Source organism: Gemmiger qucibialis, from assembly GCF_027689445.1.
Taxonomy (GTDB): Bacteria; Bacillota; Clostridia; order Oscillospirales; family Ruminococcaceae; genus Gemmiger; species Gemmiger qucibialis.
In genome coordinates, this window is the sequence record NZ_JAQFEN010000012.1 from 1 (window position 1) to 83,020 (window position 83,020).

Consider the following 83,020-nt stretch of genomic DNA (forward strand, 5'->3'; position numbering starts at 1 on the left):
AACAATTTTTACTTCAAAATATTGTCTAGCTTTTTGGGGTCACTTCAGAATGAAAATCGTGCCGGGATTTTTGGTTTTATTATGGCAATACCGCATAATTCTAAGTGCCGATACGGCGAGCGAGGCGCGGCAGATGCTAAGCCAAAAGCGCAGATAATACTGGATGCTGCAAAGGTGAGCGCCGCCAGTGGCGGAAACAGCGAACCGAAGCAGGGGCAGCGGTCGCAGAGTGCGAGGGGCTTTTGCCCCCGAAGCACGATGCGGGTACCGCAACCCGACATTATCGAGCATTTTGGCAACGCAGATGCCGTGCCGCAGCCGCCGGAGCGGTGCTTAAGCCGTAAGGCGGGAATTGTGCGGTGTTGCCTTATATTATATTGGGATGTGTATGCCACCCGTAGGGGCGCACAGTGTGCGCCCGCCGCCCAAAATAAGCAACGCATTCTTTCAAATGTTCCTCACCGGACAAACACTCCGGGGCGATGCAAGCATCGTCCCCTGCAAATATTTTTTAGGTGCACAGCAAACCATTTATGATTTTTCGTGGCGAGATAAGGGCATCCCCCCCTGACAGCATTTTATAGGCCGGCAGGGTCTTACAAAACGTGCCGTAATTATACCTTCACCTCGCACCGTTCCGGGATCTGGAAATGTGCAAAATAGGTTTCCTCTTTGGGGATCCATCTGGTTTTGAAGTCTTCCAGCTTTTCCGGGACGCGCGCGGCAAGGCGGCGCAGCTGCTCGGCAGGCTCCACATCCACAAAGGCGTGCAAGGCGCAGTAATTCCACAGGTCCGGGTGGCAGGAATAGGAACCTTCCAACAAAATGATCGGCGTCTGGGGCAGCGGTACAGTGCCGGGGACAAGCGCCATCGTGCGGCAGTCAAACAGGCGGTAGCTCCCCTGCTGCCCGGCGCGCAGGGGTTCCAGCACCTCGGCAATCAAGCGTTCGCGGTCCAGGTTGCCGCCGGGCTCCGCCATGCGCTGGGGGGTGCGCTGGATTGGCTGCAAAAAGAAGTCATCCAAGTGCACCACACCCCAGCCGTATTGCCGGGCCATCTGGGCGGCAATGGTGGTTTTGCCCGCGGCGCAGCGGCCATCCAATGCAACCAGCAGCGGGCCGTCGGCTGGTTTGGGCAGAGCTTTGGCTGCCTGGGCCAGCGCTGCGGCGGCCTGGGCAGCAGTTTGTTGTTTGCCCCCGCGCGGCGGCACAGTGCAATGGTAGGCAATGCGGGAAGTTCCATCCGCCAGTGTAATATTGCCGCAGCGCACAAAGCCATTTTTCTCCAGCAGGTGCTGCATTACTTTGTTGTCCGCGTGGGTATCGGCGCGCAGGGGCAGGCCGCGGGCCGCGCACCAGGCAAAGCAGATTGCCGCCGCCCCATGCACCCGCCCGGCCGATGCCATGCGGTGGATGGTGGCATAGGGAGCATCATCCGGCCAGCCACCATCATAGATTTCGGCATAAGTCGGTTCCGGGCCGGGAATGTAACAGAACGTTGCCTCCAGGCGGGCATTACCCTCCAGAACATAGCAGACGCCGCGGGCGATCTGCTGCTGCATCAGCTCTGCGCCGGGGTAGGTAGCGGGCCACTGGGTGGGGTTGCCGGTCTGTGCCATAAAAGCGCGGGCATGGGCAAATATTTCAAGCAGCGCGGGCAAATCACCCGGCTGCGCGGGACGGATGTTCATGCAAAAATGCTCCTTTTTTTTGGTCCCTTCATTATAGCCTATCCCCCGGTTTGGGGCAAGTGGCAGCGTATTGAACGCACCCCCGCCGCGGAGTTGTGCATCCACGGCGGGGGTGTGAATTCTATGGCAACACCGCACAATTCCCGCCTGACGGCTTAAGCACCGCTCCGGCGGCTGCGGCACGGCATCTGCGTTGCCAAAATGCTCGATAATGTCGGGTTGCGGTAGCCGCATCGTGCTTCGGGGGCAAAAGCCCCTCGCACTCTGCGACCGCTGCCCCTGCTTCGGTTCGCTGTTTCCGCCACTGGCGGCGCTCACCTTTGCAGCATCCAGTATTATCTGCGCTTTTGGCTTGGCATCTGCCGCACCTCGCTCGCCGTATCGGCACTTAGAATTATGCGGTATTGCCCTATATTATTAAAGTTTCTTCAGTTCCTTCTTTTCAAAGAAGGAACACAAAGCCCTCGTAAAATTATTTACCGGAATCGCCGTAGTTTTTCAGCACGCGGGCGCTGGGATCGTTGACGGCGCAGTTGGGCCATGCCTTGTTGGGCATCCAGTAATCCACGATCATCTCTGCCTGGCCGGGGTAATACTTTTCAAAAATTTCACGGTAGAGCAGGCTTTCCTTGGTAAAGGGGCGGCAGTAGGCATACTTGCCGCTCTTTTCGGCAAACTCACGGTCGGTGTAATAGCTCTCGGCATACTCCTTGATGTCATCCACCATGGAATGTCCCACGGCGTCCGAGAATGCTGCCTTTTCACGCCAAAGGATGCTTTCCGGCAGCCAGTCGCCCTCAAAGGCTTTGCGCAGCAGGTACTTGCCCTTGTTGTAAATGTTCATCTTGCGGGCCGGGTCAATGGACATGACATATTTGACAAAATCCAGATCACCGAACGGCACGCGGGCTTCCAGGCTGTTGACGCTGATGGAACGGTCTGCGCGCAGCACATCGTACATGAACAGCTCACGGATGCGCTTCTGGCTTTCTGCCTGGAACTCGTGGGCGGAGGGGGCGAAGTCAGTGTACTTGTAACCGAACAGCTCATCCGAAATTTCGCCGGTCAGCAGCACACGGATATCGGTGTGCTCATGGATGTACTTGCACACCAGATACATGCCAACCGAAGCACGGATGGTGGTGATATCCCAGGTGCCCAGCATGGCGATAACTTCTTCCAGCGCGTTCAGCACAATTTCCTTGTTGATGATGACCTCGGTGTGGTCGGCGTGCAGGTAATCCGCCACCTGCTTGGCGTACTTCAGGTCAATGGCGTCCTCGCTCATGCCAATGGCAAAGGTGCGGATGGGCTTGCCCAGCTTTTTGGCGGCAATGGCACACACCAGGCTGGAATCCAGGCCGCCGGAAAGCAGGAAGCCCACCGGAGTGTCGGCGTCCAACCGCTTATCCACACCGGCCACCAGCTTTTCGCGGATCTTGGTCAGGGTGGTGTCCATATCATCGGTGTTGTAAGTGGGGGTATCGGCAATATCGCAGTAGCGCACAAACTTGCCGTTGCAGTAATAGCTGCCGATGGGGAACGGATAGATCTTTTTGCACAGGCCGATCAGGTTCTTGGCCTCGGAAGCAAAGGCGATGTGGCCGGATTCGCTATAACCATAGAACAGCGGGCGGATACCGATGGGGTCACGCGCAGCGATCAGCCATTTTTTGCGGCTGTCGTACAAAATCATGGCGAACTCGGCATCCAGATGATTGAACATATCCAGGCCGTACTTGTAATACAGCGGCAGGATGATCTCGCAGTCAGAATCCGACTCAAAGGTGTAGCCATCAGCTTCCAGCTCTTTTTTGACCGGGCGGAAGCCATACAGTTCGCCGTTGCAGACAACACAGTCGTTGCCGCGGAAGAAGGGCTGCATGCCTTCCGGGGTCAGACCCATAATAGCCAAACGGCCAAAGCCCAGCAGGCCAAACTCAGTTTCTGCCACACGCTGGTCATCCGGCCCGCGGGAAGCAGTACGCATCAACAATTCGGTAAATTTTTCTTTGGACAGATCATGTCCGGCATACCCTAATACACAGCACATTTGGTAACACTCCTTTTTCCATTTACACCAGTATTTCTTCCCTGCGAAATGGTAACAAAAAAAGACAGCCCACTTCGTCCTTGTATTAGGACGAATCGCTGTCTTGATCCGCGGTGCCACCTAAATTACCGCAGCCCGAATAATGGCATACGGTCACTTTTTCCGTACACGTTCACCTTTGAAACGCTGCCGTTTTAACGCGCGGCGGTGCGGCGCCCTTACTTGCGGGGAATGCCCGCTTTGGGTTTGCAGCTAACGGGTGTTCTTTCGCATCCCTTCCCTGTCCGGGCTTTCAGCTCATGGCCCGGCTCTCTGTGCAGCTATTGGATGGTACTTTTCCCGATCAATGCTTTTAACAGCTAAAGAATAGCACCATCCACAAAGGTTGTCAAGAACTTTTTTTACTGTTTTACTCCCCCGTGCAGCAAAGCAGCAGCCCCGCCGGGGGTGCGTTCCGGCGGGGCTGCTGTTTATTTATGGTTTAATGCTGCACGGCAACGGGCTGATTTTCGGTTTCATTCCGGGGCTGAACTTGGTTTTCATTTAACGGCTGTGCGGGTTCTGCCTGCTTCGCCCGCGGGTTTCCTTCGGCATCAATGCCGCGGCGCTCCAGGCACCAGGCGGTAAACTGGCGCAGCAGGCCATAGAATGTGGCAAAAGTAGGCACGCCGACGACCATGCCCACAACCCCCAGCAAATCGCCGCCGATCACGATGGCCACCAGCACCCACAGGGCCGATACGCCGATGGACTTACCCAAAATTTTGGGGCCGATGATATTGCCGTCCACCTGCTGGATGGCAATAATCAGAATCAGGAACTTGAGAGCATCAAACGGGTTGACGAACACCAGAATCAGCAAACAGGGGATTGCGCCGATGAAGGGGCCAAACACCGGGATGATGTTGGTAATGCCAACCACGACCGCGATCAGCGGGGCAAACTCGATGCCAAAAATGGTGCAGCAGCCAAAAGTCAGCACGCCAATGATGGCAGAATCAATGATCTTGCCGCCAAAAAAGCCTTCAAAATTGTTGTTGGCAAAGCTGCAGGTTTCCAGCACGGTATCTGCAATATACGGCGGGAAAAACGCGTGCACCATGGTGCGCAGCTGGCGCAGCAGCTTGTCTTTTTCGGCCAGCATGTACACGCTGGAAGCCAGTGCAGTAAAAATATCCACCACGTTGGATGCCACACCGGAAACATACGCCATGATCTGCGGTGCCGAGGATTTGAGCACTTCAGTCAGGCTGTTCATCATGCTTTCGTAATTATCCAGCATTTCGGTTGCCCGGCTCAAATCAAGGCCATAACGGTTTTGCAGCATATCCAGCAGGTTCTGCACATTGGATATGTACAGCGGCAGGTTGGTGAACAACATGGTAATGCTGGAAACGACCTGCGGCACCACCATGGAAACCAACAGCGTAATAATCAGCGCCGCAACAATATAGGCAATCAGGATGGAAAGCCAGCGCAGCTTGGAGTTCTCTTTCATCACATACCGCTGCACCGGGCGCACAATACAGTCCAGCACATAGGCAATTACAATGCCGCTGGCAAAGGGGGCCACAACATCCAAGAACTTGGCAATGCCGCCGGCAAACACATTCAGGTGCCCCAGCATCAGGTACAGCGCAATGCTGATGGCAATGATCGCCAGCCAGTCAAAAACCGTTTCCGGTTTTTTGTGCATCCAAATATGGTCGTTCTGCTCATTCATACACATTCTCCTGACATAAGGGGCTCTGCCAGCCTGCAAAAACTGTTCTGCCCCTACTTGACCGCCACCGGCGGCACAAACTCTTACAGTTTAATTGTAACATCTAACGGCGGCTTTTCAAGGGGCAAAATCTTAACATTATGCAAACAGTGTGGTGAAATATGTTGCACTGGTTCCGCGCTATGTTTCCCCGCCCGGTTTTGTTTTTTCCCCATCCGGTTCCCTGGGCAGGGCCGCTTTGGCAAGGTTGGCCGCCACCCCCAGTACCGGCACCCCGATGACCATGCCCGGAATGCCGAACAGTCCGCCGCCCACCACAATAGCCGCCAGCACCCACAGGCCGGAAATGCCCGTGGCGCTGCCCAGAATGCGCGGCGCAATAAAGTTTCCGTCCACCTGCTGCACCACCAGAACAATGACCAAAAATTCCAGCGCATGCACCGGCTGGCCGCTGAACAGCAGCAGCGCTGCCCCCGGTACCGCCCCCAGATAAGGCCCCAGCATGGGCACAATGTTGGTAACAGCCACCACCACGCTGATCAGCGGCGCATACGGGATGCCGAGCAAAAGCATTAACACAAACGTTTCGCCGCCAACCAATACAGCATCCACCAGCTGTCCGCCAATGTAGCCGCTGAACGTTTTGTTGGCCATGGCAAACACGCCCAGCACGTTACCCGCGGTGCGCGGCGGCAGCGCAGTGCGCAGGGCCAGGCGGGCAGTATGCAGCAGTTCCGCCTTGCCGCACAGCAGGTACACCGAGGCCGCCAACGCCAGAAAACCATTCACCACCTGCCCCGCCGCCCCCATGGCCGCCTGGGCCAACTGCGGGGCCAGGCCGGAAAGGAAGCTTTCCACGCTGCTGCCGGAATTCAGCAGCAGTTCACTCAGGCTGGTGGTATCCACCCCATAGTTTGCCTGCACCAGCTCCAGCAACGCCTGCGCGTTTTCCAGGTAGCCGGGCAGAGCCGCGGCAAAGCTGCCCACGCTTTGCACCAGCTGCGGTACAACCAGCCCCACCAGTGCCGCAACTGTGCCAAAAAGTGCCAGATACGCCAGCAGGATACCCGGCCCGCGCCGCCCTCCGAACAGGTGGATGGCAAACCAGCGGGCGGGGATATCCAGCACATAGGCCAGCGCCAAACCGCCCGCAAAGGGCGTTGCCAGCCCCAGCAGCACCCGCAACGCAGCCGCGATGGCGGGCAGATACCACACCGCAGCCAGCAGCGCGGCAGCCACCGCAAACAGCAGCAGCCAATCCTGCATCGTTTCGGGCTTTCGGTTGTACCAGCGCTTCATGGGCTTCTCCTTATTACCGTGTCAGCGGGCCATCCCAGCAGTTGATAGAGCCAAGGTCGTACACCTGCCGCCCCGCCTGGGCCAGCAGCTCCGCCGCTATGGCGCTGCGCTGCCCGCTGCGGCAGCAGACAATGACCGGGTGTCCGTTGGACGACAGGTTCGGCAGCTCCTCTTCCAGCCGGTCCAACGGAACATTGCGCGCACTGGGGATATGCCCCGCGGCATACTCCGCCGGGGTGCGCACATCCCACAAAATGGCCCGCTGCTGCATCAGCTGCCGGGCCTGCGCCGGGGTAATGCGGTTTTGGTTTCTCATACAGTTTGCCCCCTTTGTTCAAATTCAAAGCAAATTGTATGCGCCGGGCAAAAAGTTTATGATATAATAAAAACCTGTTTATGATGTTTATGGCAACACCGCACAATTCCCGCCTAACGGCTTAAGCACCGCTCCGGCGGCTGCGGCACTTAGAATTATGCGGTATTGCCTTATATTCTAAACATCCCGCAATTTTTATCTGAAAGTGGTGTCCGGCATGAAAGTTCTCATCAGCACCTGCCTGCTTGGCGTTGCGTGCAAATATTCCGGCGGCGATAACGCCCGCCCGGCCCTGGTAGCGGCTTTGCAGGCTGCCGGGCATGAGCTGGTGCCCGTCTGCCCCGAAGTGTACGGCGGTTTACCCACACCGCGCACGCCTGCGGAGCGCATCGGTTCCCGCGTGGTGACGGCTGCCGGGGCCGACGTGACCGCCCAGTACCGCAAAGGTGCCGAAATTGCCCTGCAGCTGGCAAGGTTGACGGGCTGCCGGGTAGCCGTGCTGAAAGCCAACAGCCCCAGCTGCGGCCACGGCACGGTTTATGACGGCACTTTCAGCGGCAAAAAAATTCCCGGCAGCGGTGTAGCCGCCGAGCTGCTGGAACAAAACGGAATTGCCGTTTATACGGACGAGGACTGTGCCGCGGCACTGCCCTTCTAACGATCACGAATCACGATGATACGAGGTGAATGAAGATATGGCAACAAATACACCATTCGGCCAGCGCCTTGGCCTTGTGCTGGAAGGCGGTGCCATGCGCGGCATTTACACCGCCGGTGTGCTGGATGTTTTCCTGGAAGCCGGTATCATGCCGGACGTTGTGGTGGGGGTTTCGGCCGGTGCGCTGCACGGGTGCAGCTATGTAGCCGGGCAAAAAGGGCGCAGCATCCGCTATTACCGCAAATACCGCAGTGATAAGCACTTTATGGGCCTGTATTCTCTGCTGACCACCGGCGATGTGGTGGGCACCAAGTTCTGCTATGAGGATATCCCCTTGCGGTTGGATCCCTTTAACGAAGCTGCTTTTGAAAAAGCCCCCGTTGATTTTTATGTCACCGTAACCAATGTGCGCACCGGCAAGCCGGAGTATATCCTGTGCGACGAGCTGAAAGTTGGCAGCAAGATGGATGTGATTCGCGCGGGAGCGTCCATGCCGCTGTGCTCCAAAATGGTGGAGTGGAACGGCAATCTCTATCTGGATGGCGGCGTGAGCGACAGCATCCCCTATGCCAAAATGAAAGATTTCGGCTGCCGCAAAAGCATTGTAGTGCTGACCCAGCCCGCCGGATACCTGAAACAGCCCGCCGCCATGGCCCCGTTTGAAGCTATGTACCGCAAGTATCCCGCCTTTGTGGAGGCCATGCGCAGCCGCGACCAGATGTACAACACCGAAGTGTGCGCTGTAGAACAGGCCGCCAAACAGGGCGATGTTTTTTTGATTCGCCCCAGCAAGTTACTGCATGTTGGCCGTATGGAACACGACATCGAAGTTCTGAATGCACAATATGAGCTCGGCCGCCAGGATGCCCGAAACCAGATGGATGCGATGAGGGAATGGATGGAGAGGTAGGAGTTAGGAGTTTTTTGGGCCGCAGATGCCAAAAAGTTCTGTCTGAATATTAAAACAAAAATGTAGGGAACGGTCTTGACCGTTCCGAAACCCTGAAATTATTACCCATAATGGGATACGATTTCAAGGCAACGGAACGGTCAAAACCGTTCCCTACAATTATTTTATAGGCTTGCGGCGGACATTCAAACCGCCGTTTAACTCCTAAGGCAACACCGCACAATTCCCGCCTTACGGCTTAAGCACCGCTCCGACGGCTGCGGCACGGCATCTGCGTTGCCAAAATGCTCGATAAGACATCCAGTATTATCTGCGCTTTTGGCTTAGCATCTGCCGCACCTCGCTCGCCGTATCGGCACTTAGAATTATGCGGTATTGCCCTAACTCCTAATTGAGCTTAGCTTTCCTTAATCGCTGCCACGGTTGCGGCGAGGTTTTGCATTTCGGAGGGGACGATGATCTTGGTGGCCTGGCCGTCAGCCACTTTTTCCATAGCTTCCATGCTGCGCAGGGCAAGCATGTTCTGGCTGGGGGCGGCTTCGTTGATCAGGCGGATAGAGTCCGCTTTGGCTTTCTGCACCATCAGCAGGGCCTGGGCTTCGCCTTCAGCTTCCCGGATGCGCTGCTGCTTTACGGCTTCGGCGCGCAGGATGGCGCTTTCCTTTTCGCCTTCGGCGCGGGTGATGGCTGCCTGCTTTTCACCTTCCGCCAGCAGGATGGAAGCGCGCTTTTCACGGTCGGCCTTCATCTGCTTTTCCATGGCCTGGCGGATCTCTGCCGGGGGCTCAATATTTTTCAGCTCCACGCGGTTTACCTTAATGCCCCAGCGGTCGGTCGCTTCGTCCAGGCTGGCGGTGATCTTGGTGTTGATCAGATCGCGGCTGGTCAGCGTTTCGTCCAGGGACATAGAACCGATGATATCGCGCAGCGTGGTAGCAGAAAGGTTCTCGATGGCCTGGATGGGGCGGTTGACACCGTAAGCAAACAGCTTGGCATCAAACACCTGGAAGAACACAACGGTATCGATCATCATGGTAACGTTGTCGCGGGTGATAACGGGCTGCGGGGGGAAGTCTGCGGCTTCTTCTTTCAGGCTGACCTTGCGGGACACACGCTCCACAAAGGGAGTGCGCAGGTGCAGGCCGGCACCCCAGGTATCCTTATACACGCCAAGCCACTCGGTAACATAGGCGTTGGACTGGGGCACAATGACAATGCAGCGGGCGATGCCGATCAGCACAAGGACCAGCAGGATAGCAATAACCAGTAACATTAGGGGCCTCCTCAAACAATACGGGGCACTTTGGCAGGCTGCCTTAGTGCAGTTGTTCTGCGGGCTGTGCCGCAGCCGGTACGGGAACAGCGGATACGATCAGTACCGCGCCGTCCACGTTTTTTACTTCGCAGCGTGCATCTTTTGGCAGCGGAGTGCCGTCCACCGTGCGGGCCTGCCAATCCAGCCCATCCACACGCACGCGGCCGATATCCCCCTGCGGGATTTCCCGCAGAACAATGCCGCGGCTGCCGATGGTAAGCGGCGAACCGTTGGTAATGGGCGGCTGGCGCATGGTGCGGCGCTTTGCCAGCAGCGGCAGCATAACGGCCAGCGTTACGGCGGACACCACGGCAAACACGGCGCACTGAGCGCCCAGCGATGCGGTAAAGATACTGGCCACCATGGCCGCCGCTGCACCAACGGCAAACCAGATGGAAACCAGCGCCGTGGTAGCAGCTTCCGCAATGGCAAACACCACAATGGCTGCTGCCCAAAACAGAAATGTCATCTTGACACCTCCTGATTGGTTAGGCAATACCGCATAATTCTAAGTGCCGATACGGCGAGCGAGGTGCGGCAGCTGCTAAGCCAAAAGCGCAGATAATACTGGATGTATTATCGAGCATTTTGGCAACGCAGATGCCGTGCCGCAGCCGCCGGAGCGGTGCTTAAGCCGTCAGGCGGGAATTGTGCGGTGTTGCCTTAATTTTTTTTACTGCGGGATCCCGCACGCCCACAGGTAGTAGCCGCGCAGGTTATCACCAAACTTTTCCCACAGTTCGGGGTGTTCATCCCGGTAAGTATATACGTTAAAGCTGGCGCGGCCCTGGCGGCCCTCCGCCATACCATAGTTCACAAAGTGCTGCAGGTAGGCGTTGGCATCATTGCCAAACGCGGCGCGCAGATCAGCGTTCTGGCTGCGGTAATAGCTGTAGTCGTACACGTTGGAATAATCATGGCCGCCGTACCAGCTGGTACCGGCAGTGCTGCCGGAAGAACTGCCGCCCTTGCCGCCGTTGGCGGTGGGCAGGCCGTTGATCAGGCTGTTGGAAATGTAACCGGTGGTATCACCCCAGGTCACGCAGGACCAGCCGTTGGCATAGCTGTGTACCGTAACGGTAAAGCCCGCGGGAACGGCGGTCAGCACCTCATAGCTGGTGGCGGGGCCGCTGCGCAGGTTGGCGTCGCTGTTCAGGGTGCAGGTCACATCCGCACCCTCGTAGCGGCCGCTGGTGGAGTTGCTGGCCGTGGAGGTACCGCCGTTGGCGGCAGGCAGGCCGTTGAGCAGCTTGGTTGCAATGTAGCCGGAAACATCCCCCCAGGTCACACTGGCCCAGCCATCCTGGTAGCTGTCCACACTGACGGTAAAGCCTGCGGGCACAACGCCCAGCACGCCAAAGTCCGTACCGGGGCCGCGGCGGATGTTCGCATCGCTTTTAACGGTGCAGTTGACGGCGCTGCCGCGCCAGGACGGTGCCTGCGTGGTGGCGGCGCTGCCGCTGAGATACTTGGTTGCCACCCAGCCCGCATTTTTGCCGCTGGTCACATAAGTCCAGCCATTGCCGTCATCGGGGGTAACAACATTCACGGTTGCGCCGTTACTCAATACCGTCACCACATTATAATTGATGCCGGGGCCCTGGCGCATATTCAGGCCGCTTTGGGCGGTTACTTTGGCGCTGCCTTCTGCCATCGCCACGGTTGCACCAAAGCATGCCGCAACCAGCAGAGCTGCCAAAAACGTTACACGCTTTTTCATATCTATATCTCCTTGTTGCAAGGTGATCTGCGGACCAAAAGAGAAGGTACTCTTTTGCAGTTTTATTATACCATATGCCTGCATCAAACACAAGAAACGCTTTATCTTTGTGATTTTTTTGTTAAACATGTAAAAAATCCGGCATCTGCACCCTCTCTGCCCGGTTTTGGAATGGTTACAAAAATTTCCCCCTGCTCCTCCCCCGCACCGCATTGACAAAACCGCCTGCGTGGCGTATTGTAAAAGATAGAATATGCAAATTGTATGCACATTGCCCGGCATTGTGCAACAACGCGGTACGCGTGCCGCCAGCGGCACCGGCCTGACAGGGAGGTTTCTATGAAGATGCGTGTTGGTATTTTGACATCCGGCGGTGACTGCCCCGGCCTGAACGCAACCATCCGCGGCGTGGCCAAAGCGCTGTATCAGCGCATGGGCGACAAGGTGGAAATCATTGGCATTCTGAACGGTTATGACGGCTTGATCAACGGCAACTACCGCGTCATGGCACCGGATGAGTTTTCCGGCATTTTGACGGTAGGCGGCACGATTCTTGGCACCAAGCGCACCCCGTTCAAGATGATGCGCGTTGTGGGCGATGACAAGGTTGACAAGGTTGCCGCTATGAAAAAGACTTACAAGGACGCCAAGCTGGACTGCCTGCTCTGCCTGGGCGGCAACGGCACCCACAAAACGGCAAACCTGCTCAGCCAGGAGGGTCTGAACATCATCGGCCTGCCCAAAACGATCGACAATGATATTTTTGGCACCGATGTTACTTTCGGTTTCCATACCGCTGTGGACATTGCCACTGACGTTATTGACCGCATCCACACCACTGCGGGCAGCCACAGCCGCGTAATGTGCATTGAGGTCATGGGCAACAAGGCCGGCTGGCTGACGCTGTATTCCGGCATTGCAGGCGGTGCGGACATCATCCTGATTCCGGAGCACCCCTATGACATCAAGAAGGTGGCCGAAGCTGTTATGCGCCGCCAGAAGGCCGGCAAGAACTTCTCCATCCTGGCGGTTGCCGAAGGTGCGCTTTCCACCGAGGAATCCAAGATGAAGCGCAAAGAATGGACCGCCAAGCGCGCCGCTGCCGGTTACACCACCGCCACCAACCGCATTGCCAAGCAGGTGGAGGAGCTGACCGGTGCCGAGACCCGCATCTGTGTGCCGGGCCATATGCAGCGCGGCGGCAGCCCCAGCGCCTATGACCGCGTGCTGGCCACCCAGTTTGGCACCTATGCCGCACGCCTGGTGGCGGACGACCATTTTGGCGTGACCGTTGCTATGGTGAACAACCATGTTACCGCCAACCCGCTGGTAGACATCGCCGGCAAGACCCGTGGCGTGCCCGATGACTGCGATATGCTCAACGTTGCCCGCTCCATGGGCATCAGCCTGGGCTGAGTTTTGTTACGGGGGTTGTTGTTTTTTCTTTGAAAAGAAGGAACTTTAAAATAATAAATTACAGATAGAATATAAACAAGGCCCACTGCACGGGATTATGGCGTGCAGTGGGTCTTTTCGTTTTGGATGGCACTCAAAATTGTTTTGTAGGGAACGGTCTTGACCGTTCCCTACAAATTGGGCGGAGTTTTCGCTTTTCACAGAAAGGTCGCCCCTCATCCGCCGGAACTATTTGCTGCATCGGTCTTTTTATATATTTTGCTGTATTCCGTCAAGGGAATATTATTCAGATTTTTTATTGACATACAGCAGGTGGTATGCTAGCATCTATATAGTAACTGTTTCTTTTACTTGTTGTGTCCGTTTCTGTATGTTTTATTTACTGCTTTACATGGGAAAGGTGGTCATTTGCCATGGAAAAATCTCACAAAATTTATAATCTGATCTTTGACTTTCTGCTGGCGGCGGGGGTATGTTTTTACAATGACCTGCGCTTTATGCGGGTCTGGTTCCTTGGCGGGCAGCTGTACCACAGTGTCGGGTTTACGAACTACCGCTTCGGCCTAACGGGCAAGGAGGTCTGCTGGGATTTTTCGCCGCTGAACATTCTGCATTGCCTGCAGGGGTATGACCCGCACGCTTACCTCAAGTTCCTCTGCTTTTTCTGCATCGGTATTTTGATGTTTTTCCGGTTTGTGTTCCGGGCACCAAAGCTTCTTCCGCGGTTGTTTGCGCGGCTGTTCTGTTTCAGCGCCGGGTATATTGCAGTCGTTGAGCTGTACAATCTGCTTTTCACCGCCGCCGGAGCTGTTTTTCTGGATATCAGCAACTGGTTCCTCTACCTCACCGGCGCATGGTCTGCTATTGCCATCCTGACCCTGCTGCTGGTTGCCAGCAAAAAGTTCCGTCCCGCTCCCCTGCCTTCTACTCCATCCCTTTAATCGAATAAAACCAAAAGCCGCGGCCCTGCATCAAACGCAAAGCCGTGGCTTTTTCCTACAATTTCTAATTACTCATTCCTAATTGCTAATTCTGCAATTCCGTTCGCTTTCGCCCAGTAAGCGCCTGCCCATCAAATCAGTAGTACTTAAAATACCCCACATGCTGCGGCTGGTTATCTTCTACCAGGATGGTAAAGCCGCCGGGGTTTACTTCGGTCTGCTTGCCAAAGGCGGTGCGGACAATCAGGTGCGGGCCGTTGTTCAGGATAATCTCCGCGGACTGCTCCTTACCCACGCGGCGGTAGTGCAGCACATCGGCGCTGGCTTCCACCAGCTCCATGCTGCCGCCGTCAAAAGCATCGCAGCTGCGGCGCAGGCGGGCCAGGTTGCTCAGCGGCACGCGCAGGCGGCGCTCGGTGGAATTCCAGTCAAAATACGCGCGGTTGAACGGGTCGCGGTAGCCCTGCATCCCGATCTCATCGCCATAATACACGCAGGGCACGCCGGGCAGGGTGTACAGCATGGCGTAAGCCAGCAGCACGCGGCGCAGGGCATCATCAATGCGGTCGCCGGGGATCATCCGCTTGCTCTGCCAGTAGCGGTCGCGGCCATTGGCGGGTTCGCCTGCAATGGCGGTAATACCGCGCTCGGTATCGTGGGTGGAAAGGAAGTTCATTGCACAGTCCAGCGCCGGTTTGGGATAGTTTTCGCAGATGGACATGATCTGCTCCCCCACCGCGCTGGCATCCTCGCCGCGGGCAAAAGCCACAGCTGCATTGCGGAACGGGTAGTTCATGGTGGCATCCAGCCCATGGCCGCGCAGGTAGGTGCGGCGGTGGTCGAACGCTTCCTTGGTGGTGGCGTCCTCCCACACTTCGCCGATGAGCAGCTTGTCCTCGCCGTGGGCTTTGACGGCGGCACGGATCTTTTCGATAAAATCATCAGGCAGTTCATCCGCCACATCCAGCCGGAAGCCGGAAGCCCCCAGCCCCAGCCATGTATCAATCACGCCACCCTTGCCGCAGACAAAGTTGCCGTAAGAGGGGTCCTCCTCCTCCACTTCGGGCAGGGTCTCAAAGCCCCACCAGCTGCGGTAGCCGCCGACATAACCGGAATCGAAGTCATACCAACTGCGGTAAGGCGAATTGCGGTCACGGTAAGCGCCGCCGGGGCCATAGCGGCCTTCGCGGTTAAAATAGAGCGAATCCGAACCGGTGTGGCTGAACACGCCATCCAGAATAATGCGGATGCCGTGTTTTTTGGCCTCGGCGCACAGGGCGGCAAAATCCTCGTTGGTGCCCAGCAGTGGATCGGCTTTCAGGTAGTTGGCCGTATTGTAGCGGTGGTTGGCGTGAGCCTCAAAAATGGGGTTCAGGTAAATGCAGGTAACGCCCAGCTCTTCCAGGTAAGGCAGCTTTTGCTGGATGCCCGCAAAATCGCCGCCGTAATAGTCCATGTTCAGGTAGCCATCGCTCTGCTCATTGGGCCAAAAATATGGCTCGCCGGTTTTATCCGGACGGTAAATGCGGTCCGCAAAGGGCAGCGGCTTGTTGGGTACGCCCTCATAAAAGCGGTCCGGGAAGATCTGGTACATCGTACCGTCTTTGATCCAGTCCGGGGTCTTGAAGTCCGGCTCGTACACCGTCAGCTGCCAATCCAGGCCATTCACCCAGGTCAGCTCACCTTCCCCGTTGGCGGTGCGATAAATCTTGCGGAAATCCGTGTACAGGTCAAAGTGGTAAAAATACAATCCTGATGTGGTGGGGGCCAGCTGGAACACAAAATGGTTTACGCCGGGGGTCTGGCCGTCAAAATCCATGCGGTAATGCACGGGGTCTTCGCGGTCTTTGGTCAGCACCAGGTGTGGGTCCACATAGCCCAGTCTTTCCGGCACAGTCAACCGCCAGGTCACGGTCTGCCCCGCCGGAACTGCGCCAAACGGTGTTTTATACTCCGCACAGCGGGAGTTAAAAAAAGTATGCGTTGGTTGTTCAGGCAAACAAATCAATCCTTACATTGAACAAGTGTACAAAAACAGCCGTGACCCACTGGCGCCGGCAAATTCAAGTCGGCTGCCGGGATCGCGGCTGTTCGTTTATTTTATTGTACGGGCAGCGCGTGTACGTTCACAGCTGCACACGCGCCCGCACTGCGGTTAAAGCTCTGCTTTGGGCAGATTATTTAACCGGGGTAGCGCCCCAGATATCGCGGGCGTAATCCATGATGGAACGGTCGGCGGAGAAGATGCCGGCGTTGGAGATGTTCATCAGGCTCATACGGTTCCAGGTCTGCTTCTGCTTGTACAGTTCCTGCACGGTGTGCTGGGCACGGCGGTAATCCTTGAAGTCAGCCAGGACCATGTACGGGTCAGAGTTGCGCAGGTTGTTGGTAACCTCGCTGAAGTTCTCGCCGTTCCAGCCCTTTTCCAGCATATCCAGAACTGCCATGGCAACATTATCATCAGAGATGAATGCCTGCGGATGGTAGCCCATGCCTTTCAGTGCGTTGACTTCGGGGGTCAGCATACCAAAGATGATCTCGTTGTCCTTACCGGCGGCATCGGCGATTTCCACGTTCGCGCCGTCCAGGGTGCCCAAGGTGATTGCGCCGTTCAGCATGAACTTCATGTTGCCGGTGCCGGAAGCCTCGGTGCCGGCCAGAGAGATCTGCTCGGACACTTCGGAAGCGGGCATCAGGCGTTCAGACAGGGAGACACAGTAGTCTTCCAGGTAGACAATGCGCAGCTTATCTTTAACAGCGGGATCGTTGTCAATCAGCTTGCCCAGCTTGCAGATCATGCGGATCATCTGCTTGGCCATGTAGTAGCCGGGGGCAGCCTTGGCGCCGAAGATATAGGTCTTGGGCACAAAGTCAGCGTTCGGGTTTGCCTTCAGGTACAGGTACTCAGCGGCAATGTTCATGGCGTTCAGGTGCTGGCGCTTGTACTCGTGCATGCGCTTGACCTGGCAGTCAAAGATAGAATCCGGGTCAATGACCTGGCCGGTGGCCTTTTCCAGATAGTTGGCAAAGTTCACCTTGTTGGCGCGCTTGACGGCGGCCAGCTTATCCAGCATGGCGGAATCGTCAGCAAATTTCTCGAACTTCTTCAGTTCGGAAGCATCCTGCTTGAAGCCGGGGCCGATGGAATCTTCCAGCAGCTTGGTCAGGCCGGGGTTGGCAGCCAGCAGCCAGCGGCGGTAAGCAATACCGTTGGTAACGTTCTTGAATGCTTTCGGCTTGTACAGGAAGTAATCATGGAACACGCTGTCCTTGATGATCTCGCTGTGCAGCTTGGAAACGCCGTTGATGGAATGGCAGGTGTAGGCGCAGATGTTGGCCATGCGGACCTGGTTGTCGCCAATGATTGCCATGTAGTTGATCTTGCCCTGGTCGCCGGGGAAGGCTTTCTCCAGGTCAGCACGGCAGCGGCGGTCCATTTCCTGCACGATCTGCCAGATACGCGGCAGGGTGGAGCGGAAGATATCCACGTTCCACTTTTCCAGAGCCTCGCTCATGACAGTGTGGTTGGTGTAAGCAAAGACCTTGCGGCAGATGTCGAAAGCTGCATCCCATTCATAGCTGCACTCATCCAGCAAAATGCGCATCATTTCGGGGATGGCAATGGTCGGGTGGGTATCGTTCAGCTGGATGGCGATCTTATCCGGCAGGTTTTCCAGGGTACCGTACTGGTTCAGGTGGTTGCCCAGGATATCGGCAACGGAAGCAGCGCTGAAGAAGTACTGCTGGCGCAGGCGAAGGATCTTGCCCTCGGTGTGGTTATCGTTGGGGTACAGGATCTTGGAGATCAGCTCTGCGGAAGCAGACTGGCTGATAGCGGTGTTATAGTTGCCGGCGTTGAAGCTGCTCATATCAAAGCTGGGTGCCTTGGCCTGCCACAGGCGCAGCTTGGAAACGCCCTGCGTGCCGTAACCGGCAACGTACATATCGTTGGGAACAGCAATGACAGAGTTGTAGTTTTCGTACTTGACATGGTGGAAACCGCCCTCCCAGGTCTCGATAGCCTGGCCGTCAAAGCGGATTTCCTGTGCCTGGTCGGGGTGGGATTTGATCCACACCTGGCCGCCGGGCAGCCAGTTGTCAGCGGTTTCCTGCTGCCAGCCGTCCACGATCTTCTGCTTGAAGATGCCGTACTCATACAAAATAGAGTAGCCGGTGCCGGGGATGCAGTCGGTAGCCATGCCATCCAGGTAGCAGGCAGCCAGACGGCCCAGGCCGCCGTTGCCGAGGCCTGCATCAGGCTCCTGCTCATAAATGGTGTCGATCTTGATATCGGCGTCAGCCAGAACCTGCTCGGCAACTTCGTTCAGGCCCAGGTTGAACAGGCTGGTGCGCAGGCTGCGGCCCATCAGGAACTCCATGCAGAGGTAATAGACCTGTTTTTTGCCTTCGCCCAGGGTCTTGGCCTGGAACTGCTTCTGGCGGTCAGACATGATCTGACGAACGATCATTGCCATGCAGCGGTAGATCTGCTCGGCGGAAGCAACGTCCAACGTGACGCCGCATTCGCTGACGACCTTGTCTTTGAGAATTTTTTCAAATTCTTTTTTAGTAAGTTTCATCAAAAGTATCCCTCTCCTTACGGCTTATCTATACCAGAATCCTCTGGGATTATACTGATTTTTCAAAATCAATAAAAATACTTACCTTAAGCATTATAGTCAAAATTGGCGATATGTGCAAGGCTTTTTTCCCACACGCGTCAATTTTTTCAATTTTACACAAAAGGGGCTTTTTCTTACGGGCATTTTATACTATAATATAAGGGTATAATTTTAAGCATTTTCCCTGCGCTGCGGGGGCTGGTGGGCGGTTTTGCCGCGCAGAAGCCCCTTTCCGTCCCGCTTTTGGCGACAAAAGTGCAGGGTGTTCCTGATAAAAACACCATCAACTGAAACAAAGGAGACCCCAACTATGGCTAACAAAGTACGTCTGACCATCTGCGGTTCGAGCTATGTAATCTCGACCAACGAAAGTGAAGATTACATGCAGAATCTGGCCGAGCGCCTGAATCTTGATATGAATGAGCTGATGAGCTCTTCCAATTCGGTTTCCATCACCACCGCTGCCATCATGACCGCGCTGAACTACCGCGATGAGCTGGAAAAGGCCAGCGGCAGCGCGGATAATATGCGCCGCCAGATCAAAGACTATCTGGAGGATGCCGCCTCCGCCAAGATGGCTGCCGAGGAGCTGCGCCGCGAAAACGCCGCCCTGCGCAAAAAGGTGGACGACCTGCACCGCCGTTCCCTGACGAGCGAAGCCTGATGGAACAGACTGTTTTACAGCGCCCGGAGATCCTGGCCCCCGCCGGCAATGCTGATATGCTGCGGGCTGCGGTGTTTGCCGGGGCTGACGCCGTATATCTTGGGCTGGATGGCTACAATGCGCGGCGCAGCGCTGGGAACTTTGACCCTGATGTCCTGCGCGAGGCCGTCTGTTTTTGTCATGCCCGCGGGGTTGCGGTGCATGTGACCCTGAACACGCTGGTTTACGCCGCCGAGCTGGGCGGCCTGGCCGATGCCGTGCGCGCTGTTGCCGCCGCCGGGGCGGATGCCGTGATTGTGGATGACCTTGCCACCGCGCAGCTGGTGCGCAGCATTGCGCCTGGCCTGCGCCTGCACGGCTCTACCCAGATGAGCATCCACACCGCAGAGGGCGCCAAGATGCTGGCAAAGCTGGGGTATTCCCGCGCCATTCTGGCCCGTGAGCTGAGCCTGGCGGAGATCGAAGCCGTGGTAAAGGCAAGCCCGATCGAATGCGAAGTGTTTGTACACGGCGCGATGTGCATGTCCATGAGCGGCCAGTGCATGATGAGCGCGTTCCTGGGCGGGCGCAGCGGCAATCGCGGTGCCTGCGCGGGTCCCTGCCGCCTGCCGTTTGATGCTACCAACGGCCTGCGCCCCGGCCAGCCGGGCAAAGCCTGCCACCTGAGCCTGAAAGACATGGACCTTGTGCCCCACATGGCCCAGCTGAAAGCCGCCGGGGTTGCCAGCATTAAAATTGAAGGCCGCCTGCGCACGCCGGAATATGCCGCCGCTGCGGTAACGGCCTGCCGCGCAGCCCGCGCTGGGCAGCCCTATGATGAAGCGCTGCTGCGGGATATTTTCTCCCGCTCCGGCTTCAGTGATGCCTATCTGGTAGGTCGCAATGACGGCACCATGTTTGGCGTGCGCACCGAAGCCGATGCAGCCGCTACGCGCGCCGCCACGCCGAAAGCCCGCGAGCTGTTCCGCCGCGAACTGGAACGCATTCCGGTGCATTTCTGCGTCAGCGGCGGTGTGGAGGACGGCGGCATCAAGCTGACAGCTTTCGACGACAACGGCAGCCGTGTCAATGTGTACAGCGCCGATGAACCGCAGCCCGCACAGAAAGACCCCGCCCCCGGCATTGAGCGTGCCCTGGGCAAAACCGGCGGTACGCCGTTCACCTGCGCCGGGGTTGAGTTTGCCTGCGGCGAGGGCGGCCCCGGATTTTTACCCGGCTCCGCCTGGAATGAGATGCGCCGCGAAGCGCTGGACAAGCTGCTGCAAAAGCGCAGTGAACCTGCGCCCCTGGCCACAAAGGAAATCACCCTGCCGGAATACGCCGAGCACGAAGTAGGCATGATACCCCAGCTGGCCGCCCGTTTTGAAACCGCTGCCCAGCTGCCCGGTGCCGAATACCTGGCCAAGCTGCGCTATCTGATCCTGCCCATCCGGGAAGTGGACGCTGTGCCGCAGCCCTTGCGCTGCAAAACGCTGCTGGAGCTGCCCCGCGCTGCTTTCGGCACTGTGGAACCGGATACCATGCGCCGCCTGGCTGCGCTGGAAGGTTCCGGCTTTGCGGGTGTGGTTGCAAACAATCTGGCGCAGTTTGGGTATGCCTCTCCCCTGCCGGTGTTCGGCGGGCTGGGGCTGAATGTAACCAACCCAATGTCTGCGGCAGAGTATGTGTGCCTGGGTGCCCGTGGCCTGCTGGTGCAGCCTGAAACCGCCCTGACCGCCATGCGTGCTGTAGCACCCCGGCAGAAAGACGGCACCCCGGTGCCCACCGCTGCCCTGTGCTATGGCCACCTGCCCCTGATGCTGACCCGCGCCTGCCCGCTGCGCAATGTACGCACCAGCTGCGCGGGCTGCACCCACAAGGGCAAACTGCGGGACCGCAAAGGGCGAGATTTCCCGGTGCGGTGCTCCGCCCCCGGCAGCGCCGGAATGCGCACCGTGTTTAACCCTGTACCACTTTATATGGGGGACCGCCTGACCGAAATGCCGGTGGACCTTGCCGTGGCCGCGTTCACCCTGGAACCTGCCGACCGCGTGGAAGAGGTCCTGACCCATCTTTTCCATCAGCAGCCCTTTGACGGCGAGTTTACAAGAGGGCTATATTATACGAATAACTAAATCATAATATCGGAGGAAGGGTAAGTTAGGGCAATACCGCATAATTCTAAGTGCCGATACGGCGAGCGAGGTGCGGCAGATGCTAAGCCAAAAGCGCAGATAATACTGGATGTATTATCGAGCATTTTGGCAACGCAGATGCCGTGCCGCAGCCGCCGAAGCGGTGCTTAAGCCGCAAGGCGGGAATTGTGCGGTGTTGCCTTAGGAGTGAGGAAGTAGGAGTTAGGAGTTAAAGCATGGCCTAAGGTTTTGCTCTGTAGGGAACGGTCTTGACCGTTCCGAAACATTGCCATATATGCCATAATGGAATTTGCAATCATGCGCCCCTACGGGGGGCATCGTAATTTCTAATTGCTCATTGCTAATTCCTAATTCCTAATTGAGATAACTCCTAACTCCTAACTCCTAACTCACCCCAACGTACTATGGAACAAAAAATCGTCAAATATTCCGTTCTTTCCCCGCTGGCTAAGGTGCCGGCATATGCAACGGCGGGGGCGGCGGCGGCTGATTTGTGCGCCGCGCTGGAAGAGCCGTTGACCATTGCCCCCATGCAGCGGGTGCTGGTGCCTACCGGCCTTGCCATTGAGCTGCCGGATGCCGGGTGCGTGGCATTGGTGTATGCCCGCAGCGGACTTTCCATCAAGCACGGGCTGTGCATGGCCAACGGCGTTGGCGTTGTGGACAGCGATTACCGCGGCGAGCTGAAAGTGCCCATGATCAACCTTGGCACCGAGCCTTACACCATCGCCCCCGGTGAGCGCGTGGCCCAGCTGTGCATTGCCCCCGTGTGGCAGGCCGCCTTTGTGCCCGCCGCCACCCTGAACGAAACCGAACGCGGTGAAGGCGGGTTTGGATCGACGGGAAAATAGTTGAGAGTTAGGCGGGAGGAGTTAGGAGTTAAGAGTTTTTGGGGCCGCAGATAACCTGTAAAGTCTGGCTGTGTGCAAAAAAAGATACCTGTAGGGAACAGTCTTGACCGTTCCGCAGGTTTAGGATGATTGGCCTTTTGTCAGATAAATCCTTTGGTTTCGGAACGGTCAAGACCGTTCCCTACAATTTATTTTATTCTTTGTTGCAAACCTTCAAAAGCACATTTAACTCCTAACTCCTACTTCCTACCTCCTAACTTCCTCTTTTCCCTTTGTTTCGCCGCGGTGGTGCGGTAGAATCTGTTACGAAAGGAACATCCCATTATGTCCTTGATTTTAGCCTCCGGCAGCCCGCGGCGGCGGGAGCTGATGGCGCTGATCACGCTCAATTACACCGTTGCCCCCAGTGATGTGGACGAGAGCCGCATTACCGCCGCAACGCCTGCCCAGCTGGCCCAGGCCCTGGCAGAAGCCAAAGCCCTGGCCGTGGCGCAGCAGCACCCTGATGATACCGTGATCGGCTGTGATACCGTGGTGGACTGTGACGGCGCTGTGTTCGGCAAGCCTTCCGGCGAGGAAGACGCCGTGCGGATGCTGCACGCTCTCTCTGGCCGGGAGCACAAAGTACATACCGGGCTATGCGTGGTACATGGCGGCAAGGCGTACCTTGCCACCGAAACCACCCGCGTACAGTTTGCGCCCATTGAGGAAAGTGACCTGCTTGCCTATGCGCGCACCCCGGAACCGTATGACAAAGCCGGGGCTTACGCCATCCAGGGCCATGCTGCGCTGTGGTGCAGCGGCATTGTGGGATGTTATTACAATATTATGGGTCTGCCCGTACACCGCCTGGCACAGGTACTGCGCCAGGCCGGAGCGCTGTAACGGCAGTGCCGCAGCGGCCTAGCTGCTGCGGCGTGTCGTGCGCATTCTTTGTGCGGCCCACCCGCACAAACACATGATGGGGAGATAAAAATGGCAAATCCGATTTTGCAGCTGCTTGAAGCTCTGCGCAATATGTTTACCTGTGATATTGGCATTGACCTTGGCACCGCCAACACGCTGGTGTATATGAAAGGCCGCGGCATTATCATCCGCGAGCCCAGCGTTGTGGCGGTGGATGCCCGCACCGACGAACTTCGTGTGCGCTGCGTAGGCCACGAGGCCAAAGCCATCATCGGCGCAGCGCCCAACTCCATTTTGGCGGTACGCCCGCTGAAAGACGGCGTGATTGCCGACTTTGACATCACCGCCGCCATGCTGCAAAGTTTTATCCGCCAGGCATGCGGCAGCCGCCTGTTCGTGCGGCCGCGCGTGGTCATCTGCGTGCCGTCCGGCGTGACCGAAGTGGAACGCCGCGCCGTGCGCCAGGCCGCCGCCAAAGCCGGTGCCCGCCAGGTAACGGTGATCGAAGAGCCGATGGCCGCCGCCATTGGTGCCGGGCTGCCGACCGCTGAACCGGTGGGCAGCATGATTGTGGATATCGGCGGCGGCACGGCGGAAGTGGCGGTTATCAGCCTTTCTGGCATTGTGGCATCCCGCAGCGTGCGCTGTGCGGGCGATGCGCTGGACCAGAGCATTACCAGCTTTATCAAGCGCAAATACAACCTGCTGGTGGGCGAACGCACTGCTGAGCAGATTAAACTGGAAATCGGCTCCGCCTGCCCGCCAGACCCCACCGACACCGAGCATGGCGAAACCACAATGGAGATCAAGGGCCGTAACCTGGTGGATGGCCTGCCGAAAGATATCCTGATCCGCTCCGAAGAAGTGCGCGAGGCAATGAACGAAAACCTGATGCGCATTGTGGAAGCCATCAAGGACACGCTGGAATGCACTCCGCCGGAGCTTTCCAGCGATATCATTGACCGCGGCATCATGCTTTCGGGCGGCGGTGCCCTGCTGCGCGGGCTGGATACTCTGATCCAGAACGAAACCGGCATTGAGGTACACATTGCCGAAGCCCCGCTGGACTGCGTTGCCCTCGGCGCCGGCGCCGTCCTCGACCACCCCGATCTGGCAGGAACCAGACGGGAGGAGCTGAGCTACCTGTAAAGGTAGGAGTTAGGAGTTAAGTGGCGGTTTGAAAGTTTGCCGCAACCCCATAAAATAATTGTAGGGAACGGTCTTGACCGTTCCCTACATTTTTGTTTTAATATTCAGACAGAATTTTTGGGTACCTGCAGCCCCAAAAACTCCTACTTTCTAACTCCTAACTTTCCCTCGTCGCTCCCACCGTGCTACCAGGTCCTTGGTCTGAGCTTGCAGGGCTTCGCGGGCGGCGTTCAGGGCCTGGGTGTCCTGGGGGGTCATTTTTTCGGGCTTTTTGTGGCGGGTCAGGCGTTCCAGGTTCTTTTCTGCTTCTTTAATGCGGTTTTTGGTGTCCTTATCCAGCTCCTTGCCCTCTTTACTGCCAAGGGCGGAATTGACGCGGTAGATGGCGGCTTCCGCGGCATTCAGGGCCTCGATGGCGGCTTTGCGCTCCTGATCCTGCCCGGCAAAGGCAGCGGCATCGTCCATGGCGCGGCGGATCTCCTGCTCGCTCAGGTTGGAAGACCCGGTGATGGTAATACTCTGCTGTTTGCCGGTGCCAAGGTCACGAGCGCTCACCGTCACAATGCCGTTGGCGTCAATATCAAAGGTCACTTCGATCTGCGGCACACCGGCCCAGGCGCGTTTGATGCCCTTGAGGGTAAAGTTGCCGATAAGCTTATTATCCTTGGCGAACTCCCGCTCACCCTGCAGCACCTTGATTTCAACTGTGCTCTGGAACGGCGCGGCGGTGGTAAAGATTTTGGAATACCGGGTGGGAATGGTGGAGTTGCGGTCGATCAGATGGGTTGCCACACCGCCCACCGTCTCAATCGAAAGGGTCAGCGGGGTAACGTCCATCAGCAGCAGGTCCTGCCCGCCAGCAGCCAGGCCTTCGCCGCCAAGGCGTCCGCCCTGCACCGCAGCGCCAAGGGCCACACACTCGTCCGGGTTCAGCGTTTTGGACGGTTCCAGATCGATCATCCGCATGACCTTGGCCTGCACCGCCGGGATGCGGGTGGAACCACCTACCAGCAGCACCTGATCCAGGTCGTTGGCGGCCAGGTGGGCATCCCGCAGGGCGTTGCGCACCGGCAGGGCCGTGCGCTCCACCAAGTCGGAGGTCAGCTCATCAAACTTGGCGCGGGTCAGTTCCGCCTGCAAATGCAGCGGGCCGTTGGGGCCAACGGTGATGAACGGCAGGTTGATTTCAGTATGGGTGGCAGCGGAAAGCTCTTTTTTGGCTTTCTCGGCTTCCTCCCGCACGCGCTGCATGGCAACGGGATCACGGGTCAGGTCCACCTGGTTTTCAGCGGCAAAGTTCCGCACCAGCCAGTCAGCCACACGAGCATCAAAGTCATCGCCGCCCAGATGGTTATCACCGCAGGTGGCCAACACCTGCACAATGCCATCCCCGATCTGGATCAGCGAAACATCGAACGTGCCGCCGCCCAGGTCGTACACCATCACTTTCTGGGTCTTGCCGTTATCCAGGCCATAGGCCAGGGCGGCTGCAGTAGGTTCGTTGATAATGCGCTTTACATTCAGGCCCGCAATGCGCCCGGCATCTTTGGTAGCCTGGCGCTGGGCATCGTTAAAATAAGCCGGCACGGTGATAACGGCTTCTGTCACCGGTTCACCAAGATAAGCTTCTGCATCCGCTTTCAGCTTTTGCAGGATCATGGCGCTGATTTCCTGCGGGGAGAAGCACTTGCCGTCAATGGGAATGCGCTCATCACTGCCCATTTTGCGCTTAACGCTGGCAATGGTACGCGGTGCGTTGGTGACAGCCTGGCGTTTGGCCGGATCGCCCACAAGGCGTTCGCCGCTTTTTGCAAAAGCAACGACCGACGGGGTGGTGCGCTGGCCTTCGGCATTTGGGATAACGGTTGGGCGTCCGCCTTCCACCACAGCCACGCAGCTGTTGGTTGTTCCTAAATCAATTCCGATGATTTTACCCATGTTGCTTTTGGTCCTTTCACACAAGCCGGCAACAAATACAGGGGTTCGCCAGCTTTTGTCACACAGGGAGCACCGCTAAGGCGCAAAACTCCGCCTTAGAGTGTAGCTGAAAGCAAAGAAAATGACAATTATTCCGCAAACACAAGCGGGATTTAAGGCAAAATCCAGCTGTGGTTGTAGAAACAGGCTGAATTTTCGACTTTTCAGGTACACCTTATGGTTTGTTAACATTATTGTAGCGCGCAAAGTGCCGGAATGTGTTGCAAAATCGTAAACTCTTATCAGACAATCATCCAAATGTTGGGGTGTATCGTTGACGGACGGGGGCAACGGTGCTATATTCTTTAGTATACTAAAGAGAAGGAGGTTCCCGGACATGCAGGCATTTTCCAGCCATGACATTTTCCAAACGCTGTACCAGCAGATCATGTTGCTGGAATTAAAGCCCGGCTCCACCCTGCGGGAAAACGCATTGTGCGAGCAGTTCGGGGTTTCCCGCACGCCGGTGCGCAGCGTTTTGCAGGAGCTGCGCATTGCCGGGCTGATTGAAGTCACCCCCTACAAATCCACGCGGGTCACCCAGCTGGATTTTGACACCATCAGCCAGCAGATTTACCTGCGCAACGCGGTGGAGTCCGCCGTGATGACAGACTTTGCCGCTGCCTGCACCCCCGAACAGCTGGCCCAGCTGAAAACCCGCAACGATGCTTTGCGCCGCCTGGCGGCCCACCCCCACCCGGACCCGCGGATGTTTTATGAGCTGGACAGCCGCCTGCACGAAAGCTGGTTTCTTGCCACCGGCAAAGACCAGCTGTGGCAGCTGATCCAGACTTCGCAGAACAGCTATTCGCGGTTCCGCATGCTGGATCTTGTGGCCGTTGGCAATTTTGGCGATATTGTGGCAGAACATGATGTTCTGCTGGATGCCATTGCCCGCAATGATACCGCCGCCATCCGGGCGCAGTGTTCCCGCCATTTGTACGGCGGCGTAATGCGGCTGGGGGAAGAACTTTCGACCAAATATGCGGATTATTTCGTTTCCGGCACCCACTGGCCGGACCATGCAAAGGAGATGCAACCGTGAGCCGCACTGCTACCGTGACCCGCAAAACACGGGAAACCAACATTACCGTCACCCTGGACCTGGACGGCAGCGGAAAAGCCGACCTGCACACCGGCATCGGCTTTTTTGACCACATGCTGGACGGCTTTGCCCGCCACGGCCTGTTTGATTTGACATTACACTGTGATGGCGACCTAAACGTGGACTGTCACCACACAATTGAAGACTGCGGCATCGCGCTTGGCATGGCCATCCGTGAGGCCCTTGGCGACAAAGCCGGCATTGTGCGTTACGGCAGCTGCATGCTGCCCATGGACGAAACGCTGGCCCTGTGCGCTGTGGACCTTGGCGGACGGCCGTATTTTGTTTATGATGCCAGCTTTGCCGGGCAGAGCTGCGGCGGCATGGATGTGCAGATGGCACGGGAATTCTTTTACGCTGTCAGCTACAGCGCCATGATGAACCTGCACCTGAAGGTGCTGTACGGCGAAAACGACCACCACAAGCTGGAAGCCATGTACAAAGCATTCGCCAAAGCCCTTTCCGCCGCCGCCCGCCATGACGACCGCATTGTGGGCGTGCTTTCCACGAAAGGAAGCATCTAACTACCTCCTAACTTAATTTCGTTTTCCTGGGGCGGGGCCCCGTTTTCAGTATATAAGGGTAACACTGAAAGGAGTAAGTATTATGTACAAGGACATGATGGACACCATTGGTTTTGTTTCGGGGTATGACCCGGAGCTGGGTGCGGCCATGCAGCGTGAGCTGGGCCGCCAGCAGGCAAACATTGAGCTGATTGCCAGCGAAAACATTGTTTCCCCTGCCGTTATGGCTGCCATGGGCAGCGTGCTGACCAACAAATATGCCGAGGGCTACCCCGGCCACCGCTATTACGGCGGCTGCCAGTTTGTGGATCAGGTTGAGCAGATTGCGATTGACCGTGCCTGCAAGCTGTTTGGTGCCAAATATGCCAATGTGCAGCCCCATTCCGGCGCACAGGCCAACCTGGCCGTTTACTTTGCCCTGCTCAACCTGGGCGATACCGTCATGGGCATGGATCTTTCCCAGGGCGGCCATCTGACCCATGGTTCCCCCGCCAACATGAGCGGCAAGAACTACAACTTTGTTTCCTACGGCGTTTCTGCCGAGGACGGCCGCATTGATTACGATGCCCTGGCCAAGCAGGTTGCCAAGGTTCGCCCCAAGCTGCTGGTTGCCGGTGCTTCCGCTTACCCGCGCGCTATCGATTTTGAAAAGCTGGCCGAGATCGCCCACGGTTACGGCGCAATGCTGATGGTGGACATGGCTCACATTGCCGGCCTGGTTGCCGGCGGCATGCACCAGAACCCGGTGCCCTATGCTGATGTTGTGACCACCACCACCCACAAGACCCTGCGCGGTCCTCGCGGCGGCCTGATCCTGACCAACAACGCTTACCTGATCAAGCGCATCAACTCCGCCATCTTCCCCGGCACCCAGGGCGGCCCGCTGGAGCACGTGATTGCTGCAAAGGCTGTCTGCTTTGGCGAGGCACTGAAGCCGGAGTTCAAGGATTATGCCCGCAAGATTGTGGAGAACGCCGCTGCTATGGCCGACGAGCTAACCGCCCGCGGCGTGAAGCTGGTTTCCGGCGGCACCGACAACCACCTGCTGCTGGTTGATCTGACCGATTCCGAGATGACCGGCAAGGAGCTGGAGCACAACCTGGACGAAGTACACATTACTGCCAACAAGAACACCGTTCCCGGTGAAAAGCGCAGCCCGTTTGTGACCAGCGGTGTCCGCCTTGGCACCCCTGCTGTGACCACCCGCGGCATGGGCCCCGCCGAGATGAAAGAGATTGCCGACTGCATCGCAGACTGCATCTTTGACTTTGAGGGCAAGAAAGACGACATCGCTGCCCGCGTTGCCAGCCTGACCGCTCGCTTCCCTCTGTACGAATAATTCCCGCTTTTCCCGCCTTTTTGAAAAAGAGCGGGGCGAAAAGCTTTAAGGCAACACCGCACAATTCCCGCCTGACGGCTTAAGCACCGCTCCGGCGGCTGCGGCACGGCATCTGCGTTGCCAAAATGCTCGATAATGTCGGGTTGCGGTACCCGCATCGTGCTTCGGGGGCAAAAGCCCCTCGCACTCTGCGACCGCTGCCCCTGCTTCGGTTCGCTGTTTCCGCCACTGGCGGCGCTCACCTTTGCAGCATCCAGTATTATCTGCGCTTTTGGCTTAGCATCTGCCGCACCTCGCTCGCTGTATCGGCACTTAGAATTATGCGGTATTGCCTTAATGGGCATCGCACAAATTGATAAAGACACCCCGCAGTGAATCTCTTGCTGCGGGGTGTTTTTTATAGCAGTCTGGCAGGGCTGGGAGCCGAAACCAGCGCGGCATTTCTCATTTTTTTCGCGGGCCTTCTCATTCCTTGCGGACTTTTGCGCAGGCCTTAAAAAATGTTTCCATTTTATAGAATATTGTGATATAATGCAAAGGACAAATAAAATGCCACATAAAAGGAGGCAAAATCATGAAATTTTTTATTGATACTGCGAATGTAGATGAGATCCGTAAAGCCAATGACATGGGCATTATTGCCGGTGTTACCACCAACCCCAGTCTGATTGCCAAGGAAGGCCGCGATTATGCCGAGACCCTGGCAGAGATCGCCACCATCGTGGACGGCCCCATTTCCGGCGAAGTAAAGGCCACCACCGTGGACGCTGAAACCATGGTTGCTGAGGGCGAAGCCATCTATGCCCTGGACCCCAAGCACATGGTCGTCAAGATCCCCATGACCGCTGAGGGCCTGAAGGCCATCAAGGCACTGTCCGCCAAGGGCATTCCCACCAACTGCACGCTGGTGTTCTCCGCCAACCAGGCGCTGTTGGCTGCCCGCGCAGGCGCTACTTACGTCAGCCCGTTCCTGGGCCGTCTGGACGACATTGGCCAGCCCGGCATTGAACTGATTGAAACCATTCATGACATGTTCCTGAACTACCCCGACATTGACACCCAGATCATTGCCGCTTCCGTCCGCAACCCCATCCATGTAACGGACTGCGCTCTGGCTGGTGCTGATATCGCCACCGTTCCTTACAAGGTCATTGAACAGATGCTGCATCACCCGCTGACCGATGCCGGCATTGAAAAGTTCAAGGCTGACTACATCAAGGTATTTGGCGAATAATTTCTGTCGCTCTACCCGGTACCGGCTGTCTGCCGGGCCGGGCTTTGTTTTTGCTTAGTTTCTTGCAGATTGCTTTTTTATCCACTATACTTAGTGATGTAATTAAAAGAGAATAAAGAATAATGAATAATGGTTGTGTGACACCCACGGCGTCACATTTTAGTTAGGTCAACTGCTCCGGCAAAAAGCACTCCGACCAAAGCAGTCAACCTAGTCAACCTATTTTATTCGCGCCGCCGCGGGCGGCGCACTGACATTATTCTTTATTCATTATTATTTATTATTTTATGAAAAAATAACTAGGATGTAATGGGGGTTCCAACCATGGACCAGCAATGGCTCAACACTTACCGCGAAGAAATCGGCGGCTTTTCCAACACGATCCACTCCTTTGCCCAGGGCGAAATTGCCCGCAAGGACTACAAGGGCATTTCCGGCGGGTTTGGCAGTTATGCCCAGCGCGATGCCGCCAAGCACATGCTGCGGCTGCGCCTGCCGGGCGGCCGGGTCACGCCGGAGCGCCTGCACTTTATGGCACAGGCTGTTCAGCAGTACCATGTGCCATTCCTGAAGCTGACCACCTGCGAAGCGATCCAGATGCACGATTTGACCCCGGACGAGGTGCCTGCCATCATGGAGGCCGCCATCCCCTGCGGCATTATCACCCGCGGCGGCGGCGGTGATAACCCCCGCAACATTCAGGCCAGCCCCCTGACCGGCGTGCAGCCCGGCGAAGCTTTTGACGTTATGCCCTGGGCCGAGGCCGCAACGGAGTATCTGCTTTCCATCTGCCGTGACATCCACATGCCACGCAAGCTGAAGGTTGCGTTCTGCAACGGCGTGGATGACTGTGTGCACACCGCGTTCCGCGATATGGGCTTTGTGGCGCAGCCGGACGGCACCTTTAAGCTGTACATTGCCGGCGGCCTGGGCGGCGGCTGGCGCATGGGCATTCTGGCGGCAGAATCTCTGCCCGCAGAGGATGTGCTGTACTATATCCGCGGCATGATCACCACCTTCTGCCAGCACGGCAATTACCAGAACCGTGCCAAGGCCCGCACCCGCTTTATGCAGGAGACCCTTGGCCCGGACGAGCTGCGCCGCGTCTTTTTGGAGAACGTTGCCGCTGCCAAGGCGGACGAAAGCCTGAAACTGCACCTGACTCCCGCCGCCATTACCAAAACCGGCACCGGCACGCTGGATGACCTGCGCGCCATTGCCCAAAAACAGCCGGGGCTGTACGCTGTGGCGTACCACCCCATCGGCGGCCGCCTGATCCCGGAAAAGCTGGTACAGCTGGACAACCTGCTCAGCACCATCCCCGGCTGCGAATGCCGCGTTGCCCCCAATGAAACGCTGTACATCATCAACCTGACGGCAGACGAAGCTGCCGCTGTGCTGGATGCCACCGCAGATGGTGCCAAAACGCTGTTTGAGACCAGCGTTGCCTGCATCGGCGCTTCCATCTGCCAGCAGGGCGTGCGGGACAGCCAGTCCGTTTTGCAGCGCGCTGTGCAGGCCGTGCGGGAGGCTAACATTCCGGACGGTGCCCTGCCCAAAGTCTGCATTTCCGGCTGCACGTCCAGCTGCTCCGGCCACCAGGCCGCAGCCATCGGCTTCCAGGGCACGGTTAAAGCGGTGCCGGGCGGCAAGCCTGCCCCGGCGTTTGCCATCTTCCTGGGCGGGTCCGATGCTTTGGGCCATGCCCACTTTGGCGATACCATCGGCACCGTATATGAAGAGCAGCTCCCCGCCCTGCTGGTAGAGCTGGGCCAGGCTGCTGCAGCCGCAGGCCAGAACTGGCAGACCTGGAGCGCAGCTGACCCTGATGCGGTGAACTCCATTATTGCCAAGTACGTATAACCGCCGCTCCCGAAGCCTTTTGTTCTCCACAAGTTCCTTAAGGCAATACCGCACAATTCCCGCCTGACGGCTTAAGCACCGCTCCGGCGGCTGCGGCACGGCATCTTCGTTGCCAAAATGCTCGATAATGTCGGGTTGCGGTACCCGCATCGTGCTTCGGGGGCAAAAGCCCCTCGCACTCTGCGACCGCTGCCCCTGCTTCGGTTCGCTGTTTCCGCCACTGGCGGCGCTCACCTTTGCAGCATCCAGTATTATCTGCGCTTTTGTCTTAGCAGCTGCCGCACCTCGCTCGCCGTATCGGCACTTAGAATTATGCGGTGTTGCCTTAAAAATTGTGGAAAATCCGGCTTAAAGTATCGTATCTTATCCCCCGCGGCCCCGGTTTTGCACCGGCGGGCTGCGGGGATTTTGTTTTGCGCAAAAAATCCCGGAAATAGCGGACAACCACTGGCATAAACCGCATAAATATGATATAGTATTAAAGTGTAGTGTTATGCCATACAGCCAGGTTCCGGCGGCAAACTGCCCCGGAACCGGCCGAAAACAAAAAGGGAGCATACCTGACAATATGAAACAACAAGCAAACAAGATCCGCGTGGCCCTGCTGTTTGGCAGCTGTTCAAGCGAGCATGAGGTCAGCTGTGTTTCGGCTGCGGCATGGGCGGATGCCCTTGCCACCATGCCGGACCGATATGAAGTGATTCTGGTGGGCATTACCAAACAGGGCCGCTGGCTGAAATACAGCGGCTCTACCGAGGGCATGCGCAGCGGCAGCTGGGAGCAGGATGCTTCCTGCGTGCCCTGCGTGCTCAGCCCGGACCGCAGCGACCATGGCCTGCTGGTGCACAGCGCCAACGGCTATGAACTGCTGCCGGTGGATGTGGTCGCCCCCATCCTGCACGGCAAAAACGGCGAGGACGGCACGATTCAGGGCCTGCTGGAGCTGGCTGCCATCCCCTATGTGGGCTGCGGCGTTCTGGCATCCGCTGCCTGCATGGACAAAGCCGTTGCCAATACCATCATGGACGCCTATCATGTGCCCCACTGCCACTGGTGCAGCGCCGTCCGAGCCGAAGCGGAAACCCAGCGCAGCACCCTGTTGACCCGCGTGGAAAACCGCCTGCCCTACCCGATCTTTGTCAAACCGGCCAATGCGGGTTCCAGCGTGGGCATCACCAAGGCCCACAACCGTGAAGAGCTGAACACCGCCATTGACACCGCCCTGCGGGAAGATGACAAAGTGGTGTTTGAAGAGTTTATTGATGGGCAGGAAGTGGAATGTGCCGCCATTGGCAACCCGGATAACCCGCAGGAAGTGCGCACCACCCGCCCCGGCGAGATTTTGGCCGGCGCAGAGTTTTATACCTATGACGACAAGTATAAAAACGGTATATCCAAGACGGTGATTCCCGCCCACCTGCCGGACCAGAAGCTGGACGAAGTCAAAACGCTGGCCGCCCGCGCTTACCTGGCTTTGGGCTGCGCTGGTCTTGCCCGGTGCGATTTCTTTGTAGAGCACGGCACAGGACGCGTGCTTTGCAATGAGCTGAACACCCTGCCGGGCTTTACCCCCATCAGCATGTACCCCAAGCTGATGGAAAACGAGGGCTACAGCTTTGCCGCCCTGGTTGATAAGCTAATCGGCCTTGCACTGAGCAAAAAGCGAGGTGCTTACTGATGGATACTCGTCCCATCGGCGTATTTGACAGCGGCCTTGGCGGGCTGACCGCCGTGCGCCAGCTGCGCCGCCTGTTGCCGGGCGAAGATATTGTGTATTTTGGCGATACCGGCCGCGTGCCTTACGGTTCCCGTGGGCACGATGTGATCGTGCGGTACGCCCAGCAGGATATCCGGTTCCTGCTTTCCCAGAATGTCAAGTTCATTATGGCGGCCTGCGGCACAGTATCTTCCACCTATCCTTCGGCGGAAGCTGCCCAGCTGCCGGTACCCTACACCGGCGTGATCGGTGCGGCAGCCCGCGCAGCTGCTGCCGCCACCAAAAACAAACGCATCGGCGTGATCGGCACAGCGGCCACCATCCGCAGCGGTTCTTATGCCACCCAGCTGAAAGATCTGGTGCCGGGGGTTCAGATTTTTGCCCGCGCCTGCCCTCTGTTTGTACCGCTGGTTGAAAACGGTTATGTGAACGGCGACAAAGTGACCCAGCTGATGATTGAGGAATACCTGACCCCCGTGCGGGATTCCGGCATCGACACCCTGATCCTTGGCTGCACCCACTACCCGCTGCTGAAAAAAATGATCGGCGATTTTGTGGGCGACAGCGTAACGCTGATTGACCCCGGCAAGCTGACCGCCATTGCCGCCGCCACCGCGCTGGATGACCTTGGGATTTCCAGCGGGCGCAGCACCGGCGGCACCACCCGCTTTTTTGTCAGCGATACCCCGGACGGCTTTGCCAAGCAGGAGCGGCTGTTCATGGGCAGCGAAGCGGGCGGCCCGGTGGAACAGATCGCCATTGAAACGTATTAAGGAATTAAACTATTATGGCAAAACCTGTTGAAGAAAATTACCTCATCACCATCAAAGGCACCATGGAGCAGAACGGCGAAAACGATACCGTGGAGCTGATGACCCGCGGCAACTTTGTGCAGCGCGGCAACAGCTACTACATCGTGTATGCTGAAACCGAAGCCACCGGTTACGCCGGATGTACCACCACGGTGCGCGTCAGCCAGGATGCCCGGCTGGTCAGCATGACCCGCTTTGGCAAAACATCCAGCCAGCTGATTATTGAAAAAGGCATCCGCCACCTGTGCCATTACGAAACCGGGTACGGTTCCATCAGCCTTGGCGTGGCCGCTGATGTGATTGAGCACAACCTGCTGCCGGATGGCGGCGAGCTGCAGTTCAGCTACACGCTGGATTCCGGCGCCGAAACCTTAATCAGCCGCAATTCCGTGCTTATCACAGTAGAGCCGCTGAAAAAGCAGGAAACTGAAGTTGAATAAATTTTTAGTTAGGAGTTAGGAAGTAGGAGTTAGGAGTTTTTGGTGTGCGCTGACGCGCACAAATTTTAACGATCAGCTGTGCGGCTGTTTTTCAAAATTGCGGCGCAGGCCGCACCTTAAACTCCTAACTCCTAACTCCTCCCTCCTAACTTCCAAACTGGAGGTACAACGTGAATTACAAATACTATAACCCCCGCAAGGCTGCGCTGGATACGGCGCGTGAGCTGCTGACCGGCGCGCTGAATGCTGCTGTGGCGGACGGTTCCCTTCCGGAAGCCCCGCTGCCGGAATTTATTGTTGAGATTCCCGCCGATGTCAAAAACGGCGATATTGCATCCAACGCCGCCATGGCCGGTGCCCGTGCGTTCCACAAGGCTCCGCGCCAGATTGCACAGGCCATTGTGGACCACCTGAACCTGGAGGGCAGCCTGTTCGACCGTGTAGAGATCGCAGGCCCCGGCTTCATCAACCTGTTCCTGGGTGCCCACTGGTTTACCAGCGTGCTGCAGGCTGCTGCCACTGAGCCGGAATACGGCCGCACGGACGGCGGTGCAGGCAAGCGCTACAACGTTGAATTTGTTTCCGCCAACCCCACCGGCCCCATGCACATGGGCAACGCCCGCGGCGGTGCTCTGGGCGACTGCCTGGCTGCCTGCCTGGACTGGGCCGGTTATGATGTGACCCGCGAGTTCTACATCAACGATGCAGGCAACCAGATCCAGAAGTTCGGCAAGAGCCTGGCCATCCGCTACCTGCAGCTGTACAAAGGCGAAGAAGCCGTTCCCCTGCCGGAAGAATGCTACCAGGGCGCTGACATTATCGCTCGCGCCAAAGAGTTTGCCGAAATTCACGGCGATTCCTATCTCGATAAGGACTTTGAAGAGCTGAAAGATGCCCTGATTGCCGATGCCCTGCCCAAGAACATTGCCGGGCTGCAGCGCGACCTGGGCAAGTACCGCATCACCTATGATGTCTGGTTCCACGAAAGCGACCTGCACAAGAGCGGCGCTGTGGATGATGTCATCAAAATCTTGATGGACAAGGGTGCCTGCTACAAGGCCGAGGACGGTGCCATCATGTACCGCAGCGCCCAGTACGCTTCCAAGTACGGCGTTGTAAACCGCAAGAAGGACGAAAACGCCGACGGCGAAGAGGAAGCCAAAGACGAAGTTCTGGTACGCGCCAACGGCATTCCCACCTATTTTGCCGCCGACATCGCCTACCATTACAACAAGCTGGCCGTGCGCGGTTTTGACCGTGCCATCGACATTTGGGGTGCCGACCATCACGGCCATGTAGCCCGCATGAAGGGTGCCATGGACGCCGTTGGCCTGGACGGCACCAAGTTGGATGTTGTGCTGATGCAGATGGTCAACCTGATGCGCGACGGCAAACCGGTGCGTATGAGCAAGCGTACCGGCAAGGCCATCACCCTGACCGACCTGCTGGACGAAGTGCCCATTGATTCCGCACGTTTCTTCTTCAACCAGCGCGAAAGCTCCTCCACTCTGGATTTCGACCTTGACCTGGCTGTGCGCAACGACAGCGAAAACCCGGTCTACTATGTCCAGTACGCCCACGCCCGCATCTGCTCCGTGCTGAAAAAGCTGGAAGCCGCCGGTGTGACCTTTGAGGGTGCCGATGCCCTGGATGCCAGCCTGCTGACTGACCCCAGCGAGCAGGCTCTGCTGCGTCTGCTTTCCGCTTTCCCGGCTGAGATTGCTGCCGCAGCAGAAAAGTATGACCCGGCCCGCATTACCCGTTATGTTATCGACATTGCCACGGCGTTCCACCGCTTCTACAATGCCTGCCGCATTCTGGAAGCTGACCCTGCCGTTCGCCAGTGCCGCATGGCCCTGTGCCTGGCCGTGCGCAGCGTGATCCGCAACGTGCTGACCATGTTCAAGGTTACGGTGCCGGAGAGCATGTGAATTCGTTAGGAGTTAGGAGTTGAATTAGAAATTAGGAATGAACAATTAGGAATTGGGGCTGCCTAATTACCAAATGCTTATTGTGATGATTTCTGGGGCTGACTTCTTTTAGCTTCTTTTCTCTATTACTTTAACGATTCTTCAATACAAACTAAAAAGCGTGGGCCTGCCAACCGACAGGCCCACGCTTTTGCACACCCAACATATTTATTATACCACATTCGTCAAGGCAATATCTATCCATAACATGCACGAATAATTCATATTTTGTTTGGGATATCTGCGAATAGACAAATTCCTTAGGGTATTGTATAGTATAGTCACAGAAAGAAAACAGCCGGAGATAAGGAGCTAAAAGCTCCAAGCAAAAGCCACTTTCAATAGCATCGGAACAAGGCACGGCGGTTTTCCCGACAGCTTCAAGCAGATTTCGCAAAGGCTTCCAGTAAGAGGTCTAAATGGGAACACTTGAAGAACTCCGGGAAAGCAGGGACCGGGAGGCTACCGAAAGACTTGAAAGTAAGATGGCAAAGCCGGCAGGATTCGTAAGGAAGGAGGCTCAAGTCCAATGGCTAATTTCAAAGATCCCATTCATCACCGGCGGGCCTGGGCCTGCTGAAAGCAAACGAACCTCATTAACAGCCGCAGGTCATTACCTGTAAAAGATATAAAAGTTAAGATGCAAGGTTCGTAGCTTGCTTAAAATGCAGTGCTCAGGAAATCCCGTCAGAAAAAGTTCCCCGCGTTTACATAGATTAGATGAAGAACTGACGACAGGATTCTAAATAGAAAATCACAGGTTCAAAACCTGGTACGCAAAAGCGTAAATAGAAACCCAGAATCACCGGTGATTGTTATGAAAGATCTAACTCCGCCGAACAAATAATGCTTCACCTGATCTGGCTGGTGCAAGCGCACCGCCCCCAAAAGGAGAAACTCCGATGTACTAGAGCAAAGAGGAATCAACCTCTGGCATCAAATTCAGGTACCCTGCACAAAATAATTGAAGTTCACTTCCCCGTTCCACAGATGCACCAAGAATCGTTTTCCTTGCAAAATGTTTCCAGGCAGCAAATAACGAACCAAAGGGAATCAGAAATTTCAAGCAAACGCAAAATCATCGAACAACAGCGAATGAAACCCGTTTCCGATTTGCAAAACAAAGAAAACCAGGTTTAAAAACATTCGATCAAAGTTAAAAGATGAGGTCGCCATGAAAATGTGCAAACGGTCCGAAAAATAATACAATCGGGTATGAGGCTATGACTCCAATCAAGTAAGTTCGCTCCAGCGCCATAAGGGTAGAAGGCGCTGGAGCTTTTTTGTTGTGTTGTGCCGGATGTTTCCGGTCTGCTTATCTCCTCTCGTTTACTTTTGTCTGCATCATTTTTGTTTTGCTACCGCGCTCTAACGCAGCAAATCACTCTAAACACGGCTCTCCCTCCGCCCACAACATTGCACTGTGCGGCGGAGAGTTTTTATGTTTGCGGGCTTTTGTGGAGTATTACGGTACCGGTATTCCATCGCAATTTCGGTTTTCTGAATTTTATTGTTGACATTTCTGTAATATTGCGTTATGATAGCCACAAGGTCCAGAATTTTACAGAATACTGGAATGATAGGTTTTTCGCTATCTTTTTATTGTTCTGTATAATGCCCAAATCGGCGGCTGCCGGGCTGCGTTTTACGTTTAGGATTTCTTTTCCCAATATCGTTCACCTGCCTTAAAGTGTATTTGAAAACAAGAAAAAGATGGATATTTCGCAAACACAAGCAGGATTTAAGGCAAAGAGTCACAGGAATCCTTTGTGGATTCCAAGGCTTTTTAAGGCAAAATCCCACTATGTTTGTAGAAATAGACTAAGGCAACACCGCACAATTCCCGCCTGACGGCTTAAGCACCGCTTCGGCGGCTGCGGCACTTAGAATTATGCGGTATTGCCCTAAATTTTTGACTTTTCAGATACACCCTAGGATTCCGGTATTTCCGCTGTAAGTTTTGTTTGGCGTTCCCTTGGCAGAGGGTACATCAAAATTCTCTTGTTCACCTTTTTTCTTCGTGAAGTGTGCAGCAGCGCTTCACCATTTTTTAGCTATCATGATTACAGATTTCTGTTACATTAAAGGAGGCTTTATGGAACAACTTACGATTGATACCGGCCTGCGCGAATACGCGGTCAATGGCGGGCTGGAGCACGGCGGCGGAGTGCTGCGCTTTAACCCCAGCGACCCCAATGTTTACAGCCGTTTTTGCACCCTGCAAAATCAGCTGCAAGAGCTGGAACAGCAGGTGCAGGCGCAAAGCCCCACTGGGACCGATGCCATACAGCTGCTGGCCCAGGCGGATCAGCGCGCCAAGGGGCTGCTGGCGGAAGTATTTGGCCCCGGCAATGATTTTGACGCCATGCTGGGCGGCACCAATCTGCTGGCGGTTGCCGGCAACGGCGAGCGGGTCATCACCAATCTGTTTGCGGCATTGCAGCCCATTCTGGAAGCCGGTGCCCGCCAGTGCGCGGATGCCAAAGCCACGCTGGCCGTGCAGCAGGCCCAGGCAGCGCGCGCCGCGCGCGGGGTGCAGGTATGAGCAGCTGGCGGCTGCCCACCCGGCTGGAGGTTGGCGGAAAAGCATATCCAATTCATTCGGATTACCGCGATATTCTGGATATTCTGCATCGGTTGAACGATGCCAGCGAGCCGGAATTCATCCGCTGGCGGGTGGCCCTGGCCCTATTTTATGAGGGCGATCTGCCGCGCAGCGACTATCCGGAGGCCATGCAGAAGCTGGCAGATTTTTTGAACTGCGGGCAAACGCTGCCCCGCTCCCCTGCCCCGCCGCTGTTGGACTGGGAACAGGACGCCCCGCTGATTGCCGCCGACATCAACAAAGCCGCCGGGTGCGAAGTGCGCGCCCTGCCTTATCTGCACTGGTGGACCTTTATGGCCTGGTTCAACAGCATTGGGGACGGCCAGCTGGCTACCCTGCTGCGGGTGCGCAGCAAGCTGCGCCACGGCCAAAAATTGCAGCCGTGGGAACAGGACTACTACCGCAAAAACAAAGCCATGGTTGACCTGCGCCCCCGCCTGAATCCGGCAGAGATAGCGGAACGCCAGCGGCTGCAGCGCCTGTTGGCCAATTAAGTCCTCATAAGGAGGTAGATGCTTTTGCCAAAATCCTATGCAGGCAGCCTTCAGGTTGCCCTGTCTACACAAACAACTACCCACACCGCGCAGCAGCCGCTGAACGGCCTGCGCACTGCCCTGAAAAAAATAAGCCGCAGTGTAAACGCTGCGTTCTCCGCCGTGCCGGTGGCAAAGTTTGAGCAGCAGACCGCCGCAGCAGCAGTCAGCGCCAACAAAGCCGCCAAAGCCCAGGCCAAACTTGCCAGTGGCACCACCAAAGCAGCCAAGGCCGCCAAACGCAGCGTTGCGGAATTTGATGAGCTGGATCGGCTGCAGGCTTCTCTTGCCGAAAGTGCCGGAGCTGCGGCGGCTTCCACCACCCGCAAAAGCAGCAGCGCTGCAATAATCAAAGCCGCAGATGCCGAACCGCCACAGTTAAGTCCGCCGGCTCTATTAAACCAGCAGCTGCAAAATTTCTGGTCTACATTACAGGCTGTGCTTGCCCCCGCCGCCGCGCTGTGGGATGCAGCCTGGCAGCAGATGAAAACCGCTGCCCTGACCGTTTGGCAGGATCTTTTGGGCGGCGTTCAGCTGACCTGGGCCGAGTACGGCCAGCCCATTGCCCAGAGTGCCGCCCTGGCGCTGGAAAACCTGCAAGGCATTTTTACCACCCTGTGGCAGAACGTTTTGCAGCCGATCCTTACTAACCTGATGCAGATTTTATCTACCCTCTGGTCCTCCCACCTCAAACCCCTGTGGGATGACATTCTTTTGCTGGTGGCAAGCGTTGCTAACTGCCTGCTGGACCTGTGGAACAACCTGCTGGCCCCGGTGGCCAAGTGGATCATCGCCACGTTCGGCCCCGCGTTTGCTGAGGTATTCAACGCCATTGCGGACGTTGTTGGCGTGGCCGTTGGGGCTATTGCGGATGCCATCGATCTGGCCGTTGTTGTGCTGCGCGGGCTGACGGACTTTTTAAGCGCCGTGTTCCGCGGCAACTGGGATGCTGCCTGGCAGGCCATCGGCAACACGGTCAACACCGTCTGGGATAAGATGACAAACGCCATCAAGACCGCCGTCAATGGCATCATCGGCTTCATCAACCGAATGATCTCCGCCGTTGTGACCGGCATCAATGCGGTCATCAACGCGCTGAACGGGTTGTCGTTCGACCTGCCGGACATATTCGGCGGCGGGCATGTCGGGTTTAATATCAGCACCCTGACCGCCCCGCAAATTCCCTACCTGGCGCAGGGCGCGGTCATCCCGGCGAACCGGGAGTTTCTGGCCGTGCTGGGTGACCAGAGCCACGGCACCAACGTAGAAGCTCCGCTGGACACCATCAAGCAGGCTGTGGCCGAAGTCATGGAGGACCTGCATGCGGGCCAGATGGCGGGCTTTGAAGCCGTGGTTTCCGTGCTGCGGGAGATCCTCTCCGCCGTGTACGGCATTGAGCTGACCGACGAAGACGTAGGCCGCGCCGTACAGCGCTGGCAGCGCAAACAGCTGACTGCCACAGGAGGTGTGTAACGTGACCCTGACCAATCTGTTCCAGATCGATGGCAAATCTCTGTACGCACCGGACTGCGACATTGAACCGAGCTATTCCGACCTGGATTCCAGCGATTCCGGGCGGGATGAAGCCGGGTACATGCACCGCGAAGTTGTGCGCGAAAAAGTGGCCACATGGCCCATTGCGTACAGCTGCCTTACAGATGAAGAATACAGGTACACCATCAACCTGTTTGCAGGCAAAGCCGAATTTCAGTTCACACACCCGAAGGCGGGTTCTTCCACCGAAACGGAAACAACCACCTGCTATTGCAGCAAATACGGCATCGCCTGGCACAACGCGAGGCAGGGCGTATGGAAGAACATGAAATTCAACATCATTGAATGCTGAGAAAGGGAGGAATGCCTTTGTATCAATCGGTTTTACGCCTGAAAGACGGCACTGAGCTGACAGGCGGGGCGGCGGGCAATGCCATCAAAAGCATTACGCTGCACGCGGCGGTCAATGCCGGGCAGGAGTTCACTATTGGCTCTGCGTTTTCGGACTACATTGAAGCCGAAATCTGGGCGGACCCGGGCGGCAGCCTGCAAATTACTGCCGGGGATGCTTTGACGCTGTACCGGCAGGATGATGCCGGGAACCGCACCAAGGTGGGCGTTTTCTATGCTGAAAAGCCCACCCGCACCAAGCGCAACAGCTACAAGGTCACGGCCTACGACACCATGTCCAAGCTGGATGCGGACTTCTCCGGCTGGCTGCACGCCAATCAAGCGCAGTTCCCCAAGACCATCTGGCAGCTGGTTCAGCTGGCTTGCCAGCGGGCAGGGGTCGCGCTTGCCAGCAGCAGCCTGCCCATCAATGGCAGCTACAGCGTGCAGGCGTTCTATGCGGATGACCTGACCTGCCGCCAGATCATCTCCTGGGCGGCGGAAGCGGCAGGCTGCTACGCCCACATGAACGCGGACGGCAAGCTGCAATTCTTGACCTACACAGACAAGCGCAGCACTGCTAAAATCACCCCGGACGGTGCCAGCAACAGCACCGCCTATTATGCTGACAGCCTGAGCTACGAGGACTACACGGTCAAGGCCATTGAGAAAGTCCAGATCCGGCAGTCGGACAGTGACGTGGGGGTCATCTACCCCGACAGCACCACCGCTACCAACACTTACGCAGTGCAAGGCAATCTGCTGCTGACAACCGGAGCCGAAGCCAACCTGAAAAGCGTTGTCCAAAACCTGTACAACGTGCTGAAAAACGTGACCTACACCCCCTGCAAAGTATCGGTGCCCAGCAGCTCCGGCCTTGCCTGCGGGCAGATCGTGCACGTTAAGGACGCACGCGGGCGGGAGTTTGACACCTACCTGATGAGCGCCATAATCTCCTCCGGCAAAGCCAGCTTTGAGAGCGTGGGCAGCGCCAGCCGGGAAAGTTCCAGCGCGGTGAACAGCCAGAGCTACAAGAACCTGACCGGCAAGATGCTGGAGATCAAGACCAGCGTGGACGGCCTGGAAGTAAAGGCCAGCGACCTGACCGGCAAGTACACCGACCTGAAAGCAACGGTAGACGGGCTTTCCTCTGAGGTGAAAAAAGATACCAAAATCACCGGCGGCGGCAACCTGATCCTGGGCAGTGAGAGCTTCAAGAATGCTGCTCTCCGAGGCAGTGGCACTGTTGAATACAATGATGATGGCAGTACAACGGTAACAAATTCCAATAGCCTTAAAGGATTTGATTTTAACACTACTAGCACGCGCATTGTCAATGGTGTAACGCTGTGCATATCCGCTATGTACAAGCAAGTTTCGGGCAAGGACGCTTTTTATCTGGACATCAATTATTCGCACGCTAACGGCAGCAAATATTACACCAGCATAAAGCCTGCTGACCAAATCAAAATTGAGCAATCGGACGGTTGGGTGTTACGGTATGGCACATGGACGCCGAAGGACAACTATATTTTGACCGGCGTTAGCTTTGGTCTGCGGTCGGGTTCGGTTACAAACAAGTACATGGCATTGCACCCCATGCTGCAATACGGCAATGCGCCGACCGCGTGGAACGCCAGCTCCGGCGACTATCTGACCCAGGAAAGCGCAAAAAGCCTGTTTTCGCAAACCGCTGACGAAATCAAGACCGAAGTCACCAAGTCGGTGACGGAATCTGTAACAGAGACGGTAAAGGATACCGCCACCAGCGCCGCCAACGATGCGGTTGACAGCAAATTGCAGGATTACGCCACCGCCGCAACGGTGGAAAGTCTGAAAAAGGATGTCTCCAGCATCAGCCAAAAGGCGAATAGCATCAGCACAAAAGTCAGCAGTCTGGAAGAAACGACAACAACCATTTCCAACGACCTGGACAGCACAAAGCGGGAATTCAAAACCGTTAAAGAATCAGTATCCGCGATCGACCAGAAAGCCGACAGCATTACCCAGACGGTAACGCAGCGGATCACCGGCGGCAACAATATTATTGTGGGCACCGACGACTGGAACAATGCGACCCTGGATGCAGGCGGCAATGACCTGAGCAAAAAAGGAACATACACGATCAGCGGTGAATCTGTTCGCGTGACCAATAAAGCGCGGAACACCCGCTTCCACTTTGGTGCGGACAAAACGCTGGTGATTGCCAAGGGCATGACCTATTGTGCATCGGTACTGTACAAGCTCAACTCCGGCACGGACAGCCTGTTTTTGCAGTTCGAGACCAAGAGCAGCAGCGGCACAAAAAGTTATTACGGCTCCGCGTTCAAGTCGGCCCAGCAGGACATTGCGCTGGATAATGGCTGGAAGCTGCGCTGGGCAGCCTTCACGGCGACCGCGGACGGCTATGCAGACGGCCTGTTTGTGAGTACCGCGAACGATAACGCCACCGTTACCAATGATCTGACCATCATGCACCCCATGGTGCAGATGGGCAACGCGCCTACCGCGTGGACGGCCAGCACAGGCGATTACCTGACCACTGCCGAAACCAAAACCGAGATCAAGCAGACGGTGAGCGAAATTAAGCTGACGGCCAGCACAAGCGGAACCAGCAGCACCATCAAGCTGACGGCAGGCGGAACAGAGATCACCAGCGCACAGATCAACCTATCCGGCGTGGTGACATTTTCGGATTTGAGCACCTGGAACCAGGACAAGACAATCATCAACGGCGGCAACATTACCACCGGGCAGATTCACAATAAGGCGCGCACAACCACTTATGACCTGGACAATGCCTGGATTCGTATGGGCAAAGATGCTGGCACTCGTGTGGACATTGACACGGGGCGCATCCGCTGGTACTGGGAAAACAACCTGACCGGTGTGTTAAGCAGCCGGTACGGCAAATCTTATATTGGTGATAACTCCCGCTACACGTTTTTAGGCTGGTTCTCCACCGGCGACCCCAGCTTTGATTATTCCACCGGCGGGGCCACCAGCGAGTTTGTGGGCATTGCCATTGACCAGGTAGATAAGGTCATCCACTGCAATGCCAGCAAGTTTGAAATCCCCGGCAGAATTGAATGCGGTTCTTTGAGCGTGAACGGGAGGGAGATTTAATGCAGAAATTCATGCAGATTTTGGCCACGTTGGCTTTGCTGTTGGTGCTTGCATTGGTCATCCCGCTTACGCTGGCAGCCTGCGGCGGCACGCGAACCGAAGATACAAGCTATCCGCGCCCGGAATATTCCGGCTCCCCGATGGCAGAAAGGGTGATGAAATGACCACAACCGCAAAAATTGAAGAACTCCAAAAGTCCGTCATCAACGCCATCAACAACAGCTGCCTGCACCCCGCTGTGGTGCGGCTGGTGCTGCTGAACGTGATCTCGATGGTGGAAGCCAGCGAGAGAGAGGTAAACAAAAGAGAAAAAGAGACAGAATCCTGAAAATCTGTTTTTTTGTTCCCGCATAATCCACACAAAATATAAGGCAATACCGCATAATTCTAAGTGCCGATACGGCGAGCGAGGTGCGGCAGATGCCAAGCCAAAAGCGCAGATAATACTGGATGCTGCAAAGGTGAGCGCCGCCAGTGGCGGAAACAGTGAACCGAAGCAGGGGTAGCGGTCGCAGAGTGCGAGGGGCTTTTGCCCCCGAAGCACGATGCGGGTACCGCAACCCGACATTATCGAGCATTTTGGCAACGCAGATGCCGTGCCGCAGCTGCCGGAGCGGTGCTTAAGCCGCAAGGCGGGAATTGTGCGGTGTTGCCTTAACACATAAAAACAAGGCACCGGGCCAATTACAGGTTCGGTGCCTTGTGGTATTTATGGTGTCAGGATGCCGATCAATCTGCCATCGGCTGATGGTCCGTGATGGTGTGCTCCTGCTGGTACTTGAGCGCAGCAGCGATAAAGCCCTTGAACAGGGGATGTGCGCGGTTGGGGCGGCTCTTGAATTCGGGGTGGAACTGTACGCCCACATGGAAATCACGGCCGGGCAGCTCAACAGCTTCCACCAGGCGGCCATCCGGGCTGGTACCGGAGATCACAAGGCCGTGGTTCTGCATCTCTGTACGGTAGTCGTTGTTGAACTCATAGCGGTGGCGGTGGCGTTCGTCAATTTCTTCTTTGCCATAGCACTCACGCAGCTTGGTGCCCTCGGCGGTAATGCAGGGGTACTTGCCCAGGCGCATGGTGCCGCCCTTCGGGATGTTCCCCTGCTGGTCCGGCATCAGAGCAATAACATTGTGCTCGCCGTCCGGCGTAAACTCGCTGGAGTTGGCATCGGCATAGCCCAGCACATCGCGGGCATATTCCATAACCATAATCTGCATACCCAAGCAGATGCCAAAATACGGGATGTTCTGTTCCCGTGCATAGCGGGCGGCCTGGATCATGCCCTCAATGCCGCGGTCGCCAAAGCCGCCGGGCAGGATGATGCCATCCACACCGGAAAGCTCTTCAGCGCAGCGCTCCTGATCCAGCAGGTTTTCGCTGTCCACCCAGTGGATCTCCACTTTGGACTCATTCTCAAAGCCGGCGTGATACAGGGACTCCATTACACTCAGGTATGCGTCATGCAGTTTGACATATTTGCCAACCAGGGCAATGGTGCAGGTCTTGCTGCGGGTGGCAATGCGGGAGATCAGCTCTTTCCACTCGGTCAGGTCGCTGGCCGGAGTTTCCAAGTGCAGCTGACGGCAAACAACGTTGGTCAGGCCGGCAGCTTCCAGCATCAGCGGGCACTCGTACAGGCTGGGCATGGTCAGGTTTTCAATCACGCAATCAGGGCGCACATTGCAGAACATGCTGATCTTGCGCTTGATATCGCTGCCAACGCGGCCATCGGCACGCAGCACGATGACGTTGGGGGCGATGCCCATGCCCTGCAGTTCCTTGCAGGAATGCTGGGCGGGCTTGGATTTATATTCGTCCGAGCCGGAAATATAGGGCACCAGAACCACATGGATGTAGCAGCAGTTTTCCATGCCCTGCTCAATGCCAACCTGGCGGATGGCCTCCAGGAAAGGCTGGCTCTCAATATCACCGGTGGTACCGCCGATTTCAGTGATGACAACATCGGCTTCGGTGCTTTTGGCAAGATTGTAGATATAGCTCTTGATTTCGTTGGTAATGTGGGGAATGATCTGCACCGTCTGGCCCAAATAAGCGCCCTGGCGTTCCTTGTTCAGCACGTTCCAATAGACCTTGCCCGTCGTCAGGTTCGAGTACTTGTTCAGGTTTTCATCAATAAAGCGCTCATAATGACCCAGATCCAGGTCGGTTTCGGTTCCGTCATCCGTCACGAACACCTCGCCGTGCTGTAGCGGGCTCATGGTGCCGGGATCCACGTTGATATAAGGATCCAGCTTTTGAGAAGCCACCTTCAGGCCGCGGGTTTTCAGCAAACGGCCCAGGCTGGCTGCTGTGATGCCCTTGCCCAAGCCGGAGACCACGCCGCCAGTAACAAAAACGTACTTTGTCGCCATATATACCATCCTCTCCACAACTACCACAAATAAATGGACGCTTTATTATACATCACTTTTATTTCTAAAAGCAAGAGTCTTTTTTCCTGTTTGGTGCAAATTCTCTTGCGCACCATCGTACAATCCCCTATAATAAATAAGATAGTATTTAAGGCAATACCGCACAATTTTAAGTGCCGATACGGCGAGCGAGGTGCGGCAGATGCTAAGCCAAAAGCGCAGATAATACTGGATGTCTTATCGAGCATTTTGGCAACGCAGATGCCGTGCCGCAGCCGCCGGAGCGGTGCTTAAGCCGTAAGGCGGGAATTGTGTGGTGTTGCCTTAAGATCATGTTGAGAAGGGAGCGTGCTTGTTTGCAAAAGCTCAAAAAAATTTTCAGCCGCCAGAACGGGTTGGTCCTGCTGCTGGTTCTGGTGGAATTTATGGTGTTGGCGCTGCGTTTTGTGGGGGATTTCCGCACAGGCGGCGTGATTGATATTACGCCGGACCTGATCATTCCCTACGCGGAGGAATGTACCAATGATGACCGCGGCGCCCGCGTGGAAAACTTTACCGGCCTGTTTGCCACCACCCGCTGGATCGACCTGCCGCGCGGCAGCTACCAGGTTTGCATCAACTATGTGAATGACGGCGAGGACGGTGAGGTCAGCTTTCTGGATGAGATCATGCCCACCGCGCAGTACGATGCCGCCAAGCTGCCCGCTGAGCGCACCCGCACGGTGTTCAGCCTGTGGATGCCCTACGGCTGCGAAACCGCACAGCTGCAGTTTACCGCAGACTGCGGCAAAAACCAGGTCATCTACATTACCGGCGCACAGATCGTACCCACCCACGCGTGGGCGTATGTGCGGCTGCTGACGGGGCTTGTGTTCTGCGCCGTACTGGACTGGATGATCCTGTTGCTGACCCGCCGGGTCAAATTTCCCATCCATACCCTGCGCGGGCGGTATATCGCCATGGCGCTGGTGGGCATCGGCGTGTTTGCCTGCCTGCCGCTGGGGCTCGGCTACCTGACGTACGGGCACGACCTTTCCATCCACCTTTCCCGCATTGAGGGGCTGAAAGCCGGGCTGCTGGCCGGGCAGTTCCCCGTGCGCATGGACCCGGCCATCATCAACGAAAAAGGCTATCCGTTCAGCCTGATGTACTCCGATGTGTTCCTGTACCCGGCTGCGGTGCTGCGCATTCTGGGTTTCAGCCTGCAAACCAGCTACAAAGTTTACGTTGCATCCATCACAGCGGCCACCGTGGGCATTACGTTTTATGCCCTGCGCAAAATGTTCCGCAGCGATTGTGCCGCGCTGCTTGGCACCGCGTTGTACACCCTTTCGTTCTACCGGCTGACCAACGTGTTTGTGCGCGCTGCAGTGGGCGAATATACCGCCATGGCGTTCCTGCCGCTGGTCGTGTACGGGCTGTGGCGGATTTATCGCCAATCCCCTGCCGATGGCAAAAAGGCCGAGCCCTGGTGCTGGCTGCCCTTTGCCCTGGGCTTTACCGGCCTGCTGCAGAGCCATCTGCTGACAACCGAACTTGCGGTGTTCTTTACCGCCGCCTTCTGCCTGCTGTATTTCAAAAAGACCTTCACCCGCCCGGTGCTGCCCGCTCTGTGCAAAGCCGCCGGGGCCGCCATTGTGTGGAACCTGTGGTTTATGGTGCCGCTGCTGCAATACATGGTGCAGGGGGTGTGCCGCATCAGCGGCAAGTATGATGCCGCCTACCTGTACGACAGCTCCGTTTACCTGGGCCAGATGTTTTTGATGTTCGGCCAGAGCAGCGGCGTGGCGGAGAGCATCCAGAGCGGCATTGCGGGCGAAATGCCGCAGACGCTGGGCCTGGCACTGGCCGCGGGTGCATTCTTCTTCCTGCTGGCTGTGCTGGACCCCGCCGTGCGCAAAAGCAGCCGCGATGCCGCGCGCATTGGCAGCCTGACACTGGGCTTTGGCCTGCTGGCCGCCTGGTGCGCCAGCGACCTTTGCCCCTGGTACGCGCTGTTCCGTTGCGAACCATTGCAGGCACTGAGCAAGACTCTTGGGAAGTTGCAGTTTGCCTGGCGGTTCTTCACCCCGGCCACCATGCTGCTGGTCGTGTGCGCCTGCTGTGTGGTGGTACTGTACCGCAAAGTCCGGCCCGAAGCCGCCAAGGCAATGGCCGCCGTCCTGCTGGCGCTGACCATCATCCCCGCCGGGTACCTGATGTATGACAAATGCACCACCAGCGAAGCCGTTACCTACATGAGCCTTGCCGCGGTGGATGACCTGCCCGGTCAGGTGGGTGGCGGCGAATACCTGCCCACCGAGGACACCACCACCGATGACAGCGTCTGGGGCCGCCTGACCCCCGAAGCGGACGACGGCGTAGAGTTGACAGAGTACACCAAAAACGGCCTGACCATTCAGCTGGCGGCGCAGAACACCGGCGATACCGAAGCATCCATCCGGCTGCCGCTATTCTACTACCCCGGCTACCATATGACCGCTGCGGACGGAGCCGCACTGACCCACAAGAACGGTTACCTGACCGTTACCCTGGCTCCCGGCTGGCAGGGTAGCGTACAGGTGCGCTGGACTGGAATGTGGTTCTGGCGCGCGGCGGACTGCATCAGCCTGCTGGGCATTGCAGCCACTGTTGTGCTGTACCGCAAAAGCCAAAAGAACGCAGCACACGTTTAACTGTCTAAACTATACCGGGCTTGTCGCCCCCAAGCGGGGTTGGCGGCCCGGTTTATTTTATTAGGCCGCATTGGGGGTTGGATGGCTCCATCCCCCAATACAAGCATTTTTCCTAAAACATCAAGGCAAACGCCAATCCGGTTTGTCATTTCTGCCAGTTGCTTTTTTTGCGTTTGGCCCGTATAATAAGCACATAGACAGCAAGGGCGCTGCGAACACAAATCCTGTTCGCAGTGCCTTTTGTTTTATAAAAAGTCCGACTTATTTGCGTGATGATACCACAGAGGAAAAGGAGTTCGGTAAGTATGGCAGCAACCGTTATGGAACTGTACGGCAGCAAAGTCTTCAACGAGCACGAAATGCGTGAGCGTCTGCCCAGCTCGACCTACAAGAGCCTGAAGGCAACCATTGAAAAGGGTCAGGCCCTTGACCTGGAAGTAGCCAATGTTGTGGCCAGCGTGATGAAACGCTGGGCAATTGAACAGGGCGCTACCCATTACACCCACTGGTTCCAGCCCCTGACCGGCATCACCAGTGAAAAGCACGATGGTTTTGTCAGCCCCCAGCCGGACGGCACCGCCATCATGGAGTTTTCCGGCAAGGAACTCATCAAAGGCGAACCAGATGCTTCCTCCTTCCCTTCCGGCGGCCTGCGCGCCACCTGTGAAGCCCGCGGCTACACCGCATGGGACCCCACCAGCTATGCTTTTGTAAAAGATGACGTGCTGTGCATCCCCACTGCATTCTGCTCTTACACCGGCGAAGCACTGGATAAAAAGACCCCGCTGCTGCGTTCCATGCAGGCCATCAGCGACCAGGCCTGCAAGGTACTGCACCTGTTCGGCAAGGATGTTGAGCGCGTTGCCACCACCGTTGGCCCGGAGCAGGAGTACTTCCTGATCCGCAAAGAGGATTACAACAAGCGCCTGGACCTGGTTCTGACCGGCCGCACCCTGTTTGGCTCTGCACCGTCCAAGGGCCAGGAACTGGAAGAGCACTACTTTGGTGTGATCCGCCCCATTGTCTCCGACTTTATGAAGGATCTGGACACCGAGCTGTGGAAGCTGGGCATCCCCGCAAAGACCAAGCACAACGAAGTTGCCCCCTGCCAGCATGAGCTCGCCCCCATTTACGATACCACCAACGTTGCCATCGACCACAACCTTCTGACCATGGAAATGATGAAGAAGATTGCCGATAAGCACGGCCTGGTCTGCCTGCAGCACGAAAAGCCGTTCGAGGGCGTTAACGGTTCCGGCAAGCACAACAACTGGTCCATCAGCACCAAGAGCGAAAACCTGCTGGATCCCGGCGATACCCCGATGGAAAACCTGCAGTTTATGGTCTTCCTGACCGCCGTTATCAAGGCAGTTGATGAATACGCTGACCTGCTGCGTACCTCTGTTGCCACCCCCGGCAATGACCACCGCCTGGGCGCTAACGAGGCACCCCCGGCCATCATCTCCATCTTTGTCGGCGAAGAGCTGGAAGCTGTTATCGATGCTGTCTGCACCGACAGCCCCTATGCCGGCCCTGTTAAGATGAAGATGGACCTTGGCGTTGATGTTCTGCCCAAGTTCAGCAAGGACACCACCGACCGTAACCGTACTTCTCCGTTCGCCTTTACCGGCAACAAGTTCGAGTTCCGTATGCCCGGTTCCGCTGAGAACCTGAGCGATGCCAACACCATCCTGAACACTGCTGTTGCCAAAGAGCTGAAGCAGTTTGTTGCCGATGTGGAGGGCGCTGCTGACTTTGAGTGCGCTGCCGCCGCCTGGGTCAAGAAGACCCTGAACGACCACCGCCGTGTGATCTTCAACGGCAACGGTTATTCCGAAGCCTGGGAAGCTGAGGCTGCCCGCCGTGGCCTGCCCAACCGCAAGTGCACCCCCGATGCCATGGTCGCCCTGAAGGAAGAGAAGAACATCTCCCTGATGGAAGAGTTCGGCGTTCTGACCAAGACCGAAATGCTGAGCCGTTACGAAGTTGAGATGGAGCACTACTCCAAGATTATCAACATCGAAGCCCGCACCATGCTCAAGATCGCATCCAAGCAGCTGATTCCTGCCGCCACCAGCTATATGGGCGAAGTTGCCAGCACCGCCGCAGCCAAGACCGCTGCTGTGGAAGGCATCTCCACCAAGTCCGAAGCAAAGCTGTTGACTGCACTTTCCAAATACACTGACGAGATGTCTGATGCAACCGACGCTCTGAAGGCTGTGACCGATAAGGTCAGCGCCCTGGACGATGAGACCGCTAAGGCCCATGCCTTCCATGATGAGGTTCTGCCCGCCATGGATACCCTGCGCGCCGCCGCTGACGCTGCTGAAGAGCTTGTCGATGAGGATTACTGGCCGCTGCCGTGCTACAGCCGTATGCTGTTTTACACTGAGTAAGCAGTGACCCAAAAAGCCCCCGGCAGCAAGGGTTTGTGCTTTGCACAAAATGCCGGGCACGGCTTTTTAACACGCCATTCTCCTTTTCCTATTTCTTACACCAGCTCGAAAGGCCCGCCGCGAGGTGGGCCTTTCGAGTTTAGGTAGGAGTCAGTTGAAAGTTAGGAGTTAGGAGGGAGGAGTTAGGAGTTTATTGGGTTCAATGCTGAATAAACTCCCGGCACTCGTCCCGCCCTATCGACCATACCGGAACTTTGCTCCATATGCTATAATGGGATTAACCAAAAGGCAACGGGCGCACAATGTGCGCCCCTACGGAATTTCTAATTGCTAAGGCAACACCGCACAATTCCCGCCTTGCGGCTTAAGCACCGCTCCGGCAGCTGCGGCACGGCATCTGCGTTGCCAAAATGCTCGATAAGACATCCAGTATTATCTGCGCTTTTGGCTTAGCATCTGCCGCACCTCGCTTGCCGTATCGGCACTTAGAATTATGCGGTATTGCCCTAATTCCTAATTGCATCAACTCCTCACTCCTACCTCCTAACTTCTCCCCCCTCTCTGCCAAATCTGCAGCCTAAATTTGGAGGATTCCACCATGAAGCATACTGCACAGGATATCCTGAACTATGTCGAAGATAACGACGTAAAATTTGTACGTCTGGCGTTCTGCGATATTTTCGGCAATCAAAAAAACATCTCTGTCTTTGCCGGGGACCTTCCCTATGCCTTCGAGCAGGGTGTCTGCTTTGACGGCAGCTCCATTGCCGGGTTTATGAACACTGAGGAGAGCGACCTTGTGCTTTGGCCGGACCCGGACACAATGACCATTCTGCCCTGGCGCCCCACCGAGGGCCGTGTGATGCGCATGTACTGCGATATCACCCTGCCCAATGGCCGCCCCTTTGCCGGCAACAGCCGCGGGTACCTGCAATCGGTGGTCAAGCGTGCCAAGGCCATGGGCCTGCGCTGCGATGTGGGCTGCGAATGTGAGTTCTATCTGTTCCAGACCGACGAGCACGGCAACCCCACCCGCATCCCGATGGACCACGGCGGCTACTTTGACATTGCCCCTCTGGACAAGGCCGAGAACATCCGCCGCGAGATCTGCTTTGCCATGGAGGATATGGGCCTGCGCCCCCAGCACAGCCACCACGAAAGCGGCTTTGGCCAGAACGAAGTGGACTTTATGTATTCCACCGCGCTCAAATCGGCCGATAACCTGAACACCTTCAAAAGCACCGTCAAAGCTATTGCGGACCGCAACGGCCTGTTTGCCAGCTTTATGCCCAAGCCCATGCAGGACCAGGCCGGCAGCGGCATGCATGTGAATGTTTCCATCCACCGGGACGGCAAAAACCTGTTCCAGGGCGACATTGCCCCCGACAGCGAGGCCGGACATTTTATTGCCGGTATCCTTGCCCACGCGCGGGAACTGACCTGCTTCTGCAACCCGATTCCCAACTCTTACACACGGTTTGGCAGCTGCGAAGCCCCCAAGTATGTGAGCTGGAGCCGCCAGAACCGCAGCCAGCTGGTGCGCCTGCCTTCCGCCACCGGCGAATTCTGCCGCCTGGAGCTGCGCAGCCCCGATCCCTCCTGCAACCCATATCTGGTCATTGGCCTGATTCTGGCCGCCGGGCTCGACGGCATTGAAAAAAAGATGCCGCTGCCCGCTCCGGTCAACCGCAATCTGTTCCACAAGAGCGCCGCCGAAGGGCTGGAAAGCCTGCCCGAAAGTCTGCGCGAAGCCATCACCATTGCCGCACAGAGTGACTTTATCGCCAAAGAGCTGCCTGTGCCGCTGATGAACAAATACTTTGAATACCAGACCCAGTTGTGCCATGGTTACGAAAGTGCCCCCGACCCCCAGGCATGGGAGCGTGAAAACTGCTTTTTGAAGATTTGATGTTTCCCAAAGCAGGGCAGATTTTGTAATTTAACAGATGGGCGGTGATGTGTTTGTGCCTTCAGCTTTGATTGCCTCTGCGGGGAACAACGCAAATGAATACCTGGCAAAGCATGTAGCGGAGCTGGGTTACCTGCGCCCCACCATTGTGGCCAGCGGCGGCGAAGCCCGCCGCCGCATGGGGGATATTGATTTCGAGGTCGTGATCATCAACACCCCCCTGCCGGACGAGTTTGGCCACGAACTTTCGACCTATGCGGTAGAAAAATCAAACGCCGGTGTCATTCTGCTTGCCAAGGCGGGCACCGCAGACCAGATTTCCGATAAATTGCAGCAGCACGGTGTGTTGGTGTTGGCAAAGCCCTTTACCGGGGTGCAGTTCCGCCAGGCCGTTCAGATGGCCGCCGCCTGCTGCCGCCGCCTGGATTATCTGCGGCAGGAAAACGACAAACTGCGGGATAAGATTGCCCAGATCCGGCTGGTGGACCGTGCCAAGTGCTATCTGATCGAGCACAAGGGCATGAGCGAAGCGGAAGCCCACCGCATGATTGAAAAGACCGCCATGGATACCCGCCGCGACCGTGCAGAGGTTGCCGCAGAGATCCTGGAAGAAGAATAAAACCGCTGCGGAATTTCGCAGATTTTGCGGCAAAAATGCGGCAGGCGCAAAACCTGCCGCATTTTTTCAGCCTATTTTCAGCTAATTGTGGTATACTGTATCTATAAATTGAAGAAAGCCGAAGGAGATTTGCCGGTGAATATCCTGATTGTAGCGGACGAATCCCGCCTGGCCGATGTGGTATATACCGGAACAGATGGGCTGGATTATGCCCAGAACGGCAGCGGAACCGGGCTGGGGCTGGCGATTGCACAAAGCATCTGCCAGGCACACCACGCCGCTATCCGGGCGGAATCTGGGCAGGATAGCACGACATTCCGGGTAGAAATCAGGAAAGAGCAAGGTGAACACCATGGAAATTGAACGCAAATGGATGGTGCAGGGCTGGCCCCAGGGGCTTCCCCTGCTGGAAACTTACCGCATGGACCAAGGGTACATCAGCGTGCGCCCCACAGTGCGCATCCGGCGCGAAGCATTGCAGGGCGGCCGCACCGCGCTGGTGCTCTGCTTTAAGGGCGCACCAGACAAAACCGGCCTGATGAGGGAAGAGATTGAAACCGAGATCACGCCGGAGCTGTTTGAAAAGCTGGAACGTCTGATTGGCAAACCGCTGATTGCCAAGGAGCGCCGCACCTATGCCCTGAAGAACGGCCTGAAGCTGGAAGTGAACGATGTGGACGCCGGGCTGCCCAGCCATTTTATGTATGCCGAAGTGGAATACCCCGATGAACCCACCGCACGCGCCTGGACCCCCGCCGACGATGCCCTGACCCATTATCTCTCCAATGAATGCACCGGCCAGCCGGGAGCAAGCATGGGAGAGTACTGGACCGAGACGAGAAAATAAGTTAGGAGGGAGGAGCTATTGCGGCGGTTTTAGGTTTTGCAATTAACATTATAAAGGCAACACCGCACAATTCCTGCCTTACGGCTTAAGCACCGCTCCGGCAGCTGCGGCACGGCATCTGCGTTGCCAAAATGCTCGATAATGTCGGGTTGCGGTACCCGCATCGTGCTTCGGGGGCAAAAGCCCCTCGCACTCTGCGACCGCTGCCCCTGCTTCGGTTCGCTGTTTCCGCCACTGGCGGCGCTCACCTTTGCAGCATCCAGTATTATCTGCGCTTTTGGCTTGGCATCTGCCGCACCTCGCTCGCCGTATCGGCACTTAGAATTATGCGGTATTGCCTAAAATATCTGTAGGGAACGGTCTTGACCGTTCCGGAACCTCAAAATCATCTCCTCACATGGGATGTTTGCCAAGGCAACGGAACGGTCAAGAACGTTCCCTACATTTTAATTTATATATTTTGGCCAACCTTTAACGGTATCTGCGACCCAAAAAACTCCTCACTCCTACCTCCTAACTCTCAATTCCACTTTTCCTCCCCCGTTCTCCCCGTTGCTTACGGTTAGGGTGCCGTTATGGGTTTGGGCGGTGCGGCGGGCGGCAGCAAGGCCAAGGCCCCAGTGCTGGCCGCGGGCGGCATCGGTGGTGAAGAGTTCCCGGCCCGCTTTCTGCAGGGCTTCCGGGCTGAATCCCGGCCCGGTATCCGTTACAGTGAAAACAATTTCCTGTCCCTCTTCCACAGCATCCAGCGTGATGGTTCCGCCAGCGGGGGTAAAGCGAACGGCGTTTTCTAAAATATTATCCAGTGCCCGGCCCAGTGCCTGCCTTTGTGCGGGGATGGTTCGGGCGTTTTCCATTGCGTTGTTTAGTACAAATTGTATACTTTTATTTTCGCACAACAATTTGGCATCATTAGCGCACCGTGTCAGAATTTCCTGCACCTGCACCCGCTGCATCGGCTCCTGCGGGCTGGTTTCGGCGGTGTTGACGGTGCGCAGGGTTTGCAGGTAGCGGTCCGCTTTTTCCGCGGCGCGCTGCATGGCGGCAATCTGGGCTTTCTGGGCTTCGGTCAGGTTCTCATCCTCCGCCAGCAGGTCGGCGTTGCCGGTTATGATCGCCAGCGGGGTTTTCAGGTCATGGGCCAGGGCGGCGGTCTGCTCGGCGCGCTGCTGTTCCAGCTTCCACTGGCTTTGCAGGCTGGCTGTCAGTTGGCTGCCCATTGTCTGCATAGCCCGCAACGTTTCGGCGAACTCCCTCACCTTAGCGCCGGAAACCTCGATTTCTTCCGGGCGCTGGGCGGCGATTGCTGCGGTGGCTTTGGTCAGTTTGCGGGTCTCCCTTGCCAGCACCTTCACCGTGCGGTGGGTACACAGCGCCAGCCATATCACCTCCAGCAAAATCAGCAGCAGAATATACATGGTCTGGAAATCCGGCAGGACTTCCCGCAGCGCCGGGTCCGCATAGGGCACCGAATAATCATACTGCAAAATGCAGCGTGCGCCATCCGCCATATCCACCACGTATTGGTAGTATTGGTACGATGCCACCACCCACTGCCTGCCGCCCGTTAATATGTTCCTCGCTTTTTTCAGCTGGCTGGCTGTCATGTTGGTTTGCAGCACATGCGCTGTCCCGGCCTGTAAGATGGCATAGCGGCACAGCGGGTCAATGGCGTTGGGGTCAAAGGTTTCAACGGTGGCGGTTGCGGCGTAATCCCGTGCTTCGCTGCACACCTGCGCCCCGGTAACGGGAGGCAGCAAAAACCCATTGCGTATAAGCGACATAAACAGCCCCCACCACACCAGCAGGATCACAATGCTTCCACCGCCGCACACCACAAGGTAGCGCACCAGCACATTGCGCAGCGGGGTCAGGTTTCGCTTTTCCATTGGTAGCCCACTCCCCATATTGTTTTCAGTACGGTTTCCGGCGCGGCAACGCCCGCTGTGCGCAGTTTGGCGCGGATATTTTTAATGTGCTGGGTCACTGCCGTATCGTCCGCTGTGCCATCATAGCCAAAAACAGCTTCATATATCTGTTCTTTGCTGAACGTCTGCCCCGCGTGCAGGGCCAGATACTCGCTGATTGCGTATTCCGACCGGGTGAATGGCAGCGGTTGCTCCCCCACCATCGCGGTTTTGGCCGCCAGGTCGAACCCGATTCCGCCGCGCACCATGCGGCTGGCGGGGGCGCGGTTCTGCCGCCGCAGGTGGGCGGCCACGCGGGCGCGCAGCTCCGCCACGCGGAACGGCTTGGTCAGGTAATCGTCCGCCCCAATGCCAAGGCCGGTCAGAACCGACTGTTCATCGGTGCGGGCAGTCAAAAATAAAATCGGTGCCTGCGTTATGGCGCGGATGCGGCGGCAGGTGGCAAAGCCATCCTCGCCGGGCATCATCACATCCAGCAGGATGCAGTCCGCCCAGCGGCACAGGCTTTCCGTCACGGTCACGCCGGATGTGCGGATTTCTACCGCGTGGCCGTCCCGTTCCAGTGCCGTTTTCAGCAGTGTGCAAAGATCCGGGTCATCATCAACCGCAAGAATATGCGCCATAACATCTTCCTCCTTTTTATGCAATCAGGCGATACACCAGGCAGGACACCCCATACAGCAGGTAGACATGGGCCGGGTAGAACCAATAAAACAGCTGTTTATGCCCGCTGCCGCGCGTGCCGTTGTAAGCCAGCATCAGCACCGCGGCGGCCACGCCAAACCATTCGTAATAGGTGGTAAACATCTGGGAAAGTTCAAACCCCGGCTGACCGCGCAGCTGCAGGTACACCAGCACAAAATCCCACAAAAAGCTGTTCAGTGCCCACACAGCTACCTGTGCTTTGCGGTGGTTCCGCAGCAGATACAGCAGCACGCCGCTAACCAGGTAGCCCCAACCACCGTCCGTGATGCTGGTCCACATGGGCACCGGGCTGGTGATGACAAACGCCAGCACGGTGCTGACAATCGGCCTCTGCATAAGCTGCGGGAACATTCCCAGCACTGCAGCAAACAGGTACGGCCAGCCGACCACTGCCGCGATAGCGGCAATGCCCTTCCCATACTTTTTGGCGCGCACCCAGTCGATGCCCTGCCAGATCACACAGAGCAGAACAAAATCCTGGAAGATCGCGTTCTGCGGGTAAAAGCCATCCCCGCGGCGGAACGCCTTGGCATAGATCATGAAAAATTGCACCGCCGCCATGCCCGCACCGATGCACCAGATACGGAAGAAATACCGCTTGCGGTCATGCGTATGGGCAAAGCCTTCCACCGTGCAGAACAAAAACAGCGGTGCCGACAGGCGCGCCAGCATGCTGAACCATTCCGGGATGCATCCGGTAAACTCAAAAAAGTAGTGGATATGATCCATCAGCATCAGTACCAGCGCAATGGTTTTGAGCGCCGTGCCGGACAGACCTTTGTGTGTTGTTTGCAGCATCTCATCATCCTCCTTATGTTTGCTACACATTCAGTTTACGGCTGAATTGTGTAGAAACCATAAGGAAGAATACGATTTCCTGCCATAAATTCTATAAGGCAATACTGCATAATTCTAAGTGCCGATACGGCGAGCGAGGTGCGGCAGATGCCAAGCCAAAAGCGCAGATAATACTGGATGCTGCAAAGGTGAGCGCCGCCAGTGGCGGAAACAGCGAACCGAAGCAGGGGCAGCGGTCGCAGAGTGCGAGGGGCTTTTGCCCCCGAAGCACGATGCGGGTACCGCAACCCGACATTATCGAGCATTTTGGCAACGCAGATGCCGTGCCGCAGCTGCCGGAGCGGTGTTTAAGCCGCAAGGCGGGAATTGTGCGGTGTTGCCATAACAAAAATGCGATCCTCGCATTCAACAAGGACCGCAGCGGGTTCAGCAATTATTTTGCAGTTTCAACGGTGTAGGTAAAGCCGTACTCTGCCTGCAGTTCCTTCACGGCGGGCTCCAGGTCCTCGATGAAGGTCGGGGAGTAAACGCTCTGGCCGTTATGGGCCTTCTTGTAATCTTCCAGCAGGGCGGTCAGCTTCTCCCAGCCTTCGTCTGCCTTTTCCTGAGAAACCTCTTTCGGGAAGTCGATGATAAATTCGCGGTGTTTGGGAATGCGTGCTTTCATGGTGATTCCTCCAGATAAATTGTTTGCGGCAAAGGCTGCACAGCTTGGTGCAGCGCTGCCTTATTGATTGAAGATGCGTTTTGCATTTTCAGCGGTCAAATCCAGGACGCTCTGGGCATCCATCTGCCAGATCTCGCCGATCTTGGCTGCCACATGGGCAATGTTCCGGCTGTCGTTGCGGGTGCCGCGCACCGGTTCGGGGGACATATAGGGGCAGTCGGTTTCCAGCACAGCCAGTTCGTGCGGCACCATGGCCAGCACCTTGGCCGCGCGCTTGGCTCCTTTATAAGTCACAGCGCCGCCAAATCCAAGGGCCATGCCCTGCGCCGTCAGCCAGGCGGCGTCCTCAGCGCTGCCGCTGTAACAGTGCAGCACCCCGCGGGGGCGGTACTGGCGCAGCAGCTCATACATTTCGGCGTGGGCTTCGCGGTCATGCACCGAGACCGGCAGGTCCAGCTCCTGCGCCAGCTGCAGCTGCGCTTCAAACAGGTCGTACTGTTCCTGCGCTGGCAGCGGCCAATGGTGGTCCAGCCCGATTTCCCCCACCGCGATCACAGCGGGGTCATCAAACAGGGGGCGCATGGCGGCAAGCTCGGCCCGCCAGTCCCCGTGGTAAGTGGCCACAGTGGCGGCGTCCTCCTCGCCAAGGCTTTCGGGGTGGATGCCCAGCGCGGCATGTACAAAAGGATATTTGTGGGCCAGTTCCAGCACCGCAGCGGCATCGCCGGAATGCGTTGCACATTCCAGCACGCCCACCACGCCGCCTTCCCCCAGCGCCCGCATCACTGCATCCCGGTCCGCATCAAACTGCCGGGACGAATAATGCGCGTGGGTATCGAAGATGTTGGTCATAGCTTTGCCCTTACGTTGAATGAGGAATTCGCAATTAGAAATTGCCAAACATTGTTCTTAATTTCTCATTACTAATTTCTAATTCCTAATTTTCCTTTTTCTTCCCTGCTGCCGGCCTATTAACCAAATAGATTCCCCCGCACACCAGCACAAGGGCGGCGAGGTATTGCCATTCGAACAGGGGCTCGCCGTTCAGGATGGCGGAGAGCAGAACGTTCATGATCGGAATGATCAGGCCGAACACGGCAATGCGGGAAACAGGGTTGTTTTTCATCAGCAGTGCCCAGATCACATAACCGGCACCGGAGATAAATGCCAGGAAAAGCAGCACCGGCACAGCGCCAAAGCTTTGCGGGTGCAGGCTGCCGCCCAGAACAAGGCCGATGACCAGCAGCGCCGCACCGCCGACCCCAAGGTTCAGGCAGGAGACAGTGAACGAATCCACCTTTTGGGTCACGGCTTTGTTCCACGGCCCGGCCAGTGCAAAAATCACCGAAGCGATCAGCATATAGGCAACGCCCGCCGGGCTGCCGCTGCCGTGGTTGCCAAGAGTTGCCACCAGCACACCGCTGAACCCCAGCGCACAGCCAATCGCTTTGCGCGGCGTCATGCGGTCGGCTTTGCCGTACAAAAAGTGTGCCAGGATAACCCCCATAAAGCTCTGGGTGCTGTTCAGAATGCCGCCCATAGCCCCGGTCAGCAGGGCAACGGCGGAATAATAAAAGGTATACTGTGCAGCAGTCTGCCACAGGCCCAGCCCGCAGCAGGAAAGCAGATTTTTGCCCTTTGGCATGGGCAGCGGCCCGCGCCGCAGCGCCGCGCCCCCGGCATACACCAGCAGCGCGCTGAGCATAAAGCGGACACCGGCAAAGCACATGATGGAAGCGGTATCGGTAGCGTCAATAGCAAACAGCCGGTACCCCATTTTGATAAACGGAAACGCCGACCCCCACAGCACATTGCACACCACCGCCATGCCCACCGCAGCCGCCGGGTTGCCAAAAAAGGCATCCAAACGAGAGGGAGAGGAAGATTTTGTCATAATTTTTGGGGGAAGCGGGAGTTAATTAGTAATCAGCAATGCAGAATTAGCCATTTGAGTGTTCCAAACGCCTTCCCATTTTGTTTTATCTTCTGATACACTTTTCCTAATTTAGGCTATCTGGCAGTTTCAAATCTAATTGCTAATTCAAAACGGCCTTTGCGCCCCAAAAATTCCTAACTCCTACTTCCTAACTCCTACCTTCCTCAGTGTACTCTCGTTCCGGTGGGCACATTATCGCTGTAGAAAGCGATCTCGCAGCCACCGTCAGCAGTGTCAGCGGCAACGATCATGCCCTCGCTGGTATACTTGCCCTTCATCATCGGGCGGGGTGCCAGGTTGGCCACAATGGCGATCTTTTTGCCGATCAGATCTTCCGGCTTATACCACTTGGCAATGCCGGACAGGATGCAGCGCTCGCGCTCGCCGTCAAACACGGTCAGGTGCAGCAGCTTCTTGCTTTCTTTCATGTTTTCGCAAGCGCGCACTTCGGCCACGCGCAGCTCCACCTTGCAGAAGTCGTCAAAGCTGATCTCCGGCTCATGGTCGGTGATTTCAGCAACGGCTTCCTCTTTCTTTTCCTCGGCCTTGGGGGCAGCGGCGGCTTCGGCAGCAGCCTTCTGCTTGGCGTCCTCAGCTTCCAGATACTCGATTTCCTTCTTCACGTCAATGCGCGGGAAGAGGGCTTCGCCCTTGTGCACATGGTATTCGGCCGGATGGTTTGCCAGGTCGGCATAGCTCAGGTCGCTCAAACCCAGCTGCTCGGCCATCTTGGGTGCGGTGTTGGGCAGGTAAGCCTGCATCAGCACGGTAACGGTGCGCAGGGCATCGCACAGGTTGTAAAGAACAGCTTCCAGGCGGGGCTTGGTTTCCTCGCTCTTGGCCAGCACCCAGGGGGCAGTCTCGTCAATATACTTGTTGGCGCGCTGCACAACCTCAAAAATGGCGATCAGTGCAGTGGGTACATCCAGAGCATCCATGGCGGCATCCACCTTGCCGGGCAGGGCGGCAGTCAGGCTTTTCAGCTCATCGTCCAGGGCATCGGCCTGGCCGTTGGCGCTCACAGCACCGCCAAAGTACTTTTCGCACATAGCGACCGAACGGGACAGCAGGTTGCCCAAGTCGTTGGCCAGGTCGGTATTGATGCGGTTGATCAGGGCTTCATTGGTGAAAGCACCATCGTTGCCGAACGGAACTTCGCGTAACAGGAAGTAACGCACAGCGTCCACGCCGTAACGGTCGCACAGCTTGACGGGGTCTACCACGTTGCCCTTGGACTTGGACATTTTGCCGCCGTTCAGCAGCAGCCAGCCATGGCCAAACACCTTGGTGGGCAGGGGCAGATCCAGAGCCATCAGCATGGCAGGCCAGATGATGGTGTGGAAACGCAGAATCTCCTTGCCGACCATGTGGATGTCAGCGGGCCAGTACTTATCAAAGTCGTGGTAGGTATCGTTATCATAGCCCAGTGCGGTGATGTAGTTGGAAAGTGCATCGATCCACACATAGATGGTGTGCTTGGGGTCAAACGGAACCTGGATGCCCCAGGAAACGCTGGTACGGGATACACAGGTATCCTGCAGGCCCTGCTTGATGAAGGCGATCATCTCGTTTTTGCGGGTAGCGGGCTGGATGAAATCCGGGTGCTCGTCATAATATTTCAGCAGGCGGTCAGCGTATTTGCTGGTCTTGAAGAAGTAGGCTTCCTCCTCTGCCTCATAGACAGGGCCGCCGCAGTCGGGGCACTTGCCGTCTTTCAGCTGGGCTTCAGTCCAGAAGCTTTCGCACGGCTTGCAGTACATGCCCTTATAGGTGCTCTTGTAGATATCACCCTGGTCATGCAGCTTGGTAAAGATCTTCTGCACACTCTTGACATGATAGTCATCGGTGGTACGGATAAAGCGGTCATAGCTGACGTCCATGGTCTTCCACAGATCCTTGACGGTAGCCACAATGGCATCCACGTATTCCTTCGGCGTTACACCCTTGGCGGCGGCCTTATCCTGGATCTTCTGGCCGTGCTCGTCGGTGCCCGTCAGGAACATGACGTCATAGCCCTGCATCCGCTTGTAGCGTGCCAGTGCATCACAGGCCACGGTGGTATAGCTGTGGCCAATGTGCAGCTTATCGCTGGGGTAATAGATGGGTGTTGTGATGTAAAACTTTTTGTTTTCCATATTTATAATAACTCCTTCCCGGAATAAAAACGATAATGCGCAATTAGCAATCAGAAATGCGGAATTCGTAATTTGAGGTAAGGCTGACACCGCAGGCAGCTCTTAGGCCGGAGCCGCTCTGTTTTCCCTACTGCAAAAACTCCTAATTCCTACTTCCTAACTCCTAGCTCAATCCTCAAATCCCACCGGCTCCACGCCGCAGGCGCGCATGGCGTGCTTGCAAAGAACCTCGGTGCTGTCGATGAAAAACGGTCCCAGGTGTTCGTCCCGCTTCACAAGGCTCAGTTCCGTGCAGCCAAGCACCGCCATATCGCACCCCTGGGCGTGCAGGTCATCCACCGCTGCGTTAAACAGCTGCATGTCTACGCGCTTGCCCTGCTTGATCTCATCATAGATGATGGACATGATGCCCTTTTGGGCCTGTTCGCCGGGGGCGGCCCATTCCAGGCCGATATCCCGGCAGGCGATCTGATACGTTTCCGCCAGCAGGGTGCCGTCCGTTGCCAGAATACCCAGCTTATGGCACCCGGCCGCCTTGGCATCCGCCGCGGTCAGGCGCGGCATGTTCAGTACCGGTACCGGCAGGGCCGCGGCCAGGCGGTCATAAAAATAATGCGCGGTGTTGCAGGCAATGGCCAGCACGGTAGCACCGTAGCGCACCAGGCTGATGCCGTCCTGCTCCATCACATCAAAGGGGTCATCCTTGCTTTTGCCCACAATAAAGGCTGTGCGGTCCGGGGTGGACGCGCGCGAGGAGATGACGATATCAATGTGGTCCTGATCTTTCTGGGCGGGGGTATGGTCGGTGATCATCTGGTACAGGTAGCAGCTCGCCGCCGGGCCAAGGCCCCCCATAATTCCCAATACCGGGTGTATGGCTTTTGTTGTTTGTTCCGGCGTAATTTGCGCCATGCGCACCCCTCCCATCATAGATATTACTCATTATAAGGCGTTGGCGCAAATTATGCAAGCAAATCAAGCAAAATCCCGCCGGGAGCCATATGCGCAGCTCCCGGCGGGATTTTCAACTATTTATAGGGTAATTCCCCCTATTATTTTATTCCGGCTGTTTCAGCTGGCGGATCAACTGGTTGGTACCGGTTGCCGCGAGGCCTGAAACAATGCCCACGGCCAGCGCTGTCAATGGGTCGCCTGCCGGGAAGTCCGGCACACTTCCGCACCAGGCCAGCACCCCCAGCACACCGCCCAGCGTGCCGCAGATGGTGGGCAACCATTTATTGGCAAGCGGCGTTTGTTTGACCGCTGTTGCCGCCAGGTAGCAGATAACCGTAATCGCCGCCACCCCTGCCATACCAAAAGTTGTCAGATCCATGGTCTCCTCCTTTTTATTTTATGCTTTTCTTTTATGCGGGGGTATGCGCCTTTTCCAGGTTGCTCAGGCGGTGGTTTGCCACACGCAGTTGCTCTTCCAGCACCGGCACCCGCTGGGCAAAGTTGTTGTGGGCGCGGACTTCGCGGGTCAACTCCTCCAAGCGGGCATCCGTGACCGCCTGGGCCGTTACCATCCGCTGTTCCGCGCGGCGGGCAGCCATCATGTTGGTGATAACCACCCCCAGCAGGCTCAGCCCGCCGGTGATCAGCGCCACCAGAATTGCTTCCATCCTGCTCACACCTCCGTATAGGCGGCGTGGTACAGCCCCGATTCCACCAGGCCAAGGTCCCCGCACAGGGCATACAGCCGGGCAGCGTCCCCGTTGGAAATCGGCCCCACCGTTACCGTCTGCATTTGGACCGGCTGTGTTTTTTCCGCTGCCGGGCGGGCAACGCTCTGGTAGCCGCCCAGCCGCACCGCGGTAGATGCCGCCGCAAAATCTGCATCCAGCCAGTTCAGCGGGTGGACCCGACGTTTTTTGTACCGCACCTCAAAATGCAGGTGTGCGCCGTAGCAGTTGCCGGTATCGCCGCTGTAGCCGATCAGCTGGCCCTCGTATACCGTCTCCCCCTGGGCCACGCAGAGTTTGCTCAAATGGGCGTACAGCGTCTCCAGCCGGCCGCCGCGGTAATCCGCATGGCGCAGCTTGAGCATATTGCCATAGCTGTTGGTATCCCCTTGGGTGCGGCGGCCATTCCAGCGGTAGGCGGTTTCCACCGTACCGTCTGCCGCGGCATACACCGGCGTGCCGACGGCGGCGCGGAAATCCAGCGCCCGGTGCAGGCTGCCGTCATTATAAAACCACCCAGCGGTAATCACATGGCTTTGCAGCGGCCAGCCAAACAAAACATCCCCATTGTGTAAAATCATCCATCCTCCTGTTCTGCCTTACGCCGCCGTAAAGGTTTTGGTGCTAATGTTGAAGGTACCCTTGGTTTTTACGCCGGTATAATGCACATTAAAGGGGATCTGGTAGCCAGTGGTATCACCGCCATAGCTGACGATCTCAATGTAGCATTCCTCCTTGATGGCCGGGTAGGCGTTGGCGGATGCTTCGCCCCAGAGCTTAACCTCCACAATGTCGGTTTTCAGGTCATCCAGCGTCAGGTCACCGTCGATAATGGCCTGCAGCTTTTCAAACAGCGGGTCGTTTTTCTCGGCATAATAGGGTGCCACTTCGCCCTGTTTCTGGTAGCTGTCGATCGTGATCGAAGTCTGGCCCAGGATATTATTTTTCTTTTCCACATTGGCGGAAAGTTCCGGGGAATATTCTTCCAGGTCGTTGCCCAAGCGGCAATAGCTGGCGGTACCGGAACCAAACGCCGCGTTCAAAAAGTGCGCCATATATTTGCGCTCAATCTTCAAATGTATCACTCCATTTCATCGTATAGTGTGCCGTCAGTGTAACGGTGTAAACTGCGCTACCCTCATCGTTGGCCTGTTCCAGCCGGGCGGCCCCGGCGGTCAGGGTCTCCTGTACGGGGTCAGCGTTGCCAAGCTGCGGGGCCAAGCCGGCCGCGCTCTGCTCCGCCACCCAGGCCTGCAGTTCCAACAGGCGGCGGGCGGTCTGGGCACTCAGATTCGCATCCCCCGGCACAAAGGGCAGGTTCAGGCGCAGCACCAGCTGCATTTTTTGGCGGGCCGTCACCTGCCCCAGCAGGTTCTGCCAGCGGTCGGTCTGCTCCACTCCTTTGGGGAAGAGCGCCCCGGTGCCCGCCGCCGGGGGCAGGTCGTCCACACGCAGATCAATACCGGTCAGAGCCGGGCAGCGGGCCAGCCATTGCAGCAACTGTTCAAAATAGGTTTCGTTCACGCGCTTTGTCTCCCCCTTTCCGGTCAGTTACTCAGGCTGTGCGCGCCGCTGCCGGAGCGGGTCCACCAGCCGCCCGCTTCCACATGGGCAGCCTGCCCGGCCGCTGTTTTACAGTCTACATACTGCACAGCGGCCAGCCCCGGCACTTTGGCGGGGGTAAAATCCAGCCATTGGGTGTAGCTCACCTCCGGCCCGATGCCTGCAAGCACGCGGTCATGGGGTTCCAGCGTATAATCCCGGCCAAACGCCGCATGTTTTTCCGGGATAACCAGCAAAAACGCCGTGGCCGCACTGCTTGCGGGGCCGCTGCCGCCTGCCGCGGTTTCACGGCGGCGGGTATCAAAGTGTACGCCCTGCACAACGGTGCGCGTGATGGTATGTGCCGCCGGGTCCGCATGGTAGAAGGTAACGGTCTGGCAGCACAGGGGGTACTGTAAGGGCGCGGCCATCAGCCCACCCCGCCGCTGGCATAGCGGCCAAACACCAGGTAGTCCTGCGCCAGGGCACGCAGGTAACCTTCCCGGCTCTGGATGGTTTCGGCGCAGAGCTCCGGCGGGGCAGCATAGGTTTCGCTCACGCTGCCCACGTTGGCGCTCACCACGCGGCAGCGCTTGTCCTCCTCCGCAAAGGCATACATTGCATCCGCCATGGCGCAGAGGGCGCAGGCTTCCGGTTCCTGCAGGCCCGCGCGCGGGCGCACATCAAACATACTTTTGTAGCGCTCCAGCTGGCGAGCGGCGCGGGTAATAAAGCGTGCAAAGCTTTCCTGCGGGATCTTTTCGCCCAGGTAGCTGGCGGTATAAAATTCGTAATCCGGCAAAGGCATTCCTCCTTCTCACAGGATTTTCTTTGGCAACACCGCACAATTCCCGCCTTACGGCTTAAGCACCGCTCCGGCGGCTGCGGCACGGCATCTGCGTTGCCAAAATGCTCGATAAGACATCCAGTATTATCTGCGCTTTTGGCTTAGCATCTGCCGTACCTCGCTCGCCGTATCGGCACTTAGAATTATGCGGTATTGCCCTTTGTTTTCAGATACACCTTAGGCCTTGAACTTTGCCAGCACCACCTTGGCCTCGTTGGAAAGCACGGCAACGTAAAATTCGTCCGCTGTGATCTCGGTGGTGCGGATCTTGGGTTTGCGCTCGGTTTCCACATTCACCGCGCGCTTGCGGTAAATGGTCAGAGCGGGCACCTCGTCCTCGTTGTCGTGGTCGGCTTCCAGCTTGATGATAGGGCAGGCATAGCACTTGGTTTTGCCGGAGCCAACCTCCACCAGCGGCACCTTTTTGCTGGGCACCACACGGCAGCCCGCAATGGAGCCGATCTCGCCGGACATCCGCACATTGGCGGGGTACTTGTCCGTGCTGGTGAATTCGGCGTCCTTTCGCAGCTGGGTCACCTGTTTAGGGTGAACAAAGATTACCTTTTCGGTGGCCTGCTCTTCCTGCAGAGCGTCCACCGCATCCACAACGCCCGCATAGCTGATAATGCCCGCCGAGCCGTCATAGGTCAGGGTAGCGGTCTGCAGCACATCCATGCAGTCGTTATCGATCTTGGCGGCAATGGCCATGGCCAGCTGGGTGTTGGCCTCCCCCACCGGGTTGCCGTAGCCGGAAAGCACCGCTTCATCGGTCAGGCCAATGCCCTTCATGGCCTTTTTCACGGTGGCTTTGCGGGTGGATGTCGTCATCTTTTCAATGGTCACAGCCTCGCCCTCGGCCACAATGTCGGCATCGCCGATGTAGGCATAGGCGGGCACCGTGATGGTATCGCCGGGGACACCGGCCAGGGTATCATCCACCTTGGCAAAGGGTGCCACGCGCAGCTTTTTGGGGATTCGGGCGGACACCATGTCCCCCATCACTTCCGGGTCGATCAAATCAGCAATTTTGGTATAAGTATCTGCCATAGAATTTCTCCTTTAATCAATCAATTTTTGCGGGTCTATTTGACCCGTTCAGCTTATCGAAAAGTTCAAATTTTGCCTTTTTGCCTTGTAGAGCATGCGGGCGCACACTGCGCCCCTACGAATCACTTTTCGACGGTCTGCGGCAAGTCTATTCGTCCCGCTTACTTTTCCCGCAGGCGGCGGTAGGTATCGGGGTCGCTATGCTTTAAGGCAAGGCGCTCCCGGTAGCTCATGCAGGCAAATTCCGCTTCACGGTTCAGCAGCGGGGCACTGCCGGTTCCGGCGGCATAGGGTGCGGGCTGCACCGGCTGTGCGGCGGGGGTTGTCGATTTATGCTCCAATCTGGGTTTCTCCTTTCTTTTCTTCGTTGTTTGCGGGAGCCGCTTGTGCTGCCTGCGGCATCAGCTCCTTACGGATCTTTGCCAGCTGGGCGGCATCGGCATGGGGCAGGTCAAAGTACCAGGCAAGGGCCAGTTCCGGCCGCAGCAGGCCGGATGTTACCATGCTCATGTACTCGTTCCAGGTGCGGGTGCGGTCAAACAGCACGCCATCGCCCCAGTCCATCGTCAGGTCTTTCCCGGCGTCAAAACTCAGGTCCGGCATGCCGTACACCTTGCCCAGCGCGGCGCACAGTTCCAGCGCCTGGCCGGCACCGTTCTGCCACATAGCCTGCAATTCCTGGATGGTCAGGTTATAATCGCCCTCGCTGGAGGTGATTTCCGTTGCGGTGCGCTCGGCGGCTTCCACCTCGCTCAAAATGCCGCGCTTGAAACCGATCAGGCTTTCGCAGCTGCGCAGGATATCCTGCTTGCGGGCCAAAAACTGTTCCACCCGCAGCTGCGGGCTGTACACCGTCACCCCCACGTTGGCGGGGTCATCCGGCAGGCCGATGAAAAGATCATCCTGCAAGGTGCGGCGGCCATAGCCATCCTCCCGTAGCAGGTCCTCCGAGGCAAACACACGGGAAGCACCGTTTTCAAACTCCTGCCGCATCTGGTATTCCAGCCGGGCGGCGCTGTGCATCAAGCCGGCGGCAGGGGCATATACCGCCACGGCGTCGGGGCCGCCATCCACACAGTTCAGCAGCGGGGTGCGCAGTGCAGCCAGACCAACGCCCCGCACCCCCGGCAGCAGCAAACTTGGCTGCAGCTGGGCGGTGGCGGGCAGCGTTGCCAGCGGCACCTCCCGGCCTAACGCCTCACCCGCCAGCTCAAACAAGCGGGTCTCGATGGTCAGGCCGTCCGCCCCGGCGGTGCGGCGCTCCAGCAGCAGGTAGCCGCGGCCATCGTGGCGCAGCACCTCCATGGTGCCCACGCCGGTCAAAGCGCCGTGGGCATCGCGGCCAAGGGGTGCATAACAGTCCCGCCGGATGGGCACAAAGTCAAACCCGCGGCCATGCAGCACCGGTTTCAGCAGGCATTCACCGCCAACCAGTGCGTACTGCATGGCCTGCACTCGCACGGCATCCAGCGCCTGCAGGCTGGGGGCCAGGGCTTCGGCGGTCCTGCTTTCATACTCCGCAAACACGGTGCGGCACAGCTTGCTGACCACCAGCACCGCCAGCCGGTCGGCGGCGTCCTCGCCGGGGGACTGGGTGCCGTAATAAAGGTTCAGCCATTCCCGGATGGCCGCCTGCATCCGGGCCGAGGTCACATCTCCCCGGCCGAATGCCTGTTCCAAGTAACTTTTCAATCCATTCCTTCTTTCCTATTTGTGGGTTCAGCTGCCGCGCCGCCGCCACACGCTTTCCAGCGCATAGCGCACCGCGTCAATGTGGTGGTTGTCGGCGTCCGGCCAGGCGTTGGTCACCTCCCCGGTTCGCGCATCCCGCAGGTATTCATAGCCGGTAAACTCGGCTGCAGTTTCGGGGCAGCGCACGGGGTCAATGATGATAGCGTTCAGGCTTTGCAGCCACTTCATCCCGGCGGCCACACTGCCGGGACCTTTGACTGCCGCCCGGCACGGCAGGCCCGCCGCGCGGTAGTCCGCACAGCTTTTGGGCTCCGCGGCATCGGCGGTCAGCAGCGCCGTGCGGTCCAGTCCGCGGTCCAGCAGCAGGCGGGCGGTTTCCCGGTTGGGGGTGCGGCGGCGGGTCAGCTCGTCAAAGATCACCAGGGTGCGGCGGGCGGCATCGTAATGCACAGCGTTGTAGGCCCAGGGGTCCGGATACCAGCCCCAGTCCACCCCGTGGTACACCCGGTCAAAGCTCTGGCATTGTTCGGTCGTCAGGGTTTGCAGCTGGATGTTGCCAAACACTGCCGTGCCGCAGCCGACCGCTTCGCCCAAATATTCATGGCGGAACGCCGTGGGGTTGGTCTGTTCCAGGTGGGCGGCATCCGCCAAAAAGCGTTCGCCCAGCCAGGCGGGCGGCAGGTCGCGGTAGGTGGAGTGGTGCACCAGCTTGCCGGGGCGCTGTTCCAGCGCATAACGGTTGGCCCAGCTGCGCCCCGATGCCGGCGGGTTGAAGCTTTTGAATGCCAGGGTAAAGCTGCCGCCGCGGAACACGCTCTGCTCCACACTGCGCACCTCCTCGGGGCCGTCGAACTGGTCCAGCTCCTCGAACCAGGCCAGGCCGATGGCTCCAAATGGCACCTTGATGCTTTTCAGCTTGCCGGGGTCGTCGGTGCCAAAAAAGAGGATCTTCTGCCCTGTGGGCAGATAAGTACACTCCATGGGGCTGACGGTGCAGCGGAACTGCTTTGCCAGCCCCAGCGCCCCAATGGCCCACTGGATCTGCGCATACACACTGGTGCGCAGCGTGCCGCCGATCTTGCGCAGCACCACCGCGTGGCAGGCGGGGTGGCGCAGCAGCTGCAAAACAAGCTCAATGGAAATATAGCTGGATTTGCCGCTGCCGCGCCCGCCCTTGGCCACCAGTTCCTGAACTGTGCCGCGGGCAATGGCGCGGTGCACCGGCCAGAACACCGGCGCTACCACATCCCGGATGCGCACCCTCATGGCGTCACCTCCTGCTCGGTGGGTGCTTCATCCACAATCACAACGGGCTCCTCCGCTGCAGCGCCATCGCCAAGGCCCAGATACTTATAAATCAGCTCCAGCGCACGCAGCTTATCGCCCACTTTTACGGGCGGGGCAGGTTCGGCCCCCAGGTCGGCAAACGCGATCTCTGCCAGTTCCGCCAGCACGCGCTCTGCCGTGATCTTTTCCAAAGCATCCCTTCTTTCTGGCAGGGGTGGCAGCCCCCGCCGGGTTTTGTTCCCGCCAGTGCAGCAGGTCCTTTTGGGAACATCTGCATCATAGCACAACAACCTCAAGTTGTCAACAGAATTCTGTAACATAATTTCAGAATTTTAGTTTGTGCTTTTGCTTTTGTGCAGGATTATTAGTTTTTATGTATTGCGCTTGTGCATCCTGTCAACATTTTTTGCCCGTTTTGGGGTAAAAATAAACAGCATGCGCTTCACAGGTTTCTGAAATCATTTCTGTCATTTCAGGAACACTGCAAAGCGCATGCCTTGTTGTACTACTGTTGTTTATCTGTTGTTCTTTCCCGTTTGGTGCATGCTGGGGTGCAAACGTCCACATTCTGCCGGAGAAAACCCATTGTTTGCCGCAAGCATTGCAAGCAATCTGTAGGGGCCGCTGCTCATCATCGGCCCGCATAGCAGAGTGGCTCGGAACACGAAGCATGCGCACAATGTGCGCCCCTACGGTGGGGGATGCGCCACAAATATCTGCCACCTGTTACAACAAACTCTGTAGGGAACGGTCTTGACCGTTCCGAAACCTTGTGGTGGATGCCATAAGCAAATCCGTGAGCGCCCCTACCTACTGGGTAAACACAAGAGTCAGCTCTATCAGCACAATGGTGCCAGCAGCCGCAGCAAGGCGGATACCATCAGGCCCGGCGCGCTGGTGCGGCATTCTTTCAGCTCTACCAGATGGGACTGTTTTTCCAGCTGCATCATAAATTCGCCCACATCGGCCAGCGCGGCACAGCCATACAGCAGGGCGGCACATTCAAAATGCAGGTACAGGCTGCGGTAGTCCAGATTGATGGACCCCACCACGGCGATCCTGCCATCCACCAGCCAGGTTTTTGCGTGCAGAAAGCCCGGCGTGAAGGTGTAGATCTTGACCCCAGAGCGGATCAGCGGCTCAAAGTAGCTGCAGGTCAGCTGGTAAACCATCTTTTTATCCGGGATGCCGGGGGTATAAATGCGCACATCCACGCCGCGCTTTGCGGCCAGGCGCAGTGCCGTCATGGTGGCGTTATCCAAGATTAGGTACGGCGTGGTGATCCACAGCGTTTCCTGCGCCTGGGTGATCAGGTCCAGGTAGACATTTTTGGAAACATTCTCATCGTCCACCGGACTGTCGCTGTAGGGCTGCACAAGGCCGATCGTCGGCTCTTCCGCCGGGAACGGCTGCTCCTCGCGGTAAGCATCCAGACCGGGGTCGTCGGGGCGCTGGCTGGCCCACAGCTCCAGAAAGATCGTGGCAAAGCTCCACGCCGCGGGGCCCTGCAGCCGCACGCCGGTATCGCACCAATAGCCAAAGCGCTCTTTTTGGTTAATGTACTCATCCGCCAGGTTAAAACCGCCGGTAAAGGCGGTTTTTCCATCCACCACCACAATCTTGCGGTGGTCACGGCTGTTCATCACCAAGTTCAGCAACGGCACAAACGGGTTAAACGGCACTGCCTGGATCCCTTCCACCTGCAGGGTCTTCCAGTATTGGGCGGGCAGGCCAGTGGCACAGCCCACATCGTCATAAATCATCCGCACATCCACGCCCTGAGCCGCTTTACGACGCAGCACATCATGTACGGCATCCCACATTTTGCCCTTGGAGATAATAAAGAACTCCAAAAGGATCGATTCCTGTGCTGATTCAAGCGCTTCCAGCAGATCGGGAAAGACCGCTTCTCCCGAAGCGTAAAACTTGACGTTGGTGCCGGAATACACCGGGTAAGCGGCAAAATCCCGCAGGTAAGCTGCGGTGCGCCCCGCGCGGGGGTTGGCCTGTTCCAGCATGGCCTGTGCCGCAGGGTCCGTGCGGCGCAGTGGGCGGATGCGGTCATAGGCCCAATCCAGCTTTTTGCGCAGGCGGAATGCCGGGCGCTTATCGCCCCACAGCAGGTAGAGCAAACCGCCCTGCACCGGCATGATCATGAAAAGAACCATCCAGCTGATCTTGAACTCCGGCGCGGTGGAATCCTGCCGGATAAGCACCGCGCACATGATAACGCTCAAGGCTATCATCAGCGGGTTCAGCCAGTGCGCATAGCTGGAAAGGCTTGTGAACAAAGACCAGAACCATGCCGCCTGGATCAAAATCAGCACCCCGGTAATTACAATGCGGCTGAACAGCTTGCTGCACAGCTTTTTTATCATTCGGCCAAGCTCCTGCATGGCCCCACCTCCCTTTTATCTTTTGGTTTATTTTCTATATCATACAAGATAACACTTTAACGATACCACGCCCCATTCCTGATTTCAAGCCTTTTCCTGCCCGTTTTGGGCAGAATGAAAAAGATGTGCTATTTTCTTTATGTTTTGTTTTGCATTTCAATTTCATCGTCAAGTTGTAAATTTTATCTGCGTTTAGCACTCATATACAAAGACTGCTAAAAATTCACGCACAGTTCACATTTTATTCATAATTATAGTGTACTGTAATACTCGTCAACAGAAAACGACACCGCTCCCAAGGGTGTCGGAGCTGCTGAGCCAATACTGATAAAAAACTTTATGGATATGTTTAAGGAGATATGACTTATGGCTATGCTGATAGACCGCCGCTACAATCCGTTCCGCGATTTTGAGGATATTGATCGTTCTTTCTTTGGCGATAACAGCCTTGCAGAGTTCAAGACGGACATTCGTGACATCGGCGATGCCTATGTGATGGAGTGCGACCTGCCCGGTTTCCGCAAAGAAGATATCGCCCTGAATCTGCACGATAAAGTGCTGACCATCAAGGCTGAGCGACACAGCGATTTTGAGAACGCCGAGAAAAAGGGCAGCTACCTGCGCTGCGAGCGCAGCTTTGGCAGCTATACTCGCAGCTTTGATGTGACCGGCGTGGATACCACCAAAGTGCGTGCCGCTTACAACAACGGTGTGCTAGCTATCACCCTGCCCAAGTATGTAAAGCCGCAGCCCACTGCCCAGACGATTTCCATTGACTGATAAATCCAGCCATCCATTTCGCAAGATTGCCTTTTCCTTTTTGTCCTGTATATATTTCGTCTCCTTCCCATCCTCCTATCCCCGCCACTCGCCAGCAGGCTGTGGGATAAGGCCCCCGGAATGATGCGTAGTGGGGCCCGACAAAGTTGGGGCTGGCCGCAGCACTCGGTGTTCCGGGCACTTTATCTCACAGCCTGCGTCCGGGTTCCTTTTCCTACCTTACTTATTTTTTTATTATCTTCCCCGTTCTTCCCGCTATAAAAACGAAAACCGCCTGTACTATTGAGCATCCGCTCGCCCGGTACAGGCAGTTTTTATTTTTTAAATTGTTTTGCTGGCCACGTTACGCCGGCAGCTTGCTGTTCAGGAACTGCACCCCAACGCCAAGCAGGTTCGGCCCCAGGTGTACGGCCAGGGTGGCGTCAATTTTGCCGTGCAGCACACGGTGGCCGTTGGGCAGCGCGCGGGTCAGAGCTGCTTCCAGCGCTGCGCCCTCTTCCGGCACATTGCCATCGCACACGACCAGGTTATACTCCTCGCCGGGGTGTTTGGCTGCCAGCTCCGTTGCCAGCTCAATCAGCCGCTGCTGCACACCGCGGCGGCCGCGCACCTTGGCGGCGGTGGAGATCATGCCGTCCTTGCGGTCAAAGGTCAAAATCGGTTTGATCTGCAAAAGTCCCCCCGCCAGCGCTGTGGCGCGGCCAATGCGGCCGCCGCGCTGCAGGTACTCCAGCGTATCCAGCGAAAAATACACCACCGTGTCATCGATCAGCCGCTTGGTCAGTTCGCACAGCGGGTCAAACGCCACACCGCGCACCGCATAGCGCGCCACCTGAACCGCCAGTGCACCCAGACCGATGCTGGCGCTTTTGCTGTCGAACACTTTCACGGTCAGCTCCGGGTGTTCCTCGGCGGCAAGGCGCATCAGGTTGTTGGCGCTGGAAAGGCACTCTGCGATCATCAGCACGATCACATGGGTGTAGCCCTGGCGGGCGATCGCGTTGTACACATCCTCAATATCCTGCGGGCGGGGCAGGCTGGTTTTGAAATTCTCGTTTTTCTGGCGGGCATAGATCGTTTCTACCGTAATATCAATGTTATCGCGGTAGCTCTCGGTCCCGCTTGTCACCACCAGCGGCACACAGAAAATGGGGTATTCTTTCAGATATTCCTGCGGCAGATCGCAGCAGGTATCGGTAATAATGGCGATCTTATTGGCTGCTTCCATTCTATTCTCCTCGATCAAAACACAAAGCCGGGCAGCGCAGCGCATTGATGGGCTGCGTTTACTTCTTTTGTATTAGAAGATATTATACCCCTGTTTTTTTGCCGCGTCAAACAGATATGCTGTTCAAACGGCAGCAAAGCGTGTATAATAAAAGGCATATTGCCCCCGCAAAATTGTTGCTGATAAAAGGAGTATTGTACTATGCTGAATCCCGGAATCAAAGGCAACGCCAGCGTTGCCGTAACCGCCGCCAATACCGCTGCCGCCATGGGCAGCGGTGAGCTGAATGTGTTCGCCACCCCCGCCCTTGCCGCATTGGTTGAAAAAGCCTGCTGGCAGAGCGTTGCCCCGGAGCTGGACCCCGGCTGCGGCACCGTTGGCACCAAGCTGGAACTGGCCCACAACGCCCCCACACCCGTTGGCATGATGGTGCGCTGTGAAAGTGAACTGACCGCCGTGGACGGCCGCAAGCTGACCTTCAGCGCCGTGATGTATGACGACGCCGGCGAAGTTGGCCGCGCCACCCACGAGCGCTTTATCATCCAGAACGAAAAGTTCCAGAAGAAAGCCGACGCCAAAAAGGCCGCCGAATAATCATTCCGGCAATTCAAAGCACTCATTTCCAACAGCCCCACCCGCATTTTACGGGTGGGGCTGTTGCTTTGCGCAGGGGCTTGTCCGCAATGCTTTTTTGCCGTCGAAGTCAGCTTGTTTTTCCGCCTTTACCGGGCGTTTTGGGGCTTCTGCGCACAGCGGCAAAAAGTGCGGGTGCCCTCCGATACAATAATAACACCATGCACACAGCATGGTTGAGGGAGGGATCACCATGCAAAACACACCAGCCACATCATCCACCGCGCCGCGCATCCGGCAGGCTGTGCGCACCGCCAACGCCAAAACGGCACCGCCTGCCTTGCCCCGCGCCCCGCTTTTGCACGGGCTGAACCGCGCCGTGATATGGCAGCTTGCCGCCTGCGGTACCGGGCTGCTTCTCAGTGCCGGGCAGGTTTACGGCGGGGCCGCGCCCTTTGGCCTTGGCCTGCTGCTGGGCTGCGGCAATACATATGCCCCCGCCGCCGCGCTGGGCTGCCTGGCCGGGCTGCTATTGTTCCAGCCGCTGGATACCGCCTTGAAGCTGGCGGGGGCCTGCATCGGGGCGCTGACCGCCCGCATTGTGGGCCGCCAGCTGGGCCAGACCGGCTTTTTGCCCGGCGCGGCCTGCGGGGTGGGCGTTCTGCTGTTGGAACAGGGGCTTGTCACCCTGGTGGGCGGCGCAAGCCCGGCGGATACGGCCAGCCTGCTGTGCTCCGCCGCGCTGGCCGTGCTGGTGGGGCTGGGCATCCACAAGCTCCACATCGGCACCCCGCGCGGGGCCTGCCTGTGGGCCGCCATGGCCGCCGCCTGTTTGCAGCGCGCTGCCCTGCCGGGGTTTGCACCGGGGCTGGCGGGGGCGGCGTTCTGCATTTTGTGCTGTGCCTGCGCGGGCAGCCTGGAGCACACCGCCGTACTGGCTCTTGTGCTTGCCATGGCCCTGACCGCTGCCGCCCCGGCGCTCTGTTTTGCCGCGCTGGCCGTGGCTGCGGGCGGGCTGGGGGCAGCGGTCTTTTGCCCCGGCGAGCGCCGCAGCGGGGCCGCCGTATTTGCTGCCGGGTGTGCGCTGGGGGCGCTGGCCGCCCCCAACCTGACCGGCGTACTCACCCTCGGTCTTGCCGCCGGGGCCGGGCTACTGGGCTTTCTGCTCTGCCCGGAGCAGGCTCTGCGGGCGGTGTTTCCGCCGCCTGCCCCACCGGTTGGCACCCAAAGCCTGACCAGCGCGGCACGCAAACTTTCCGGCGTGGCGGATACCTTATCCGACATTGCCGAAACAGTGAACGCTGTATGCAGCTGCCAGATGCCGCCCCGCGGCGAAAGCTATGACTATGTGGTAGAGTTCTGCGCCCAGCACCTGTGTCAGAACTGCGCCCGCCGCAATACCTGTTGGGTTCAGGGGTATTCCACCGCCATGGATGGGCTGTACGCCCTGCGCGGCGCGCTGGAACACAACGGCCGCGTGGAGCTGGAGGACCTGCCGGGGCAGCTTTCCACCTGCGTCCACCCGGCGGACCTGTGTGCCACCGTCAGCCACGGTTACCGGCTATGGTGCAGCCGCCGCCAGACCCGCGCCCGCGCCGAATTGCTGCGCACCGCCCTGACCGAGCAGTACAGCGCCATGGCCACAGCTTTAGCCCAAATGGCCGCCCGCCTGGGCCGGGCTGGCCTGCCGGACCCCCGGCGCGAAGCCCGCACCACCCAGTTGTTTGCTTCTCTTGGGCTGGAACCACTGGAATGTACCGTCCTGACTGATTTGGCCGGGCGGGTTACCGCCGCCGTTACCCTGCCCCGGACCAGCTTTACTCCCGGCGAGTGCCGCGCCCTGGCCGAGGAAATGGGCCGCATCTGCCGCCGGGACTTTGATCCACCGGAAGTAACCAACTGCCGCACCGTGACCATGCTGCATTTTGGCGAACGCCCGCTCTACCGCGCCGTGTTCGGCCTGGCCAGCCGCCCTGCCCCGCCGGAAACCGTGAGCGGGGATGCCTGCCGTCAATTCTGCGACAGTGCAGGCCGCGCCCAGATGCTGCTGTGTGACGGTATGGGCACCGGCAAGCCCGCCGCCGTGGACGGCCAGATGGCCGCCAAACTGACGGCCCAGCTGCTGCAGGCCGGGTTTGCCGCCGAAAGCGCTGCCCGGCTGGTCAACGTGGCACTGGGCCTGAAAAACGCAGGGCAGGAAAGCGGTGCAACGCTGGACCTGCTGACGCTGGACCTGTACACCGGGCGGGCCGGACTGTTCAAAGCGGGGGCGGCCCCCAGCTTTTTATGCCGGGCAGGCGTTGTGCGCACGCTGGATGGTGCCAGCCTGCCCATGGGGGTGCTGCCCACCGTAACGGGCCGTTCCACCGCCTTAACGCTGGATGTGGGCGACACCGTGATGATGGTCAGCGACGGTGCTTTGTGCGATGGCTCCGCCTGGCTGTGTGACCAGCTGACCCTGAGCACCCGGCTGGGCCAAAGCCCGCAGCAGACCGCCGAAGCCGTTGCCGCCAGCGCTGTGCGCCGCAGTGGGGCGCGCCAGGATGATATCACCGTGGCCATTGTGCGGCTGGAACGGCAGAAAAGCTGACAGCAAACCTGCATCATTCCAAACAGCGCAGGAATTGTGCGGTACCCCTCGGAACGGATTTCTATTCCTGCTATGGCAAAATCACGGCGGCGGCAGCGCCCTGCCATTGCACGCACCAACGCACCAATTTTGCGCCGTGCCTGCTCGCTCATTATTCGTTCACAAATATTTTCAAAAATATTCAAAAAAACTGTTTATTTTAGGCAAAAAGTGTGGTAAAGTAAAAACATGCCAAATGTGGAGCATACCACATCACAATAAATACATATGCCGGGTGGGGAGAGCTTATCCCGGCGCGAAAAGAGGTTTGTAAGACAATGGAATACGCCAGTAAGGACATTCGCAACATTCTTGTGGCCGGCCACGCAGGCTGCGGCAAAACGACTTTGACCGAATCCCTGCTGTATTTGAGCGGTGCAACTGAGCGCATGGGCCGTGTTGAGGACGGCACCACCGCCAGCGATTTTGACCCCGAAGAAGCACGCCGCAAAGCATCGCTGAATTCCAGCGTGATTCCCGTGGAAAGTAACGGCACCAAGTTCAACCTGATTGATGTTCCCGGCCTGTTTGATTTTGAAACCGGCGCTGCCGAGGGCATCACCGCTGCGGAAAGTGTCCTGATCTGTGTTTCTGGCCGTTCCGGCGTTACCGTCGGCGCAGAAAAGGCCTATAAACTGGCACTGAAAAACAACAAGGCCCGCATGGTGTTCGTGACCAAATCTGACCTTGAAAATTCTGACTACTTCAAGATTCTGGAACAGCTGAAAATCAAGTTCGGCCCTTCTATCTGCCCCTGTGTTGTGCCTGCCCGCCTGGACGATGGCACCGTGGCTTACATCAACCTGTTCAGCCAGAAGGCATTCAAGTACGAAAGCGGCAAACAGGTGCAGATCGACCTGCCCGATATCGGCCACCGCTTTGAGGGCCTGATCCAGGCTATGTATGAAGCCATTGCCGAAACCGACGAGACCCTGATGGAAAAGTTCTTTGAGGGCGAGCCGTTCACCACCGAAGAGATCGTTACCGGCATGGCCGCAGGCGTGCGCACCGGCCAGATCACCCCCGTGTTCTGCGGCAGTGCCGTCAACCTGCAGGCATTGGATATGCTGCTGTACAACATGAAGGAGTTGCTGCCCAGCGCCGCAACCGCCGCTGTTGTTGGCGAAAACGCTGACAGTGAGCCGGTTGAAATCACCGTGGACGACACCGCCCCCACCTGCGCTTATGTGTTCAAGACCGTTGCCGACCCGTTTGTGGGCAAGCTGAGCTTTATCAAGGTTCTGTCCGGCAAGCTGAGCGCAACCAGCAATGTCATCAATGCCCGCACCGGCCAGCCGGAGCGCCTGGGCAAAACATTGACCGTATGCGGCAAAAAACAGACCGACACCCCCGCCATTGTGGCCGGTGATATTGGCGCAGTTGCCAAACTGGCCACCGCCAAGACCGGCGATACCTTATGCGATCCTGCCCGTGTTGTCACCCTGCCCGCCCCCAGCTACCCCGTTGCCTGCTACCGCATGGCTGTCAGGGTTGCCAAAAAGGGCGATGAGGGCAAGGTTTCCGGCGCACTGGCCCGCCTGATCGAAGAAGATCCGGCCATTTCCTTTACCGTTGACCCCGAAACCAAGCAGCAGATCATCAGCGGCCTGGGCACCCAGCACCTGGAAGTTGCCGTTGCCAAGCTGAAGAACAAGTTTGGCGTTGAGATCACGCTTGAAGTTCCGCGCGTGCCCTACCGCGAATCCATCCGCAAGAGCTGCAAGGCCCAGGGCCGCCACAAGAAGCAGACCGGCGGCCACGGCCAGTTTGGCGATGTGTGGATCCAGTTCGAGCCCATTCCGGGTGAGGACGTTGAGTTTGCCGAAAACGTGTTCGGCGGCAGCGTGCCGAAGAACTTCTTCCCTGCTGTGGAAAAGGGTGTGCGTCAGGCAGCCCAGCACGGCGTTCTGGCCGGGTACCCCATGGTTGGCCTGAAAGCCACCCTGCTGGACGGCAGCTATCACCCGGTAGACTCCAGCGAAATGGCGTTCATCATGGCCGCCAAGCTGAGCTACAAGGCCGCCATCCCCGAAGCCGGCCCCGTTCTGCTGGAGCCCATCGGCACCCTGAAAGCCCATGTACCCGCCGACAACACCGGCGATATCATGGGCGAAGTAACCAAGCGCCGCGGCCGCGTGCTGGGCATGAACCCGGACGAGGACGGCGAGCAGGTTGTGGAAGCCGAAGTGCCCATGAGTGAAATGCAGGACTTTACCACCTTCCTGCGTCAGCTGACCCAGGGCCGCGGTTGGTTCACCTTTGATTTTGTCCGTTACGAAACCCTGCCCCAGATGCTGGAAGCCAAAGTCATCGAGCAGGCCAAAGCCCTTGGGAACTTTGCGGAAGAAGAAGCCTGATTATAGAAAAAAAAGAACCGGTGCAAAGGAGGGTGTCCGTAAAACAGTTTCAGTCCCGGCAGTAATGTCTGCCGGGACTGTTCTTGTATATATTGTAGCCATATGATATGATTAAACAGACCGATAAACTTGAATTTACAAACATTGAAAGGAGTTATTATCATGTTGAAATTGTTTAAAAAATCTATTTGGATTCCTTATGAAGATAGCACTGTTTATCCTACTGTTGCAAAAGCACAGCAGGCAATTATCAAATATTGTGAAGATAACGGATTTTTATATGAATTTACTGCAGATGATGAAGTTGTTATAGATGGAATTAAACATGAAATATATCGTGGATATGACTCTGGAAGTCGAGGAAACTATGGCATTAAATGTAGAGAGAAGTAACTCTACAAATCACAATTTGTTGAACTGATAAAGAGCGCATTATCCGAGATATTCAATTATCCGAGGAGAATCTTAAAAAGT

General features: G+C 57.2%; 73 protein-coding genes and 1 other annotated feature. Of the genes, 38 read left to right on the forward strand and 35 right to left on the reverse strand.

Annotated features, from left to right (window positions below):
• Positions 1 to 614 precede the first annotated feature (614 nt).
• The 5 genes from PG062_RS13170 to PG062_RS13190 form a co-directional block, all read right to left on the reverse strand.
• Positions 615 to 1,691 (reverse strand): hypothetical protein, encoded by a 1,077-nt coding sequence (locus PG062_RS13170; protein ID WP_270752594.1) that lies wholly within the window; start codon positions 1,689 to 1,691, stop codon positions 615 to 617.
• Between the two features lie 472 nt (positions 1,692 to 2,163).
• Positions 2,164 to 3,744 (reverse strand): asparagine synthase B, encoded by a 1,581-nt coding sequence (gene asnB, locus PG062_RS13175; protein ID WP_270752595.1) that lies wholly within the window; start codon positions 3,742 to 3,744, stop codon positions 2,164 to 2,166.
• An 83-nt stretch (positions 3,745 to 3,827) separates the two neighbouring features.
• Positions 3,828 to 4,100, reverse strand: a binding site (T-box leader).
• A gap of 125 nt (positions 4,101 to 4,225) precedes the next feature.
• Positions 4,226 to 5,467 (reverse strand): AI-2E family transporter, encoded by a 1,242-nt coding sequence (locus PG062_RS13180; RefSeq protein ID WP_270752596.1) that lies wholly within the window; start codon positions 5,465 to 5,467, stop codon positions 4,226 to 4,228.
• A gap of 180 nt (positions 5,468 to 5,647) precedes the next feature.
• Positions 5,648 to 6,766, reverse strand: a complete 1,119-nt coding sequence (locus tag PG062_RS13185; RefSeq protein ID WP_270752597.1) for an AI-2E family transporter — start codon at positions 6,764 to 6,766, stop codon at positions 5,648 to 5,650.
• Positions 6,767 to 6,779: 13 nt separating this feature from the next.
• Positions 6,780 to 7,082: a rhodanese-like domain-containing protein gene (locus PG062_RS13190; RefSeq protein ID WP_270752598.1), complete on the reverse strand. Its 303-nt coding sequence runs from the start codon at positions 7,080 to 7,082 to the stop codon at positions 6,780 to 6,782.
• A gap of 217 nt (positions 7,083 to 7,299) precedes the next feature.
• Here PG062_RS13190 and PG062_RS13195 point away from each other — a divergent pair, with 217 nt between their 5' ends.
• Positions 7,300 to 7,740, forward strand: coding sequence for a 2-thiouracil desulfurase family protein (locus PG062_RS13195; RefSeq protein ID WP_270752599.1), 441 nt, complete (start codon positions 7,300 to 7,302; stop codon positions 7,738 to 7,740).
• A 37-nt stretch (positions 7,741 to 7,777) separates the two neighbouring features.
• Positions 7,778 to 8,650, forward strand: coding sequence for a patatin-like phospholipase family protein (locus tag PG062_RS13200; protein ID WP_270752600.1), 873 nt, complete (start codon positions 7,778 to 7,780; stop codon positions 8,648 to 8,650).
• 397 nt (positions 8,651 to 9,047) lie between these two features.
• Here PG062_RS13200 and PG062_RS13205 read toward each other — a convergent pair whose 3' ends face one another.
• The 3 genes from PG062_RS13205 to PG062_RS13215 all read right to left on the reverse strand — a co-directional run bounded on the left by PG062_RS13205 (position 9,048) and on the right by PG062_RS13215 (position 11,685).
• Positions 9,048 to 9,923: an SPFH domain-containing protein gene (locus tag PG062_RS13205; protein ID WP_114001105.1), complete on the reverse strand. Its 876-nt coding sequence runs from the start codon at positions 9,921 to 9,923 to the stop codon at positions 9,048 to 9,050.
• Positions 9,924 to 9,966: 43 nt separating this feature from the next.
• On the reverse strand, positions 9,967 to 10,434 hold the full coding sequence (locus PG062_RS13210) for an NfeD family protein (protein ID WP_270752601.1): 468 nt from the start codon (positions 10,432 to 10,434) through the stop codon (positions 9,967 to 9,969).
• Between the two features lie 204 nt (positions 10,435 to 10,638).
• Positions 10,639 to 11,685 carry an SH3 domain-containing protein gene (locus PG062_RS13215; protein WP_270752602.1) on the reverse strand — a complete coding sequence of 349 codons (1,047 nt, stop codon included), beginning with the start codon at positions 11,683 to 11,685 and terminating at the stop codon, positions 10,639 to 10,641.
• Positions 11,686 to 12,024: 339 nt separating this feature from the next.
• Here PG062_RS13215 and PG062_RS13220 point away from each other — a divergent pair, with 339 nt between their 5' ends.
• Both PG062_RS13220 and PG062_RS13225 read left to right on the forward strand, forming a co-directional pair.
• Positions 12,025 to 13,101 carry a 6-phosphofructokinase gene (locus PG062_RS13220; protein WP_114001108.1) on the forward strand — a complete coding sequence of 359 codons (1,077 nt, stop codon included), beginning with the start codon at positions 12,025 to 12,027 and terminating at the stop codon, positions 13,099 to 13,101.
• A gap of 413 nt (positions 13,102 to 13,514) precedes the next feature.
• Positions 13,515 to 14,042: a hypothetical protein gene (locus PG062_RS13225; RefSeq protein ID WP_270752603.1), complete on the forward strand. Its 528-nt coding sequence runs from the start codon at positions 13,515 to 13,517 to the stop codon at positions 14,040 to 14,042.
• A 136-nt stretch (positions 14,043 to 14,178) separates the two neighbouring features.
• Here the strand turns inward: PG062_RS13225 and PG062_RS13230 are convergent, their stop codons facing one another.
• Together PG062_RS13230 and PG062_RS13235 are read right to left on the reverse strand one after the other, a co-directional pair.
• Positions 14,179 to 16,041 carry an alpha-amylase family glycosyl hydrolase gene (locus PG062_RS13230; protein ID WP_333559426.1) on the reverse strand — a complete coding sequence of 621 codons (1,863 nt, stop codon included), beginning with the start codon at positions 16,039 to 16,041 and terminating at the stop codon, positions 14,179 to 14,181.
• A 178-nt stretch (positions 16,042 to 16,219) separates the two neighbouring features.
• Positions 16,220 to 18,622, reverse strand: coding sequence for a glycogen/starch/alpha-glucan phosphorylase (locus PG062_RS13235; protein ID WP_270752604.1), 2,403 nt, complete (start codon positions 18,620 to 18,622; stop codon positions 16,220 to 16,222).
• A gap of 352 nt (positions 18,623 to 18,974) precedes the next feature.
• On the opposite strand from PG062_RS13235, the gene PG062_RS13240 reads away from it, so the two are divergent.
• From PG062_RS13240 to PG062_RS13260, 5 genes are all read left to right on the forward strand, one after another.
• Positions 18,975 to 19,328 (forward strand): cell division protein ZapA, encoded by a 354-nt coding sequence (locus tag PG062_RS13240; protein ID WP_114000517.1) that lies wholly within the window; start codon positions 18,975 to 18,977, stop codon positions 19,326 to 19,328.
• Positions 19,328 to 21,442, forward strand: a complete 2,115-nt coding sequence (locus tag PG062_RS13245) for a U32 family peptidase (RefSeq protein WP_270752605.1) — start codon at positions 19,328 to 19,330, stop codon at positions 21,440 to 21,442. The genes PG062_RS13240 and PG062_RS13245 overlap by 1 nt, the downstream gene beginning before the upstream one ends.
• Before the next feature lie 425 nt (positions 21,443 to 21,867).
• The gene (gene dut, locus PG062_RS13250; protein ID WP_114000519.1) at positions 21,868 to 22,314 is read left to right on the forward strand and encodes a dUTP diphosphatase; all 447 of its coding nucleotides are present in this window, start codon (positions 21,868 to 21,870) and stop codon (positions 22,312 to 22,314) included.
• Positions 22,315 to 22,638: 324 nt separating this feature from the next.
• Entirely contained in the window at positions 22,639 to 23,199 is a 561-nt protein-coding gene (locus tag PG062_RS13255) for a Maf family protein (protein ID WP_270752606.1), read from the forward strand.
• Between the two features lie 132 nt (positions 23,200 to 23,331).
• A complete protein-coding gene (locus tag PG062_RS13260; protein WP_114000527.1) occupies positions 23,332 to 24,369 on the forward strand; it encodes a rod shape-determining protein in 1,038 nt (345 codons plus the stop codon).
• Positions 24,370 to 24,519: 150 nt separating this feature from the next.
• Here PG062_RS13260 and dnaK read toward each other — a convergent pair whose 3' ends face one another.
• Positions 24,520 to 26,307, reverse strand: coding sequence for a molecular chaperone DnaK (dnaK, locus tag PG062_RS13265; RefSeq protein ID WP_270752607.1), 1,788 nt, complete (start codon positions 26,305 to 26,307; stop codon positions 24,520 to 24,522).
• Between the two features lie 376 nt (positions 26,308 to 26,683).
• Between dnaK and PG062_RS13270 the strand changes: the two genes are divergently transcribed.
• The 17 genes from PG062_RS13270 (at position 26,684) to PG062_RS13350 (ending at position 45,826) form a co-directional block, all read left to right on the forward strand.
• Positions 26,684 to 27,391, forward strand: a complete 708-nt coding sequence (locus PG062_RS13270; protein ID WP_270752608.1) for a GntR family transcriptional regulator — start codon at positions 26,684 to 26,686, stop codon at positions 27,389 to 27,391.
• Positions 27,388 to 27,975, forward strand: coding sequence for an imidazoleglycerol-phosphate dehydratase HisB (gene hisB / locus PG062_RS13275; protein ID WP_270752609.1), 588 nt, complete (start codon positions 27,388 to 27,390; stop codon positions 27,973 to 27,975). The genes PG062_RS13270 and hisB overlap by 4 nt, the downstream gene beginning before the upstream one ends.
• An 82-nt stretch (positions 27,976 to 28,057) precedes the next feature.
• Positions 28,058 to 29,314: a serine hydroxymethyltransferase gene (gene glyA, locus PG062_RS13280; RefSeq protein WP_270752610.1), complete on the forward strand. Its 1,257-nt coding sequence runs from the start codon at positions 28,058 to 28,060 to the stop codon at positions 29,312 to 29,314.
• A gap of 574 nt (positions 29,315 to 29,888) precedes the next feature.
• Positions 29,889 to 30,548 (forward strand): fructose-6-phosphate aldolase, encoded by a 660-nt coding sequence (gene fsa / locus PG062_RS13285; protein ID WP_114000525.1) that lies wholly within the window; start codon positions 29,889 to 29,891, stop codon positions 30,546 to 30,548.
• Between the two features lie 324 nt (positions 30,549 to 30,872).
• The gene (locus tag PG062_RS13290) at positions 30,873 to 32,411 is read left to right on the forward strand and encodes a nitrite/sulfite reductase (protein WP_270752611.1); all 1,539 of its coding nucleotides are present in this window, start codon (positions 30,873 to 30,875) and stop codon (positions 32,409 to 32,411) included.
• 568 nt (positions 32,412 to 32,979) lie between these two features.
• Entirely contained in the window at positions 32,980 to 34,089 is a 1,110-nt protein-coding gene (locus tag PG062_RS13295) for a D-alanine--D-alanine ligase family protein (protein ID WP_270752612.1), read from the forward strand.
• On the forward strand, positions 34,089 to 34,901 hold the full coding sequence (gene murI / locus PG062_RS13300; protein WP_270752613.1) for a glutamate racemase: 813 nt from the start codon (positions 34,089 to 34,091) through the stop codon (positions 34,899 to 34,901). The genes PG062_RS13295 and murI overlap by 1 nt, the downstream gene beginning before the upstream one ends.
• Before the next feature lie 14 nt (positions 34,902 to 34,915).
• Entirely contained in the window at positions 34,916 to 35,380 is a 465-nt protein-coding gene (locus PG062_RS13305) for a YwiB family protein (protein WP_114000957.1), read from the forward strand.
• A gap of 170 nt (positions 35,381 to 35,550) precedes the next feature.
• Positions 35,551 to 37,311 carry an arginine--tRNA ligase gene (argS, locus tag PG062_RS13310; protein WP_270752614.1) on the forward strand — a complete coding sequence of 587 codons (1,761 nt, stop codon included), beginning with the start codon at positions 35,551 to 35,553 and terminating at the stop codon, positions 37,309 to 37,311.
• Between the two features lie 458 nt (positions 37,312 to 37,769).
• On the forward strand, positions 37,770 to 37,973 hold the full coding sequence (locus PG062_RS13315; RefSeq protein ID WP_270752615.1) for a hypothetical protein: 204 nt from the start codon (positions 37,770 to 37,772) through the stop codon (positions 37,971 to 37,973).
• Between the two features lie 1,472 nt (positions 37,974 to 39,445).
• Complete coding sequence (locus PG062_RS13320) at positions 39,446 to 39,895, forward strand: hypothetical protein (protein ID WP_270752616.1); 450 nt, start codon at positions 39,446 to 39,448, stop codon at positions 39,893 to 39,895.
• Positions 39,892 to 40,449, forward strand: a complete 558-nt coding sequence (locus PG062_RS13325) for a Gp15 family bacteriophage protein (protein ID WP_114000961.1) — start codon at positions 39,892 to 39,894, stop codon at positions 40,447 to 40,449. The genes PG062_RS13320 and PG062_RS13325 overlap by 4 nt, the downstream gene beginning before the upstream one ends.
• Before the next feature lie 24 nt (positions 40,450 to 40,473).
• Entirely contained in the window at positions 40,474 to 41,961 is a 1,488-nt protein-coding gene (locus tag PG062_RS13330) for a phage tail protein (RefSeq protein ID WP_270752617.1), read from the forward strand.
• A gap of 1 nt (position 41,962) precedes the next feature.
• On the forward strand, positions 41,963 to 42,334 hold the full coding sequence (locus PG062_RS13335) for a hypothetical protein (RefSeq protein ID WP_270752618.1): 372 nt from the start codon (positions 41,963 to 41,965) through the stop codon (positions 42,332 to 42,334).
• Positions 42,335 to 42,351: 17 nt separating this feature from the next.
• Entirely contained in the window at positions 42,352 to 45,498 is a 3,147-nt protein-coding gene (locus tag PG062_RS13340) for a hypothetical protein (RefSeq protein WP_270752619.1), read from the forward strand.
• The gene (locus PG062_RS13345) at positions 45,498 to 45,662 is read left to right on the forward strand and encodes a hypothetical protein (protein WP_270752620.1); all 165 of its coding nucleotides are present in this window, start codon (positions 45,498 to 45,500) and stop codon (positions 45,660 to 45,662) included. Before PG062_RS13340 ends, PG062_RS13345 begins: the two co-directional genes overlap by 1 nt.
• A complete protein-coding gene (locus PG062_RS13350) occupies positions 45,659 to 45,826 on the forward strand; it encodes a hypothetical protein (protein ID WP_158538941.1) in 168 nt (55 codons plus the stop codon). The genes PG062_RS13345 and PG062_RS13350 overlap by 4 nt, the downstream gene beginning before the upstream one ends.
• A gap of 401 nt (positions 45,827 to 46,227) precedes the next feature.
• Here the strand turns inward: PG062_RS13350 and pyrG are convergent, their stop codons facing one another.
• Positions 46,228 to 47,871 (reverse strand): CTP synthase, encoded by a 1,644-nt coding sequence (pyrG, locus tag PG062_RS13355; protein WP_270752621.1) that lies wholly within the window; start codon positions 47,869 to 47,871, stop codon positions 46,228 to 46,230.
• Positions 47,872 to 48,227: 356 nt separating this feature from the next.
• Here pyrG and PG062_RS13360 point away from each other — a divergent pair, with 356 nt between their 5' ends.
• From PG062_RS13360 to PG062_RS13385, 6 genes are all read left to right on the forward strand, one after another.
• Entirely contained in the window at positions 48,228 to 50,546 is a 2,319-nt protein-coding gene (locus PG062_RS13360) for a putative glycosyltransferase family protein (RefSeq protein ID WP_270752622.1), read from the forward strand.
• Positions 50,547 to 50,851: 305 nt separating this feature from the next.
• Positions 50,852 to 52,942 (forward strand): glutamine synthetase III family protein, encoded by a 2,091-nt coding sequence (locus PG062_RS13365; protein WP_270752623.1) that lies wholly within the window; start codon positions 50,852 to 50,854, stop codon positions 52,940 to 52,942.
• Positions 52,943 to 53,540: 598 nt separating this feature from the next.
• The gene (locus tag PG062_RS13370; protein WP_114000471.1) at positions 53,541 to 54,851 is read left to right on the forward strand and encodes a glutamine synthetase family protein; all 1,311 of its coding nucleotides are present in this window, start codon (positions 53,541 to 53,543) and stop codon (positions 54,849 to 54,851) included.
• 37 nt (positions 54,852 to 54,888) lie between these two features.
• Complete coding sequence (locus tag PG062_RS13375) at positions 54,889 to 55,470, forward strand: ANTAR domain-containing response regulator (RefSeq protein WP_270752624.1); 582 nt, start codon at positions 54,889 to 54,891, stop codon at positions 55,468 to 55,470.
• 135 nt (positions 55,471 to 55,605) lie between these two features.
• On the forward strand, positions 55,606 to 55,833 hold the full coding sequence (locus tag PG062_RS13380; protein WP_270752625.1) for an ATP-binding protein: 228 nt from the start codon (positions 55,606 to 55,608) through the stop codon (positions 55,831 to 55,833).
• A complete protein-coding gene (locus PG062_RS13385) occupies positions 55,823 to 56,317 on the forward strand; it encodes a CYTH domain-containing protein (protein ID WP_114000469.1) in 495 nt (164 codons plus the stop codon). The genes PG062_RS13380 and PG062_RS13385 overlap by 11 nt, the downstream gene beginning before the upstream one ends.
• 506 nt (positions 56,318 to 56,823) lie before the next feature.
• Here PG062_RS13385 and PG062_RS13390 read toward each other — a convergent pair.
• The 22 genes from PG062_RS13390 to cls form a co-directional block, all read right to left on the reverse strand.
• The gene (locus PG062_RS13390) at positions 56,824 to 58,206 is read right to left on the reverse strand and encodes a sensor histidine kinase (protein WP_270752626.1); all 1,383 of its coding nucleotides are present in this window, start codon (positions 58,204 to 58,206) and stop codon (positions 56,824 to 56,826) included.
• The gene (locus tag PG062_RS13395; protein WP_114000467.1) at positions 58,188 to 58,868 is read right to left on the reverse strand and encodes a response regulator transcription factor; all 681 of its coding nucleotides are present in this window, start codon (positions 58,866 to 58,868) and stop codon (positions 58,188 to 58,190) included. The genes PG062_RS13390 and PG062_RS13395 overlap by 19 nt, the downstream gene beginning before the upstream one ends.
• Before the next feature lie 16 nt (positions 58,869 to 58,884).
• Positions 58,885 to 59,748 (reverse strand): TraX family protein, encoded by an 864-nt coding sequence (locus PG062_RS13400; RefSeq protein ID WP_270752627.1) that lies wholly within the window; start codon positions 59,746 to 59,748, stop codon positions 58,885 to 58,887.
• 433 nt (positions 59,749 to 60,181) lie between these two features.
• Positions 60,182 to 60,415: a methylenetetrahydrofolate dehydrogenase gene (locus tag PG062_RS13405; RefSeq protein ID WP_114000465.1), complete on the reverse strand. Its 234-nt coding sequence runs from the start codon at positions 60,413 to 60,415 to the stop codon at positions 60,182 to 60,184.
• Positions 60,416 to 60,475: 60 nt separating this feature from the next.
• Positions 60,476 to 61,267, reverse strand: a complete 792-nt coding sequence (locus PG062_RS13410) for a TatD family hydrolase (protein WP_114000464.1) — start codon at positions 61,265 to 61,267, stop codon at positions 60,476 to 60,478.
• 85 nt (positions 61,268 to 61,352) lie between these two features.
• Entirely contained in the window at positions 61,353 to 62,309 is a 957-nt protein-coding gene (locus PG062_RS13415) for a DMT family transporter (protein WP_114000463.1), read from the reverse strand.
• A 206-nt stretch (positions 62,310 to 62,515) separates the two neighbouring features.
• Positions 62,516 to 64,486 carry a methionine--tRNA ligase gene (metG, locus tag PG062_RS13420; protein ID WP_114000462.1) on the reverse strand — a complete coding sequence of 657 codons (1,971 nt, stop codon included), beginning with the start codon at positions 64,484 to 64,486 and terminating at the stop codon, positions 62,516 to 62,518.
• Between the two features lie 168 nt (positions 64,487 to 64,654).
• Positions 64,655 to 65,398 carry a cysteate racemase gene (gene cuyB, locus PG062_RS13425; RefSeq protein WP_114000461.1) on the reverse strand — a complete coding sequence of 248 codons (744 nt, stop codon included), beginning with the start codon at positions 65,396 to 65,398 and terminating at the stop codon, positions 64,655 to 64,657.
• A 145-nt stretch (positions 65,399 to 65,543) separates the two neighbouring features.
• The gene (locus PG062_RS13430; protein ID WP_114001253.1) at positions 65,544 to 65,819 is read right to left on the reverse strand and encodes a phage holin family protein; all 276 of its coding nucleotides are present in this window, start codon (positions 65,817 to 65,819) and stop codon (positions 65,544 to 65,546) included.
• Between the two features lie 31 nt (positions 65,820 to 65,850).
• Positions 65,851 to 66,108 carry a hypothetical protein gene (locus PG062_RS13435; protein ID WP_270752628.1) on the reverse strand — a complete coding sequence of 86 codons (258 nt, stop codon included), beginning with the start codon at positions 66,106 to 66,108 and terminating at the stop codon, positions 65,851 to 65,853.
• A 5-nt stretch (positions 66,109 to 66,113) separates the two neighbouring features.
• Positions 66,114 to 66,749 (reverse strand): M23 family metallopeptidase, encoded by a 636-nt coding sequence (locus PG062_RS13440; RefSeq protein WP_270752629.1) that lies wholly within the window; start codon positions 66,747 to 66,749, stop codon positions 66,114 to 66,116.
• An 18-nt stretch (positions 66,750 to 66,767) separates the two neighbouring features.
• Positions 66,768 to 67,253 carry a hypothetical protein gene (locus PG062_RS13445; protein ID WP_333559427.1) on the reverse strand — a complete coding sequence of 162 codons (486 nt, stop codon included), beginning with the start codon at positions 67,251 to 67,253 and terminating at the stop codon, positions 66,768 to 66,770.
• On the reverse strand, positions 67,234 to 67,692 hold the full coding sequence (locus tag PG062_RS13450; RefSeq protein WP_270752630.1) for a hypothetical protein: 459 nt from the start codon (positions 67,690 to 67,692) through the stop codon (positions 67,234 to 67,236). The genes PG062_RS13445 and PG062_RS13450 overlap by 20 nt, the downstream gene beginning before the upstream one ends.
• A gap of 23 nt (positions 67,693 to 67,715) precedes the next feature.
• Positions 67,716 to 68,141 carry a hypothetical protein gene (locus tag PG062_RS13455; RefSeq protein WP_270752631.1) on the reverse strand — a complete coding sequence of 142 codons (426 nt, stop codon included), beginning with the start codon at positions 68,139 to 68,141 and terminating at the stop codon, positions 67,716 to 67,718.
• Entirely contained in the window at positions 68,141 to 68,512 is a 372-nt protein-coding gene (locus tag PG062_RS13460; protein WP_270752632.1) for a head-tail connector protein, read from the reverse strand. Before PG062_RS13460 ends, PG062_RS13455 begins: the two co-directional genes overlap by 1 nt.
• A 222-nt stretch (positions 68,513 to 68,734) precedes the next feature.
• Positions 68,735 to 69,604: a N4-gp56 family major capsid protein gene (locus tag PG062_RS13465; RefSeq protein WP_114000194.1), complete on the reverse strand. Its 870-nt coding sequence runs from the start codon at positions 69,602 to 69,604 to the stop codon at positions 68,735 to 68,737.
• Positions 69,605 to 69,765: 161 nt separating this feature from the next.
• Positions 69,766 to 69,945: a hypothetical protein gene (locus PG062_RS13470; RefSeq protein WP_270752634.1), complete on the reverse strand. Its 180-nt coding sequence runs from the start codon at positions 69,943 to 69,945 to the stop codon at positions 69,766 to 69,768.
• Entirely contained in the window at positions 69,935 to 71,296 is a 1,362-nt protein-coding gene (locus PG062_RS13475; RefSeq protein WP_270752635.1) for a hypothetical protein, read from the reverse strand. The genes PG062_RS13470 and PG062_RS13475 overlap by 11 nt, the downstream gene beginning before the upstream one ends.
• 27 nt (positions 71,297 to 71,323) lie before the next feature.
• The gene (locus PG062_RS13480) at positions 71,324 to 72,562 is read right to left on the reverse strand and encodes a PBSX family phage terminase large subunit (protein ID WP_270752636.1); all 1,239 of its coding nucleotides are present in this window, start codon (positions 72,560 to 72,562) and stop codon (positions 71,324 to 71,326) included.
• Entirely contained in the window at positions 72,559 to 72,774 is a 216-nt protein-coding gene (locus PG062_RS13485) for a hypothetical protein (RefSeq protein ID WP_114000190.1), read from the reverse strand. The genes PG062_RS13480 and PG062_RS13485 overlap by 4 nt, the downstream gene beginning before the upstream one ends.
• Before the next feature lie 205 nt (positions 72,775 to 72,979).
• Positions 72,980 to 73,261: a hypothetical protein gene (locus PG062_RS13490; RefSeq protein WP_270752637.1), complete on the reverse strand. Its 282-nt coding sequence runs from the start codon at positions 73,259 to 73,261 to the stop codon at positions 72,980 to 72,982.
• Positions 73,262 to 73,422: 161 nt separating this feature from the next.
• Positions 73,423 to 74,961 (reverse strand): cardiolipin synthase, encoded by a 1,539-nt coding sequence (gene cls, locus PG062_RS13495; protein ID WP_158538869.1) that lies wholly within the window; start codon positions 74,959 to 74,961, stop codon positions 73,423 to 73,425.
• Positions 74,962 to 75,345: 384 nt separating this feature from the next.
• Between cls and PG062_RS13500 the strand changes: the two genes are divergently transcribed.
• The gene (locus PG062_RS13500; protein ID WP_114000188.1) at positions 75,346 to 75,759 is read left to right on the forward strand and encodes an Hsp20/alpha crystallin family protein; all 414 of its coding nucleotides are present in this window, start codon (positions 75,346 to 75,348) and stop codon (positions 75,757 to 75,759) included.
• Between the two features lie 343 nt (positions 75,760 to 76,102).
• On the opposite strand, the gene PG062_RS13505 is transcribed toward PG062_RS13500, so the two are convergent.
• Positions 76,103 to 76,987, reverse strand: coding sequence for a DegV family protein (locus PG062_RS13505; protein WP_270752638.1), 885 nt, complete (start codon positions 76,985 to 76,987; stop codon positions 76,103 to 76,105).
• A gap of 201 nt (positions 76,988 to 77,188) precedes the next feature.
• Here PG062_RS13505 and PG062_RS13510 point away from each other — a divergent pair, with 201 nt between their 5' ends.
• From PG062_RS13510 to PG062_RS13530, 5 genes are all read left to right on the forward strand, one after another.
• A complete protein-coding gene (locus PG062_RS13510) occupies positions 77,189 to 77,581 on the forward strand; it encodes a thioesterase family protein (protein WP_270752639.1) in 393 nt (130 codons plus the stop codon).
• Positions 77,582 to 77,813: 232 nt separating this feature from the next.
• Positions 77,814 to 80,150, forward strand: a complete 2,337-nt coding sequence (locus tag PG062_RS13515; protein ID WP_270752640.1) for a SpoIIE family protein phosphatase — start codon at positions 77,814 to 77,816, stop codon at positions 80,148 to 80,150.
• A gap of 72 nt (positions 80,151 to 80,222) precedes the next feature.
• The gene (locus PG062_RS13520) at positions 80,223 to 80,369 is read left to right on the forward strand and encodes a hypothetical protein (RefSeq protein ID WP_270752641.1); all 147 of its coding nucleotides are present in this window, start codon (positions 80,223 to 80,225) and stop codon (positions 80,367 to 80,369) included.
• Between the two features lie 98 nt (positions 80,370 to 80,467).
• Positions 80,468 to 82,546, forward strand: coding sequence for an elongation factor G (locus tag PG062_RS13525; protein WP_114000184.1), 2,079 nt, complete (start codon positions 80,468 to 80,470; stop codon positions 82,544 to 82,546).
• A 162-nt stretch (positions 82,547 to 82,708) separates the two neighbouring features.
• Positions 82,709 to 82,939, forward strand: coding sequence for a DUF4318 domain-containing protein (locus PG062_RS13530; RefSeq protein ID WP_242979531.1), 231 nt, complete (start codon positions 82,709 to 82,711; stop codon positions 82,937 to 82,939).
• The last annotated feature ends 81 nt before the right edge of the window (positions 82,940 to 83,020 follow it).

Coding starts and splice junctions, on each gene's coding strand:
- PG062_RS13170 (WP_270752594.1), bottom strand. CDS start 1,691: ATGAACATCCGTCCCGCGCAGCCGGGTGATTTGCCCGCGCTGCTTGAA.
- asnB (WP_270752595.1), bottom strand. CDS start 3,744: ATGTGCTGTGTATTAGGGTATGCCGGACATGATCTGTCCAAAGAAAAA.
- PG062_RS13180 (WP_270752596.1), bottom strand. CDS start 5,467: ATGAATGAGCAGAACGACCATATTTGGATGCACAAAAAACCGGAAACG.
- PG062_RS13185 (WP_270752597.1), bottom strand. CDS start 6,766: ATGAAGCGCTGGTACAACCGAAAGCCCGAAACGATGCAGGATTGGCTG.
- PG062_RS13190 (WP_270752598.1), bottom strand. CDS start 7,082: ATGAGAAACCAAAACCGCATTACCCCGGCGCAGGCCCGGCAGCTGATG.
- PG062_RS13195 (WP_270752599.1), top strand. CDS start 7,300: ATGAAAGTTCTCATCAGCACCTGCCTGCTTGGCGTTGCGTGCAAATAT.
- PG062_RS13200 (WP_270752600.1), top strand. CDS start 7,778: ATGGCAACAAATACACCATTCGGCCAGCGCCTTGGCCTTGTGCTGGAA.
- PG062_RS13205 (WP_114001105.1), bottom strand. CDS start 9,923: ATGTTACTGGTTATTGCTATCCTGCTGGTCCTTGTGCTGATCGGCATC.
- PG062_RS13210 (WP_270752601.1), bottom strand. CDS start 10,434: ATGACATTTCTGTTTTGGGCAGCAGCCATTGTGGTGTTTGCCATTGCG.
- PG062_RS13215 (WP_270752602.1), bottom strand. CDS start 11,685: ATGAAAAAGCGTGTAACGTTTTTGGCAGCTCTGCTGGTTGCGGCATGC.
- PG062_RS13220 (WP_114001108.1), top strand. CDS start 12,025: ATGAAGATGCGTGTTGGTATTTTGACATCCGGCGGTGACTGCCCCGGC.
- PG062_RS13225 (WP_270752603.1), top strand. CDS start 13,515: ATGGAAAAATCTCACAAAATTTATAATCTGATCTTTGACTTTCTGCTG.
- PG062_RS13235 (WP_270752604.1), bottom strand. CDS start 18,622: ATGAAACTTACTAAAAAAGAATTTGAAAAAATTCTCAAAGACAAGGTC.
- PG062_RS13240 (WP_114000517.1), top strand. CDS start 18,975: ATGGCTAACAAAGTACGTCTGACCATCTGCGGTTCGAGCTATGTAATC.
- PG062_RS13245 (WP_270752605.1), top strand. CDS start 19,328: ATGGAACAGACTGTTTTACAGCGCCCGGAGATCCTGGCCCCCGCCGGC.
- dut (WP_114000519.1), top strand. CDS start 21,868: ATGGAACAAAAAATCGTCAAATATTCCGTTCTTTCCCCGCTGGCTAAG.
- PG062_RS13255 (WP_270752606.1), top strand. CDS start 22,639: ATGTCCTTGATTTTAGCCTCCGGCAGCCCGCGGCGGCGGGAGCTGATG.
- PG062_RS13260 (WP_114000527.1), top strand. CDS start 23,332: ATGTTTACCTGTGATATTGGCATTGACCTTGGCACCGCCAACACGCTG.
- dnaK (WP_270752607.1), bottom strand. CDS start 26,307: ATGGGTAAAATCATCGGAATTGATTTAGGAACAACCAACAGCTGCGTG.
- PG062_RS13270 (WP_270752608.1), top strand. CDS start 26,684: ATGCAGGCATTTTCCAGCCATGACATTTTCCAAACGCTGTACCAGCAG.
- glyA (WP_270752610.1), top strand. CDS start 28,058: ATGTACAAGGACATGATGGACACCATTGGTTTTGTTTCGGGGTATGAC.
- fsa (WP_114000525.1), top strand. CDS start 29,889: ATGAAATTTTTTATTGATACTGCGAATGTAGATGAGATCCGTAAAGCC.
- PG062_RS13290 (WP_270752611.1), top strand. CDS start 30,873: ATGGACCAGCAATGGCTCAACACTTACCGCGAAGAAATCGGCGGCTTT.
- PG062_RS13295 (WP_270752612.1), top strand. CDS start 32,980: ATGAAACAACAAGCAAACAAGATCCGCGTGGCCCTGCTGTTTGGCAGC.
- murI (WP_270752613.1), top strand. CDS start 34,089: ATGGATACTCGTCCCATCGGCGTATTTGACAGCGGCCTTGGCGGGCTG.
- PG062_RS13305 (WP_114000957.1), top strand. CDS start 34,916: ATGGCAAAACCTGTTGAAGAAAATTACCTCATCACCATCAAAGGCACC.
- PG062_RS13315 (WP_270752615.1), top strand. CDS start 37,770: ATGGGAACACTTGAAGAACTCCGGGAAAGCAGGGACCGGGAGGCTACC.
- PG062_RS13320 (WP_270752616.1), top strand. CDS start 39,446: ATGGAACAACTTACGATTGATACCGGCCTGCGCGAATACGCGGTCAAT.
- PG062_RS13325 (WP_114000961.1), top strand. CDS start 39,892: ATGAGCAGCTGGCGGCTGCCCACCCGGCTGGAGGTTGGCGGAAAAGCA.
- PG062_RS13345 (WP_270752620.1), top strand. CDS start 45,498: ATGCAGAAATTCATGCAGATTTTGGCCACGTTGGCTTTGCTGTTGGTG.
- PG062_RS13350 (WP_158538941.1), top strand. CDS start 45,659: ATGACCACAACCGCAAAAATTGAAGAACTCCAAAAGTCCGTCATCAAC.
- pyrG (WP_270752621.1), bottom strand. CDS start 47,871: ATGGCGACAAAGTACGTTTTTGTTACTGGCGGCGTGGTCTCCGGCTTG.
- PG062_RS13365 (WP_270752623.1), top strand. CDS start 50,852: ATGGCAGCAACCGTTATGGAACTGTACGGCAGCAAAGTCTTCAACGAG.
- PG062_RS13370 (WP_114000471.1), top strand. CDS start 53,541: ATGAAGCATACTGCACAGGATATCCTGAACTATGTCGAAGATAACGAC.
- PG062_RS13375 (WP_270752624.1), top strand. CDS start 54,889: ATGGGCGGTGATGTGTTTGTGCCTTCAGCTTTGATTGCCTCTGCGGGG.
- PG062_RS13385 (WP_114000469.1), top strand. CDS start 55,823: ATGGAAATTGAACGCAAATGGATGGTGCAGGGCTGGCCCCAGGGGCTT.
- PG062_RS13390 (WP_270752626.1), bottom strand. CDS start 58,206: ATGGAAAAGCGAAACCTGACCCCGCTGCGCAATGTGCTGGTGCGCTAC.
- PG062_RS13395 (WP_114000467.1), bottom strand. CDS start 58,868: ATGGCGCATATTCTTGCGGTTGATGATGACCCGGATCTTTGCACACTG.
- PG062_RS13400 (WP_270752627.1), bottom strand. CDS start 59,748: ATGCTGCAAACAACACACAAAGGTCTGTCCGGCACGGCGCTCAAAACC.
- PG062_RS13405 (WP_114000465.1), bottom strand. CDS start 60,415: ATGAAAGCACGCATTCCCAAACACCGCGAATTTATCATCGACTTCCCG.
- PG062_RS13410 (WP_114000464.1), bottom strand. CDS start 61,267: ATGACCAACATCTTCGATACCCACGCGCATTATTCGTCCCGGCAGTTT.
- PG062_RS13415 (WP_114000463.1), bottom strand. CDS start 62,309: ATGACAAAATCTTCCTCTCCCTCTCGTTTGGATGCCTTTTTTGGCAAC.
- metG (WP_114000462.1), bottom strand. CDS start 64,486: ATGGAAAACAAAAAGTTTTACATCACAACACCCATCTATTACCCCAGC.
- cuyB (WP_114000461.1), bottom strand. CDS start 65,398: ATGGCGCAAATTACGCCGGAACAAACAACAAAAGCCATACACCCGGTA.
- PG062_RS13430 (WP_114001253.1), bottom strand. CDS start 65,819: ATGGATCTGACAACTTTTGGTATGGCAGGGGTGGCGGCGATTACGGTT.
- PG062_RS13435 (WP_270752628.1), bottom strand. CDS start 66,108: ATGGAAGCAATTCTGGTGGCGCTGATCACCGGCGGGCTGAGCCTGCTG.
- PG062_RS13440 (WP_270752629.1), bottom strand. CDS start 66,749: ATGATTTTACACAATGGGGATGTTTTGTTTGGCTGGCCGCTGCAAAGC.
- PG062_RS13455 (WP_270752631.1), bottom strand. CDS start 68,141: ATGGCCGCGCCCTTACAGTACCCCCTGTGCTGCCAGACCGTTACCTTC.
- PG062_RS13465 (WP_114000194.1), bottom strand. CDS start 69,604: ATGGCAGATACTTATACCAAAATTGCTGATTTGATCGACCCGGAAGTG.
- PG062_RS13480 (WP_270752636.1), bottom strand. CDS start 72,562: ATGAGGGTGCGCATCCGGGATGTGGTAGCGCCGGTGTTCTGGCCGGTG.
- cls (WP_158538869.1), bottom strand. CDS start 74,961: ATGATAAAAAAGCTGTGCAGCAAGCTGTTCAGCCGCATTGTAATTACC.
- PG062_RS13500 (WP_114000188.1), top strand. CDS start 75,346: ATGGCTATGCTGATAGACCGCCGCTACAATCCGTTCCGCGATTTTGAG.
- PG062_RS13505 (WP_270752638.1), bottom strand. CDS start 76,987: ATGGAAGCAGCCAATAAGATCGCCATTATTACCGATACCTGCTGCGAT.
- PG062_RS13510 (WP_270752639.1), top strand. CDS start 77,189: ATGCTGAATCCCGGAATCAAAGGCAACGCCAGCGTTGCCGTAACCGCC.
- PG062_RS13515 (WP_270752640.1), top strand. CDS start 77,814: ATGCAAAACACACCAGCCACATCATCCACCGCGCCGCGCATCCGGCAG.
- PG062_RS13520 (WP_270752641.1), top strand. CDS start 80,223: ATGGCAAAATCACGGCGGCGGCAGCGCCCTGCCATTGCACGCACCAAC.
- PG062_RS13525 (WP_114000184.1), top strand. CDS start 80,468: ATGGAATACGCCAGTAAGGACATTCGCAACATTCTTGTGGCCGGCCAC.
- PG062_RS13530 (WP_242979531.1), top strand. CDS start 82,709: ATGTTGAAATTGTTTAAAAAATCTATTTGGATTCCTTATGAAGATAGC.